Annotated in this window: 108 protein-coding genes, 1 rRNA gene and 1 other RNA gene (1 of these 110 running past the window's edge); 52 read left to right on the top strand and 58 right to left on the bottom strand. The window is 34.8% G+C overall.

From position 1 onward, the window contains the following. Window positions 1-90: ribosomal RNA gene (gene rrf / locus ACFQ1K_RS09285) — 5S ribosomal RNA — on the top strand; the annotation flags it as partial. Window positions 91-169: 79 nt separating this feature from the next. Here rrf and ACFQ1K_RS09290 read toward each other — a convergent pair. The 7 genes from ACFQ1K_RS09290 to trmD form a co-directional block, all read right to left on the bottom strand. Further along, complete coding sequence (locus ACFQ1K_RS09290) at window positions 170-409, bottom strand: DUF6095 family protein (RefSeq protein ID WP_320556053.1); 240 nt, start codon at window positions 407-409, stop codon at window positions 170-172. Beyond that, window positions 396-1,208: an N-acetylmuramic acid 6-phosphate etherase gene (gene murQ, locus ACFQ1K_RS09295; RefSeq protein ID WP_320556052.1), complete on the bottom strand. Its 813-nt coding sequence runs from the start codon at window positions 1,206-1,208 to the stop codon at window positions 396-398. The genes ACFQ1K_RS09290 and murQ overlap by 14 nt, the downstream gene beginning before the upstream one ends. 31 nt (window positions 1,209-1,239) lie before the next feature. Then, on the bottom strand, window positions 1,240-2,055 hold the full coding sequence (locus ACFQ1K_RS09300; protein ID WP_320556051.1) for a DUF4249 domain-containing protein: 816 nt from the start codon (window positions 2,053-2,055) through the stop codon (window positions 1,240-1,242). A 4-nt stretch (window positions 2,056-2,059) separates the two neighbouring features. Next, window positions 2,060-4,435: a TonB-dependent receptor gene (locus ACFQ1K_RS09305; protein WP_320556050.1), complete on the bottom strand. Its 2,376-nt coding sequence runs from the start codon at window positions 4,433-4,435 to the stop codon at window positions 2,060-2,062. 105 nt (window positions 4,436-4,540) lie between these two features. Further along, window positions 4,541-6,760, bottom strand: a complete 2,220-nt coding sequence (locus tag ACFQ1K_RS09310; protein ID WP_320556049.1) for an NADP-dependent isocitrate dehydrogenase — start codon at window positions 6,758-6,760, stop codon at window positions 4,541-4,543. Between the two features lie 919 nt (window positions 6,761-7,679). Continuing rightward, window positions 7,680-8,030 carry a 50S ribosomal protein L19 gene (gene rplS / locus ACFQ1K_RS09315; protein WP_320556048.1) on the bottom strand — a complete coding sequence of 117 codons (351 nt, stop codon included), beginning with the start codon at window positions 8,028-8,030 and terminating at the stop codon, window positions 7,680-7,682. Window positions 8,031-8,199: 169 nt separating this feature from the next. Continuing rightward, window positions 8,200-8,877, bottom strand: coding sequence for a tRNA (guanosine(37)-N1)-methyltransferase TrmD (gene trmD / locus ACFQ1K_RS09320; RefSeq protein ID WP_320556047.1), 678 nt, complete (start codon window positions 8,875-8,877; stop codon window positions 8,200-8,202). 324 nt (window positions 8,878-9,201) lie between these two features. On the opposite strand from trmD, the gene ACFQ1K_RS09325 reads away from it, so the two are divergent. Next, the gene (locus tag ACFQ1K_RS09325) at window positions 9,202-9,819 is read left to right on the top strand and encodes a hypothetical protein (protein WP_320556046.1); all 618 of its coding nucleotides are present in this window, start codon (window positions 9,202-9,204) and stop codon (window positions 9,817-9,819) included. A 67-nt stretch (window positions 9,820-9,886) separates the two neighbouring features. Here the strand turns inward: ACFQ1K_RS09325 and ACFQ1K_RS09330 are convergent, their stop codons facing one another. From ACFQ1K_RS09330 to ACFQ1K_RS09340, 3 genes are all read right to left on the bottom strand, one after another. Then, window positions 9,887-10,513 (bottom strand): tRNA (guanine-N1)-methyltransferase, encoded by a 627-nt coding sequence (locus ACFQ1K_RS09330; protein ID WP_320556045.1) that lies wholly within the window; start codon window positions 10,511-10,513, stop codon window positions 9,887-9,889. 201 nt (window positions 10,514-10,714) lie between these two features. Further along, window positions 10,715-12,163 carry a glyceraldehyde-3-phosphate dehydrogenase gene (locus tag ACFQ1K_RS09335; RefSeq protein ID WP_320556044.1) on the bottom strand — a complete coding sequence of 483 codons (1,449 nt, stop codon included), beginning with the start codon at window positions 12,161-12,163 and terminating at the stop codon, window positions 10,715-10,717. A gap of 142 nt (window positions 12,164-12,305) precedes the next feature. Then, window positions 12,306-13,703: a trypsin-like peptidase domain-containing protein gene (locus tag ACFQ1K_RS09340; RefSeq protein ID WP_320556043.1), complete on the bottom strand. Its 1,398-nt coding sequence runs from the start codon at window positions 13,701-13,703 to the stop codon at window positions 12,306-12,308. 151 nt (window positions 13,704-13,854) lie between these two features. On the opposite strand from ACFQ1K_RS09340, the gene dapF reads away from it, so the two are divergent. From dapF to ACFQ1K_RS09365, 5 genes are all read left to right on the top strand, one after another. Continuing rightward, the gene (gene dapF / locus ACFQ1K_RS09345; RefSeq protein ID WP_320556042.1) at window positions 13,855-14,634 is read left to right on the top strand and encodes a diaminopimelate epimerase; all 780 of its coding nucleotides are present in this window, start codon (window positions 13,855-13,857) and stop codon (window positions 14,632-14,634) included. Continuing rightward, window positions 14,628-15,152, top strand: a complete 525-nt coding sequence (locus ACFQ1K_RS09350) for a GNAT family N-acetyltransferase (protein ID WP_320556041.1) — start codon at window positions 14,628-14,630, stop codon at window positions 15,150-15,152. The genes dapF and ACFQ1K_RS09350 overlap by 7 nt, the downstream gene beginning before the upstream one ends. Before the next feature lie 3 nt (window positions 15,153-15,155). Further along, window positions 15,156-16,199, top strand: a complete 1,044-nt coding sequence (mltG, locus tag ACFQ1K_RS09355; RefSeq protein WP_320556040.1) for an endolytic transglycosylase MltG — start codon at window positions 15,156-15,158, stop codon at window positions 16,197-16,199. A gap of 3 nt (window positions 16,200-16,202) precedes the next feature. Beyond that, a complete protein-coding gene (locus ACFQ1K_RS09360; RefSeq protein WP_320556039.1) occupies window positions 16,203-17,108 on the top strand; it encodes a DUF2279 domain-containing protein in 906 nt (301 codons plus the stop codon). Between the two features lie 118 nt (window positions 17,109-17,226). Continuing rightward, window positions 17,227-17,883 carry a peptidoglycan-binding protein LysM gene (locus tag ACFQ1K_RS09365; protein ID WP_320556038.1) on the top strand — a complete coding sequence of 219 codons (657 nt, stop codon included), beginning with the start codon at window positions 17,227-17,229 and terminating at the stop codon, window positions 17,881-17,883. Here the strand turns inward: ACFQ1K_RS09365 and ACFQ1K_RS09370 are convergent. The 4 genes from ACFQ1K_RS09370 to dnaA form a co-directional block, all read right to left on the bottom strand. Next, window positions 17,880-18,596, bottom strand: a complete 717-nt coding sequence (locus ACFQ1K_RS09370) for an SAM-dependent methyltransferase (protein ID WP_320556037.1) — start codon at window positions 18,594-18,596, stop codon at window positions 17,880-17,882. The two genes, ACFQ1K_RS09365 and ACFQ1K_RS09370, sit on opposite strands and share 4 nt — an antisense overlap. Continuing rightward, window positions 18,596-19,987: a PQQ-dependent sugar dehydrogenase gene (locus ACFQ1K_RS09375; RefSeq protein ID WP_320556036.1), complete on the bottom strand. Its 1,392-nt coding sequence runs from the start codon at window positions 19,985-19,987 to the stop codon at window positions 18,596-18,598. Before ACFQ1K_RS09375 ends, ACFQ1K_RS09370 begins: the two co-directional genes overlap by 1 nt. Window positions 19,988-20,061: 74 nt before the next feature. Further along, on the bottom strand, window positions 20,062-20,514 hold the full coding sequence (locus ACFQ1K_RS09380) for a low molecular weight protein-tyrosine-phosphatase (RefSeq protein WP_320556035.1): 453 nt from the start codon (window positions 20,512-20,514) through the stop codon (window positions 20,062-20,064). A gap of 11 nt (window positions 20,515-20,525) precedes the next feature. Beyond that, a complete protein-coding gene (dnaA, locus tag ACFQ1K_RS09385) occupies window positions 20,526-21,953 on the bottom strand; it encodes a chromosomal replication initiator protein DnaA (protein WP_320556034.1) in 1,428 nt (475 codons plus the stop codon). A 200-nt stretch (window positions 21,954-22,153) separates the two neighbouring features. On the opposite strand from dnaA, the gene ACFQ1K_RS09390 reads away from it, so the two are divergent. Continuing rightward, complete coding sequence (locus ACFQ1K_RS09390; RefSeq protein ID WP_320556033.1) at window positions 22,154-22,561, top strand: acyl-CoA thioesterase; 408 nt, start codon at window positions 22,154-22,156, stop codon at window positions 22,559-22,561. Here ACFQ1K_RS09390 and ACFQ1K_RS09395 read toward each other — a convergent pair. After that, window positions 22,556-23,164 (bottom strand): IMPACT family protein, encoded by a 609-nt coding sequence (locus tag ACFQ1K_RS09395; protein ID WP_320556032.1) that lies wholly within the window; start codon window positions 23,162-23,164, stop codon window positions 22,556-22,558. The genes ACFQ1K_RS09390 and ACFQ1K_RS09395 overlap by 6 nt on opposite strands. 199 nt (window positions 23,165-23,363) lie before the next feature. Here ACFQ1K_RS09395 and ACFQ1K_RS09400 point away from each other — a divergent pair, with 199 nt between their 5' ends. Further along, complete coding sequence (locus ACFQ1K_RS09400; RefSeq protein ID WP_320556031.1) at window positions 23,364-24,962, top strand: aryl-sulfate sulfotransferase; 1,599 nt, start codon at window positions 23,364-23,366, stop codon at window positions 24,960-24,962. A gap of 65 nt (window positions 24,963-25,027) precedes the next feature. On the opposite strand, the gene ACFQ1K_RS09405 is transcribed toward ACFQ1K_RS09400, so the two are convergent. The 4 genes from ACFQ1K_RS09405 to ACFQ1K_RS09420 are packed head-to-tail and all read right to left on the bottom strand — an operon-like array spanning window position 25,028 to window position 27,937. Then, window positions 25,028-25,876 carry a DMT family transporter gene (locus tag ACFQ1K_RS09405; RefSeq protein ID WP_320556030.1) on the bottom strand — a complete coding sequence of 283 codons (849 nt, stop codon included), beginning with the start codon at window positions 25,874-25,876 and terminating at the stop codon, window positions 25,028-25,030. After that, window positions 25,873-26,484 (bottom strand): HAD-IA family hydrolase, encoded by a 612-nt coding sequence (locus ACFQ1K_RS09410; protein WP_320556029.1) that lies wholly within the window; start codon window positions 26,482-26,484, stop codon window positions 25,873-25,875. Before ACFQ1K_RS09410 ends, ACFQ1K_RS09405 begins: the two co-directional genes overlap by 4 nt. After that, window positions 26,477-27,481 carry a bifunctional diaminohydroxyphosphoribosylaminopyrimidine deaminase/5-amino-6-(5-phosphoribosylamino)uracil reductase RibD gene (gene ribD, locus ACFQ1K_RS09415; protein ID WP_320556028.1) on the bottom strand — a complete coding sequence of 335 codons (1,005 nt, stop codon included), beginning with the start codon at window positions 27,479-27,481 and terminating at the stop codon, window positions 26,477-26,479. Before ribD ends, ACFQ1K_RS09410 begins: the two co-directional genes overlap by 8 nt. Beyond that, window positions 27,482-27,937 carry a hypothetical protein gene (locus ACFQ1K_RS09420; RefSeq protein ID WP_320556027.1) on the bottom strand — a complete coding sequence of 152 codons (456 nt, stop codon included), beginning with the start codon at window positions 27,935-27,937 and terminating at the stop codon, window positions 27,482-27,484. Window positions 27,938-28,002: 65 nt separating this feature from the next. Here ACFQ1K_RS09420 and ACFQ1K_RS09425 point away from each other — a divergent pair, with 65 nt between their 5' ends. The 5 genes from ACFQ1K_RS09425 (at window position 28,003) to ACFQ1K_RS09445 (ending at window position 32,813) form a co-directional block, all read left to right on the top strand. Continuing rightward, on the top strand, window positions 28,003-28,494 hold the full coding sequence (locus ACFQ1K_RS09425; protein WP_320556026.1) for a GNAT family N-acetyltransferase: 492 nt from the start codon (window positions 28,003-28,005) through the stop codon (window positions 28,492-28,494). 2 nt (window positions 28,495-28,496) lie between these two features. After that, window positions 28,497-29,399, top strand: a complete 903-nt coding sequence (prmC, locus tag ACFQ1K_RS09430) for a peptide chain release factor N(5)-glutamine methyltransferase (protein ID WP_320556025.1) — start codon at window positions 28,497-28,499, stop codon at window positions 29,397-29,399. Window position 29,400: 1 nt separating this feature from the next. Next, complete coding sequence (locus tag ACFQ1K_RS09435) at window positions 29,401-29,982, top strand: LOG family protein (RefSeq protein WP_320556024.1); 582 nt, start codon at window positions 29,401-29,403, stop codon at window positions 29,980-29,982. 1 nt (window position 29,983) lies between these two features. After that, window positions 29,984-31,978 carry an NAD-dependent DNA ligase LigA gene (gene ligA, locus ACFQ1K_RS09440; RefSeq protein ID WP_320556023.1) on the top strand — a complete coding sequence of 665 codons (1,995 nt, stop codon included), beginning with the start codon at window positions 29,984-29,986 and terminating at the stop codon, window positions 31,976-31,978. Between the two features lie 106 nt (window positions 31,979-32,084). Beyond that, entirely contained in the window at window positions 32,085-32,813 is a 729-nt protein-coding gene (locus ACFQ1K_RS09445; protein WP_320556022.1) for a hypothetical protein, read from the top strand. Between the two features lie 78 nt (window positions 32,814-32,891). Here ACFQ1K_RS09445 and ACFQ1K_RS09450 read toward each other — a convergent pair whose 3' ends face one another. Both ACFQ1K_RS09450 and ACFQ1K_RS09455 read right to left on the bottom strand, forming a co-directional pair. Next, complete coding sequence (locus ACFQ1K_RS09450) at window positions 32,892-33,803, bottom strand: bifunctional metallophosphatase/5'-nucleotidase (protein ID WP_320556021.1); 912 nt, start codon at window positions 33,801-33,803, stop codon at window positions 32,892-32,894. After that, window positions 33,803-34,528 (bottom strand): 5'-nucleotidase, encoded by a 726-nt coding sequence (locus tag ACFQ1K_RS09455; RefSeq protein ID WP_320556020.1) that lies wholly within the window; start codon window positions 34,526-34,528, stop codon window positions 33,803-33,805. The genes ACFQ1K_RS09450 and ACFQ1K_RS09455 overlap by 1 nt, the downstream gene beginning before the upstream one ends. A 101-nt stretch (window positions 34,529-34,629) precedes the next feature. Here ACFQ1K_RS09455 and ACFQ1K_RS09460 point away from each other — a divergent pair, with 101 nt between their 5' ends. The 16 genes from ACFQ1K_RS09460 to ACFQ1K_RS09535 all read left to right on the top strand — a co-directional run bounded on the left by ACFQ1K_RS09460 (window position 34,630) and on the right by ACFQ1K_RS09535 (window position 53,246). After that, complete coding sequence (locus ACFQ1K_RS09460; RefSeq protein ID WP_320556019.1) at window positions 34,630-35,148, top strand: DUF6913 domain-containing protein; 519 nt, start codon at window positions 34,630-34,632, stop codon at window positions 35,146-35,148. Further along, window positions 35,148-36,032, top strand: coding sequence for a 4-hydroxy-tetrahydrodipicolinate synthase (dapA, locus tag ACFQ1K_RS09465; RefSeq protein ID WP_320556018.1), 885 nt, complete (start codon window positions 35,148-35,150; stop codon window positions 36,030-36,032). The genes ACFQ1K_RS09460 and dapA overlap by 1 nt, the downstream gene beginning before the upstream one ends. Before the next feature lie 108 nt (window positions 36,033-36,140). Next, window positions 36,141-36,938 (top strand): outer membrane protein assembly factor BamD, encoded by a 798-nt coding sequence (locus ACFQ1K_RS09470; protein ID WP_320556017.1) that lies wholly within the window; start codon window positions 36,141-36,143, stop codon window positions 36,936-36,938. Window positions 36,939-36,948: 10 nt separating this feature from the next. Next, window positions 36,949-37,275: a DNA-directed RNA polymerase subunit omega gene (locus ACFQ1K_RS09475; RefSeq protein ID WP_320556057.1), complete on the top strand. Its 327-nt coding sequence runs from the start codon at window positions 36,949-36,951 to the stop codon at window positions 37,273-37,275. Window positions 37,276-37,282: 7 nt separating this feature from the next. Then, window positions 37,283-38,494 (top strand): bifunctional phosphopantothenoylcysteine decarboxylase/phosphopantothenate--cysteine ligase CoaBC, encoded by a 1,212-nt coding sequence (gene coaBC, locus ACFQ1K_RS09480; RefSeq protein WP_320556016.1) that lies wholly within the window; start codon window positions 37,283-37,285, stop codon window positions 38,492-38,494. Next, window positions 38,487-39,374, top strand: coding sequence for a type IX secretion system protein PorD (porD, locus tag ACFQ1K_RS09485; RefSeq protein ID WP_320556015.1), 888 nt, complete (start codon window positions 38,487-38,489; stop codon window positions 39,372-39,374). Before coaBC ends, porD begins: the two co-directional genes overlap by 8 nt. Window positions 39,375-39,452: 78 nt before the next feature. Continuing rightward, window positions 39,453-41,105 carry a DNA repair protein RecN gene (recN, locus tag ACFQ1K_RS09490; protein ID WP_320556014.1) on the top strand — a complete coding sequence of 551 codons (1,653 nt, stop codon included), beginning with the start codon at window positions 39,453-39,455 and terminating at the stop codon, window positions 41,103-41,105. 39 nt (window positions 41,106-41,144) lie between these two features. Further along, window positions 41,145-41,960, top strand: coding sequence for an enoyl-ACP reductase FabI (locus tag ACFQ1K_RS09495; protein ID WP_320556013.1), 816 nt, complete (start codon window positions 41,145-41,147; stop codon window positions 41,958-41,960). A gap of 69 nt (window positions 41,961-42,029) precedes the next feature. After that, a complete protein-coding gene (locus ACFQ1K_RS09500; protein ID WP_320556012.1) occupies window positions 42,030-43,781 on the top strand; it encodes an FG-GAP-like repeat-containing protein in 1,752 nt (583 codons plus the stop codon). A gap of 18 nt (window positions 43,782-43,799) precedes the next feature. Beyond that, window positions 43,800-45,518, top strand: coding sequence for an FG-GAP-like repeat-containing protein (locus tag ACFQ1K_RS09505; RefSeq protein WP_320556011.1), 1,719 nt, complete (start codon window positions 43,800-43,802; stop codon window positions 45,516-45,518). 141 nt (window positions 45,519-45,659) lie between these two features. After that, window positions 45,660-48,257 carry a T9SS type A sorting domain-containing protein gene (locus tag ACFQ1K_RS09510; RefSeq protein WP_320556010.1) on the top strand — a complete coding sequence of 866 codons (2,598 nt, stop codon included), beginning with the start codon at window positions 45,660-45,662 and terminating at the stop codon, window positions 48,255-48,257. A 74-nt stretch (window positions 48,258-48,331) separates the two neighbouring features. After that, on the top strand, window positions 48,332-49,336 hold the full coding sequence (locus ACFQ1K_RS09515; RefSeq protein WP_320556009.1) for a glycosyltransferase: 1,005 nt from the start codon (window positions 48,332-48,334) through the stop codon (window positions 49,334-49,336). Further along, window positions 49,337-50,293 (top strand): hypothetical protein, encoded by a 957-nt coding sequence (locus ACFQ1K_RS09520; RefSeq protein WP_320556008.1) that lies wholly within the window; start codon window positions 49,337-49,339, stop codon window positions 50,291-50,293. It abuts the gene before it with no gap. Between the two features lie 4 nt (window positions 50,294-50,297). Next, window positions 50,298-50,888, top strand: a complete 591-nt coding sequence (gene coaE, locus ACFQ1K_RS09525; RefSeq protein ID WP_320556007.1) for a dephospho-CoA kinase — start codon at window positions 50,298-50,300, stop codon at window positions 50,886-50,888. Window positions 50,889-50,954: 66 nt separating this feature from the next. Next, window positions 50,955-52,523, top strand: coding sequence for a sensor histidine kinase (locus tag ACFQ1K_RS09530; RefSeq protein WP_320556006.1), 1,569 nt, complete (start codon window positions 50,955-50,957; stop codon window positions 52,521-52,523). A 9-nt stretch (window positions 52,524-52,532) separates the two neighbouring features. After that, window positions 52,533-53,246 carry a response regulator transcription factor gene (locus ACFQ1K_RS09535; RefSeq protein WP_320556005.1) on the top strand — a complete coding sequence of 238 codons (714 nt, stop codon included), beginning with the start codon at window positions 52,533-52,535 and terminating at the stop codon, window positions 53,244-53,246. A 35-nt stretch (window positions 53,247-53,281) separates the two neighbouring features. Here ACFQ1K_RS09535 and miaA read toward each other — a convergent pair whose 3' ends face one another. From miaA to ACFQ1K_RS09575, 8 genes are all read right to left on the bottom strand, one after another. Further along, window positions 53,282-54,184 (bottom strand): tRNA (adenosine(37)-N6)-dimethylallyltransferase MiaA, encoded by a 903-nt coding sequence (miaA, locus tag ACFQ1K_RS09540; protein ID WP_320556004.1) that lies wholly within the window; start codon window positions 54,182-54,184, stop codon window positions 53,282-53,284. Then, window positions 54,177-55,046 carry an ion transporter gene (locus tag ACFQ1K_RS09545; RefSeq protein WP_320556003.1) on the bottom strand — a complete coding sequence of 290 codons (870 nt, stop codon included), beginning with the start codon at window positions 55,044-55,046 and terminating at the stop codon, window positions 54,177-54,179. Before ACFQ1K_RS09545 ends, miaA begins: the two co-directional genes overlap by 8 nt. 26 nt (window positions 55,047-55,072) lie before the next feature. Then, window positions 55,073-57,025 carry a DUF3857 domain-containing protein gene (locus tag ACFQ1K_RS09550; RefSeq protein WP_320556002.1) on the bottom strand — a complete coding sequence of 651 codons (1,953 nt, stop codon included), beginning with the start codon at window positions 57,023-57,025 and terminating at the stop codon, window positions 55,073-55,075. A 2-nt stretch (window positions 57,026-57,027) separates the two neighbouring features. After that, window positions 57,028-58,389 carry an exonuclease domain-containing protein gene (locus ACFQ1K_RS09555; RefSeq protein WP_320556056.1) on the bottom strand — a complete coding sequence of 454 codons (1,362 nt, stop codon included), beginning with the start codon at window positions 58,387-58,389 and terminating at the stop codon, window positions 57,028-57,030. An 8-nt stretch (window positions 58,390-58,397) separates the two neighbouring features. Beyond that, window positions 58,398-59,066 carry a YggS family pyridoxal phosphate-dependent enzyme gene (locus ACFQ1K_RS09560; protein ID WP_320556001.1) on the bottom strand — a complete coding sequence of 223 codons (669 nt, stop codon included), beginning with the start codon at window positions 59,064-59,066 and terminating at the stop codon, window positions 58,398-58,400. Then, window positions 59,056-60,294, bottom strand: coding sequence for a DUF1015 domain-containing protein (locus ACFQ1K_RS09565; RefSeq protein ID WP_320556000.1), 1,239 nt, complete (start codon window positions 60,292-60,294; stop codon window positions 59,056-59,058). The genes ACFQ1K_RS09560 and ACFQ1K_RS09565 overlap by 11 nt, the downstream gene beginning before the upstream one ends. Before the next feature lie 69 nt (window positions 60,295-60,363). Further along, on the bottom strand, window positions 60,364-61,254 hold the full coding sequence (locus ACFQ1K_RS09570) for a 3-hydroxybutyryl-CoA dehydrogenase (protein WP_320555999.1): 891 nt from the start codon (window positions 61,252-61,254) through the stop codon (window positions 60,364-60,366). A gap of 118 nt (window positions 61,255-61,372) precedes the next feature. Then, window positions 61,373-62,332, bottom strand: coding sequence for a Gfo/Idh/MocA family protein (locus ACFQ1K_RS09575; RefSeq protein WP_320555998.1), 960 nt, complete (start codon window positions 62,330-62,332; stop codon window positions 61,373-61,375). Window positions 62,333-62,475: 143 nt separating this feature from the next. On the opposite strand from ACFQ1K_RS09575, the gene ACFQ1K_RS09580 reads away from it, so the two are divergent. Beyond that, window positions 62,476-63,117 carry a protein-L-isoaspartate(D-aspartate) O-methyltransferase gene (locus ACFQ1K_RS09580; protein WP_320555997.1) on the top strand — a complete coding sequence of 214 codons (642 nt, stop codon included), beginning with the start codon at window positions 62,476-62,478 and terminating at the stop codon, window positions 63,115-63,117. Here ACFQ1K_RS09580 and ACFQ1K_RS09585 read toward each other — a convergent pair. The 4 genes from ACFQ1K_RS09585 to smpB form a co-directional block, all read right to left on the bottom strand. Further along, window positions 63,114-64,958 carry a Xaa-Pro dipeptidyl-peptidase gene (locus tag ACFQ1K_RS09585; protein ID WP_320555996.1) on the bottom strand — a complete coding sequence of 615 codons (1,845 nt, stop codon included), beginning with the start codon at window positions 64,956-64,958 and terminating at the stop codon, window positions 63,114-63,116. The two genes, ACFQ1K_RS09580 and ACFQ1K_RS09585, sit on opposite strands and share 4 nt — an antisense overlap. A 31-nt stretch (window positions 64,959-64,989) precedes the next feature. Next, the gene (locus ACFQ1K_RS09590) at window positions 64,990-65,511 is read right to left on the bottom strand and encodes a hypothetical protein (protein WP_320555995.1); all 522 of its coding nucleotides are present in this window, start codon (window positions 65,509-65,511) and stop codon (window positions 64,990-64,992) included. A gap of 85 nt (window positions 65,512-65,596) precedes the next feature. Beyond that, a complete protein-coding gene (locus tag ACFQ1K_RS09595; RefSeq protein WP_320555994.1) occupies window positions 65,597-68,059 on the bottom strand; it encodes a DUF5686 and carboxypeptidase regulatory-like domain-containing protein in 2,463 nt (820 codons plus the stop codon). Window positions 68,060-68,175: 116 nt separating this feature from the next. Continuing rightward, window positions 68,176-68,634, bottom strand: a complete 459-nt coding sequence (smpB, locus tag ACFQ1K_RS09600; RefSeq protein WP_320555993.1) for an SsrA-binding protein SmpB — start codon at window positions 68,632-68,634, stop codon at window positions 68,176-68,178. A 110-nt stretch (window positions 68,635-68,744) separates the two neighbouring features. Here smpB and ACFQ1K_RS09605 point away from each other — a divergent pair, with 110 nt between their 5' ends. Then, on the top strand, window positions 68,745-69,500 hold the full coding sequence (locus tag ACFQ1K_RS09605; protein ID WP_320555992.1) for a DUF6503 family protein: 756 nt from the start codon (window positions 68,745-68,747) through the stop codon (window positions 69,498-69,500). Between the two features lie 55 nt (window positions 69,501-69,555). Here the strand turns inward: ACFQ1K_RS09605 and ACFQ1K_RS09610 are convergent, their stop codons facing one another. The 10 genes from ACFQ1K_RS09610 to clpB all read right to left on the bottom strand — a co-directional run bounded on the left by ACFQ1K_RS09610 (window position 69,556) and on the right by clpB (window position 81,055). Continuing rightward, window positions 69,556-70,332, bottom strand: a complete 777-nt coding sequence (locus ACFQ1K_RS09610; protein ID WP_320555991.1) for an SDR family oxidoreductase — start codon at window positions 70,330-70,332, stop codon at window positions 69,556-69,558. Between the two features lie 30 nt (window positions 70,333-70,362). Beyond that, window positions 70,363-71,655 carry an ATP-binding protein gene (locus ACFQ1K_RS09615; RefSeq protein ID WP_320555990.1) on the bottom strand — a complete coding sequence of 431 codons (1,293 nt, stop codon included), beginning with the start codon at window positions 71,653-71,655 and terminating at the stop codon, window positions 70,363-70,365. Between the two features lie 41 nt (window positions 71,656-71,696). After that, entirely contained in the window at window positions 71,697-72,929 is a 1,233-nt protein-coding gene (locus ACFQ1K_RS09620; protein ID WP_320555989.1) for a glycosyltransferase family 2 protein, read from the bottom strand. A 9-nt stretch (window positions 72,930-72,938) separates the two neighbouring features. Further along, window positions 72,939-73,757, bottom strand: a complete 819-nt coding sequence (locus tag ACFQ1K_RS09625) for an SMP-30/gluconolactonase/LRE family protein (protein ID WP_320555988.1) — start codon at window positions 73,755-73,757, stop codon at window positions 72,939-72,941. A 10-nt stretch (window positions 73,758-73,767) separates the two neighbouring features. After that, on the bottom strand, window positions 73,768-74,514 hold the full coding sequence (locus ACFQ1K_RS09630; protein WP_320555987.1) for an SDR family NAD(P)-dependent oxidoreductase: 747 nt from the start codon (window positions 74,512-74,514) through the stop codon (window positions 73,768-73,770). 142 nt (window positions 74,515-74,656) lie between these two features. Then, complete coding sequence (locus ACFQ1K_RS09635; protein WP_320555986.1) at window positions 74,657-75,547, bottom strand: histidine phosphatase family protein; 891 nt, start codon at window positions 75,545-75,547, stop codon at window positions 74,657-74,659. A gap of 77 nt (window positions 75,548-75,624) precedes the next feature. Next, complete coding sequence (deoD, locus tag ACFQ1K_RS09640) at window positions 75,625-76,323, bottom strand: purine-nucleoside phosphorylase (RefSeq protein ID WP_320555985.1); 699 nt, start codon at window positions 76,321-76,323, stop codon at window positions 75,625-75,627. A gap of 27 nt (window positions 76,324-76,350) precedes the next feature. After that, on the bottom strand, window positions 76,351-77,013 hold the full coding sequence (gene deoC / locus ACFQ1K_RS09645; protein ID WP_320555984.1) for a deoxyribose-phosphate aldolase: 663 nt from the start codon (window positions 77,011-77,013) through the stop codon (window positions 76,351-76,353). Window positions 77,014-77,417: 404 nt separating this feature from the next. Beyond that, window positions 77,418-78,281 (bottom strand): TraB/GumN family protein, encoded by an 864-nt coding sequence (locus ACFQ1K_RS09650; RefSeq protein WP_320555983.1) that lies wholly within the window; start codon window positions 78,279-78,281, stop codon window positions 77,418-77,420. A 167-nt stretch (window positions 78,282-78,448) separates the two neighbouring features. Next, on the bottom strand, window positions 78,449-81,055 hold the full coding sequence (gene clpB, locus ACFQ1K_RS09655; protein WP_320555982.1) for an ATP-dependent chaperone ClpB: 2,607 nt from the start codon (window positions 81,053-81,055) through the stop codon (window positions 78,449-78,451). A 147-nt stretch (window positions 81,056-81,202) separates the two neighbouring features. Here clpB and ytxJ point away from each other — a divergent pair, with 147 nt between their 5' ends. Next, the gene (gene ytxJ / locus ACFQ1K_RS09660; protein WP_320555981.1) at window positions 81,203-81,589 is read left to right on the top strand and encodes a bacillithiol system redox-active protein YtxJ; all 387 of its coding nucleotides are present in this window, start codon (window positions 81,203-81,205) and stop codon (window positions 81,587-81,589) included. A gap of 71 nt (window positions 81,590-81,660) precedes the next feature. Continuing rightward, on the top strand, window positions 81,661-82,449 hold the full coding sequence (locus ACFQ1K_RS09665) for a glycoside hydrolase family 16 protein (protein ID WP_320555980.1): 789 nt from the start codon (window positions 81,661-81,663) through the stop codon (window positions 82,447-82,449). Window positions 82,450-82,533: 84 nt separating this feature from the next. Here the strand turns inward: ACFQ1K_RS09665 and ACFQ1K_RS09670 are convergent, their stop codons facing one another. Together ACFQ1K_RS09670 and fahA are read right to left on the bottom strand one after the other, a co-directional pair. Beyond that, window positions 82,534-83,715, bottom strand: a complete 1,182-nt coding sequence (locus tag ACFQ1K_RS09670; RefSeq protein WP_320555979.1) for a hypothetical protein — start codon at window positions 83,713-83,715, stop codon at window positions 82,534-82,536. Between the two features lie 103 nt (window positions 83,716-83,818). Further along, entirely contained in the window at window positions 83,819-85,111 is a 1,293-nt protein-coding gene (fahA, locus tag ACFQ1K_RS09675; RefSeq protein WP_320555978.1) for a fumarylacetoacetase, read from the bottom strand. Window positions 85,112-85,223: 112 nt separating this feature from the next. Here fahA and ACFQ1K_RS09680 point away from each other — a divergent pair, with 112 nt between their 5' ends. After that, a complete protein-coding gene (locus ACFQ1K_RS09680; protein ID WP_320555977.1) occupies window positions 85,224-86,498 on the top strand; it encodes a serine hydroxymethyltransferase in 1,275 nt (424 codons plus the stop codon). Between the two features lie 84 nt (window positions 86,499-86,582). Here ACFQ1K_RS09680 and ACFQ1K_RS09685 read toward each other — a convergent pair whose 3' ends face one another. The 4 genes from ACFQ1K_RS09685 to ACFQ1K_RS09700 form a co-directional block, all read right to left on the bottom strand. Further along, window positions 86,583-88,154 (bottom strand): hypothetical protein, encoded by a 1,572-nt coding sequence (locus ACFQ1K_RS09685; protein WP_320555976.1) that lies wholly within the window; start codon window positions 88,152-88,154, stop codon window positions 86,583-86,585. An 82-nt stretch (window positions 88,155-88,236) separates the two neighbouring features. Further along, window positions 88,237-89,001 (bottom strand): hypothetical protein, encoded by a 765-nt coding sequence (locus tag ACFQ1K_RS09690; RefSeq protein ID WP_320555975.1) that lies wholly within the window; start codon window positions 88,999-89,001, stop codon window positions 88,237-88,239. Between the two features lie 91 nt (window positions 89,002-89,092). Beyond that, the gene (locus tag ACFQ1K_RS09695) at window positions 89,093-89,482 is read right to left on the bottom strand and encodes an acyl-CoA thioesterase (RefSeq protein WP_320555974.1); all 390 of its coding nucleotides are present in this window, start codon (window positions 89,480-89,482) and stop codon (window positions 89,093-89,095) included. 6 nt (window positions 89,483-89,488) lie between these two features. Further along, a complete protein-coding gene (locus ACFQ1K_RS09700) occupies window positions 89,489-90,430 on the bottom strand; it encodes a glutaminyl-peptide cyclotransferase (protein ID WP_386134136.1) in 942 nt (313 codons plus the stop codon). Between the two features lie 176 nt (window positions 90,431-90,606). Here ACFQ1K_RS09700 and ffs point away from each other — a divergent pair. From ffs to fsa, 4 genes are all read left to right on the top strand, one after another. Then, window positions 90,607-90,705: signal recognition particle sRNA small type (gene ffs / locus ACFQ1K_RS09705), an RNA gene on the top strand. 72 nt (window positions 90,706-90,777) lie between these two features. Next, on the top strand, window positions 90,778-91,584 hold the full coding sequence (locus tag ACFQ1K_RS09710; protein WP_320555972.1) for an SDR family oxidoreductase: 807 nt from the start codon (window positions 90,778-90,780) through the stop codon (window positions 91,582-91,584). A 43-nt stretch (window positions 91,585-91,627) separates the two neighbouring features. Then, window positions 91,628-92,032, top strand: a complete 405-nt coding sequence (locus ACFQ1K_RS09715; RefSeq protein WP_320555971.1) for a hypothetical protein — start codon at window positions 91,628-91,630, stop codon at window positions 92,030-92,032. 119 nt (window positions 92,033-92,151) lie between these two features. Continuing rightward, window positions 92,152-92,805: a fructose-6-phosphate aldolase gene (fsa, locus tag ACFQ1K_RS09720; protein WP_320555970.1), complete on the top strand. Its 654-nt coding sequence runs from the start codon at window positions 92,152-92,154 to the stop codon at window positions 92,803-92,805. A 31-nt stretch (window positions 92,806-92,836) separates the two neighbouring features. Here the strand turns inward: fsa and ACFQ1K_RS09725 are convergent, their stop codons facing one another. After that, the gene (locus ACFQ1K_RS09725; protein ID WP_320555969.1) at window positions 92,837-94,288 is read right to left on the bottom strand and encodes a thioredoxin-like domain-containing protein; all 1,452 of its coding nucleotides are present in this window, start codon (window positions 94,286-94,288) and stop codon (window positions 92,837-92,839) included. A 179-nt stretch (window positions 94,289-94,467) separates the two neighbouring features. Between ACFQ1K_RS09725 and ACFQ1K_RS09730 the strand changes: the two genes are divergently transcribed. Further along, window positions 94,468-96,093: an ABC-F family ATP-binding cassette domain-containing protein gene (locus tag ACFQ1K_RS09730; RefSeq protein ID WP_320555968.1), complete on the top strand. Its 1,626-nt coding sequence runs from the start codon at window positions 94,468-94,470 to the stop codon at window positions 96,091-96,093. 47 nt (window positions 96,094-96,140) lie between these two features. Here ACFQ1K_RS09730 and ACFQ1K_RS09735 read toward each other — a convergent pair whose 3' ends face one another. Continuing rightward, the gene (locus ACFQ1K_RS09735; protein ID WP_320555967.1) at window positions 96,141-96,383 is read right to left on the bottom strand and encodes a putative signal transducing protein; all 243 of its coding nucleotides are present in this window, start codon (window positions 96,381-96,383) and stop codon (window positions 96,141-96,143) included. A gap of 57 nt (window positions 96,384-96,440) precedes the next feature. Next, complete coding sequence (locus ACFQ1K_RS09740; RefSeq protein ID WP_320555966.1) at window positions 96,441-97,160, bottom strand: hypothetical protein; 720 nt, start codon at window positions 97,158-97,160, stop codon at window positions 96,441-96,443. A gap of 268 nt (window positions 97,161-97,428) precedes the next feature. Here ACFQ1K_RS09740 and katG point away from each other — a divergent pair, with 268 nt between their 5' ends. Together katG and ACFQ1K_RS09750 are read left to right on the top strand one after the other, a co-directional pair. Next, window positions 97,429-99,642 carry a catalase/peroxidase HPI gene (gene katG / locus ACFQ1K_RS09745; RefSeq protein ID WP_320555965.1) on the top strand — a complete coding sequence of 738 codons (2,214 nt, stop codon included), beginning with the start codon at window positions 97,429-97,431 and terminating at the stop codon, window positions 99,640-99,642. A 74-nt stretch (window positions 99,643-99,716) separates the two neighbouring features. Next, window positions 99,717-100,187, top strand: coding sequence for an ankyrin repeat domain-containing protein (locus ACFQ1K_RS09750; protein ID WP_320555964.1), 471 nt, complete (start codon window positions 99,717-99,719; stop codon window positions 100,185-100,187). Window positions 100,188-100,190: 3 nt separating this feature from the next. Here ACFQ1K_RS09750 and nhaC read toward each other — a convergent pair whose 3' ends face one another. Then, the gene (gene nhaC / locus ACFQ1K_RS09755) at window positions 100,191-101,678 is read right to left on the bottom strand and encodes a Na+/H+ antiporter NhaC (protein WP_320555963.1); all 1,488 of its coding nucleotides are present in this window, start codon (window positions 101,676-101,678) and stop codon (window positions 100,191-100,193) included. Window positions 101,679-101,850: 172 nt separating this feature from the next. After that, window positions 101,851-103,065: an aminotransferase class I/II-fold pyridoxal phosphate-dependent enzyme gene (locus tag ACFQ1K_RS09760; protein ID WP_320555962.1), complete on the bottom strand. Its 1,215-nt coding sequence runs from the start codon at window positions 103,063-103,065 to the stop codon at window positions 101,851-101,853. A gap of 160 nt (window positions 103,066-103,225) precedes the next feature. On the opposite strand from ACFQ1K_RS09760, the gene ACFQ1K_RS09765 reads away from it, so the two are divergent. The 6 genes from ACFQ1K_RS09765 (at window position 103,226) to ACFQ1K_RS09790 (ending at window position 108,183) form a co-directional block, all read left to right on the top strand. Then, entirely contained in the window at window positions 103,226-103,681 is a 456-nt protein-coding gene (locus ACFQ1K_RS09765) for an Lrp/AsnC family transcriptional regulator (RefSeq protein WP_320555961.1), read from the top strand. A 1-nt stretch (window position 103,682) separates the two neighbouring features. Next, window positions 103,683-104,309, top strand: coding sequence for a CPBP family intramembrane glutamic endopeptidase (locus tag ACFQ1K_RS09770; RefSeq protein WP_320555960.1), 627 nt, complete (start codon window positions 103,683-103,685; stop codon window positions 104,307-104,309). Window positions 104,310-104,331: 22 nt separating this feature from the next. Beyond that, window positions 104,332-105,102: a LuxR C-terminal-related transcriptional regulator gene (locus ACFQ1K_RS09775; RefSeq protein ID WP_320555959.1), complete on the top strand. Its 771-nt coding sequence runs from the start codon at window positions 104,332-104,334 to the stop codon at window positions 105,100-105,102. Between the two features lie 220 nt (window positions 105,103-105,322). Continuing rightward, complete coding sequence (locus tag ACFQ1K_RS09780; protein WP_320555958.1) at window positions 105,323-105,877, top strand: porin family protein; 555 nt, start codon at window positions 105,323-105,325, stop codon at window positions 105,875-105,877. A gap of 6 nt (window positions 105,878-105,883) precedes the next feature. After that, complete coding sequence (gene lpdA / locus ACFQ1K_RS09785; protein ID WP_320555957.1) at window positions 105,884-107,284, top strand: dihydrolipoyl dehydrogenase; 1,401 nt, start codon at window positions 105,884-105,886, stop codon at window positions 107,282-107,284. A 62-nt stretch (window positions 107,285-107,346) separates the two neighbouring features. Next, window positions 107,347-108,183 (top strand): DUF922 domain-containing protein, encoded by an 837-nt coding sequence (locus ACFQ1K_RS09790; protein ID WP_320555956.1) that lies wholly within the window; start codon window positions 107,347-107,349, stop codon window positions 108,181-108,183. Here ACFQ1K_RS09790 and ACFQ1K_RS09795 read toward each other — a convergent pair. Beyond that, window positions 108,180-108,770: a hypothetical protein gene (locus ACFQ1K_RS09795; RefSeq protein WP_320555955.1), complete on the bottom strand. Its 591-nt coding sequence runs from the start codon at window positions 108,768-108,770 to the stop codon at window positions 108,180-108,182. The two genes, ACFQ1K_RS09790 and ACFQ1K_RS09795, sit on opposite strands and share 4 nt — an antisense overlap. A gap of 201 nt (window positions 108,771-108,971) precedes the next feature. Between ACFQ1K_RS09795 and ACFQ1K_RS09800 the strand changes: the two genes are divergently transcribed. Continuing rightward, window positions 108,972-109,376 carry a DUF2721 domain-containing protein gene (locus ACFQ1K_RS09800; protein WP_320556055.1) on the top strand — a complete coding sequence of 135 codons (405 nt, stop codon included), beginning with the start codon at window positions 108,972-108,974 and terminating at the stop codon, window positions 109,374-109,376. 11 nt (window positions 109,377-109,387) lie between these two features. Here the strand turns inward: ACFQ1K_RS09800 and ACFQ1K_RS09805 are convergent, their stop codons facing one another. Both ACFQ1K_RS09805 and ACFQ1K_RS09810 read right to left on the bottom strand, forming a co-directional pair. Beyond that, window positions 109,388-110,746, bottom strand: a complete 1,359-nt coding sequence (locus ACFQ1K_RS09805; protein ID WP_320555954.1) for a DEAD/DEAH box helicase — start codon at window positions 110,744-110,746, stop codon at window positions 109,388-109,390. Between the two features lie 40 nt (window positions 110,747-110,786). Next, the gene (locus ACFQ1K_RS09810; protein ID WP_320555953.1) at window positions 110,787-111,677 is read right to left on the bottom strand and encodes an aldose 1-epimerase family protein; all 891 of its coding nucleotides are present in this window, start codon (window positions 111,675-111,677) and stop codon (window positions 110,787-110,789) included. An 84-nt stretch (window positions 111,678-111,761) separates the two neighbouring features. On the opposite strand from ACFQ1K_RS09810, the gene ACFQ1K_RS09815 reads away from it, so the two are divergent. Both ACFQ1K_RS09815 and ACFQ1K_RS09820 read left to right on the top strand, forming a co-directional pair. Beyond that, window positions 111,762-113,057 carry an anthranilate synthase component I family protein gene (locus ACFQ1K_RS09815; RefSeq protein WP_320555952.1) on the top strand — a complete coding sequence of 432 codons (1,296 nt, stop codon included), beginning with the start codon at window positions 111,762-111,764 and terminating at the stop codon, window positions 113,055-113,057. Window positions 113,058-113,127: 70 nt separating this feature from the next. After that, the gene (locus ACFQ1K_RS09820; protein WP_320555951.1) at window positions 113,128-113,742 is read left to right on the top strand and encodes a hypothetical protein; all 615 of its coding nucleotides are present in this window, start codon (window positions 113,128-113,130) and stop codon (window positions 113,740-113,742) included. A gap of 14 nt (window positions 113,743-113,756) precedes the next feature. On the opposite strand, the gene ACFQ1K_RS09825 is transcribed toward ACFQ1K_RS09820, so the two are convergent. Then, complete coding sequence (locus tag ACFQ1K_RS09825; RefSeq protein WP_320555950.1) at window positions 113,757-114,446, bottom strand: hypothetical protein; 690 nt, start codon at window positions 114,444-114,446, stop codon at window positions 113,757-113,759. Between the two features lie 158 nt (window positions 114,447-114,604). Here ACFQ1K_RS09825 and tilS point away from each other — a divergent pair, with 158 nt between their 5' ends. Continuing rightward, on the top strand, window positions 114,605-115,343 hold the 5' portion of the coding sequence (gene tilS / locus ACFQ1K_RS09830) for a tRNA lysidine(34) synthetase TilS (RefSeq protein WP_320555949.1). It continues 536 nt past the right edge of the window; 739 of the gene's 1,275 nt are visible here — the first part of the coding sequence; it begins with the start codon at window positions 114,605-114,607; its stop codon lies beyond the right edge, outside the window.

Consider the following 115,343-nt stretch of genomic DNA (forward strand, 5'->3'; position numbering starts at 1 on the left):
GGGGCTCACCTCTTACCATTCCGAACAGAGAAGTTAAGCCCGTTTGCGCCGATGGTACTGCATCTGTGGAAGAGTAGGTCGCCGCCTTTTTTGAAAACCCTTACCTAAACAGGTAGGGGTTTTTTGTTTTTCGGAGTAGATTGTACTCTAAGTTCTAAAGTAAATCTCTTTATTTCTTTTTTTTAAAGATACTATTAAGGATGGTATTTAAACCAATAAAAAGCATTGCTATGGCAGCAATGCAGATAATAATTGATATGATTAATAACGGGATATAAAGTGGTTTATCATCGTTATAAAATGTGAAATGAAGTAATGAAGGTCCTAAAAACATTAATAAAAGACAAATTCCCATACGCTTTATTCCCTTCATCAATAGTTGTTTATCTGCTCTATTATTTTCGTCCATTTAAAATACTTTTTCTTACACTTTTGTATTTATCAAGTAAATTTGAAGCCTCTTCTTCCGTTATATTTAATTCAGTCATAATCATTTTGATTCCACGGTCAACCAGCTTGTTATTACTGAGCTGCATATCTACCATTTTGTTATCCTTAACGCGTCCTAATTGAATCATAGTGGTTGTAGTAATCATGTTCAATACTAGCTTTTGGGCTGTACCAGCCTTCATTCTTGAACTTCCTGTAAGAAATTCAGGACCAACAACAATTTCTATCGGAAATTTTGCTTCTTTACTAATAGGGCTATTTTTATTACATACAATACAGCCTGTAATGATTCCTGCTTCATTACATTTCTTAAGCGTGCCAATGACATAAGGTGTAGTGCCTGATGCTGCTATTCCGACAACTATATCGTTACTGGAAATATTGTAGTTTTGAAGATCTAGCCATCCTTGTGTAGTTGAATCTTCAGCATTTTCAATAGCCTTTCTAATGGCATTATCACCACCAGCAATTAAACCAATCACTAAATCATGAGAAACGCCAAAAGTTGGTGGACATTCTGAAGCATCTAAAATTCCAAGTCTTCCACTTGTTCCTGCACCGATATAAAATAAGCGACCACCTTTTTTTAATTTTTCAACAACCACCTCAATTAAAGCTTGAATTTGAGGTATCGCCTTTTCTACAGCAAACGGTACCGTTTTATCCTCTTTATTTATGTTGATAATAATCTCATTAATAGACATCTTTTCAAGATGATTGTAATGAGATTCTTTCTCTGTCGTTTTTTCGAAATCCATTGTATAAAAATAATGAATTTCATGTGTATTTTTATTCTACGGTATATATAAGTTCATCTACTTCCGATAGTCTAAAGTAACCAAATGGGAAGTTGTTAGGATTTGTTGTGTTAATACAGTTTCCCCTAACTGTAGCTGGTTGAGTTTCAAATGGACCGCCTGACTCTTCACTTCCTTGTTGCAGCAAAATAAACATAAAATCATAGAATTGTTCTGAAATACCATAATTCCTTATTGTTACGACATCTCCAGATTCTAAATCTTCTTCCGTGTAAAAGCCAAATATTTGGTTGCCATCTGTAAATCTGTCTTCATAAACTTCTAGTGTGGGTGTTACCGCAATATCACTTATAAATTCAAAGAAATAGTAATTTTCTTCATTGGCTGGATCTGTATAAAAAGCTTTAAGCTCTATATCCTCACCAGAAAATCCACCTTCATTATTCTGTTCAACAAAATCTATAGAAACAACAGGTTTGAGTGTTTCTGTAGCGGTATAAGTTTCGCCATTATATAAAATTGTCAATGTGTAAGTTTCGTCAATGACAGGAATAAAGGAATCGTTTCTGTAAATTCCAGTATCTGCTTCTTCGATAAAGCTAAATGTATTATTGTCAGAATCCGATATGGTTACAATTGCATTATTAGCAGGTGGCACAGTATCGTTAAAAAATGGTGCAGTTAAGCTTAGTCTTATACTTTGTTGGTTGCCAGGAGTATTTTTTAGCCAGTTGATTGATGCATCTATGACCAACCTTGGTTCTGAAGTGTTAAGATCTACATCGATAACATCTTCGCAATTTGTTAAAGTGAAGAACAGTATCAATAAAATGGCAATTCTTTTCATGATGTTAGAAGTTAAAGTTGTAAGAAATGGATGGAACTATACCAAATATAGCTAGTCTAACGGCTTCATTAGTACCTGTTATTCTATTTTCCCTGAATGTAATATTTGCAGCATTTCTTCGATTGTACACATTATAAATACCAAATACCCATTCACCCTTGAATTTCTTTTCACTATCTGGATTTGGATTGTAATTAACAGAAACGTCCAGACGATTATACGATGGTAATCTGCTTGAGTTTCTAGATTCATAACTCGGAATGACTATACCATTATATTCGTATTGGCCGTTTGGAAACGTAGCTGGTAATCCAGTTTGAAAGAGAAAGTTTGAGCTAAATTTCCACTTTTTATTTAAGTCGTAGCTTGCTGTTAAGGAAATATCATGTGTCTTATCAAAAGGGGTATTGTACCATTCACCATTATTTATTCCCGTTTCTAGGGTTGTTCTTCCTGGTGTTCTTTGCTCAGATTTAGATAATGTGTATGCTAGCCATCCTTTTAATTTCCCTTCATTTTTTCTAAATAATACTTCCATACCGTAGGCTCTAGCTTCACCATTAAGAATAACCTGTTCAATAGCATTGTTAGCAATTAGATCTGCTCCGTCTATATAATCTATTCTATTCTGGATAGTTTTATAGAAGGTTTCAATTTCTAAAGAGAAAATATTATTCTTAAAAGTTCTAAAATAACCTATTGCAACTTGGTCTAGTAATTGAGGTTTAATGAACTTTCCACTTGGTGTCCATACATCTAAGGGAGTAGGAGAGCTAGTATTTGATAAAAGGTGTAAATACTGACTCATTCTATTATAGCTAGCTTTAACAGACGAAACATCATTGAGTTGATAAGCTATTGCTGCGCGTGGTTCAATATTTGAAAAGGATTCTATCACTGAGCTTCTACTAAAGCTTTCCGTTCCTATAGGTTCAGCTTTTTCGTAAACTCCAAGTTGTTGGTTAAAAATAACTGGATTGTTATCTTCATAAACGTTCAATTGGTCTTGACCCAGTCGATGGAATGTACTAAATCGAGCACCATAGCTCACACTAAGCTTATTACTTAATTTGTGTTCTGCATCTAAATAAATAGCATTTTCAAAAGCATATTTGTCTGTTAGCTTAAATGAGTTAATACCAGAATCTGGAGTATTTGGATTGATCTCACCTGGATTAAATTTATAATAAATACTATTTAAACCATATTCTAATTTAAAATTGTTGTTGATGTAATGTTTTAAATCGTATTTCACGTTGAAGTTTCTAATTCCAGATTCCCATTCGAAACCGACAAAATTTAAATCTAAACCATAATAGTAATCAGAGTATATGAGAGAGAGATTTGAAAACAACTTCTCTGAAAATAGATGATTCCACCTGAAATTTAGAACCGTATTACCGTATGTGTTTTCAAAACTGTCTTGGATGTTAAAGACGTCTCGGCCAAAGTAACCCGAAAGAAAAACACTATTTCTTTCATTTAACCTATAGCTTAATTTTGTGTTTAAGTCATAGAAGTAGGCTATGTTACCAATATCAAATAAGGGTAAGAATAAATGCGCGTAACTGCTTCTACCACCAAACAAAAAAGATCCTTTATCTTTTTTTATAGGCCCTTCAGCTAAAAGTCTACTAGAGATTAGTCCTATACCACCATTCATATGAAAATCACTACTATTGCCTTCTTTTTGATATATATCCAATACCGAAGATACACGTCCACCGTATTTTGCTGGAATACCTCCTTTATATAGTTTGATGTCTTTAATGGCATCTGGGTTGAAAACTGAGAAAAAACCGAATAAATGAGACGAATTAAAGATGGTCGCTTCGTCCAAAAGAATGAGATTCTGATCTGCAGCACCTCCTCGAACATTAAAACCAGAAGATCCCTCACCGGCATTAGTAACACCTGGTAGAAGGGTAATGGATTTAATAACATCTACTTCACCTAATACCACAGGCATTTGCTTTATTGTTTTAATGGATAAAGCATTAACGCTCATTTGAGGTTTTCTAATATTTAGTTTTTCTACATTTTCTGTAATAATAACTTCGTCTAAACTTTCAGCAGATTCCTCAAGTTGAAAGTTTTTGGTAGTATTCTTATTTAGATTTATAGTTTCTAAAATGGTTTTAAACCCTAGATAACTGACCTGAATTTCATAAGTTCCTTTAGGTAATGTAATAGAATAAAATCCGTATTCATTGGTCATAGTCCCTGTTTGCATATTTGGCACAAGTACATTAACACCAATTAGTGTTTCATTACTTTCATTGTCTGTAATGGTCCCGCTTAATGTAAATTTATCTTGAGCGAAAATGATGGTTGGGCAAATTAGAAGACTAAGTAAGGCTAATCTATATATCGAAGCCATAGACGATTAAAAAGGTGTTTGATTAAAAAAAGTGGTTTAATTGTCTTGCAAATTTACGGATATAAAAAAGGCTTCATTTTCTAATGAAGCCCTTTTAACAAAAGTTTAATTTATTATAGAATTGAGTGTTTTGCTTGGTCGCATGGCATTACTTGTGAGGTTTTCATCAGGGAAATAATACCCATCAATATTAACTGGACTTCCTTGGCAATCTATAAGCTCCGCTGATATAGCACCTTCATTATAAGACAACTCCTTATAAACCTTAGTGAACTCGTCTTTTAAGTCTTGATCCTTGTTTTGATTAGCGAGAGCTTCAGCCCAGTATAAGGCCAAATAAAAATGACTACCTCTGTTATCTATTTCATTTACCTTACGAGAAGGTCCTTTTTTGTTTTCCAACAATTTCTCAGTAGCAACATCTAAGGCTTCACCTAAAATATGAGCCTTAACATTATCATTGACTTCTGCAAAATGATCTAATGATACAGCTAAAGCTAAGAATTCGCCTAAAGAGTCCCACCTTAAATGGTTTTCTTCAACAAACTGTTGAACATGTTTTGGTGCTGAACCTCCTGCACCAGTTTCAAATAACCCGCCACCATTCATTAATGGCACAATTGAAAGCATTTTTGCACTGGTTCCTAATTCTAAAATTGGGAATAAATCAGTAAGGTAGTCGCGTAATACATTTCCTGTTACGGATATGGTGTCCTTTCCATCTTTAATTCGCTCTAATGTAAAATTAGTTGCCTTTACAGGATCAAGAATCCTAATATCTAAACCTTCTGTATCGTGATTAGGAAGATACTTATTTACTTTTTTGATTAATTCAGCATCATGAGCTCTGTTTTCATTTAACCAGAATACAGCAGGAGTTTGAGAGGCTCTTGCGCGAGTTACAGCCAATTTAATCCAGTCTTGTATAGGAGCGTCTTTAACCTGACACATTCTCCAGATATCTCCAGTCTCAACATTATGACTTGTTAAAACGGTTCCGTTAGCATCAATAACCTCTACCTTTCCGTTAGATGAAATTTCAAAAGTCTTATCATGAGAGCCATACTCCTCTGCTTTTTGGGCCATAAGACCTACATTTGGTACAGTACCCATAGTTGCAGGATCAAACGCTCCATGTTTTTTACAAAAGTCTATAGTTGCGATATACACTCCTGCATAACTACTATCAGGAATAATGGCTTTAGTATCTTGTTGCTTTCCGTCTTTGTTCCACATTTGTCCAGAAGTACGTATCATTGCAGGCATTGAAGCATCAATAATCACATCACTTGGTACATGTAAGTTGGTAATACCCTTATCTGAATTTACCATTGCCAAATCAGGACCTTCATTAAAAGCAGCATCTATGTCTACTTGAATCTCTCTACGTTTAGCCTCTGGAAGCTTTTCAAGGTTTTCTAATAAGTTACCAAATCCATTATTTACATCTACACCAATGTCTTTTAAGGTATCAGCATGCTTTTCAAAAACAGGCTTGAAATAAGTTCTTACAGCATGACCAAAAATGATAGGGTCGGAAACCTTCATCATGGTAGCTTTCATGTGCAGAGACATCAATACGTTTTGAGCTTTTGCATCTTTAATTTCCCTTTCTAAGAAGGCTAATAAGGCTTTTTTGCTCATTACTGTAGCATCGATGATTTCGCCTGCAAGTAGCCCTATGTTTTCCTTTAAAACTGTAGTTTTACCAGATGTATCGGTATGCACAATTTTTACAGTGGTTGCAGCGGGCGTGGTATATGATTTTTCATTATGAGCAAAATCACCTTCACTCATAGTAGAAACATGTGTTTTGGAGTCTGCTGACCATGCTCCCATGCTATGTGGATTCTTTTTGGCATAATTTTTAACTGCCTTTGGTGCACGTCTGTCTGAATTTCCTTCTCTTAAGACTGGGTTAACAGCACTACCTTTAACTTTATCGTACCGAGCCTTAATTTCTTTTTCTGTGTCATTTTTAGGTTCGTCTGGATAGTCAGGAAGTTTATAGCCTTTGGCTTGAAGCTCTTCAATGGCATCTTTTAACTGAGGAATCGATGCGCTAATATTAGGTAATTTTATAATGTTGGCTTCTGGTTTTTTAGCGAGTTCACCTAATTCGGTTAAAGCATCATTAACGCGTTGTTCTTCGGTTAAAAAGTCTGGAAACACAGCTAATATTCTTGCTGCCAGAGAGATGTCTTTTATCTCTAATGTAATACCCGAAGATTTGGTAAATGATTGAACAATTGGTAAAAAAGAACGTGTTGCCAAAGCCGGAGCTTCGTCTGTTTTTGTATAAACAATCTTTGCTGTTTTGCTCATAGGTTAATATATATAAAGTGAATTTGCTTAGGCTTATTTTTAAGCTGTGCAAATATACAAAATAGATATAGTTTTGGCGTTGTGAGATTAACAGTAATTAAATCAGAATTTTATGAATTATTGGGTAATTTATCGTTGAGTACTTTTGACAACGTCATATATGTGTTAAGTGGAAATAAGTATTAATATGTGTTGTTAGGGCATCGCTATCAACAATATCCATAAAATAAATAAGAGGTAGACTAAATTTGGATGATTTTTGGCTAAAAAGCAAAAAGCCATATCACTACAGTAAACTGTGCTGACATGGCTTCCTTTTTGAAACAGTACTTACGTGACCTATTTAGTTTTCACTAACTCAGCTGTTCGGCTTTCGCCATCATCTTTTTCGGTTCAAGTGTTTCCATTTCAATGAAACGCTTAATAGCTTCCAAAATGTATTGGCCTGATATAAAACGTTTCATAAGATTTGTTTTTCTTGATGTTTTCTTACTTGTAATTCATTTTCATGACTTATAACGTACAAAAACATTGCTCATCATTTTCGCAATCACTTTCGATCCTGCTACTTTTTCAAAGCTTTCCACTCATTTCTTATAATCTGCAAGCATTTTATAAAACCTAAGCTTCATGGCCAACTTTGCAGCACTTGCCTACACAAGCCGCTCATCAACCTCAAAAAACAATCTTATTATTTTAAAGAACGTTACTTTAATACAATTAACATAAATTCAAAATTTCTTTCAAAACCAAACACTGTTTGTTATTAATCGCTTAGCTAAAGTAGATTTATATTGCGAAAAAGCAAATTTTTTAACGATTTAGATATGCACAATTTATAAACCGCACTTATTAACAAAAGTTAATAACAAAAAAGCCTTCAGAATTGAAGGCTTTTTTATACATTATTTACGCTAGATTATTTTCTAACTTCTTTTATTCTTGCTTTCTTACCAGTAAGACCTCTAAAGTAGAAGATACGTGCTCTTCTTACCTTACCACGCTTATTAACTTCAATTTTCTGTAAAGCTGGTAAATTAATTGGGAAGATACGTTCTACACCAACAGTACCTGACATTTTTCTGATCGTAAACGTTTCAGAACTTCCGCTTCCTTTGCGTTGCAACACAACACCTTTGAAAAACTGTGTACGGGTTTTACTTCCTTCCTTGATCTCATAGTACACGGTGATCGTATCACCAGCGCTAAATTGTGGTATGTCTTTTTTTGTTACAAATTCGTCTTGTACAAATTTTACTAAAGAATCCATGTTTTATCTTTTATAATGATTGCTCTAAACCAACATTCACGATTTTCGCCAGAGGTTAATCTAAAGTGGCTGCAAAGATAATTAAAAAGTTAAAAGTAAAAAGTAGAAAGTGAAAAGTTTTTTTCTTGATGTTTAACCGTTCAGTTTTCTAATTGTAAGCTATTTGCCATTAGTCATTAAGAAGATCTGGTCGTCTTTCTTTAGTACGTTGGTAAGCCTGTTCTTCTCGCCACTTTTCAATTTCCCCAAAATTACCACTAAACAATACTTCAGGTACCTTCATACCTTTATAGTCCCTTGGTCTTGTGTAGATTGGTGGTGCCAATAAATTATCTTGAAAAGAATCGGTTAAGGCAGATGTTTCATTTCCTAAAACACCAGGTATAAGCCTGATTACAGCATCACATAAGACCGCTGCACCCAGCTCGCCACCAGACAATACATAATCACCAATTGAGATTTCCCGAGTGATAAAAGTATCTCTGACGCGTTGATCAACACCTTTATAATGGCCGCAAAGAATAATAATATTCTCTTTTAAAGATATTTGGTTAGCAATACTCTGGTTTAGACGTTCACCATCAGGCGTCATATAAATAATTTCGTCATAGTTACGCTGAGCTTGCAACCCAGAAATACATTTATCTATAGGTTCTATCATCATAACCATACCCGCTCCACCACCAAATTGGTAATCATCTACAGATTTATAGTTGTCTGTAGTGTAATCTCTAAGGTTATGAAAATGAACTTCTACTAGATTTGCTTCTATGGCACGTTTAAGTATTGAAGCTTCAAACGGACTTTTTAATAATTCTGGTAGAACGGTTATGATATCTATGCGCATGGTCTTTATTAATAGATTACAAAGATAGATTTAATTAAATTAGTTAAAATACTGAAGATTGATACTTTATTGAACAATTCCTTTCATTTGATGTTTTATGGACTTTAGTTATAATAGATTAATTATTGATTTCACATCTCAAATTAATATATGCTAGTCTGTGATGTTCACTATGCGCAAAAGCTTTAATTAGGACTTTAGATATCATGTTATTATTTGTAAGTAAAAACTTCAGTATATTAAAATTATGTTCGCTATAGCGAAAATATTTAACACTTTATCAATATTTAGATAAATTTAAAGAAGAATAAAAACAACCTACTTATGAAAATTAGAACTACTTTTTTGGCAAGTCTTGCCTTGTTAACTTTTTTAGCATGTTCAAATGAACCGATTTCCGAAGATGATGTACTAACAAGAAATGACACCACGAACGAAAATATTGAAGATTCAATTAATGAAGGTAGCAATGTTGATAGTTCTAGCTCGGAAAATGATGATGCCCCTTGTGTAACAACTGCTTTAGTCGCTGGTCAGCACCATGTAGCTGGTACAGTTTCTATATCAATTGTAGATGGAAACTTAGTTGTTACCTACTTTACAACAGAAGAGTGGACTCTTGGTACAACACATTTGAGTATTGGTAATTGTAATGATGATTGGGTCCCATTGAATGGTGCAGGTAATCCACAAATTGGTCAATTTGAATTTACGGAACCTACTTCTACATCAGATAATGAAGTTGTTTATATCATTGCATTACCAGATGGTTTTGAAGGACAAGATTATTGTTTTTCTGCACATGCGGAGGTTGAAGGACCAACTGGTGGGGAAACTGCGTGGGCTGAAGGTGAACAATTTTCAGGAAATAGCTGGGCTATGTATGACGAATTTAATACTTCAGACTGTACCGATGGAGGTTCAAACGGAGGAGTCTTTTAAATGAAATGAACACAAAAGAAAAGACCATAATCTTAAAATTATGGTCTTTTCTTTTTAAATATAACTTTTAAGCCTTATTTTTATTAATCTCATCCTGAAGCTGACGTCTTACTTTTTGCTCGCGCTCTAAAGCATTACGTCTATGTTCTTCAAACTCGCTTTCTACTTCTTCTAGTTTGAGTTTGGCTTCTTTGGTAAGTGAATTACTATTTTTAAACTTATAAACAAAGAACAATAAAAACGCAGTAAGAGCAGCAATAATGGTCCACATGATAACATTATAATTGGTTTTACTGGTTTGCATACCCAATAATGCCATGTTGTTTTTTTCTTCGTTTGTTTGGTCTAGAGTTGTTTGCGTGTTGTTAAGTCTTTCCTTTAAACTTTCTATTTCTTTAACTTGATTAGCCACTGTAGCTTCAGAATCACCTAAGTTTTTATAGGTTGTTTTTAATGAATCTAATACATTGGCTTTTAACTTTAATAACCAGGCTTGTTTTACCGCTTCATAGGGTTGACCGTTAGTACCTTTAAAGTTTCCGGATTTTCTAAAAACATATTCAAACTGGCTATCTATTGTACCACTGTCTAGTGAAAGCTGTTCTTCAGTTTCATCTTGCTGAGCATGTAATGATAGTGTTTGTAGGTTTAAGCTAACTATAAGAATTGCAGCGACTTTAGTCAAGGACTTCATCTTAAAATAATTTTGGTTGACTTCGAATTAATTAGGTGCCAAGATAATGATTTTATATGCATATGTTTCACAAATAATAAAACAAATGCACTATCATTTTTACTCAACAGTTCATATACGCTTTACTTTTTAGTTTGGATGTTGGTTAAACAAAAAAATCTTGCCATTTGGCAAGATTTTTCCTTTCCTTTTCAATTTATTCTAATAGTAAGTATACCGTCTTACCTTTGAAATATATTTTGCTAATCTTATGACTTGATGGCTATAGCCGTACTCATTGTCATACCAGATATATAAGATGGCATTTTTACCGTCTCCTCTTACAATGGTTGCTTTACTATCATAAATTGATGGCGCTGAGCTTCCCACAATATCACTAGATACAAGCTCGTCGCTCATTTCGTATTTGATTTGTTCAACTAAATCACCTTCTAGCGCATATTTTTTCATTATACTGTTGATACTATCTACGGTGGCCTTTTTACCCAACTCTAAATTTAAAATAGCCAAAGATCCATTAGGAACTGGCACTCTGATCGCATTAGAGGTAAGCTTGCCTTCCAAAGAGGGTAATGCTTTGCTTACAGCCTGACCAGCACCTGTCTCTGTAATTACCATGTTAAGGGCAGCGGCTCTACCACGTCTGTATTTTTTATGGAAATTGTCGACCAAGTTTTGGTCGTTAGTATAGGCATGAATCGTTTCTAAGTGACCAGATTTAACCCCAAAGGAATCTTCAATAGCTTTTAATACTGGTGTAATGGCATTGGTTGTACAAGAAGCGGCAGAGAATATTTTGACCTGATCAGGATTGTGCTCTAAGTGATTAACACCATGTACAATGTTTGGGACACCTTTTCCTGGCGCTGTTAAAAGAACTTTTTCTACGCCTTTCGCTTTTAGGTGCCTACCTAAAGCTTTTTCATCTCTAAAAGCTCCGGTATTATCTATAACTAAGGCGTTGTTAATGCCATATTTAGTATAGTCAATATCTTCTGGTGCATTTGCAGAAATGATGTTTACCGTAGTACCATTAACAATGAGGGCGCTATTTTTTACATCGACACTTACCATGCCCGAAAAGTCTCCGTGTACAGAATCGTTTCTTAATAAAGATGCGCGCTTTTCTAGTACGGTTTCGTTAATCTCTCCTCGTGTTACAATTGCTCTCAAACGTAATTGATTACCCTTGCCTGTGCGTGTCATCAACTCACGCGCAACCAATCTACCAATTCTACCAAAACCGTAAAGAATAACGTCTTTAGGTTCTAACTCTTTTGATTTCTTAGCTTCTTTTAATCTGGACGATACAAAAGCCGTAGCATTATCATACTTCTGATCTTCCATATGATATTCATAAGTCAATTTGCCAATATCTAATTTAGCAGGTGGCAAATTCAACTTTTTAATGGCTTGAGCAATTTCTACGGAATCAAAGATTGAAATTGGTTTTTGAACGAATTCACCTGCATATTCATGCAGATTTAAAATTTCGCTTACTTTTCTGTCAATTAATTGATTTCTAAATAAAACGAGCTCAATGGAATTGTCATACCATAGGTCGCTAACTGTTTTAATGAATTCAACCGTTGCTCTGCGACGGTCTGCTTGAAACGCTAACTCTTTTTCGTAAGTGTCGTTAAAACCCATTTTGTTTTAGTTTAGTGGTTTTTAAATTTGGCGCAAAAATACATATTTCAAACGTTTTCGTAACGCTTTTTACCGAAAATAAGAACCCTTCAAAGAATTACACTTTGAAGGGTGGGTTTTATCTGTTTTTAACGTTTTTTATCTAAAATCTATAGATGACCTTTTCTCCGTTTTTATTAATAATTTCAATGAGAAGTGGTTTGTTGTATCCTCTTGTTTTAATAGCGGTTTGTACATCATCAACAGAATAAAGCTTTTTTCCGTTAATCTTTGTAATAATACTTCCTTCTTCTACACCAGCGTTATACCAATCTGACTTGTAGTTGTCATTAAATTCAGAAATTTTCACACCATAATCTACATCAAATTCTTTCAATTCTTGTTTTGAAGCATTCTTAACGTAGCCAATGGGTTGTAAGATTGTAGTAGACGGCCTTAGTAGCGTCACAGGTACTATTTCCTCACTGCCATTTCTTATAAGAGTAACATTAACCACATCGTTTGGGCTCTTTGTTTTTAGATAACCTGATAAATCCGAAAACTTGTTAATTTCAACATTGTCAATTTTCTTTATGATGTCACCTGATTTAATTCCGGCTTTTTCAGCACCAGTATCTTCTGTAACGTCACTAACATAGAATCCTTCAGTGATATCCGTACCAAGTTGTTCTGCTGCTTTACTATTTAGTGCACCACCAACAACGCCAAGTATACCATTTTGCACATTGCCATACTCCATAATATCGTTTACAATTTTGCGAGCAATATTGCTTGGCACGGCAAATGAATAGCCAATGTAAGAGCCATCACGGGATGAGATGGCGGTATTAATACCAATTAAGTCACCATTAGTATTGACTAATGCACCACCAGAATTTCCTGGATTAACAGCGGCATCAGTCTGTATAAATGATTGTGTGTTTTGACCGCTTAAGTCTCTGGATTTAGCACTTATAATCCCAGCGGTCACCGTTGAATTCAGATTGAACGGATTACCGACAGCTAATACCCATTCACCAACCTTAGCACTGTCAGAATCCCCAAAGGCTAAAAAGGGCAGATCCTCTTCAGCATCTATTTTTATAAGCGCAATATCAGTAGCTTCGTCAGTACCCACTAATTCTGCCATATATGTTTTATTGTTGTTTAGGGTAATGCTAATTTCATTAGCGTTCTGAATAACATGATTATTCGTAACAATATAACCAGTGGGTGAAATAATCACGCCACTACCTGTACCTACCTGTGCTCGAGGTTGCGATCTCCCAAAGAAATAATCACTCATAGTCAAAGGAGCTGAAACTATCGCAGTGTTTTTAACGTGCACAACAGCATCTATCGATTTTTCTGCGGCCTCTACAAAATCAGGTGTAAACGTCGTTGTATTATTTGTGTTCGTAGGAACATATACTGGTAAGTCAGAAACCTGTTCTACGGCCAATTGTTGGGGTTCATTTTCTTCAATAAAAAGTTTGTAACCGCCTAGGGTTAACAGACCACCTAATGCCGAAACTCCGATTAATGTTAGAATCTTCTTCATAATTGTTAGGATTTAAGTTTACTTTTTAAACGATTAAATTTAGATATATATTGAGTGTTACATTTCATTTTAACGACTATTTAACGTCAACTTTAACTGCCTTTTAACATCGCTCAATACGGTCTAATATTCTTATATTTGTCCGACCATTATGAGAATGACATTTTATAAATATCAAGGTACAGGAAACGACTTTATTATTGTCGATAACCGTTTGTCACAAATTGACAAAAATAATACCAAACGTATTGCGGAATTATGTGACCGACGTTTTGGCATTGGTGCAGATGGTTTTATTTTGCTAGAAAATGACACATCTTCAGATTTTAAGATGGTGTATTACAATGCAGATGGCAATGAAAGTACAATGTGTGGCAACGGAGGACGTTGCATTGTAGCCTTTGCAAAATTTTTGGGCCTCATAGCAACAAAGACTGAATTTTTGGCTATCGATGGTCTGCACAATGCCAGTATTGAAGGAGATGTCGTACATCTTCAAATGCAAAATGTGAGTAGTATTGAAGTTTATGATAAACACTTATACTTAGATACGGGTTCACCACATCATATTGAAGTAGTTGATGATTTAGAAACTTTAGATGTTAAAACCATTGGTGCTCAAATAAGATATGGAAAGCCCTACAATGAAAACGGGAGCAATGTTAACTTTGTTAAGCAATTGTCATATAATTGGTTTGCTGTAAGAACCTATGAACGTGGAGTGGAGGACGAAACCCTATCATGTGGCACCGGTGTTACAGCCGTGGCTCTAGCTATGCATAACATAAGTAAGACATCACAAAATGAAGTCGTACTCCAAACCCAAGGAGGTGAGCTTAAAGTGAGATTTAAGGAAAATACAAATGGGTATGAAGACATCTGGCTCATTGGACCAGCGGTACAAGTTTATAAAGGTGAAATAGAATGGTAAATTTAAAAGGGCAACATATCTATTTGCGTGCTTTAGAGCCAGAAGACTTAGAATTTATTTATGGTATTGAGAATGATACAGCTCTTTGGTCGTTGAGTGATACACTAACACCGTATTCAAGATTTAACTTAAGGCAATATCTCGAAAACGCACAACAAGATATTTTCGAAGCCAAACAGTTGCGATTGGCTATTTGCATCATGGATGACACCACCATTGGTTTGATTGATGTGTTTGATTTTGATGTTAAAAACAAACGAGCCGGTATTGGTATTTTAATCAAAGATGAAGCAAAAAGATCTAAAGGCTATGGAAAAGAAGCATTGGAATTGCTGGTGAGTTACTGTTTTAAAACCCTTCATTTGCACCAGGTATATGCTAACATTTCAGAGTCCAACTTAGCCAGTTTAAAATTGTTTGAAAGTAATGGATTTAAAAAAATTGGATTAAAAGCCGATTGGAGATTTGATGGACAACAATTTTCAAATGAGTTTATGTTACAACTTATTAATGAGTAATATATGTATATAAAAAAAATACTTTGGGGAGTTTCCCTTTTAGGGTTAGTGATTTTTGGTGCTATTGCCTATTATATATACAGTGCCGTGTTTCAGCCAAACACAAAATTTGAAACTGAAACTGCTTATATCTATGTACCTACTGGTGCTAATTATCTTCAGGTAAGACAACAGTTGGATACCTTATTGAAGGATATGACTGCTTTTGACGCTCTTGCAAGGCAAAAAAAATATACCTCAAATATAACGGCAGGTCGGTTTGCTATTTCAAAAGGAATGAATAATAATGAGATTATTAATTCCATTCGAAGTAGAAACCTGCCACTAAAAATCGCATTTAACAATCAACATAGCCTAGAGGATTTAGCCGGGAGGATTAGCTCGCAAATTGAAGCTGATAGCTTGTCTTTGATAAAAGCAATGACAGACAAGACATTTTTAGATGAAAATGGATTTACGGAGGCTACAGCGCTTGGGATGTATTTACCTAATAGTTATGAGTTTTATTGGAATACTTCAGCTGAAGGTTTTAGGGATAAAATGCTTACTGAATACAAGCGCTTTTGGAATGAAATCAGACTTGAAAAGGCTAAACAATTAAATTTATCACCAGATGAGGTCATGACTTTGGCTTCTATTGTGCATGAAGAATCAAAACAAGCAGATGAGCAACCAAGAGTGGCTGGAGTTTATCTTAACAGGCTTAGATTGGGTATGCCTTTGCAAGCAGATCCAACTTTAAAGTTTGCGGCGTATCAATTACCAGAATACCAAAACACAGTAATACGTCGTATTTTAAATATTCATAAGGAAATTGATTCACCTTATAATACTTATAAAAATGCTGGATTACCACCAGGACTTATCGCCATGCCAGATTTATCGGCAGTAAAGGCTGTTTTGAATCCTGAAAAACACAGTTACCTTTATTTTGCTGCAGATGCTAAGCGCTTGGGCTATCACAAATTTGCCAAAACTTTGGCACAGCATAATATTAATGCCAGAGAATATCAAAGGTACTTGTCTTCACAAGGTATTAATCGCTAAGACTTGAGATTTTCTCTGCTGCATATTACTCTACTATTTTGTATTACAGGTTCTGTTGTTGCACAATCCAAGATCAATCAGTTTTTAAAACCTAGTGACTCTTTAAATACATCAAGAAGAAATGCTGTTGTAATTACCGAAGCCTCATTGGCAACGACTGCACTTATAGGATTGGACCAGTTGTGGTATGCAGACTATCCGCGTTCAAAATTCAAGACTATAAATGATAGTGGCGAATGGCTACAAATGGACAAGGTAGGACATGTATTTACGTCATATCAATTAGGTCGATTAAGTTCTAATACCTTTAGTTGGGCAGGTGTTAATAGAAAGCAGCGGCTAATTTACAGTACTACGATAGGTTTGGGATTTTTAACTGCCGTTGAGGTTATGGATGGTTTTTCAGCAGAATGGGGCTTTTCTTGGTCAGACATGGCTGCCAATACGTTGGGTTCTGGACTATTTATTGGCCAGGAGTTAATATGGGAAGAACAACGCATACTTTTGAAATATTCGTTTCATCAATCTCGTTTTGCTGAGCAGCGACCTGATAAATTGGGGAATGGATTGGCAGAAGAGTTGTTAAAAGATTACAATGGGCAAACGTATTGGCTAAGTGCTAATTTGAACTCGTTTTTAAAAACAGAATTTTTGCCAGACTGGTTAAATCTTGCTTTCGGATATGGTGCAGAGGGTATGTTAACGGGTGAACCTAACGACCCACAATTCCCAAATCAAAATAGAACAAGGCAATATTACCTCAGCCTCGATATGGATTTAAGTAAAATAAAAACAAAATCTCACCTTTTGAAAACTATTTTTGACGTTTTAAACGTAATTAAGGTGCCTTTTCCAACATTAGAACTCAATAGTAAAGGTCGTTTAAAGATGCATTATATCTACTATTAACAACTTTTAATAAACCTTAACGAACTGATTTTCAATATTTAAATAAATTTCGTATATTTGCACGCGAATTTGATAAGACTTTTTGGGGAAAAGATTATCACATTTAAAATTAGCTGTTATGATTAAAAATAGCGTTAAGAATTATGTATTGCCATTTTCAATTTGTTTAACAATTGCATTGGCACTTTACCCAAACTCCTCTTTGAATGCAGAAATGTATTCTACGGATGGTTTAGATTTAAATTATAATATTAAGTCTGATTTAGCCATGGTAGGGGACAACGACAATTCTATTTCTACAACCTTCACACCGCATTTAGGTAAATCTTTTGAAGGATTCAAGGAAGCTTTGGCTTTCAAGGAGTCTAGAGGAGATTATTTCACGGTAAATACATTAGGGTATTTAGGGAAATACCAGTTTGGTGCCGAAACTTTAAAATTGTTGGGTATCTATAACACCAATCAATTCTTAAATAATCCAGAGCTTCAGGAAAAGGCCTTTATTGCTAATGCCTCACGTAACAAATGGGTTTTACGAAAGGACATTAAGCGCTTTGACGGTAAATATATTGGAGGAGTATTAATTACTGAATCTGGTATTTTAGCTGCAGCGCATTTGGCTGGTCCAGGCACGGTTAAGAAGTTTTTACGCAGTTACGGAGATTATAACTTTTCTGATGCTTATGGTTCTACAGTAAAGCATTACATGAAAAAGTTTTCTGGCTACGATACGTCCATAATCAAGCCAAATAAGAAAGCTAAGGCTGTCATCTAGTCTTTTTGTATAATAAAGATAGCAGGTCTTTTGTGAAGATCTTCCTTGTTGTTTTTCCACTCTTTTGCTGGTGATGTTTTGATAAACTCGCTGGGAAGGGTTAAGTCACACGCTACACATAATCTGGTCTCTGGATGCAATACCTTAACTAAATCCTCTAACATCTTCATGTTTCTGTAGGGTGTTTCAATGAAAATTTGAGCTTGATTATGCTCTGATGATAATTTTTCAAGACTTTTTATTTTAGCTTTTCGGTCCACTTTATCAATGGGTAAATATCCATTAAAACAAAAGCTTTGGCCGTTCATTCCTGAAGCCATAAGCGCTAAAATTATAGAAGATGGTCCTACTAAGGGAATAACCCTTATATTCATAGCGTGTGCTAAACTTACAATATCTGAGCCGGGATCTGCTACGGCAGGGCAGCCAGCCTCTGAGAGTAAGCCCATAGAAAAACCTTCTAAACATGGGTTTAGAAATGTGTTTCGTTCGGCTACTGTAGTATACTTGTTTAGAACACTTAATTTTAATGAAGGCTGTGATTTGCTTGTGGATATACGCTTTATAAAACGACGTGCTGTTTTTTCATTCTCAACTATATAATAATCAATTTCCTCAATTATTTTTTTAATGGAAATAGGCAGGACCTCAAGAGGTGGGTTGTCCCCTAATCTTGTAGGAATTAAATAGAGATGACCTTTATCACTGCTCATTAGTTTACAACAAATTTTTGAATAACACTTTTACCGTCTTCAGAATCAATTTTCAAAAAATAAAAACCGCTATTTAGATCAGAAATATTAATAGTAGACAACGTGTCATCAGTAGCGGTTGGAATCGATTTCATTAGTTGTCCTCTTACATTATAAATAGTAATAACTGATGAGTTAGTCAAAAGATTCCCGGAAAAATTCACGTTTAAAATCGTATTTGCGGGATTTGGATATATTGATATCGTATTTTCATTATTTTCATCCAAGCTAAGAAGTGCATCTGTAATTTTAAAAATGTTACCACCAAGACTCGATGCGTAGAGTTCTCCATTAATGTCTTCACCAAAAGCTACCCAATTACCAGAGAAACTTTCGAAGGTTGAGGTCCAGCTGCCATTTTCAAATTTTAAATAGCCAATTTCTTGAGTGCAAACATCACCAAAAAAGTAGGACCCTATCAAACTAGGGAAGTTAGTACCTCTGTAAACGTAACCACCTGTAATGGAACATCTTCCACCAGAATGCGTATATTCAGACACTGGAAAGGTGAGTGTGCTACTATTTGGACAACCACTGGTATTATATGTTAGGCTACCTTCATAACACCTCCAGCCATAATTTAGTCCGGCATCTGTCGATGGAACTAGATTAATTTCCTCTCTTGCATTTTGTCCTACATCTGCAATCCATAAATCATCGGTCAATGCGTCAAAAGAGAATTTCCAAGGGTTGCGTAAACCATAGGCCCAAATTTCATCTCTAGCGGCAGCGTTACCAATAAAAGGGTTATCCGCTGGTATTTCATAAGGATTTGAAGCCGTAGAATTATTGACATCGATTCTGAGTAATTTACCTAAAAGGCTATTCAGGTTTTGAGCATTGTTCTGAGGGTCTCCTCCAGAACCGCCGTCACCACTGGAAATATATAAATAACCATCTGGACCAAATTGAAGTTCTCCACCATTATGATTGCTGAAGGGTTGTGTATAGGTTAAAATGATTAATTCCGAATTAGGATCAGCTATCGTTGGATTCACTCCAATTCTAGAAAATCTTGAGATAACCGTATTACCTGAGTTATCAGTGTAGTTAACAAAAAAATAGCCATTAGTACTAAAATCTGGATGAAAAGCTAAACCCAATAACCCTTGTTCGTTACCTATACTTCTTACACGATCATCGATATCCAAAAAGTTAGTAGGTTCAACACTTCCGTCAGAATTTAAAATTTTAATTATACCATCTTGTTCTACAACAAACAACCTATCATCTGCTGCATGCTTAATATTAACCGGTCTATTAAATCCAGAGGCAAATAAATCCAATTCTAAGTCTTGGGCAAAAGACAAGATTATGGACATTGTGCATAGGATGGTTGTTAGTTTTTTCATAGCTCTTTTGGTACATTAATGTTTTTAAAGTACTATAAAATTAAGGAAATATCTTTTAGTGATTGAAGGGTTGTCTATAAAAGTTTAGCGGCGATTAGATCTGAAGTACTGTGTATAAGATCAAAAACATATTCAAAATCTGAGAAATCACCATAATAGGGATCTGGCACGTTCTTGTTGTTAATGTGCGGGTTTTCTTCTAAAAATAATTTTACTTTCCCAATATCATGACGGTTTCTGGCTAAACTAATAATGTTATTGTAGTTTGAAGAATCCATGGCATAGATATAATCGAAAGTATCAAAATCTACGATTTTAAATTGTCTGGCCGTTTGTTGACTAATGTCTATGCCATTTTGTTTTGCGATTTTAATAGAACGATGATCAGGTTGATGACCAATGTGGTAGGCCGCAGTTCCTGCTGAATCAATATAAAAGTCTAAACTATTGAGTTTGGACTCAAGTATGCCATGCGCTAACGGTGAACGGCAAATATTGCCAAGACACACCATTAATATACGGGTCATGCCTCAGTATTTTAAAGTGATAATTTCTTTGCTAGATCCTCAACGTATTTTCTGAATTGCTTGTCAGTCGAAGAAAGATTGTCTACCGTTTTACATGCATGTAATACAGTGGCATGGTCACGCTGACCAATTTGAGATCCAATACTTGCTAACGATGCTTTAGTGTATTTTTTTGCAAAGAACATCGCTAACTGACGAGCCTGTACGATGTGACGTTTACGCGTTTTGGATTGTAAGGTACTAACATCCATTTGAAAATAATCTGACACTACCTTTTGGATATAGTCTATAGAAACTTCGCGTTTCGTGTTTTTTACAAACTTATCTACAATATCTTTAGCTAAATTTAAAGTGATTTCTTTCTTATTGAAAGATGATTGGGCTATCAGGGATATTATAGCACCTTCAAGTTCTCTAACGTTCGTTTTAATATGTTTTGCGACATACTCTACAATATCGTCTGGCATTTCTACTCCATCTCTGTAGAGTTTGTTCTTTAAGATGGATACTCTGGTTTCAAAATCCGGAGTTTGTAATTCTGCTGAAAGTCCCCATTTAAAACGAGATAGCAAGCGCTGTTCAATATCTTGCATATCAACAGGAGCCTTATCACTCGTTAAAACCACTTGTTTACCATTTTGATGAAGGTGGTTAAAGATGTGAAAAAATACATCTTGGGTACCTGTCTTACCAGAAAGAAATTGCACATCGTCAATAATCAACACATCAATGATTTGATAGAAGTGTATAAAATCATTTCTATTGTTTTTCTTAACGGAGTCAATATATTGTTGGGTAAATTTTTCTGCAGAAATATAAAGTACCGTTTTTTCAGGATACTTATCCTTTATATCCACTCCAATGGCGTGTGCAAGATGTGTTTTACCTAAGCCGACACCTCCAAAAATTAATAATGGATTAAAGGAAGTTCCACCTGGTTTATTGGCTACTGCAATTCCAGCGTTTCTGGCCAATCTATTAGAATCACCTTCCAAGAAATTTTCGAATGTGTAACTTGGATTAAGTTGCGATTCTATTTTTACATTTCTAATCCCTGGTATTATAAAAGGATTTTTTAATTCAGGACTTTTGTTGTTGAACGGTACATCAACTTCCTGAGACTTAACGGCTGTTCTGTTGGCACTTGGGATTTTTTCCGTGAATGGTTGTTTGTTACCATAGGTGTTTTCCATTCTGATGACGTAAACCAATTTCGCGTCTTTTCCAAGTTCTTTGGTGAGTGCAACCTTAAGAATTTTTACGTAATGCTCTTCTAACCACTCATAAAAAAACTTGCTAGGTACCTGAATGCTCAAGGCATTACCTGAAAGTTTAACAGCTTGTATGGGTTCAAACCAGGTTTTATAGGCTTGTGGTTGTATATTATCTTTAATAAAATTGAGACAATTATTCCATACAGATTCCGCTGTTATCTCCATTAGTTAAATGTTAGTTTATATAGTTAGTTAGATTAGCAAAAAAAAAGAGAACTAGGATTCTCTCAGCGTTTTATAACACGACAAATATGTGAACAAAATTCTTAAAAAAAAAATCAATTCAAGTTGAATTTTAAGAATTTTTTTCTCATGTTTAAAATCATTTAAAACTACAAATTTTTTGTTAAACAAAAGCATTTATTTTGAATTATAACGAAACAAATATTCGCGTGCGATATGGGGAAACCGATCAAATGGGTGTAGTGTATCACGCTAATTATGCAGTGTATTTTGAGGTAGGAAGAACGGAGTGGTTGCGAGAGTTTGGGTTAAGCTATAGTGCTATGGAAGCAGAAGGCATCATGCTTCCAGTAATTTCATTAAATATAAACTACAAAAATTCAGCACGTTATGACGATGTGCTTAAAGTAAAAACTAAATTGAAAAAAATGCCTACGGCTTCAATAGAGTTTGATTATGAATTAAGCAATGATAAAGACGAATTATTGGCTACAGGGAATACGGTTTTGGCCTTTATCGATGTAAAACGAAATAGGCCTACGAGATGTCCAAAATATCTTTTAGACAAACTGCAAAATTATTCGTTATAATTCACTGATTTCGACACCGAAAAACTGACTGAAAAATTCAAAAACTTCATTTGCGTTACTTTTTCTGACAGATATTTCTAACAAACAGTCTAGCTCCAATAATTGCCTATCAATTTCTATTTGTTTTTCTTTTAAAATCCGCATCACTTTGCTCATGTTTTTATATTCAAATTTGAGTGTAAATTTTCGATTTATCGTATTCTCAATTATTTGAGAGGATTCTATTGCAAGTTGAGCTGAAGTTTTATAGGCATTAATCAATCCACTAACACCAAGTTTAGTACCTCCATAATATCTGACCACAATAACTAGGATATTGGTAAGATCAAAAGATTGAATTTGCCCATAAATAGGCATACCAGCGGAGTTGTTCGGTTCGCCATCGTCATTTGCTCTATAGATTAATATCTCTGTACCTAATTGATAAGCGTAACACCAATGTCTTGCAGAATGGTGCTCCTTTTTAACCTCATCTAGGTGGATTTTGATTTGGTCTTCGTTTTCAACAGGATAAACATAGCCAATAAACTTACTGTTTTTGTCTTTGAATAACTCGCCTATTGATGATTTAGAAATGGTCTTATATGTGTCTGTTTCACTCATATTTAATGCTAAACTACCATATTCTATTTAAAGTACTAATAAGGGACTGAGTTAATTTTAATAAAATACTCTTACTCAGACTATGTAAAGCATTTCTCAATTTATTTGATGGCTTTAAATGTCAAGTTGGGTCAACTCTTGGTTAAAAAAATTTACATTTTTGAGTTTCATTATTTATATTAGCGAAAAAAATTAAGCAATGAAAAATTTTACATTTTTAACTCTACTATTTTTATTATTTAATGTATCATTTAGTCAAGAGACCATTGGTCTTATTTACGATGATATTAATGAAGAAAAAGCAGACGGTTACACATTATTTAAGCCTACTTCTGATCAGAGAGTATTCTTGATTGACAATTGTGGTGAGGTAGTTAACGAATGGACCTTTTCAGGTAATAATGCTAGAAATGCCTATTTACTTGAAAATGGAAATCTTTTACAAAGTAGCGGTTTGCAAGCGGAAATCAGAGACTGGAATGATAATGTACTTTGGGGTATTACGTACCAAGATGTCTTTGGTTGGAGAATACATCACGACATAGAGCCTTTACCAAACGGGAATTTTTTAGTATTAGTAAGACAGAGTTTGACAGATACAGAAATGTTTGCACAAGGTATGGATACGTCTTACAATAATCCAACTTTTGTATTGGAACGAATCATAGAAATCGAACCCGTAGGAACTGACTCTGCAAATATTGTTTGGGAATGGAGGCTTATTGATCACATTGTTCAAGATTTTGATAACACAAAACCTAACTTTGGTGTAGTGGCAGACAACCCTCAGTTATACAATATCAATTATGACAACGGTAATGGTTCTAATCCAATACATGCCAATGCAATGGATTACAATGAAGATTTGGATCAAATAGCAGTCTCTGCGAGACACTTGAGTGAAGTATTTGTTATTGACCACAGTACAACAACAGCTGAGGCGGCAACAAGTTCAGGTGGATTGTATGGAAAAGGAGGTGATTTTTTATGGAGATGGGGAAATCCGGAAGCTTACGATCAAGGAACTGCGGCTGATAGAAAATTAGGAAGACAGCACGATATTAAATGGATTACAGCCGGACCTCATGCAGGAAAGATGTCTGTATTTAGCAATGATGGTTACGGAAGTGACATGGCAGCCTCGTCTGTACATATTATAGATCCTAACCATAACAATGGAGTATATACTTTGGACTCAGGGAAATTCTTGCCTACTACATATGATTGGTCATGGGATGGTATAATCATGTCTGAAGTTATGCATGCTGGTGCTCAGTGTGGTTTTCAAACTTTGCCAAATGGTAATGCTTTAATTAATGAGTCTGATATAGGTAGAATTACTGAAATAAATGGTAATGGTGATGTTATTTGGGTGTATAGAATTCCTGTTGGTGCTGGAGTCGAGTACACACAATTTTCTGAACCTGTAGGGAACGGATCATTTAGAGCTCACAGATATCCTTCTGATTATCCTGGGTTTGATGGGGTAACCTTTAATAATACCGGAAAAATTGAGGATGTTAATTCTTTAACGGATGACTGTGTTAACCGATTATCTATTGACGAGACTACCATTGCAGAATTCAAAGCTTACCCTAATCCTACCAGAGGCCAGGTGAATTTTGAAGTGAATCAACCAATCGAATTAATTGAAGTTTACACTATCACTGGTCAAAAAGTATTGAGCAATGCATCATCAGATAAAATCGATTTAACAAACCTTTCAAATGGTATGTATATGCTTAAATTGTACATAGGAAATACCAACGAGTATGTCAAGGTATTGAAGGACAATTAGTCTAAAATAGATTAAATTTAAAAAGCCATCATTACTCGGTACTATTGTAGTGATGGTTTTTTTATTTAAAGTATTACTAAAACAATTGAAATTAAGGCTAAGCCAATTCCAAGCCAATTTTTATATGATATCAGTTCTTTAAAGACCAACAAACCAATTAGGCATGTCATGGCTACAATAGCCACATTGTTTATAGTAAAGACTGAGGAAGTCTCAAAACCTTCCACTCTTAAGGCTTTTAATAAGAAATACATTGAAGAATAATTGACTAAACCTAATGCAATTCCGAAAGGAATGCTTTTGCGATTAAAACGTTGCTTAGTTTTAACTGATTTTAAACCCACTAATGCAAATCCAATAATACCCGCGCTTGCAAAAATAATAGATAAAAATAATGGCATATTGCCGTCTGGAGCAAAATGGTTGACGCTTGTTTCAATGATTCCTGACCCTAAGAATAGTACGATTGGCAGATAAATGGACCTGGTTAGCCTAACATTGCTTTTTGGTTTTATCGATGCCAATACCACAGCCGCTAAAGCAAGTATAATTCCTAATATTTTGTAAAATCCAACGCTTTCTTTGTAAATTATTATTCCGAATAAAACCGGTATAATCACACTCATCTTACTGGCCACGGAAGCTACAGATAAACCATTTTTTTGTGCGGTGAGTGCCATAACATTAAAAATGGCAATAAATAAAAAGCCCAAAGCAAGTGCCACATAAAACCATGGTTCGCTTATAAAATAGTTCAGCTGAATGGGTTTCTGGTATAACAATAAACCACATGTGCTCGCTGTTATATAATTGTAAACAATAGCTTGCAAAGTGTTTACATTGTGTTTATTAAAAAGTTTAAATAGCACAAAAATAGCGGTAGAGGACAGGACACTTAGTATTAAAAAAATCAAAAGTAGATGTTTTTAAGATTAAACAAATCGATGACATCTTCTCGAGTTTCATCTATATTCCACACCTTAATCCCTAAAGATTCGGCCATATCTGTATTTTCCTTGGTATCATCTACAAAAAAGCAGTGTTCTGGATTGAGATTATTGTTTTCCAAAACAAAATCAAAGACCTCCTGATTAGGCTTTCGCAGTTGAATTTCTTGCGACAAATAAAATGCATCAAAACAACCTTTGAATTCCTCATAAAAACTAATATTAGACTTTATGTAGTCTATATGCATATCATTAGTATTGCTTAGAAGTATGATTTTATAACGATTTTCCTGAGCTATTTTTTGAAGGAATTCCAATCGATATTTTGGAAAATCTCTAAGAATATAATTCCACGCTTTAACGATTTGTTGGTCTTCTAAGTATGGAAATTTTAATTTGTAAAATTCAATAAACTCTTCGGTTGTAATTTTACCAACTTCATACAGCATATTAGTGGTAATCATGTCCTTTTCAAAGGTCTCCATCTTAAACAAATTAAGTGCGTTTTGCATTGCACCTTGCTTGTCTAGATTGATAAAAACATCACCAAAATCAAAAATCAGTGTATCAATCATTCCTATAAATTTTCAGACAGTCATCATTTATATGTTGTTCAGAAACCAACCTGCCCTTGAACTTAGGGGCTTTTAAACCCTCTCTAAATTCAGTTTTACCAATAAACAGCCTCGCTTCGTCCCATAAATCTTCATCAATAAATGTTTGAAGCGTTTTTGCACCACCTTCAACAATAACAGAGTTTATATTGCCTTGATATAACTTACGGCATATTTGAGAAGCTAAGGGCTCATTAATGCTTAGTTCTTTATTGATAAGTTTAATGGTTTTTGCAGAAGTATCAAATATCCGATAATTGTCATTTAATTTATTGTTTAGATCCAAAACAATTCTTACAGGGTTTTGTCCTTCATAATCTCTAACCGTAAGACTCGGATTGTCATCTACAACGGTCTTGGTGCCAACTAAAATACTTTGTTCTTCAGCGCGCCATTTATGAACTAATTGCCTGGAGTAAATGTTCGTAATCCATACAGGTTTTCTATCATTTTTATGTAATGGTGCAATAAAGCCATCTTGGGATTGTGCCCATTTCAAAATAACATATGGTCGTTTTTTGTTATGAAAAGTAAAGAAACGTTTAAGGTGTGCTTTGCATTCCTTTTCTAAAACACCAACAATAACATTGCAACCATGCGCTTTTAGTTTAGCAATACCTTTACCAGCAACTTCGGGATTATCATCTACACAGCCAATAATTACATTTGGAATGCCGTGTTTTATGATTAAATCGCTACATGGAGGTGTTTTTCCGAAATGGCTGCATGGTTCTAATAATACGTAAATAGTACTGTACTTAAGTAGTGATTTGTCTTTTACGGCATTAATGGCATTTACCTCGGCATGTGGTCCTCCGTATTCACTAGTAAATCCTTCACCAATAATTTTGTTGTTATGTACAATTAAAGCACCTACCATTGGGTTTGGTCTTGTGGTACCCAATCCATTTTTAGCAATTTGCAGACAGCGTTTTATATAATATTCGTGGATTTGCAACTATAATTTAATTTTTACGTCTTGCGTTTTATCAATTTCATAAGTAGACGAATAGCCCAAAATCTTGTACTTGATATCACCTTTATACTGAATCTTTATTTTCTGCGAGAGCAGACTTCCAAGTAACCCACTTAGGTTGTCCTTATTTATAATACTATCTGTCGCAACAGATACAGTAAGTGGAATTTTAAACATGGCTTTGGAAGGGACATTAAATTCCTTTGAGCTAAACGTAGCGATTTCCCTATTGTTTATAAATACCTTTAAGGCATCTGTTTGCAGAATGCCACCAACGTCATTTGGATTAGAGAACTCAGCATTGGCACTTATCGTAATGTTCTTAATATTAGAGTCCAAGACCTCAATGTTATCAAGACCAATAAACTGAGGTTTTTCTCTAAACGTACAGTTAAAAACAAGTGAACAAATCACTAAAATCAGCAAGGTTCTTTTCATCCTAAAAAAGTAATTATAGCTATCTTCATACCCAAAAAAATTACCGTATATAAATTTTTAATAAGGTGGGTAAAGATACCATAGTTATTCGAGAAATTGAACAAAAGGACGACCCTAAAATCGCAAAGGCGATTCGTAGTGTTTTGATAGAAATGGGTGTGCCTAAAGTGGGTACAGCTTATGAAGATTTGTCTTTAGACTGCATGACAGAAACCTATAACAAGCCCAAAGCTAAATATTTTGTATTGGCAAGTGGTAGTGAGATTCTTGGTGGTGCTGGCATTGCTCCCCTAGAAAACTATAGTGGTAATGTTTGCGAATTGCAAAAAATGTATTTTATGCCAAGCATAAGAGGAAAAGGCTTTGGACTTAAGATGATGACAAGATGTTTGGATTTTGCAAAATCAGTTGGTTACCAACATTGCTATTTAGAAACGATGCCTTATATGGATGATGCCAGAAAATTATACAAAAAAGTAGGCTTTGAATTTATAGATAAACCTATGGGGGATACAGGGCATTATTCATGCACAGTTTGGATGCTAAAAACACTCTAAGATTGAAAGCAAAAGATTTAAAGAACATATTTCATGACCAATTAGACGCTTTATATGGCAAAGAAGAAGTGTCTAGCTTTTTTTATCTAAGCATAGAGCATCATCTTAATGTAGATAGAATTCAATTAATATTAGATCCTGAATTTAACTTGACTAAGCCTGAAACCAAAACCTTGCTAGAGGTGCTTGAAGCACTAAAGCAGCAAAGGCCAATTCAATATATACTAGGAGAAACCGAATTTTATGGATTGACTTTTAATGTGAATAAAAATGTTTTAATTCCTAGGCCAGAAACTGAAGAACTCGTTGATTGGATCATAAAATGCCATGCTGAGCACAGTCGAAACAACAAGAATGCGATAAAGATTTTAGATATAGGTACTGGTTCTGGTTGTATTGCTATTTCCCTGGCAAAGCACATGCCAGAAGCTAAGGTTTTTGCGGTTGATTTATCAGAATCTGCGTTAAAAATAGCCAAAGAGAATGCGGAAGAGAATAATGTCAATATTCAGTTTGTAAAAGGTGATGCACTGAAATTGGCAGATGAGGATTTCTTCCCTATAGTGAAAGATGTCTCGCAGAGACAGAATGGATTTTTTGATATCATTGTGTCCAATCCGCCTTATGTACGCCAACTCGAAAAGCAGGAAATAAAACCCAATGTATTAAATAACGAACCACATTTGGCTTTATTTGTGGAAAACGAAAATCCATTAATTTTTTACAAAGCTATTTCTGATTTTGCTGTTGATAATTTGAAGTCTAACGGTTCGCTTTATTTTGAAATTAACCAGTATCTTGGACAAGAAACAAAGCAACTTTTAGTTGATGCTGAATTTAAAGCTGTTGAATTGAGAAAGGACTTAAATGGAAATGATAGAATGCTAAAAGGAACTAAAAAGTAATATGAAAAGTATATCAGTTTTTTGTGGAAGTAGCACCGGAAATGATGACGAAATTATATCTACAGCTTATGCTTTAGGTAGAGAATTGGCTCAAAAAAATATAACCCTTGTTTATGGTGCTGCTAAGATTGGTATTATGGGAAAAGTGGCAGATGGTGTAATAGAAAACGGAGGTGAAACCGTGGGTGTTATTCCATCATTTCTTAAGACCAAAGAAATTGTTCATGCCGCACTGACGGAACTGATTACTACTGACAACATGCACGATAGGAAAATTATTATGTATGAAAAAAGTGATGGTTTCATCATTATTCCAGGTGGTTTCGGAACTATGGATGAATTTTTTGAAATTACAACTTGGGGACAATTAGGCTTACACACCAAACCTATTGGAATTTTAAATATCAACGGGTATTACAATGCGTTGATAGAACAATGTAAAATAATGGTAGAACGAGGCTTTTTAAAACAAGAAAATTTAGATGCTGTTGTTATAGATACAACCATTGAAGGACTTTTAGATAAAATGAATAATTACAAGCCATTGCCAGCACCAAAATGGTTAAATAAAGAAGGATTATAGAATGGATATTAAATCTAAGATTGAATCTTTAAGAGAAGAACTACGTCAACACAACTATAGTTACTACATACTCGATAATCCTACAATTAGTGATTACGAGTTTGATATGAAATTAAAAGAACTTCAGGCTTTAGAAGATGCCCATCCAGAATTCTATGATGCTAATTCACCAACAAAGCGTGTAGGTGGTACTATTACCAAAAACTTCAATACGGTTGTTCATGATTTTCGAATGTATTCTCTTGATAATTCGTATTCAAAAGAGGATTTGACGGATTGGGAAAAACGGATAAAAAAAATGATTGATGGAGATGTCCAGTATACTTGTGAACTCAAATATGATGGTGCCTCGATGAGCCTTACTTACGAAAACGGAAAACTCATTAGAGCGGTAACCAGAGGGGACGGTGTGCAAGGAGACGAGGTGACGGCCAATGTTAAAACCATAAATACCGTACCACTTCAACTGAAAGGTGATTATCCAGACCGGTTTGACATAAGAGGAGAAATTGTTTTGCCGATTGAAGGATTTTTGAAAATGAATGAAGAACGTATTGCAAACGAAGAAGAACCATATCGAAATCCTAGAAATACGGCATCAGGAAGTCTTAAGCTGCAAGATAGTTCCGAAGTGGCCAAGCGCCCTTTAGAATGTTTATTGTACAGCATAAAAGGAAATAACCTTGATATCTCAACGCAATTTGAAGGTTTAGAAAAAGCGAGGGCTTGGGGTTTTAAGGTGCCGAACGAAGCAAAATTGGTAAATTCTATAGATGAGGTTTTAGACTATGTGAATTACTGGGAAAAGAATAGGTTTAGTTTGCCATATGAAATAGATGGTGTAGTGGTTAAGGTGAATAGTTTGTTTCAGCAGGATGAGTTAGGTTATACAGCTAAGGCGCCACGTTGGGCCATGGCTTATAAGTTTAAAGCTGAACAGGTGTCTACAAGACTAAACCATATTACCTATCAAGTGGGTCGCACTGGTGCCATTACACCAGTTGCCAATTTAGAGCCCGTACTATTGGCGGGTACTATTGTAAAGCGTGCGTCTTTACATAATGCCGATCAGATCGAGAAGTTGGATATCAGGGAAGGTGATGAGGTGTTTGTTGAGAAAGGAGGAGAAATAATTCCTAAAATCATTTCAGTGGATTTTACAAAACGACCAGTGGATTCTAAACCAACGATCTACATAACACATTGCCCTGAGTGTCAGACAGAGCTTGTTAGGCCTGAAGGTGAAGCAAAGCATTATTGTCCTAACTACAATGGTTGTCCACCACAGATTATAGGTAGAATTCAGCATTATATTTCCAGAAAAGCAATGGACATTGAGGGGTTAGGTGGAGAAACAGTTGCGCTTTTGGTAAATGAAGGATTAATTTCAAACTATGCCGATTTATATGATTTAACCGTAGAACAAGTTATCCCATTAGAGCGTATGGCAGAAAAGAGTGCTGAGAATTTAGTAAAGGGGATAGAGGCTTCCAAGCAAATTCCATTTGAGCGTGTTTTGTTTGCCCTAGGAATTAGATATGTTGGTGAAACGGTTGCCAAAAAGTTGGCCAAGCACTATAAGTCAATAGATGCTTTAATGTTTGCGTCTGTTTTAGATTTGGTTACTGTAGATGAAATTGGAGAACGTATTGCAGAGAGTGTTGTGGAGTTCTTTTATTCAGAAGAAAATAAAATGATTATAGATCGATTAAAGAGGTATGGTGTGCAATTGGAAATCTCGGCAGAAAAATTAGCTAATCAAACAGATAAATTAAAAGGGCAAACCTTTGTGGTTTCTGGTGTGTTTGAAACTATATCTCGTAATGACCTTAAAAAACTCATTGAAGATAATGGTGGTAAGGTGTCGTCATCAATATCTTCAAAAACAAATTATGTTGTTGCAGGTGACAAAATGGGGCCAAGTAAACGCACAAAAGCAGAAAGTTTAAACATTAAAATTCTTACTGAACAAGAGTTTTTAGAACTTTTGAAATAAATTCCTACATAAAATCTGGTTTTTTATCGATAAAAAGTATTTTTTTATCGTTTAATTGTATATTTTTTATATATTCGCTTCGTTAATAAGGGATTAATTAATGTTAGTGAATAAAATCTTAAAGGTATTGCTTTTGCTTTTAGCTGGAGTCTTAATTGTACTTCAAGGTTTAGCGTTAGAGGCTGAAGGTACTGTTGTTGGCACAATAACGCTTATTCTGCTTGCACTTTTATATAAACGGGTTACCGAAGATAAATCGTTTTATTTTCAGGCATTTTTAGTTCTATTTACAATTGGGCATATATTTAGTTGTATAGGCTGGTATGGTCCAATGATTGAAGACGATGGTATTGATTACTATTATTATGGTGCCAACATTATGTATATAGCCTCTTATCTCATGTTCATTTTAAAAATTATTAAAGCGATTGATTTTAGGAGTGCTTACAAGGAGCTTGCCATACCGATCATCGTACTTTTAATTTTGGATGTTTTTTGTGTGGTTATTGTTTCGGATACAACTAAAACATCCCTATCTGCTTATGAATATGCTTTGGAATTTATTTATAATAGTGTAGTGATGTTGCTACTTTCTGTTGCGTTAATTGATTATTTATATAGAAATGATAAGAAGTCAATGTTGTTTTTAATCGGATCTATTTGCATAGTTTTTTCTGAGATTATCCAGCTGGCTTATTACTATATAATTGATGACAACTATCTAGGGTTTGTTTACTCATTCTTTTTGGTGGTAGCATTTATTTTCTTCTTTCTTAAGTCCCAAGTCGATTACACAGGGCCTCAACCTGTCTTCTTGGATGTAGATGATAATTGAGAGACTTAATTTTGTTTATACATGTAAAGAGTCAGTGAATACATAATTTTCAATGATGTTTTTATTCATCAAAAAGCATCAAACAATTATAGTTGTACCATCTGAATACAATGGTTTACCTTGTTCGAAATAGAAATCAATCTTACCAAGGTACAAACCATAAGCCCCAACTTGATTGACAAGGACGTTTTTACCTATACTGTTTTTTGATATTGTTGGTTTTGGCAAGAAGGTATGCGTATGACCACCAATAATTAAATCTATATCCTTTGTTGCTTTGGCTAGACTCAAGTCACATACCCGATCTGGATGCTTTTCGTAATAATAGCCAATATGCGATAAACAAATAACTAAATCACAAGCTTCATCCTCTTTCAAAATTCTAGACATATCCTGTGCAATTTCAATAGGATTGTTATAAACAGTTTCCTTGTACATTTTTTTATCCACTAAACCTTCAAGTTGAATCCCAAGGCCAAAAACACCAATTCTTACACCATCTTTTACAAGGACTTTATATGGCTTAACATGCGTATCCATTACAGTATTTGAAAAGTCATAGTTGGCTGAAACAAATTCAAATTTAGCGTGGGGTAATTGTGCATAGAGACCATCTATGCCATTATCAAAATCGTGGTTTCCAATGGTAGCTAAATCGTAATTGAGCATGCTCATTAATTTGAACTCTAGCTCTCCACCATAATAATTAAAATATGGTGTACCTTGAAAAATATCACCGGCATCAAGAAGAATGGTATTTGGGTTTTCTTTTCGAATATTTTCAACCAAGGTTGCTCGTCTTGCTACACCACCTTTGTTGGCATTTCTTTTATCGTTAGGCCCAAAAGGATCTATATGGCTATGGACATCGTTTGTATGTAGTATGGTAATATGCTTTCTTTTGGTATTGCATGATTGTAGGCTTAATGTACCTAAACCAAGTAATGCTGTAGCCGCTGTTGTTTGTTGTATAAAGTCCCTTCTTTTCATTATTCTGCTTTTAACTTGGTAAAACGATTATCAATTTTTGGACGAATGGTATCTACCTTTTTAAAGTGATCAATTAATACATTTCTTATTTTATAATCTAGTGTATATAAGCTATCATTAGGTTGAAAGAATGTCATACGATCACCACCATTATACAAATAATCATTGGTGGCTACATAATAGGTTTTGGTTTCGGATACAGGCTGGCCACTAATTAATGCCTTTTTGATATTAAAGTTTTCGTCTAAGGTTAATTCAATCTGATTTGAAACAGGATGAGCGCGTTTAGCTTTAGAGAGGTAATCTAACAATTTATTGATTTGTGTGCCATTTAAGGCAACAACTACTACCGAATTTTCAAATGGCATAACTTCATAAGCTGTTCTTGTTGTAATATTGCCTTCTGAAATAATAGCTCTAATACCACCGTGGTTAAGTAAAACAAAATCTATATTCTTACCCGTACGCTTATAAAATATAGGGTTACTTTCACTAAAAACGGCATCTGCCATAAAGTTACCAATAGCAGTATTCAATTCGCCATCAGTTTTAGAATAGGTTTCAGGAGCATAAGATATTATACTGTCTAAATTTTTATTCACATTATTTCTGTAAGGTGAAATGAAGTCCTCAATTTCTTTATTTGCAGTTATATTTTCGTTAATATCCAAGCGATTACCTTCAATTCTATTTGGTACATCCTTGCACGAATAAACTAGGTTCAAAAAAAGAATTATTAAAAGTGATTTTTTAATCATTGTTTTAGTTGAATAGTAATTAAAAAATGGTTGTGCTTTGTTAAATTTGCATTAAAGGCTAAAGATAAATGATTTTAAAGGCATTTAAGGAAAAATCAAATCAAAAATATGTAAACAAATTATTGTCGGCGCGCAAAGCTGTGGTGAACAATAATAAGGTTAAGGTTATTGCGGTTTTACTTAATGCAAATGAGTTTGAAGACTTTGAAGTTTTTAGAAATTATTTTAAGGAACTAAATTTAAATTCTCCAAAACATAAAATTGTCGCCTTTACAAATGATGATAAGTATGAGGGTAGTCAATGGGAAACCTATTTTACACCTAAACATTTTGGATGGAAAGGAAAAATCAATAATATAGACTTAAAAGCATTTATAGATGAGCCTTTTGATGTTTTGGTAAGTTATTACAAAAATGGAGTACAGGAGCTGGACTTAATTACGGCTGCATCAAAAGCCAATTTAAAAGTTGGCCTTAGTAGGAGAGATGAGCGGTTGTACGATTTAATCATAGATATAAATCCAAAAGACATACAAACATTTAAAACAGAGTTAAAGAAGTATTTAAATATTTTAAATAAATTATAATGACCAAATTTATAGGGACAGGTGTTGCTTTAATTACACCATTTAAGAAAGACTTGAGTATTGATTTTGAAGCTCTAAAGCGATTGGTAGAATACAATATAGATAACGGTACAGAGTACTTAGTTATTAGTGGAACTACAGGTGAGAGTGTTACGGTTACAGCAGATGAAAAGAAAGAGTTGATAAAGTTTATATCACAAGTAAACAAGGGTAGATTGCCGCTAGTATTGGGAATTGGTGGTAATAATACCATGTCTGTTATAAATGAAATAAAGACAACGGATTTATCTGAAATTGATGCGCTTTTGTCAGTTTCCCCGTATTACAGTAAACCAACACAAGAAGGTATCTATCAACATTTCAAAGCCATTGCCCAGATATCTCCAAAACCAATCATATTATACAACGTTCCAGGAAGAACATCGTCTAATATGCTGCCGGAAACAACTATAAGACTCGCTAAAGATTTTGAAAACATCATTGCGGTGAAAGAAGCGGGTAATAACGTTCACCAATATTTAGAATTGTTGAGGACCAAACCTGACGATTTCCTAGTGATATCTGGTGATGACGATTTAGCTTTAGGTATAGCTTTAGCAGGAGGTTCTGGAGTCATTTCGGTTATTGGCCAGGCCTTGCCAAAAGAATTTTCTGAGATGATTCGTTTAGGAATTGCTGGTAAAGCCAAAGAAGCCTACGAAATACACTTTGACTTAATGCCAATGACACGATTAATATTTTCCGAAAATAATCCTGCTGGTATAAAAGCGGTTTTAGAAGCGCTCAAAATTTCTGAGTCTTGTGTACGTTTACCGCTTGTTGAAGCTACTGATAAGCTAAAAATTGAGATAAAAAAGGCACTAAAAGATTTAGGTAAAAGTTAAACTTACCATAAATAAGGATTGGCGGACTTAAGCAGGTTTATTTTAGCATATAATTTTTGTTTTTAAAATCCGTTAATAATGCATACTTTTGCATCCTGTTTAAAATTTATGAAGCAAGCAACATACATACTTTTCGCAGCCATCCTATTGGTATCATGTAGTGATTTTCAGAAGGCCTTAAAATCTGAAGACATTGCTAAGAAATTTACAATGGCTGACGAGTTGTATGAGGTAGGAAAGTGGAGCAAATCTAAAAGATTGCTAGATCAAATTCTGCCAAAGTATAGAGGAAAGCCACAGGCAGAAAAGTTAACTTTCATGCATGCTAACTGTTCTTACGAAATGGGAGACTATTACATTGCAAGTTATCATTTCGATAAATTTACAGATGTCTATCCCCAAAGTGAAAAGGCTGAGGAAGCTGCATTTAAATCGGCAAAAGGGTATTATTTTAATTCACCGGTTTATTCAAAAGAACAGAAGGAGACTGTAGAGGCCATAGAAAAATTGCAGTTGTTTGTAAATACTTATCCTAAGTCAGAGTACCTACCTGAAGCTAATGCACTAGTTAAGGAGCTGGATTTTAAATTAGAGAAGAAGGCATTTGAAATTGCTAAGCAGTACGATTTGATAAGAGACTATAAAGCTTCCATTAAATCATTTAATAACTTTCTGTTAGAATTTCCTGGGTCGTCTTTAAGAGAAGATGCCTTGTTTTACAGGCTTGATGCGGCACACAATCTAGCAGTTTTGAGTATAGATGATTTAAAAGAAGAGCGAATCAATGATGCTCTTGGGTATTACAATGCGCTTTTAAGGGCATATCCAAACTCTAAATATTTGGAGGAAGCCAATACAAAGAAAGAAGAATTAGAAAAAGAATTGAGTACATTTACAAAAAGTTAATCATTATATGATGGATTTAAAAAAGACAGATGCTCCTGTTACAACAGTTACCTACAACAGAAATGAGGTGGATGCGCCAACGGATAACATCTATGAAGCTATTTCTGTAATAGCTAAACGCGCAGAGCAAATTAATACAGATATTAGACGTGAGTTGATTGATAAACTTGAAGAGTTTGCAACTTACAATGATAGTCTTGAAGAAATTTTTGAAAACAAGGAACAAATAGAAGTTTCTAAGTTTTATGAAAAACTACCTAAACCACACGCCTTAGCAGTAAAGGAATGGTTAGACGGTAAGATTTACCATAGAAATACTGAGGATCCTCAGCAATAATCCTTAGATGTCTATTCTAAGAGACAAAAACATTTTATTGGGCATTACCGCAGGTATTGCCGCATACAAGTCCGCCAGTTTGGTGAGACTATTCATTAAAGCAGGCGCTAACGTTAAAGTTGTTATGACGCCTGCTTCTAAAGACTTTATTACCCCTCTCACACTTTCAACATTATCAAAAAACCCTGTATATTCCTCATTTGTAGATGAAGACGATGACAATGCGGTTTGGAATAATCATGTAGAATTAGGTCTTTGGGCAGATTTTTTTGTCATTGCCCCAGCAACAGCTAATACGTTAGCAAAAATGGCCAATGGGGTTTGTGACAATATACTTCTGGCAACGTATCTTTCTGCTAAATGTCCGGTGTACTATGCTCCAGCCATGGATTTAGATATGTATAAACACCAGTCTACAAAAATGTCTTTTAACAAATTGGAATCTTATGGTAATGTTATGATTCCAGCTGGTACTGGTGAATTGGCGAGTGGTTTAATTGGTGAAGGTCGTATGGCCGAACCAGAAGATATTGTAGATTTTATTGAAAAAGATATTTTAAATCAGCTGCCATTACATGGGAAAAAGGTACTGGTTACGGCTGGCCCTACATACGAAGCTATAGATCCTGTGCGTTTTGTTGGTAATCATTCTAGTGGAAAAATGGGTTTTGAAATCGCTAAAGCTGCTGCTAATCTTGGAGCTAAGGTTATCTTAGTTTCAGGACCTACACATCAAACCATTACTCATAGCCAAGTTGTTTTAAAACCTGTAATGAGCGCACAAGAAATGTACAGTGAAGTGCATAAACATTTCGAATCTTCTGACATAGCTATTCTCTCAGCGGCTGTGGCCGACTACAGGCCAAAAAATGTTGATTCCAAAAAAATAAAAAAGAAGGATTCAACGTTTACTATAGAGTTAGAGAAAACCAAAGACATCTTAAAATCTTTAGGAGAAATAAAGAAACAACAGTTCCTCGTTGGTTTTGCATTAGAAACCAATAACGAGCTTGAACATGCAATGGAAAAGCTTAAATCAAAGAACCTGGACTTAATCGTTCTTAATTCCTTGCAAGATAAAGGTGCGGGATTTGGAGTGTCAACAAATAAAGTTACATTTATAACATCCTCTAACGATGTTATTAAAAACCAGTTAAAATCCAAAGCTGAAGTTGCTAAGGATTTACTGCAACAGATCTTAAAACAACGAAATGCGTAGAATAGTATTAGTATTGGCTTTTTTGTCTTCAACCTTTGCTTTTTCGCAAGAGTTGAATTGTACGGTGAGTGTCATTGCCCAACAAACAGGTAACGATAATAATGTTGTTTTTAGAACATTAGAAAAGCAACTCAACGAATTCATTAATAATACCAAATGGACGGATCAACCTTTTGGTGTAGAAGAGCGCATCAATTGTAGTATGGTTATTAATGTTTCAAACTACGAAAATGACAGTTTTAGCGCAACGCTACAGGTATCATCCTCAAGACCGATTTTTAATTCAACGTACAGTTCGCCAGTTTACAACTATAATGATAGAGACTTTAATTTCAAGTATTTAGAATTTCAGAATTTGGTCTTTAACCCACTTCAATTTGAATCTAACCTTGTATCTGTGATTTCTTTTCATGTTTTTATGATTCTGGGAATGGATGCAGATACCTTCACCCTAAACGGAGGCGACGAGTATTTTGCTCAAGCACAGACCATTGCCAACTACTCCCAACAGCTTAATGGACAAGGCTGGAAGCTCGAGGATGGGTTACAATCGCGTTTTGCTTTAATTGATAATTTATTGTCTCCTACCTTTAAGGAAATCAGGTCTACTATGTATACCTACCATAGAGAGGGTATGGACGTTATGGCTGAGGACACAAAAAAAGGTAAATCAACGGTTATAGACACGTTATCCGAATTGCAAAAAATTCATAGAAGACGCCCAAACTCATACCTCATGCGTGTATTTTTCGATGCAAAATCAGATGAATTAATGGATATACTTTCTGGAGGACCGAGTGTAAATATTACTGAGGCAGTTGATATTTTGAACAAAATTGCGCCAATGCACTCCCAGAAATGGCGTAAAATTAAGTTCTAATTATTCATTTATTTTTTTGATTTCTCATTCTTAACTTGATGCAGAATCAATACTTTTGTATATCATAATACTTAATTTGTGCTTACATCACTTTACATAAAAAACTATGCGCTAATTGATGAGCTCAATGTTCAGTTCAACAATGGATTAACCATTATTACTGGCGAAACTGGTGCTGGAAAATCTATTTTATTGGGTGGCTTATCGCTTGTTTTGGGGAAACGTGCAGATTTGAGTCAAGTAAAGAATAAGGACGAAAAATGTATCATTGAGGCAAGCTTTGACATCGCCAACTACGACTTGAAAAACCGTTTTTTGGATTTGGACTTAGATTATGATGTACAAACCATCATTCGGCGAGAAATATTGCCATCAGGGAAGTCTCGTGCCTTTGTAAATGATACTCCAGCAACATTGGATAGTTTGTCCTTGTTGAGTTCAAGCCTAATAGATATCCACTCTCAGCATCAAACGCAACAGCTTATTGAGAACGAATACCAATTTAAGGTTATTGATGCTTTAGCGGATAATAAAGTATTATTGAACGATTACAATACTCATCTTCAAGAATATAAAGGCAAGCAAAAGACATTAACAGCTTTAAAGGAAGACAAAGCTGAGATGATAAAGGAATATGACTATAATTTGTTTTTACTTAATGAATTAAGTGATGTAAAATTGGAATCCATCCGTCTGGAAGATTTAGAATCCCAATACGAGCAACTTAATAATGTTGAAATTATTGGTGAGAAGTTAGCTAATGCTAAAGCCATCCTTACTTTGGATGATCAAGGTGTCATAGATCAGTTAAATACACTAAAACAAGAACTTAATAAGATATCAAGTTTTGGTAAGGCCTATGAAGCTTTAGCTGAAAGAATCGCAAGTGTTCATATAGAGTTGGATGATGTTCTTTTAGAGTTAGATGATTTAGAAGAGGGACTTTCTAACGATCCTCAAGAATTAGAACATATTAGTGATCAACTTCAAATCATCAATAACCTTTTTCATAAGCATGCGGTGACGCAAATTGAAGATTTGATTAGCATAAAAAATGAGCTAGCATCTAAAGTGTCTAATACGGAGAATCTAGACGATACAATAAAAAAGACTGAGGAGGACTTATTGAAACTGGAGGGCAATCTGAATAAAATAGCATTAGATATAAGTAAAAAACGAAAAGCAGTTGTACCGACTTTAACCCAAAAGCTGGAAGGTATGCTGTCTGAATTGGGCATGCCAAACGCTAAGTTTAAATTCCAATTAACGGAATCAGATAGTTTCTTATCTAATGGAAAGGACAATTTACAGCTATTATTTATGGCTAATAAAGGGTCTAACTACAACGAATTAAAAAAATCGGCATCGGGTGGTGAATTGTCTAGAATTATGTTGGCTATAAAAGCGATATTATCCGAGTATATTCAGCTACCTTCCATTATGTTTGATGAAATTGACACAGGGGTTTCGGGTGAAATTTCAAATAAAATGGGAGATATTATGAAACAAATGAGTGGGAAAATGCAAGTCTTTACAATTACACATTTACCACAAATTGCTGCAAAAGGTAATTCTCATTTCAAAGTTTTTAAATCAGATAAGAACAATAGTACGCATACAGACTTGAAGCGTCTTGATGAAGAAGAACGCATTGTAGAAATTGCGCAGATGTTAGGTGGAGTGAATATTACGGAATCTGCAGTGGCGCATGCCAAACAATTATTGAATTAATACTATATTTACATATTAAAACTGACTAAATAATACACTATGTATAACTTACTTAAAGGAAAAAAGGGAATCATATTTGGAGCACTTGATGAAAATTCAATCGCTTGGAAAACAGCAGAACGTGTGCATGAAGAAGGTGGTGAATTTGTACTGACCAATGCACCAGTCGCTATGCGAATGGGACAAATTAATGCATTGGCAGAAAAAACGGGTTCACAAGTTATTCCAGCTGACGCAACATCTGAAGAGGATTTACAAAACCTGGTCGAAAAATCAATGGAGATTTTAGGTGGTAAAATTGATTTTGTTTTACATTCAATAGGGATGTCTATCAATGTTAGAAAAGGAAGGCATTATACAGATCAAAACTATGATTGGACGCAAAAAGGAACAGATGTATCCGCAATGTCCTTTCACAAGGTCATGCAAACACTCTATAAGGCAGATGCAATGAACGAATGGGGAAGTATTGTTGCTTTAACTTACATGGCAGCACAACGTGTATTTCCTGATTATAACGATATGGCAGACAATAAGGCGTATTTAGAAAGTATTGCCCGTAGTTTTGGATATTTCTTTGGTAGAGACAAAAAAGTTAGGGTAAATACAATATCACAGTCTCCAACACCAACTACAGCAGGTAGTGGAGTCAAAGGTTTTGACGGTTTTATAGCTTACGCAGAAAAAATGTCCCCATTAGGTAATGCAACCGCTATGGACTGCGCCAATTACACGGTGACGCTCTTTAGTGACTTAACTCGTCGTGTAACCTTACAAAATCTTTATAATGATGGTGGATTTAGTAATATGGGAGTAAGTGATGCTGTTATGGAAACATTCACAAAAGATATGTAGATATTTTGATTATAACGCAATTATTAAGGCATAGCTGTTAAATAGCTATGCTTTTTTTGTTAAATTCATATGAATCTTATATTTTCATCATCATATATAAAATATGATTTTGAGGTTATGAGATATGCATGGATTTTGATTTTGATGGTATTTAATGGTGCGGTCGCACAAATATCATTTGCAGAAAGTTCACAGCAAGTAGGTATTTTAGCAAGTTGCGGTTACACATTTTTGGGTAATGGGATTAGTTTCTACGATTATGATAATGACGGTTGGGATGATATTACTATTGCTTCGGCTAATGGTGATCCCATCTATTTCTACAAGAATATTAACGGTAATTTCGTTGTACACAATCTAAATGTAGTTACTGAAAACTTAAGTGCTAAACAGGTCAATTGGGTTGATATAGATAATGATGGAGACCATGATTTATTTATAACAAGTGATAATTCTGGAGTAAAACTATATGAGAATTTAGGCAATATGATCATGCAAGATATCACTGCGTCTTCAGGGATGCTTCCAGATCAATTGCCATATTACGGTGCATCTTGGGGCGATTATAATAACGATGGATTTTTAGACGCTTTTGTTAGTATAAGAGACAATTTCATTCCAAACATTCTTTACAAAAATAATGGAAACAAAACTTTCACTTTAGCCAATACAGAGGCTGGTTTGTTGAGTACAGGATACATGTCCTTTTGTTCTGCTTTCTTGGATTACGACAATGATGGAGATCAGGACATCTACGTATCTAATGATAAATATACCAACCGTAATTTAATGTACAGAAATAATGGAGATGGCACGTTTACAGAAGTCGCTCAAGAAACTGGAACGGACATCAGTATTGATGCCATGACCGTCACGGTTGGGGATGTTAATAAAGACGGGTGGTTAGATATGTATATCACGAATGATCCCAATGATAGCGTACTATTTGTCAATAATGGTGACGGTACATTTACGGATATGGCACAGTTATATAATGTTACTTTTAATAGTACGGGATGGAGTGCTGTATTTCTTGATGCCGATAATGATATGGATTTAGACTTGTATGTTAGTGGTGAAAATAATGGTAGTATTACAAGTCAGTTATCATCTGCATTTTATCAAAATAATAGTGATGGCACATTTAACTTAAACAATGCTGCCGTTCCAAATGATTTTGCTTACAGTTATGGTAATGCGATTGGAGATACAGATAATGATGGTTATCCGGAAATTGCTGTTAATAATATAAGTCATAGCAATATCTTTTTATGGAAAAATAATACACCAGATACAAATAATTGGTTGAAAGTTAATCTTGAGGGAACAGTAAGTAACAGACAGGGTATAGGCTCGTTTATCGAGATTTCCATTAATGGAGAAAAGCAATTTAGATATACACATTGCGGCGAGGGTTACCTGTCACAAAATTCTCAATCGGAGTTTTTTGGAGCGGGACAAAACACCACTGTTGATTATGTTAAGGTGACCTGGCTTAGTGGCATTGAGGATATACTATATAATGTCCCGGTAAACCAAACCTTAAGTATAGTTGAGGGCTCAACATTGTCTATTCAAGACAATGACCTAGTATCAAAGATGACATATAATAACCCTGTAGATGAAATTTTAAATATTACTTCACAAGATAGTATAAGCGACTATAAGATCTTTGATGCCTTAGGAAAGGAAATTTTATCGGGAAAGAGTAGCGGAAGTAATCTTAGCATAAACGTTAAGCACTTAAAACAGGGGCTTTACTATGGTTGGCTTAAAACTGAAACCGGATTTACAAAAACCCTTAAGTTGTTAAAAAACTAGATATTTATTTAATAAATAATGGAATTAAGAATTATAATTTTAACAGTTCTCATTCTAAATCTTAAGGAGGTTAACTGTCAGATAAACTTTCAGGACCAGGCTTCAGCTCGCGGAGCAGGTGCATCTTGTGGAATCATAGATTATGGTGGGGGAATTTCTTTCTTCGATTATAATAACGATGGCATGGATGACATAACAATAGCTACTGAAGATGCTCAAAATCTTATAATTTTAAAGAATATATCGGAAGGGTTTTTTATTCCTGAAACAAACTTAGTGCCAATTAATACGTTTCAGCAAAGACACCCAGCTTGGGTAGATTATGACAATGATGGTGATTTTGATTTATATGTCACTAGTGATACTGGTGGTAATAGGCTATATGAAAATAATGGTGGAAACTTAACGGATGTAACTGTTGAGTCAGGATTACCAATGCCAAACATACTTACTTTTGGTGCCTCTTGGGGAGATTACAACAATGACGGCTTTTTAGATGTGTTTTTAAGTAATAGAGATGTCAATTTTCAAATTCCAAATTATCTATTTAAAAACAATGGAGATGGTACGTTTTCTAATGTAAGTGAGATTGCTGGAATAGGAACAGAAAGCCATTTATCGTTTTGCTCTGCTTTCTTTGATTATAATAATGACGGTTGGCAAGATATTTATGTGGCTAATGATAAAACACAAACACAAAACTTACTATATCGTAATAACGGTAACGGTACTTTTACAGAAGTTGGGGAATCCTCTTATACCAACATTTCGATTGATGCTATGAGCACAACTATAGGAGATTATAACAATGATGGTTGGTTTGATATTTATGTTACTAATGGATTAGATGGCAATGTACTGTTTAAAAACAATGGAGATGGTACGTTTACCGACATGGCTACCATCTCTGGCACGACGTTTAATAGTGCTGCGTGGGGTTCGGTTTTTTTAGATGCTGAGAACGATGGTGATTTAGACCTTTATGTAAGTGCGGAATCTGATGGTACGGTATCTGGGCTTTTATCATCAGCTTTCTATGAAAATCAAACTAACAATACATTTTCCTTATTAAATAACGGGAGTTTTAATAATGATAACGCACAGAGCTATGCTAATGCAATTGGTGATATTGATAATGATGGTTACCCTGAAATTATCGTTAACAACTCCAACAATGATGATTTATTTCTCTGGAAAAACCAAACCACACAAAATAACAACTGGTTAAAGGTGAAATTAGAAGGTACAACGAGTAATAGACAAGGTATAGGTTCTACTATAGAGATTAGTGTTAATGGTCATAAGCAATATAGGTATACGCTATGTGGGGAAGGTTATTTGGGACAAAATAGTGGCACTGAATTTTTTGGTATAGGCTCAGATACAGTGATTGACTATGTAAAAGTTACTTGGCTTAGTGGTATCGAAGATATACTGTATAATGTCTCAGTAAACCAAACGTTAAATATTGTTGAAGGCTCTAACTTGTCTATCAATAATTATGAAAATGATGGTATTAGTATTTATCCCAATCCAACAGATAATTATTTAAATGTTAAAACCAATGAAATAGGTGATTTTTCATTCCGAATCTTTGATCTAAGCGGTAGGCTTATAAAGACTGGTAAAATCAATAAAAACAGGAAAATTGATATTGGTGATATATCTTCTGGGCACTATTTTATCAAATTACAAAATCAAATCAACTATAACGTTTTGAGCTTTTTGAAGAATTAAATTTGACATTTTTTTCGTGTAATCAGTCCATTGTATTTCAACGATGTTTTATGTTGTTTATCGATTTGCTATGTATGCCTACTGTTATTGGAAAATATTAATATATTTTTAACATATTACTAACTTAAAATTTAAACTTATATGAAAAAAATTACAATTAATGTTTTTGTAATAATGTTCATGCTTGGGACGTTTGTGGGTATTTCACAAACGCTAAATCAGCCAGCAAACTGGCCTAATGCAGGTTGGACATTATCAGGAACTTACAATCCGGCCGGGCTTTTATCTGATCCATCAGGTGCTGGAGCAACATTTACATTTGATGATGATGCTGCAGGAAATGGTAATGTCGATATGGTTATGGTGACATCGCCAGTCATAGACTTAACAGCTGCCTCCGGGGCAGGTGAAACTTGGATCACCATTAGTGGTGCTTTCACCTATTATGCTCTAGGTGGCGATGTTTTGGCTATTGAAGTTTATGATGCCGATGCTATGACATGGTCGCAGCTTTATCAATTTGCGGGCAATACAACAACGGTTTCAAATTATCAGAATTGTACGATTTCTGAGGCTTACAGCACCCCAGTGTTAGATATCTCTGGGTTTACTCCAACACAGTTATCCGGTTTTCAATATCGTGTGTCTTACGATGACGTTGGTGGATGGCAATATGGATTTTGTGTAGAGTCTCCAACAATAGTTTCTGCGACTCCACCTTCTTGTATTGATCCTTCTGCATTAACTGCTACTAGTGTAACTGATACTACAGCAGATTTAGGTTGGACAGAAAATGGTACAGCTACGGTTTGGAATGTAGAACTTGTAACTAGTGGTACGCCAGCAACAGGAACACCTACAGCTTCAGGTGTTGCTAATCCTTACCCGGCTTCTGGTTTAATGGCTGAAACGGCTTACGATTTTTATGTACAAGCAGATTGTGGTGGAGCAGGAACATCAAATTGGGTTGGACCATTTACCTTTACAACAGCATGTGCACCTATTGCGGCGCCTTACGCAGTAGATTTTGAATCATTTACGGTTTCAACTGCTCCATTTAGTTCTGAAAACTGTTGGTCAGGTTCAAACACAGGTTCTAATTATTATTGGGAATCAGCAGCGGGAACTGACACCTCCTCAGGTGGTACAGGGCCAGATCCGTCGATTACTACAGGAAATTATTTCTTTACAGAAGCATCGGGCTCTTCAGTAGGTGATATCGCAGAATTAGTATCTCCATTGGTAGATTTAACAGCGCTCACAACACCGGCATTAACTTTTAACTACCATATGTTTGGTGCTGAAATAGGTACTCTAGACGTATTGGTAAACGGAACTGATAATGTATGGACACTTTCTGGCGAGCAACAGGCAACAGCAACTACCCCATGGGAATTGGCGGTTGTTGATTTATCTGCTTATTCAGGGCAAAATATTACAATAACTTTGAGAGCAACAGGAGCTGGCACTTTTGAAGGAGATATAGCTATTGATAATGTAGCTTTTACAGAGTTGCCTGCTTGTCCGACACCTAATGCTTTGTCAGCTACGAATATTACTGATACAACTGCTGATTTAGGATGGACAGAAAATGGCACTGCTACTGTTTGGGATGTTGAACTTGGTTTAGATGGTTTCACACCAACAGGTACACCGACGGCTGCAGGCGTAGCAAATCCTTATCCTGCATCGGGCTTAACTGAGAATACAGCTTATGATTTTTATGTTCGTGCAAGTTGCGGTGGCGGTGATTTTTCAGCATGGGCAGGTCCTTTCTCATTTACAACCTTAGAAACTTGTCCTACACCTTCAGCATTGACAGCAACGAATATTACTGAGACTACAGCTGATTTGGGTTGGACTGAAAATGGTACTGCGACCTCATGGAATATTGAGATTGTAGATGTAACAGCAGGAGGTACAGCTACTGGTACACCAACAGCAACTGGTGTAACAAACCCATACACGGCTATGGGCTTATCAGGAGACAATTCATATCAGTACTATGTGCAGGCAGATTGTGGTATTGATGGCGTTTCTGCATGGGCAGGTCCGTTTGCTTTCTCAACTCCATATGTTGCTGTACCACCAGATTGTACTAATGGAATCTTCTTAGATTCAGGAGGACAGAGTGGTAACTATTCAGATAATGAAAACATAACTTATACTATTTGTCCGGATAACCCAGGTGATGCTGTTACAGTAGACTTTACATTTTTCAGTACTGAGAATAATGGTGCTTCAGCATGTTATGATGGTTTAACCATTCATGATGGTCCTGATAACACTGCACCAACAATTGATCCACCTGGTGGTGGCACAATATGGTGTTGGGACAGAAATGATACGCCAGCTGCAGGTACAGGAGATTTACAAGGTATGATGATTACATCAACTGATCCTTCTGGTTGTGTGACTTTCGTATTTACTTCTGATGGTTCTGTTCAAAGACCAGGTTGGGTAGCAAATGTATTTTGTAACCCATTAAGTATTGATGATATACAAGACGAAGCTGCGTTTACGTATTACCCTAACCCAGTACAAAATACATTAACTTTAAACGCTCAAAACACTATTGAGAACGTGACAATGTATAACATGCTAGGTCAAGAAGTGTTAAGAGCTACTCCAAACACTGTTGATAGTGAATTAGATATGTCTAGCTTACAAGATGGTACTTATTTTGTTAAAGTAACCATTGCTAATACGACTAAAACCATTAGAGTAATTAAGCAGTAACTTAGATTTACATAAATAATCAAAAGCCACCTCTTAAGGTGGCTTTTGTATTTTCTTTAGTTACATTTGTAGCTGTGGAAACATTGTCTTTTTCTTTTATAATTCCTGTGTATAACAGACCAGAGGAGGTCAAGGAACTCTTAGAGAGTTTCATGGCTTTAGAAGGTGATTTCAATTTTGAAATAGTAATCGTAGAAGATGGCTCCTCCATACGGTCAGAAGATATTGTCACTAATTTTAGTAAGGAACTCAATATCGCTTATTTCTACAAGGAAAATTCTGGTCCAGGGGATTCTCGAAACTTTGGGATGAAGAAGGCTAGTGGAAATTATTTTATCATATTAGACTCAGATGTTATTTTACCTTCTAATTATTTGTTAGAGGTAGATAATTTTCTGTCAAAAACGTATTATGATTGTTTTGGTGGTCCGGATGCGGCGCATCCATCTTTTTCAAATCTGCAAAAGGCCATTAACTTTGCCATGACTTCTTTTATAACCACGGGAGGCATTAGAGGTGGTAAAAAACAGGTAGAAGATTTTCAGCCACGAAGTTTTAATATGGGACTATCAAAAAAGGCATTTGAAGAGTCTGGTGGTTTTGGGAAAATTCATCCAGGTGAAGATCCCGATTTATCATTGCGATTACAGCACTTGGGTTATAAAACAACACTAATCAAAAATGCGTTTGTGTATCACAAGCGTCGTATATCTTGGACTAAGTTTTATAAGCAGGTACACAAATTTGGGTTGGTACGGCCTATTCTCAATCAATGGCACCCTAATTCAACAAGTTTAGTGTATTGGTTTCCTACGGTCTTTATATTGGCTTTTATTTTAGCTATTGCCCTAAGTGTTTTAGGAGTATTGTTACCACTATATGTATTTCTTTCGTATTTTATCATAGCATTTTTTATGGCATTTTATGTGAATAAAAATATTATTGTAGCGTTGTTAGCTTTAATTGCCATTGTGGTCCAATTTTTTGGTTATGGTTATGGTTTTTTATGGAGTACCCTAAATATTAAAATCTTAAATAAAAAACCTGAGGAAACCTTTCCTCAGTTATTTTTTAATTAAATGAATTCAAAGAAAAGAACAAGTATTTTTAGTCATTTGAAAAGGCGTGATGTCAAACGCTTTAGCATTTTTATGACTATTGCCTTTGTGTTCTTGATTTTCTCGAAACTAACCAACGACTACAGGCAAAGTATAAAACTAAAGATAGACTTAAACGATTTGGCGGAAGAATTCGTCATAAAGAATGACTCTTTAAACTCCATAGATGTTTTGGTAGAGGCAAAGGGTATAGTGTTGGTCCCTTTTATTTTTAAGGATTATGAGACTATAAAAGTTGATGCGAATAAAGATGTCTATATAAGTACCAATGCTATTGTGTTTGATGTACAAAAGAATAAATTTTTAATAGCCAATCAATTGGGAGCTTCATACAAGATTCTTACGATGAAGCCAGATTCCTTAGTGGTCCCATATTCAAAACGAGCATCTAAGTACGTACCACTTCTCTTAAATGAAACCATTAAATATGCTCCTGGCTTTGATATAAAAGGGACCTTCGAATTCAATATGGATAGTGTTAAGATTGTTGGTGCTGAGGAAAGGATCAAGGACATTAATGCTCTGGAAACTCAGAATTTAACCCTAACCAATGTCAATTCCAATATTAATGAAACTTTAGGGTTAGTGACTATTGATGGGGTAGAAGTGTTTCCTAATTCAGTTAGGGTTAGTGCAGAAGTTAAACGCTTTACAGAAGGCAAAATTGAAGTTCCGGTAACCTTAGTGAACAATTCAGAAGATGTCATGATTAATTATTTTCCTAAAACAGTTTCTTTATCTTATTATGTGGATTTAGAAAGTTTTAATTTGGTGACAGCCTCAGATTTTTTGGTGGAATGCGATTTTAGCGAGATTGATGAAAAACAAGCATTTCTCGAGCCCAAAATCACAAAACAGCCAGACTTTATAAAACGCATAAGTATTAAGCCAAAGCGAATAGATTTTATAAAACTATAAATTGATGATCATAGGTTTAACAGGCGGAATTGGTAGTGGGAAAACGACAATAGCCAAGTGGTTTGAGTCTAAGGGTATACCTGTTTACATTGCAGATAAAGAGGCGAAGGCTTTAATGAACCGTTCTAAAGTTATAAAAAGAAAGCTTATTGCACTTTTTGGTGAGTCTGCCTACATAAACGGAAAACTGAATAGAGACTATATTGCCTCAAAAATTTTCAACGAAAAGTCATTGTTAACCAAAATGAATGCTATTGTTCACCCAAAAGTAGCTTCGCATTTTAAGCATTGGTTAAAGAAACAAAATGCTCCCTACGTTATTAAAGAAGCTGCCATTATTTTTGAGAATAATTTAGAGCATCAATACGATTATATAATTACCGTAGTAGCCGATAAAGAATTAAGAATAAAGCGCGTTATAGATCGCGATAAGGTTAATAAAAGCAAAGTTGAATCCATAATGAATAATCAACTTTCTGATAAGGAGAAAATCGAAAAATCAAACTTTGTCATTGAGAATAATAATCTAGAAGATGCTAAAAAGCAAGCTCAAACAATTCACGAGTTTTTAGTCAAAAAAGCAGAGCAATCGTAATACTTCTATTGTTAATGTAAGGTTAAACATAATTTGTTCTAAATGTTAAAATGTTAAATTTGGCTGATGAGTAAAAAACTATTCATCTTATTGGTGGTTTTAATGAGCCTTTCGCTCATAGGAATAATCTTTGTACAATCATTTTTTATAAACAACAGTTTAGAAAATGAGGAAAAGAATTTTACATTAAGTGTAACGCGAGCACTGAGTTTTGTATCAAGAGATATTCAGGATTATGAGATCAGAAAGTTTTATGGTTTAATACAGCCCTATATAGCTAATAACAAAGAACCAGATTCAACTGCCATTAGACAATTGTACATTACGACTGAAGATGAAGTCAATGACCGAACCATCATTCACCGTAATACAATTTTGGAAGAGCGTTTTAAAGTGCCCTCCTTGTTCTTTGAAATAGATACAGACAGTATAGATATTAGCAATTTTACCAGTGAACGTACAACTGATTACTTTGACAGGGGAACCTTGGATGGTAATATAGGCATAAAGCCTACAAAAACGCTTGTTGAATTTTCTAATTTATCTGAAATTGATAAAAAGGCTTATGAGGACTCTTTTAAAACCTTATTGCGAGAAGTACCTATCTATAAAAGGGTTACGGCATTACAAGTTGAAACGCTTCTTAGAAGACAGCTTAGTGACGAAGGAATAGACTTAGATTTTGAGTTTGCCATATATGACGATGATTTAGCCACCAAAGTACAAACAAGAAACTTTAATAAGAGTAATGCGTACTATGGTATTCCCATTTTCCTAGATACCAATAATGAAAGTAATTATAAGCTTTGGGTAGATTTTCCTAATCGAAAAAAATTTCTGTTGTCATCAATATTAAAAATGATCGTATTATCGATTGTCTTCACAGGAGTTATAATACTCGCCTATTCGAGTGCTATTTACCAATTGATTAGACAACGCCAAATATCTCAGATAAAATCAGATTTTATCAATAATATGACTCATGAGTTTAAAACGCCAATCGCTACAATAAACTTGGCGTTGGATGCCATAAGGAACCCAAAGATCATAGAGGATAGGGAAAAGGTAATGCGTTACCTAGGAATGATTAAGGATGAGAATAAACGAATGCATGCACAGGTAGAAAATGTATTGCGTATATCTAAACTAGAAAAAAATGAACTTAACATTAGTAAGGAACGACTAAAGTTGCACGACTTAATAGAAGATGCCGTGACCCATATAGAATTGATTGTTGAAGACCGAAAAGGTTATGTGAAAACCCACCTTGATGCGGCAAAATCATCAGTTTTGGCAAACGAGTCTCACTTTACAAATGTGATAGTAAATATTCTGGACAATGCTGTTAAGTATTCAGATAATGAGCCAAAAATAGACGTTTATACCGAAAATATTGGAAATAATATCATCTTAAAAATTGCCGATCAGGGTAATGGAATGTCTAAACAAGTGGCTAAACGTGTGTTTGAGAAATTTTACAGAGAGCACACAGGAAATGTACATAATGTTAAAGGACATGGGCTAGGATTAGCCTATGTAAAACGAATAGTAGAAGACCATCAAGGTCATATATCAGTAGAAAGTGAAAAAGGAAAGGGCAGTACTTTTATAATAAAGTTGCCGTTAATATCATAAAAACGAATCATGGAAGAACAAAACAAGAAAATTCTTTTGGTAGAAGACGATCCAAATTTTGGAACTGTCTTGAAAGATTATTTAATGATGAACGATTACGACGTGGTCCATGCCAAAAATGGAATGGAAGGTTTTGAAAAGTTCAAAAAAGACGATTACGATCTTTGTATTTTAGATGTCATGATGCCTTATAAGGATGGCTTTACATTGGCTAAGGAAATACGGGAAAAAAATACAGATGTACCAATTATATTCTTAACGGCTAAAGCCATGAAAGAAGATGTACTTAAAGGTTATAAAGTTGGTGCAGACGACTATCTTAATAAGCCCTTTGATAGTGAAGTACTTTTAATGAAGATTAAAGCCATAATGCAGCGAAAGGCTACGGATTCTGTAGCGGATAGTAAGCAATTTGAGTTTAAGATTGGACGTTTCGATCTTAATTCTAAGCTTCGATTTTTGCGATTTGATGGCGGAGAACCCACAAAATTGTCACCAAAAGAAAATGAGCTACTGCGCTTATTGGCATTGCATGAAAATGATTTGATGCCAAGAGAATTGGCATTGACAAAAATTTGGAGAGACGATAATTACTTTACGTCGAGAAGTATGGATGTGTATATTGCCAAACTTCGTAAATATTTAAAACCAGATCCGAAAGTTGAAATTTTGAATATTCATGGCGAAGGTTTCAGGCTGGTTGTCAATGATAAAGAACAATAAAAACAAAATCCGATATTTCTAAATATCGGATTTTTTTATAACTGTTCTTTTATATAGTCAGTAATGGCTTTGATATCATAGTCATAATCAAACCACTTTATCGATTCATTTTTTCTGAACCAAGTTAACTGACGCTTGGCAAAACGTCTTGTATTTTTCTTAATCTCGGAAATGGCAAAGTCAAGTGTCCATTCTTTTTCAAAATATTTAAAGAGTTCTTTGTAACCCACAGTATTTAAAGCATTTAAATCCTTATATTTTAATAAGGCTTCTACTTCATCTATCAATCCATTCTTTACCATAATATCCACACGTTGGTTAATTCTTTCATAGATGAGGGCTCTTTCAGCGTTTAAACCTATAGTGATAGTTTTAAATGGTCTAGATTTGTCTGGATTTGTCAAAAATGAAGAATACGGTTGTCCCGTACCAATGCAGACCTCTAAAGCTCGTAACACGCGCTGTGGATTATCAAGGGCGATAGCTTTGTAAGTTTTAGGGTCTAAATGCCTTAACCGCTCTTGTAGGCGTTCTAAACCGTTATCATCTAGTTCTTTATTTAATTCTAGACGAATGTTTTCGTTAATCTCAGGAAAGTCATCCAAGCCTTTGGTAACAGCTTTTACGTAAAGACCAGAGCCACCAACCATAATGGCAATATCGTTAGTTTTGTGGATAGCCTTGATTCTTGAAATAGCATCTCGTTCAAAATCACCAACGCTGTAACTGTCTTTTATAGAGATATGTTGGATGAAATGATGCTTTGCCGCTTGCAGTTCTTCTTTAGAAGGTACAGCAGTCCCTATGCTCATTTCTTTATAAAACTGACGGGAATCCGCTGATATAATTTCGGTTTTAAAGTGTAGGGCAAGTTTAATGCTTAAAGCTGTCTTCCCGATAGCAGTTGGGCCAACTATAGAAATAAGAACTTTAGTCATGATGAAGTTTGCATCCACATTTGTGACAGTAGATGGCATCATCTTGATGTTTCTCTGCCAAACAGTTTATACAGCATTGTGAGTTTAGGACAACAGTTTTTAATTGCTCGTGCTCTTCATCAGAAATTTTTTCTTTAGTACTTGTTGCTTTGGTATATTCAGCAGAAACAATGCCTGTTGGTACCGCAATAATACCATATCCCATAATCATAATAATGGCCGCAATAAACTGTCCTAGTGGTGTTACCGGAGCGATATCCCCAAAGCCAACCGTGGTTAAAGTTACGATACACCAATATACACTTTTGGGTATATTGGTAAAACCACTTTCCGCTCCTTCTACCAAATACATAATGGTTCCAAAGATTATTGATGCTATAAGTACGGCAAATAAAAAGACCGAAATCTTTGCTTTACTTGCTTTGATGGCATTACCTAACTGGTTGGATGCACCAAGGTAGCGTGCTAATTTTAAGATTCTAAACACCCTCAATAACCGTAAAGCGCGCAATGCCACTAAGGCATGTGTGCCCACAAATATAAGGGACAGGTATTTAGGTATTGTTGCTAGGAAATCTATAATACCATAAAAACTAGTGATGTATTTAATGGGTTTATTTACTGTTATAATTCTGAGAATATACTCAATAGAAAATAGTACGGTGATGATCCATTCACTATTGTTGAGTAAGTCATGATATTTATTATCAATACTACTAACACTTTCTAGCATTACCAATATAATACTAGCAAGGATGGCAATAAGTAAAATCACATCAAATAATTTTCCGGCAGGAGTGTCTGCTTCATAAATTATTTCATGTAGTTTGGTTCTCCAATTATGCTTGTTTTCTGATTTCACGTACTAAAAATACAAAAAAGTAGATATTAAACCTTTTGAAGAACTACCATAGTATTATTTTGAGTTTTAACTACATTATTCATAAATAACTTAAGAGCGTCATAATATTCTGGTCCGTAAATTGCTTTATCAAACTTCACTTTAAAGAATAGGGTCAATATATCATCGGTAAGATCAATATTAAAAACAAACGAACCTGTTTGGTTAGGAAGTATGATATTTGCTGGTTTTGGTAATTCTAAAACTTTCAAATTATCTCCTAGGTCTATACTTAGTGTGTATGTATAAGAATCCTTATACCCAAAATCTATTGGATAAGTGCGCTCCTGCAGTTTAAAAGGGTTTACCTCAAAGAATTTTATAATAAACGGGTTCAGATAAATTTTATCAGCAATTAATTCTGGTTCCAATGTAAATTCAATTTTTTCTTGAAAATTGGCGCTATCCATTCCAGAATCTACAATATCATGCTTATTGATATTTATAGATTTATAATCATTAACTCTACTTTCTTTAAGGGTAAATGGATTTTGTTTATATGCGTTCTTTAGATCGTGTGCATGATATCTTGAAAATTTACTGCCTAGTAAGCCATTGAAACCGTTACTTGTGAATGAATTGAGATGTATTCTATGGGATATAGTTGAATAATCTTCTACGACAATATCCTCCCAGTAACTTCCATCTTCGAAGTCCATTAGCCTTCCATATTGGTTCAAGCACCGAAATGGTAATTCTCCAAAGGATAAATAAGGCTCTGTGGCATCTAAAAAGTAATCTTTCTCATCTATAATTACTTTTAATATTAAATAATTGAAATCTGTTAAAACCGGATAAATCTTTGTTGCTAACCCTTTACCTCTAGTAGAAATCATCAAAGGGTAAACTTTATAGCCCTCACTTGTTAGAAGATTTTCTAGTAAAAGGTTAATCTCAAAGGCACTTCCGATTTTCTCCTTAACTAAATTCTTAACTGATACATCGTACCTATCGTATTTTTCGTTCCATTTATAATGGTCTAAAACAAACTGATAAATAGCTTTGGCTTTTTTAAGTTTATCACTAATGGAAGAAATATCATTTGGAAGTACTTTCTTTACGAGACTTTTTCTACTCACCTGTCTTCCAAAATCAGCATCTGATTTTAGTTCTTTATCTACATCTTTCCAGGTTTTTGAAATTTTATCTTTTCGGCCATCGAAATAGACAATCTCATTGAGTTCATACTCTATTCTAGAAATATAGTTATAATCCGTGGTCGTATATCCTTCAGGTTTATAAGCAGGGATATCTTTCATTACATACTTGCTAATGGTACAATCTGCAGATCCACCACTACCAACTTCAAGACAATTACGTTGTAATTTAATATCGTTAACACTTAACGGAATACTGCCTACTAATTTTACATGATAATTATAAATGGCAGGTATACTGGTATTATATTCGCTATAAAGTACAGGGTTTGAGCTTTGAAAATACCAAGGTTGATATTTTGCTATAAAACGGGATCTTGTTTCATAACTAAAGGTAATTACGCTGCCAACTTTAACATTGGGCAATACAAACTTTACTAAAGTATAATTCTCGTTTTCTTCTTCAAAAATTGCACTTTGCTTTAATTGTGTTCTGATAATTTCATTATTTTCTAAATTATAAGTGGTGCCTCTAATATCTTTTATTCTTTCTTTAGAAGATTTTCCTTTGTATAATTTTATTTCAACAACACCTAAGTCAACACCTTCTTTTCTTAATATTTTTATTTTTTGTTTTACTTGGCATGTAAGCCAGAATGTTTCCTTATCTATATAGGAATTGCCATAATCATAAATTATTAATGCATTTGCAGTAGAGTCTTTTGCGTAAGATGTAAGCTCCAAATCACTTTTTGTAACCTGCATGTCAATATTATACTTTTGGGCAAGACATACGAAAGTAGTCAATGCGAACGCAATGATTGTAGTTGTTGTTTTTGTCATTTTTATAATTGAATAATTTTAAGATGTTTATTTCTTCGCATATAACTTTGGATAATATGCTGTGTGTCTCTGTTGTTTTGCATGGGTGTAATCAAAGACTCTAGAATATCCCTATTATTTATTTGATGATTTAAATCAAAAAAGCCAAGCCCTCTAAATACGCCATCTTTAATTAATAGAACACTCTTTTCATGTATGTCTCTTCCTCTGTCAATTAGGATCATATCCTTATTTTCATAGCTATTTTTTTCTATAACTACACTGGCGCGTTTATTATAAGCTTCGGGAATCTCCTTTTTTATGCAAGCACCAAAACAGTCTTCAATACCATAATTAAAACAGCTAGATTCCGTTTTTTCTAAACCACAAAGTTTTGTGCATAGGTCGTAGGACTCAACCATTTTATTCATAAAGGAAATACCGCTTTTCCTATTGGTAAAGGTTGTAATTGGTTTTTTGTCCTTTTTTATGGATTCAATGCGTAGGTTTATGTAACCGTTACTGTCTATAAAACTATAAAGTCCTTGTGTAAATAAATTTCGTTTTAAAGCTCTATTCAAAAGTGGTTTGTTGGTTTTTATCTCTTCACTTTCTTTTAATAGCGCTACGAGTTCACTCCCAGTTTTTTCATAAGTAACTGCGGCTACTTTAACTTGTATTTTTTTAGATTTCGAATTCTTATTTGTAAAGTGTTGGGTTATTCGCTTTCTTATGTTATTGCTCTTTCCTATATAAATAATATTGCCATCGGCATCATGGATATAATATACTCCAGTTTCACTTGGTAATTCTTCGATAATTTCCTTAAGATTGGGAGCTAACTTGGATTTTTGCTCCACCTTAACGGCTTGCTTGATGATTTTTTTATCAGAATCCTTGTTCAATAACATTTTGAACAACTTCACTGTTGCTAAGGCATCTCCATTTGCTCTGTGTCTGTCGCTCACAGGAATTCCTAAAGCCCGTGTTAGCTTTCCCAAACTGTAAGATTCCATATTAGGTATGAGCTGTTGAGACAATTCAACGGTACACAGGGTTTTACGTTTGAAAGGAAATCCTAAACGTCTAAATTCCGTTTTAAGGATGCGGTAATCAAATTCCGAATTGTGAGCAACAATAATGCAATCTTCAGTGATTTCTACTATACGCTTAGCCACCTCGTAGAACTTTGGTGCATTTTTAAGCATATTGGAGTTAATGCCTGTAAGGTTAACCACAAAGGGTTGTATTTCACGTTCAGGATTGATGAGAGAAATGAATTGGTCTGTCACTTTATGACCATCAAAACGATAGATGGCAATTTCTGTAATACCTTCTTCATTATACTTGCCACCAGTGGTTTCTATGTCTAGGATTGCGTAAATAGCTTGTCTTATTGATAAATTCTGGCACCAAAGATACTACTTCCTACGCGTATCATATTACTTCCGCAATCTATAGCAAGTTTGTAGTCTCCGCTCATACCCATAGATAAAATCTCCAATTGGTAATTTGATGCTTGCTGTTTTTTTAAGTCGTCAAAAGTAGATTTTAAAAATTTGAATTCGCTTTCAACCTGTTTCATGTCATCCGTAAAAGTTGCCATTCCCATAAGACCAGCAATTTTGATGTGTTTTAATTCTGAAAACTCATCCGATTGAAGTAGGGTATGAGCTTCTTTGGTAGAAATGCCAAACTTACTTTCTTCTTCAGCAATTTTTATTTGAAGTAAGCAATCAATAACTCTATCGTGTTTTTTAGCCTGTTTATTAATTTCTTTGAGTAGTTTAAGGCTATCTACACCATGGATTAAACTTACAAATTCAGCCATGTATTTTACTTTATTACGCTGTACATGACCTATCATGTGCCATTGAATATCCTTTGGCATTTGATCATGTTTTTCAACCATTTCCTGGATTTTGTTCTCGCCAAAAATACGTTGACCTGCATCATAGGCCTCCATCAAATCACTGACAGGTTTAGTTTTTGAAACAGCTACTAATGTGACGTGTTCTGGTATTGTTGATTTTATATGCTGAAGATTATCTTTAATACTCATAAATAGTTACTCCGCTTCTTAGTTTTGGTAAAATATAGGTACTTTTTGGTGGCATAGTTAGGCCTTCATCTGCGATTTCTTTCATTTGTTGCACCGTTGCTGGGCACATCCCAAAGCCTACTTTAAATTTACCACTATCCACACTGTTTTTTATAGTAATCATTTCATGTCTGCCATGTACGTACTCAATTCTATTATCATTACGTAAGTCGTGTATGCCCAATATAGGTTCTAGAATGGTTTTGTAAAGTAGTTGTGCATCAAGCTTATCCAGAGCTGTTTCAAAATTGTAAATTGTTTTTCTAAGGTATAGTGAATAAAATTCACCATCCAAATACATGCTAAAATGATGCGGTTTAGATGGACTGTAAGGGGTAATGCCTCTGTTTTCAATTCTGAATATGGTATCTAATTTTATTAAAAACTCTTCTTTCGTGAGTCCATTAAGATCTTTGACCAAACGACTAAACTCTTGTATCACCAAATCAGATTCTGGTATAAGATATGACATGAAAAAGTTGTAGGACTCAGAGCCATTATGGTTTTTGTTTTTCTCTTTTTCGTCTTGGTATAACAGGTATGATGAAGCTGATCGGTGGTGACCATCTGCAATATAGATGGTTTCCATATTACTAAATTCTTGTTGAATTTTAGCAATGGTTTCTTCATTATCTATTTTCCACAAGTAATGCGTATCCCTATATGTCATCGTAAACTCAAATTCAGCATAGCCTTTTTGGGTTTCTTTGATTATTTCCGTAATCACAGAATTATCCGGATACGTTAGCAATACAGGTTCTGCATTAAATCCTACGGTTTGCAAATAGGTCTTAAACGTCTGCTCACGTTTTGCAATAGTATCTTCGTGCTTTTTTATAATGTCCTTTTCATAATCTTGTGCACTCGTGGCAGCAATAATGCCATTGAATTCCTGGTTGTGTCTGTTTACAATTTTATAAACATATATTGATGGTTTATCATCAGTAATGAAAACACCGTCTTCTTTAAATTCTTCATAACGATTTTTTACCAATTGGTAACGTTCCTTACCTGTAACTTCCTGATCATACTTATAACCAGGGTTAACAATATGGAGAAAACTATACGGATTGTAATGCATTCGCGATTCACGTTCATCAATGGTATAACTTTGGTAAGAACGCGCAGCCACAAGGCCCACAATAGCTCTTGTTGGTCTAACTGCCTTAAACGGAATTATTTTCGCCATGATTTAATTTTCAATCGTCGGTTTCAATCTTGTTTATTAATATGATTGTAAATGGAAAGCTCGCACTATCTATTTTGAAAATTGAGAAGCAATTTTTTCAGCTTTACGACTTTCAGAATAATCATAAAATCCTTCTCCAGATTTTACTCCTAATTTGCCTGCTTGTACCATATTTACTAGCAACGGACAAGGCGCATATTTGGGATTTTTGAATCCATCGTACATCACATTTAAGATAGACAAACAAACGTCTAGACCAATAAAGTCTGCTAATTGTAATGGACCCATTGGATGAGCCATTCCTAATTTCATTACAGTATCAATTTCTACTACACCTGCTACACCATTATACAACGTTTCTATGGACTCGTTTATCATTGGCATTAAAATACGATTGGCTACAAAACCAGGATAATCATTAACTTCAGTTGGTACTTTACCCAACGTTTTAGACAATTCCATAATCGTATGGGTAACCTCGTCACTGGTGTTATACCCACGGATAATTTCTACCAACTTCATAATTGGTACTGGATTCATAAAATGCATCCCAATAACCATATCTGGTCTAGAAGTAGCTGCTGCTATTTGTGTAATTGAAATTGATGAGGTATTCGTGGCTAAAATGGTATCCTCAGGACAGGCTTCGTCCAGCTGTTTGAAAATCTTTAGTTTTAAATCGACATTTTCAGTAGCTGCTTCTACCACGAGACTAGCATACTCAACACCTTCCTCAATATTGGTAAATGTTGTAATGTTGTTTAAGGTTGCTGTTTTATCGTCCTCAGAAATTTTTTCCTTAGCGACCATCCGATCCAAATTCTTGGAAATGGTATCCATTCCTTTTTTTAGTGATGCTTCACTAATATCAATAAGTTGTACTTTAAATCCTGACTGCGCAAAAGTGTGGGCTATTCCGTTTCCCATAGTTCCTGCTCCTATAACTGCTACGTTTTTCATTTAGAATGTATTTTTATGCCAGCTATTATTTTGAAGGACTGGCTATCTGTTTGTGGTTTATTTTAAAATATAAATTGAATAATAGTTGGTTGACTTGTCTTTTGTAATGCCTTTGAATTTAAAACTGATTAATAATCATTGTGGCAATGCGTAAGGCTTCTGTACCATCATGAAGGGTAACAATCGGTTTTGTGTTGTTGTTTATGGCATCTGCAAAAGTTTCAAGCTCGTCTAAAATGGCATTATTACCCTCAATCTCTGGATTATCAAAATAGATTTGCTTTTTCACTCCTTCGGCGTTTTGTAATATCATATCAAAATCACCAGGTTGTTCTGGGGCATCTTTCATTTTTACGACTTCACACTTTTTTTCTAAGAAATCTACTGAGATATAAGCGTCTTTCTGGAAAAAGCGTGTTTTACGCATGTTTTTTAATGAAATGCGACTAGCCGTTAGGTTTGCAACACAACCATTTTTAAATTCAATACGCGCATTGGCAATATCTGGAGTTTCACTTACAACAGATACTCCGCTGGCCGAAATATGTTTTACAGGTGATTGTACAACACTTAGAATAATATCGATATCATGAATCATTAAGTCTAAAACTACAGGAACATCTGTGCCGCGAGGATTAAACTCAGCCAAACGATGAGTCTCAATAAACATCGGATTTTCAATTTTATCCTTCACTGCAATAAATGCAGGATTGAAGCGCTCCACATGGCCAACTTGTCCTTTAACACCGTGTTCTGCTACTAAAGATCTAATAGTTTCGGCTTCTTCAACGGTATTGGTGATTGGTTTCTCAATAAAAATATGTTTCCCTTTTTTAATCGCTTGTTTAGCACATTCATAATGCGAAAGAGTAGGAGTTACAATATCTACAACATCTACAGCCTCGATTAATGCTTCTATTGAATCAAAATAGGTGTAGCCAAACTCGTCCACTACACGCTTAGCATTTTCCGAATCGGCATCATAAAAACCTACCAACTCATATTTTTCAGATTGATTGAGTAGTCTTAAATGTATTTTGCCTAGGTGGCCAGCACCTAAAACACCAGCTTTTAGCATGTTTTTCTGTTTTTTTCAAAAATAACTGATTTGAACGACATTTTTCAAAAAGAAAATCTAAAAAAATGAGAATTCAATAATTGAAAATTGACATTGCTTTTTGCTTTTGTTTGATTTAATTTAGCCTCAAACTAAACTAGGATTTGAAAGATACATTTAAGCACAAAGGGATGCGTCAGCAATTGGTTGAAACCATTGTTAAAAAAGGCATAAAAGATAAAGCAGTTTTGGAGGCTATTGGTAAAATTCCTAGACATTTATTCATGGACTCTGGTTTTCTTGATCATGCTTATGTAGATAAGGCATTTCCTATTGCCGCAGATCAAACGATTTCTCAACCTTATACTGTTGCTTTTCAAACGGAATTATTACAAATAAAACCTGGTGATAAAGTTTTAGAAATAGGGACTGGTAGTGGCTACCAATGTGCAGTTTTAATAGAACTTGGAGCCAAGGTTTATAGTATAGAGCGACAACAAGAACTGTTTAAAAAGACGTCTAAATTTTTACCTAAAATTGGTTACAGGGCCAAAAAAATAATTTTTGGTGATGGCTATAAAGGTTTACCAAAAGAGGCTCCTTTTGATAGTATTATTGTTACAGCGGGTGCGCCATTTGTACCTAAACCATTATTAAGTCAATTGGCCATTGGCGGCAGATTGGTAATTCCAGTTGGTGATGACGTGCAAATAATGACCGTTTTTATAAGAAAAGGGCCAAAAGAATTTGAGAAACACGAATTTGGAGAATTTCGGTTTGTTCCTTTATTAGAGGATAAAAACTAATTCACAAATTTTCTATATGCTTCTTCACCGTTTACAATAGGTAATGTTAGTGTTGTTTTATCCAACTCAATTGTTAGCTGTGTTCCTGGTTTTGGATGTAATGTAAACTCCTGATCACTTGAAAAAATCATCAGTCCAATTTGTTGACCGGCTTTTATGATTTGATCATCTGGTTGTAAATCGAAATTGACTGTATATGGCCGCCCTGGTACTAAATCTTCTTCGTTAGTCAAGGATTTATAATTTTTAGGATCTGCCCATCCACGCGTTATTATATTCTCTGTAATTTTTGAAGCGTTGTTGTCCCATGGTAATGATACCAGCCAAACACTTAGGTTAGCAGCTGCTTTATTACTTGATAACGTAATGCTTACCTTTGGTACTCCAGAAATATGAATATCATTCTTTAATTTTGGAGTGACGTAAAGTAACCTATGCTCAGAACTTTTGGCTTTAGCCAGATCAGCACCAGAAAATGAAACATCATCAGTAAGAGTTTCACCCATTTCATTTACATCTTCATCAATTGTTAAACCACCAATTGTATTGCCTCCAGCCGTAAGGTGCAAAACTACATCTTGAGCATTTGGATTTGGATAATCCTTATAAACGGTAGGGTTTTTAGGATCATCATACTCTCTAACGATAAAAGCTTTATTTTCTTCTTTATCTACTCCGTTATCTACTCCGTGAAGATATTTAGTAAACCACTTATTCATCATAGAAATTGGTGGTGGACCTCCATGACCATTTTGATGATAATAAATCTGTGCTGGAAGACCTTTCTCCTTAGCAGCTTTGTAAATTCTATAACTATGCTCTGGCATTACATTCCAATCGTTAAAACCATGTGACATGAGTAGTGCTGCTTTCATATTGTCCATTTGGTTGAGGTAGTCACGAGCTGCCCACCAATCGTTATAATCTCCAGACTGACGATCCATATTGTTCATCATGTCTGTATCGCGCACAGTTTTATTATTATAAGCACGTTTATCTTCATCTCCGCTATGAATAAAATCATAAAGGACATCAATATCTTCACCTAAGTAACCGCCAGGTGAGCGCACTAAACCGTTAGAACGGTAATAGTGATAATAGGATGTGTTTGGTGCAATAGGAATAATAACTTCTAAACCCTCAACACCTGTAGTCGCTGCAGCCAAAGGTAAAGTGCCATTGTAAGATGTTCCTGTCATCCCAACTTTTCCAGTAGACCAATAGGCTTTTACTTCTTTTTTACCATCACGTTCCGTAAAGCCTTTTGCTCTGCCACATAACCAATCAATAACTGCTTTTGGTCCTAAGGATTCATTAGGTCCTCCAACAGTTGGGGCACCATCAGAATAGCCTGTACCTGGTGAAGATGAGTGTACCACAATATAACCACGAGGCACCCACTTTTTAATATGAGAATTTGAAATCATTGGTCTTGGTGCTGCACGTCTTTTTACTTCTGGATGTATGCGTTCTTTTGATTTTCCATCGAGTTCTCTTTCTACATCCCACATAATTCCTGGTACATCTCCAGCAACACCGGCAAAATAAGGACTTGTAATATAGATGATAGGTAATTTTAAGTCTTCGGTATCGGTTTGTTCTGGTCTGGTTACGGATACATGCATTCTATCTAAATCACCATCACCATCAGTATCAAATTCAGTTTCTACCCATAAATCGTGATGTATCCATTTGTTAGGATTGTTAAAGGCTTCAACAATTTGAGCTTCTCCATCTTTAAATATTGGTGTTGCTTTTTCTGTTGTGTCTTGGGCAAAGCTTTGCAAAGAAAAAGCAATCGCAAGAACTAGGATAAAATTGAATTTGAGTGTTTTTAGCATGGTGTTGTTTTTACTTTTGATAAAAATAAGATTAATTCTTTGGCAAATAATCTTCAGGAATAGGATTTTCTTCGGTTTCCTGCATCCAATAGATATTAATAATCCACCAACGTTCTCCATCATTCAGTAACTGAATACTATTGATTCCTCTCATAAAGGGTTGTTCATCGTCCTTATTTTTAAAGGATTCATACGTGCTAAACACTTGTGTGATATTGCCAAACGTTTGTACTTCTCTGTTAATTTCAACCTCATGGAATCCGTTTTCTACTAACCATTTTCCGGAACTGTTTATGTAGTCATCAGGTGTCATGTAGCGCGCAATTTGCTTACCTTCTTTATCTTTTCCTGTTGGAATTAACTTTGCATTTTTGTGAAACAAATACTTAAACAAATCCCAATCACGCTCAAAACCTCTATCGCCAGAAATGACGGAGTATAAGGTTTCAATAGTGCTGTCTAGCGAAGCTACATTTTTGCTGTAGTCTTTGGTTTCTTCTTGGGCAATAATGCTCAAGGTAAAGACGGTGAATAATAAGAGTAAATTCTTCATGTTTAATAATATTAATTTTGTAGTGCGAACAGCTTTCAACTCATATTTACCTAGTCTAATGTGCATTACTGAGAGTACTGTGAATTTAAAAGAATTTCAAACCAAACAAAAAAGCATCTCCCTGAAATCCTCCTTGGTACGAGCGAATATAATCAAACCTTAAGAAACGCCATTTTCCCCAACCAATATTATCAATACCAATGGTAAATTCTTGGTAAGGTTTGTTATCTGGTGTCGATAAGTTATGGGCGCCAAGGATAAGATTGAAATTCAGTTTATTTAAACCAGGTATTTTCCCCAGAATAAAGCCGTTGAAATCATGCTCGGCATGCATTTCTAAATAGCTATCGTTAGTACTTAAGTCATAATAGCCTAAGTTGTTAAATACATTGGTGTAATTTCCTTGTCTGCTTACATTAATTTGGTTACCGTTAAAATGTTGGTAATCCATAAAGGCAATATCATCTGCATTGAAAAATTTACCTGCTCTAAGGTTATATCTAAAGCGCCCTTTATCTGCAATATTGAAACTTTGATACAGCCTAGCCTTAATTTGGTCAAAATTATAATCTTCAACGGTTGCGCCAAGACCTTTTTCATAACTCAACACTAAGGTTGGATATTTATCGGATGAGATATTGAATTTACTATCAGGGTAACTTAGGTACTTTTGTCCAAAATTGATTTGCCCTGTTAGATTAAATTTAACAATATTATGCTCCTCAAAAGGCGCATCTGTACTGGTAGGATCAATTGGGTTGTTGGTTAGATATTCTTTATCCGCTCTTGGATAAAACGCTTGGTCTGTAGTATTAAAGAGTGCTGTTCTGTTTTCATAGGACACATTAGAGTACACTCTAAAACCATTAAATAATTCTTCGGAATAATTGAGTTGTACATAACGACGTTCATAGAGCTTCATATAATTTTCTTCAAAAAATAAAGAAGCAATGGTATTGCCAATTGGTGTTATAGGGTTGGAGCCGTTAAATTGTTCTGCTCTCACACCACCAGATAACGTTAAAAACCGTCTATTGATATTATTGAATTTGCAAGTTAGTGACGCTGTAGCTCGAAGTCGGTCATCTGAAAACCCATATTGAATACTGGCATTGGCATTAAAATAACGTCTAAATTCGTCGAGTTGCTTTGTGTAAAAAAGGTTAAGTTGAGTTGTAAACCCTTGTACGGTATTAAACTGAACTCCACTAATTGGAATATCGAAACCTAAACTGTATTTCTTGTAAGAGTTTTTATAAGTGTAGCCTAATACATCTCCTAATTTGAATTTGTTTTCTGCCCGATCTACTGAATCCAAATAGGTTATAGACTCACGAACGGTCTGGATACTATCTTTTTTCACATAATCCGTGCGTTCTTCCTCAGTAAGTGGAACAGGCCGAATTTGTTTCCAAAATATTGAATCTTTTTTATTGGCCTGGTTTTCAAAAGACACAATTTCTGCACCAAAATCTTTTGAACTAAGATTAGTATTAAACTCGTAATTACTGTAGACTGCTGTAAAACGACCATCTCCTTTAATTCCAAAAATACCATATTTAAAGTCTATACTCTGTGATATTAAAGCCCAAAGACTATCGCGCTCTGAATAAGAAAAGCTTTGTTTTAAGGAGATAACATCTGCTGCCGGAATTCTGGCTTGGGTTCCAGTAATGTCTAGTTCAATAGCGTAAAGTGTCCATTGGTCTTCTACAATATAAATTGTTCCTGCAAATACTGGATCATTTTCGCGCTTTGGAATCACATTGATTTTGTTAATGAGGTTTCCACGATCATCATAAAAAATACCTTCTAACTTATAGCGGTAATAACTAAAGGCATTATTTGCGATAGGAGAGACGATTTCGTTGCCAAAGCTTACTGTATTGTTGTAAAAATTATAATCCACGTCCTGAGCATTGTTGAAGCTGAAACCATTATCATCTCCGCTAACTTTTGAGGCCGTAATTTTTTCTTTAAGCTGGTCTGGTCTTAGGTATTGAATTTTTGAAATAGTTTCGGATAAATAGATAATACCACTTCTGGTAGAGTCTAAACCTCCGCCTAGGTCACCAATTTCTTGACCTAAAATTTTTTCTGGTGCATCTTTAATTCGGATTAATCCACGAGAATAAAAGTCGGCTTTAAAGGATTGAATTTTTTCAAGATTTTCCTTCCGTTTAGCTATGGTTTGTCTAATGATTGCATTAGCTGGATTTTCTTCAGATTCTAAAAGCACTTCGCTTAAGGAAACCGATTCTTCTTCTAAAATGATATCTATATTGAACGGAAAAGTAGTAATGTTTACTGTTTTCTTTACAGTCTTGTAGCCCAAGTAGGTATAGACCAAAGTATATGATTTTTTTTCAATGACAGAAAGCTCATAATAACCATCATTATTGCTTGTTGTTCCCTTGTATGTGTTTTCAACAAGAATATTTACAAAAGGGAGTGGTTCTCCTTTAGTATTGGTAATTGTACCTGTAATTTGAGCAGAAGAAAAATAAAATAAGGAAATGAAAGCGAGGCAAAGTAGTTTTTTTACCATAGTGTATTGATTGATGGTTTATATTTATGTAGACGTATTTCTATGACGAATAGTTGCCTACAAAGTTTCAAACATAGACTAAAATCTTAATGCTTAAAGTTATAGCAATCCTAAAATTATCGGAAACTTTTCTTAATACGGTCTAATTGACGCTTATTATCTCGGTCTTTAATGGTTTCGCGCTTGTCATAAAGTTTTTTACCTTTTCCTAAAGCTATTTCTAACTTTGCCAGGCCTTTATCATTTATAAACAAACGCAGTGGAATAATAGCATTTCCTTTAATATTAACTTCCTTCTCAAGCTTTTTGAGTTCGCGCTTATTTAGTAATAGTTTGCGCTGAGCTTTAGGCTTGTGATTGTAGTAGTTGCCAAAGGCATACTCTTCAATAGTCATATTGATGACAAAAAGTTCACCACGATCATTAAACTCGCAAAAACTTTCGGCAATAGAGGCTTTACTGGCTCGTATAGATTTTATTTCGGTGCCAGTTAAAACAATTCCAGCCGTGTACTTGTCTAGTATCTCGTACTGAAACTTGGCTTTTTTGTTAAGTATGTTTACCTTTTTCTGCATGGTTGTCAAAGATAGTAAGAAAGTAACAAGTACAAAGTACAAAAGCATGAAGAGTCTTTTATTGTAAACTATTATTTAGTTTTACGACTTTGATTATCTAAATACCTAACATGAAATATTTATACTTGATTCTTTTTGGATTAATGCTCTTTAATTGTAAAGAGGAAAGAAAACCAGTCAGCCTTTCGGCAGATGAAATTATTACCAAATCTATCGAGAAAGCAGGAGGTAAGATTTTTGATAATTCTGTGATTCGTTTCAATTTTAGAGACAAATACTATGTGGCAAGACGAGATAATGGGCAATTTTCCTTAATACGGATGTTTAAAGTTGGTAACGATTCAGTTTTTGATTTGCTAACCAATAGCAATTTTGACCGTTTCATAAATAATAGTCGAGTTATTTTAGAAGATAGTTTAAAAGCAAAATTTTCTGCCTCGGTAAATTCAGTACATTATTTTTCAGTCTTACCATACGGATTAAATGCTGAGGCTGTTAATAAAACGCTGTTAGGGGAAGAATCGATTAAAGGTAAAGATTATTATAAAATAAAAGTCACATTTAATCCTGAAGGTGGAGGTGAAGATTACGAGGATGTTTTTGTGTATTGGATTGATAAAGAAGACTTTAATGTGGATTATTTAGCGTATTCCTATAATGAGGAAGACGGTGTTGGTATGCGTTTTAGAGAAGCTCACAACGAACGTTATATAAGAGGTCTACGTTTTGTAGATTACAATAATTATAAAACCGATGCTGGATCTATTGAATTATTTGATTTAGGAAAGACTTTTGACAAAAACGGATTGAAACTATTGTCTAAAATAGAGTTAGAGACTATTGAAGTAGAACTATTAAACCAATAAAAAAGGTACTTCTGAACTAACAGAAATACCTCTTCTATATAATGCTTTGTATTGTTTATCGACCTAAATAACCTCCATCTACAGGAATAATGGTTCCTGTGACGTAATCACTAGCGGGAGACGCCAAGAATACGGTTAATCCTTTTAAATCTTCACCAGTTCCCCACCGTTTCATAGGTACACGCATAAATACCTCTTCAGTACGTTTTTTGTCATTTATTAAAGCGGTATTTAATTGGGTATCCATGTAACCAGGAGCTATAGCGTTTACACAAATTCCCTTTGCAGCCAAATCATTAGATAATGCTTTAGTCAACTGACCAACACCACCTTTTGATGCGGCGTAAGCCGGAATGGTAATTCCACCTAAAAAGCTCATTAACGAGGCCACATTGATAATTTTACCACCATTATTATTATCTAACATGGTGTTGGCGGCGTATTTGCAATAGTAAAAAACGGCATCTAAGTTAATAGCGATAACTTTACTCCATTCTTCCTCGGGAAATTGTTCACTTGGATAACGTCTTTGAATACCTGCAGAATTAACTAAAATATCTAGTTTACCTCCTAGAATTTCTAAGGCTTTTTTATAAGAGTTCTGTATTTCCTTAATATTACTAATATCGGCTTTTACAGCCTCAACATCAAAATGGCGCTGTTTGAGCTGGGTGCAAATGTCATACATTCTGTCGTCGATATCTATAATTACAACTTGTGCACCTGCTTCTGCTAATGCTTCTACCATGGCTTTTCCAAGGTCACCAGCACCTCCGACAACAATAGCCTTTTTATTGTCTAATTTAAATTGATCTAAAATACTAACATTCATTTTTTGATTTATGGGTTAGGGTTGTTATTGTTAATGATGACTATAGTCATCTGTGTTCCATAATTTCGTCCATTCTAGTACCATATCGTTACCATTTTCATCTCTTACATTCAATATGTTTTGAATATCTAAAATGGTTTGGTTTGTGTCTGCCACGGAGTCTGTAACCGTGTATATTCTGTAAAGTACTTGTCTTTCTGTACCTACCATGGCTGGTGCTACTTCATCACCTTCTTTAAATCGCTCGACAACGAAGATGACGTTCTTATGATTTTTAATTTTTTCTAAACCTTCTATCGAAGCGATTTTACCAGCTTTTAAAAGTACCCAAATGGAGCATGCTTTTTTGCCTCTAAGCATGTAGTCATTTTGTTCTGAAAAATTATCGTCACCAAACTTACCTGTAAGAGCGAAGTTTATTAACATTTTTCGATGATCGAAACCATTTATATGAGCCAAAGGAATATGTGGGGCTTCACCTTGTAATCTAAAACCAGGATCATAGCTGTAAAATTCTCCATCCTTGACAAAAAATTGGACATTTAAAACACCGTTTTTAACTCCAGTAGCTTTAAATAATTCACATAATTTTGGATGAACTGACTTAACGAATCTACTTGTGTACTTCGAAGGATACAAAGTTGCCAACCCTATTGGACTCGAATTTCCTTGAATTCTGGTTAATGTCCTATCGTACACAGCTGATAAATATGGTATACCATCTTTAAAGGTGTAATAAGCAGCCATGTCGTGACAGCTAGCATCCATATATTTTTCTACCAAGACTATCCCTTTCTTTGAGAATTTCAGGACATTTTGTACGGTTTGGTTATAGTCTTCTTCATCCCTGCAGATTTTCATTCCAACGCCTCCACCACTATCTACTGGTTTTACCATTAATGGAAGATCTACGTTTTTTGGTTTTCTAATAGGTTCGTCTTTTTTAAGATAGATGCCTGGAATATCCTGAACATCAAATTCTTCACAATAACGCTTATAGCCATCCTTACTACAAAAGGCTTCAATAGTACCATCTGTAGCATAACAAGGTAATCCAAGTCTTTCACATATCTCTTTATATGGCTTAACCAAAATATCAGCAACACCAACAAGCACGGCATCTACATGTCTTTCTTTAGCAACATTAACAATACCATCAATATCAAAGCCATCAATATCATAGGTCTCATCTGCGAATTTTTTGGCGGGAGCATCTGGGTTTGGATCGATAACGATTGTATGCAATCCCATGTTATTGGCAAATTCTACCAAAACACCGGTTTCTGGATTACCGCCAAGTATAATAATTTTCTTCTTCTTCATTGTTGTTGGTTTTAAGGATTTTAAATTTTATGGTGAGGGAATTATTTTTTATTAAATATAAAATTGTTATCAAAGCCTATATCTGTGATAAGCTTTTTGATTTTATCTTCTGCAGTATTAATTTTAACAATCTTGGATTGGTCTATGCCCATCAATTCTAATTCCTCCTTTAAGGACTTGTGAGTTGAAGGATTAATAGTGGCGATTATCAAATAATCAAATTCACTATTATAAATACTACTTATTGGGTTAACCGTATTGTCTCCAATTTTTAAATCGTGATAATCGACGTCTATCCATTTGATGATTTTAAAGTAACCTGTCTTTAAATTGGTGGATAGAATATGTTGCCCAAAGGATCCTGAACTATAGACAACCACCTTAGAGCCTTTTTCAGTCTTTAAAAATGGATTAAACCAAGTGTCTCTTTGTTCATTGTATATAAGTCCACCAGATCTTACCAAAATTTGAGAATAGAGATAATAGGTAATCTGAGTATTTAGGTTGTCCTCATCTAAAACAGTATTCAGTTTCGATTTTAGAAAATTCATCAAAAGTCCTAGTCTGTAATATTCTATTTTAGGATTTTCAATAGACTTTACTATAGAATCGTGTCGCTGACGATAATAATAGAGTGGAATTTTACTAATAACCACTCTCTTTGAAAGTGCTAAGTATGAATAAGTAATAGCCGCATCTTCGCCCATAACAATATCATTAGGAACGTCGTATAAAACTTTTTCTAAGAGTTCTCTTTTGAATAGCTTATTCCATACATAGGTAGACATACCATGCTCACAAAACTCACCGTTATAAATGGCTTTAGTTAAAATTTCAGATTTTATTTTGGCTTCATCATAAAAGCCTGGATTTTTTGGTTTTATGGTTTCGATTTTACCATCAAACTCCCTGAAATGTCCAGTTACAGATAAATCCGCATCATTGGCTATAGCCAATTTGTATAAAGTATCTAGATAAAAATGATCTACCCAGTCGTCACCATCTACATAAGCAATATGGGTTCCTGAGGCCGCTTCTAAACCAGCTTTTCTTGCGGATAGTAAACCACCATTAGGTTTGTGTATGACTTTAATCCTACTATCGGTTTTTGCGTAATCGTCACATATTTGGGGACATTTATCAGGACTGCCATCATCTACAAGTATTAATTCAAAGTCATTAAAAGATTGCTCCAGAAGACTTTCAATACATTTGCCTAAGTACTTTTCTATACCATAAATAGGGACAATAACACTTATTTTTATAGAGTTCATACTTATATCTTAATTTATTTTAACATGAAATAATCCACTGCCATTTTTATGGCCAAACGCCTCATCATTCTTTGCTGTTGTGATATATAGGTTTGATTTGTCATCAAAGCAGCACGATGTTACATTGGAAAATGGAAGATTTATTTCATTAATTTTTTTTCCTGTTAAAGGATTCCATTGCGAAACACAAGAGCCTCCCCATTCTGCAATCCACAACATGTCATCCTTGTCAATACACATGCCATCTGGGCTACCATTTCCTTTAAATTCTATAACATTGTTTACAAACTCAACATGACCTGTTTTAAGGTCATAGCTATATTTGGCTACTTTATTAGTCGGAGTGTCAATAAAATACAGTGATTTATTATCTGCTGTAAAAGCCAATCCATTTGAAATAGTGGTGTTTTTAATGATTATTTTAGATGTCTGGTTGTGGTATGAGTAGACATTACCGATACCATTAACAACTTCCGGATAACCCATTGTACCAATAATATATCTTCCCGCAGCATCTTCTATACCGTCATTGTAACGTACGTTACTAGCAATATCTATTTGAAATTTGAATGTCGCTTTCAATGTCTTGAAATCTATTTCATAAAATCCGTTTTTAGAGGCGGCCAGTACCACTTTGTCAGAAACCAGATAAATGTTACTTGTAGGTGAATCTAACTTTACGCTTAAAATTTCTTTGGTATTAGGGTTAAAGCAATACACCAAGTTATCCAAGATTGAAACAAAATATAGGAGTTGATGTTTTGAATCGAAAATAGGGCCTTCAAAAAGTTCAGCAGATTGGGAGAAAAAGACTAGGGTTTTTGTCATTGGATACTACTTAAATAAATTCGCCTCCAGTTATTCTCATAATTGATCCTGTTGTCATTGCAGAATCATCCGAGATAAAATACATCACCGCTGGTAGTGGATCATAAGGTGTAAGCATTCTGCCCATTGGTATTATAGTACTGGCATCACTTTTCAATTGTGCTTCACTAATACCTTCTTGCTCACGCAATTTAAGCTCTCCCTCTGTGCTGGTCCAACCCATGACTAAGTAATTGGATCTAATACCATATTTTGCATAATGGTGTGCAATATGAGTAGAAAGTGTATATAATGTTCCTTTGGTTAGGGCATAGGCGGTACGGTCTTCCTGACCATAATCCATATGTGCAGAACCAAAGAATAAAATAGAACCACCTTTTTGTTCTACCATGGATTTAAGTACATGCTTGATTAGGAAATATGGTGCTTTAAGATTGACATTGAAGACCTTATCGTAAGTATCTTCATCGGTATCAATTAAAGAAGCAACTGGCGTAATACCAGCATATAGAATAAGTGCATCAATTTTTTTGAATCGTGTTATGGTTTCTTTATAATAATCCTCAATACCGTCAATAGAATTAAGATCAATTTTATGAAAATATAGTTTGTCTTTCTTGCCCGAAGACTCAATAATTTTTGAGGCCACTTCAGCATCCCTACCACAAAAGGCAACGTTATATCCTTTTTCTAAACTGGCCTTAAGTATTTCTTTTCCAACACCTTTAGTGCCACCTAAAATCATTACTGTTTTCATAAGTAGTTATCTCAACCCGATCAAATTAATGTTCTCAAAACTAGTTATTTATTTTTAGAAATGAATTCTTTTATCTGTGTATTGATACTATTTACGGTAAATAGGTAAAATGCAAAAATTATGGGTTAAATAGTGGTGATTTTCAATCAATTTTTAAAAGTATAGAGGTTTTGGTGTCCTCATTTATGGTAACAATATAAAGGTTGGCATTATTACTTTCATCAATTTGATTATATTTTTTACTACCCAGCAAACTATTGGCAAGCATAGGTGTGGTATTGCTATGGCCAACTATTAAAACCGTTTTCCCTTCTGTTTCTTTCAAAAACTCTTGAAGATTCATACTTCTAGGGTCGTAAAAGGTGATATCTAAATTATTGGATTTAGCTGTTGGCTCGGCAGTTTCAATTGTTCTGTGGTAATTGGTAGAGTATACCATGTCGAATTCTACATCGCCCAAAACGTTAGACCAGTTCTCGGCTCTTTTTAAACCTTCCTTAGTAAGATGAGGATTTTTATCTGCTTTATTGGATTGATCTTTTTCCGCATGCCTTATTAAATAGTAGGTTGTTACTACCGTATCACGTTTATAATCTTTCTGAAAAGGCCCTTCCCAAATCACTTGTTCAATCATCCATTTACCATCATCTTTTGAGAGTAAAACATAGTCAATTCCCCATACGGCTGTTACTTTTGCAGAAGCAATATGATTGCCAATATCTAAGACCTCAACTTCTCTAATCTTGTTTTCATCACGGGTTCTGCCTTCATCTTTCATGTTTTGTACAAAGCGCATGGCTTTATCATAGCTCATGAAGTCATAATAATCATATTTGCTTGTTTCTTTATTTTTCCAATAACCAAATTTATTGAGTCGAGGTTTTATTGCAGCTTTTAACTTAACCGTATCACCCTTATAGAAGGCATCGATATAATTATTCAAGGTAATTTCAATTTGGTCTTTATCAGAGCTTTCTTGAGCTACTGCGTTAATTGATATCAATAATAATAAGGTAATAAATAAATATTTCATTTTTTTGAAAGTTGATTAGTTAAACCTCTTAAATAGGCTAGAAAATGATTTTATTAATAAAGGTAAGTTAAAATAGCTTAAGCCAATTCTAAAGCAATTTCAATCATCTGTCTAAAGGTAGTCTCACGTTCTTTACTGGTGGTCTTTTCACCGGTAACCAAAGAATCAGAAATAGTCAAAATAGCAAGTGCATTTACATTGTGTTTTGCTGCAACTGTATAAAGACCTGCAGCTTCCATTTCTACGCAAAGCACACCAAATTTAGACCATTTTTTGTAGGATTCTATATTGTCTTCATAAAATTCATCCGAGGATAAAACATTACCAGCATGGATAGGAATATTCTTAGCTTCAGCGGATTTGACAGCTTTTAGGAATAGACCAAAATCTGCAGTAGGTGCATAATCTGCGCCTCCAAAGCGCAGTTCATTCACTCCTGAAGTTGATGAGGCGGCCATGGCTAAAACGACATCCCTGATTTTAACGTGTTTTTGATATGAACCTGCACTACCAACCCTGATTAAGTTTTTTACACCAAAGTCTTTGATGAGTTCATTGGCATAGATTGAAATACTTGGAATCCCCATGCCTGAACCCATTGTGGATACCTTTTTTCCCTTGTAAGTTCCGGTATATCCATACATACCTCTAACTTCGTTAAAGCAAACTGGGTTTTCAAAAAATGTTTCGGCAATCCATTTTGCTCTTAGTGGATCTCCAGGTAATAAAATTGTTTCTGCTATATCGCCTTTTTTGGCATCAATGTGTACACTCATGCCACAAAGTTAATCAAAGCATTTAAATTAGTAAGATGCATTTGATATTTGATTGGTCATCATGGCCACACCAGATGATGCTCCAATTCTATGGACGCCTACTTCGATATATTTTAGAGCAGTTTCGGCATCCCTTATACCACCAGACGCTTTTATCTTTAACTGGTCCTTTACGGTTTTCTTCATTATCTTTACGGCTGTAAGCGTTGCTCCGCTTTTAGAAAAGCCAGTGGATGTTTTTACAAAATCGGCTTTAGCGTCGATACAAATTTCACAAGCTTTCACGATTTCATTTTTTGAAAGTTCACTTATTTCTAAAATAACCTTTAAAGGAGTAAGACCAATGGCACGTTTCACGTCAGTGATATCTTTAAGTACAGCAACATAGTTTTTACTTTTAAGGCGACCAATATTCATGACCATATCAATTTCTGAAGCACCTTGTTCTATGGCTTTTTTAGCTTCAAATATCTTAGCTTCTGTAGACATTGCACCAAGTGGAAAGCCAACTACAGTGCATACCTTCACATCAGATCTACCCAATGCTTGTTTGGCAATAGGGACATAACAACTGTTCACACAAACAGAATAAAAATTATATTTTAAAGCTTCTTCACAAAGATTAAGAATGTCAGCTTCTGTGGCGCTTGGGCTTAGGAGTGTATGGTCTATATATCTGTTTAATTCCATTTTTTATAGTAAGTTTTTGCAATAATGACACTATAGCAATTCCCGTTAAATATTGAGGGATTACTAGACAAGCTTAATAGTTTCTTAAGTACTGTTGGAATTAAATAGCTCGACAAAATTAGTAATAAATCCGTTAAAATGCATTATTTGAATAAAAATTAATTGTGCATTTCATCGAAAAGTTCATCCTTAAACTCTAAATAGTTAAAAAAGAATGCGTTGAATATTAGGTAAAGTTTTTAGCCAACTTTGATCAATAAATATAGGTGTAATTTCTGTTATGGCTGGTCAATTATAGTATAAGCAGACATTAATCCTGTAGTAATAAGTCCAGTAATTGGCATTAAATTTTAAAAATATCTTTTCGGAAATAAAAAATAGCCTTTTTCAAAAGGCTATTTTTTTTAATCTATTACAGCCGTAACTGTATAACCTATATTTCTTAGAAGTTGAATAACCCCATTTTCTCCTGGCAGATGTCCCGCACCAACACCAAAGAATGTTGGTTGTTCTTTGACATATTCATCAATTTTAGAAATCCAATTTTTATTGCGCTGCTCTAAAAGTATATCTTGGTGTTTTGACATTGTACTATAAGTATCATCATTCATAATATCGATTAGCGCATTAATGTCTTCATCTTTATAAATTTTTAGCATTTTAGAAAAGATGGCTTTATCTTTTTCTAAGTTGCCTTTGGCCATACGGACCAAATCCTTGTATTGATCTTCTAGTGGTATATCGTCAAAAATATTTATTTGTTCTTCAATTGTTTCTAGACCAAGGATTTCTTCGTTTTCCTCTGATGCTATTTTGGTTAGCTCTAATTCAAAGGATTGCATTGGGCAATCTATCATTTTAGGATAAAACATAGAGCTAAGAAAGAAGGGTTTTACGTTTTCTAATAGTTTTACGGACATGCCCATATTATTTATAAAAAGGGAGTCAATCGATTTGTATTCCTCTTCAGTCACAAAGTCTTTGAGGGTTTTACCATCCTTAAGATACATGCCTTGCATCATTTTACTTTGCATGTTTGGGTCGTCCATATCAAGCTCCATTACAATTTGAGTGGTTTCATTCAAAGCTTTTTTTACATCATCCTCTAGTGTGGCGTCACAGGTGATATGAATGGTTCCAAATAGGTAAGAAGGTTTTTCTAAACCATTACCTTCTATTTTCCACAAGGTTGAATCTTCCAGTTCTTGGGCAGTCACCGAGAAAACAGATATTGAAATTAAGATAATTAGTGATAAAATTCTTTTCATTCTAAAGCGATTTATAGTTTATCTGTTTGTAGCCATAAGATGTTAATTGTTACAAAAAAGGAAAGCAACACATCAAACTACCGATAGCGATTCGGCTTGTAATCCGTGCTGCTTTAACCAACCAATCATTATAAAGACTATTTACATGCCATATTGTTACAGTCTGTTTATAACTCTTCTACTACTAAGTCACCTTGATTTCTAAAGACTAACTGCCCATCAAACTCATCGAGTAGAATTATACTATCTGTAGTCACTTTACCGGCAAGAATTTCTTTACTTAATTGATTTAAAACTTCTTTTTGTATGACTCGCTTTACAGGTCTTGCGCCATATTCTGGATTGTAACCTTTTTCGGCTAAATAGGCTTTTGCCTCTGGTGTGGCATCAAAGGTTATACCTTGTTTGGCAATCATTTTTGTAACACCCTTTAACTGAAGATCTACAATATCTATAATATTTTCCTTTGTTAATGGTGTAAACATTATAGTATCATCAATACGGTTTAAGAACTCTGGTCTTATACTTTGTTTCAATAACGCTAAAACATCAACTTTGGCAGCTTCCATGGCTGACGCAACATCCTTAGTAGCTTCAAAACGTTCTTGAATAATATGGCTTCCCATATTAGAAGTCATTATGATAATCGTATTCTTGAAGTCTGCCACACGACCTTTGTTATCGGTTAAACGACCTTCATCCAATACTTGCAATAAAATATTGAAGGTATCTGGATGTGCTTTTTCAATCTCATCTAACAATACGACTGAATAAGGTTTACGTCTAACAGCTTCGGTTAATTGTCCGCCTTCGTCGTAACCTACGTACCCTGGAGGTGCACCGACCAATCTACTCACGGCATGGCGTTCTTGATATTCACTCATATCAATACGCGTCATGGCATTTTCATCATCAAACAGATACTCTGCCAAGGCTTTTGCCAATTCGGTCTTACCAACACCTGTTGTACCTAGGAATAAGAAGGTTCCTATAGGTTTTTGCGGGTTTTGTAAACCTGCTCTAGAACGACGTACCGCATCACTTACAGCTTCAATAGCTTCCTCTTGGCCAACCACACGTTTGTGTAATTCGTCCTCTAGTTTCAATAATTTCTCACGCTCACTTTGAATCATCTTGGTTACAGGAATACCGGTCCACTTGGCAACAACATCGGCAATATCTTCATAAGTAACTTCCTCTTTAATCAGGGCATTGTCTTGCTGTTCTGCTAATTGTTTTTGATACTTTTCAAGTTGTTCATTAGCTTCTTTTATTTTACCATAGCGGATTTCGGCAACCTTACCATAGTCTCCTTCACGCTCGGCGCGCTCAGCTTCCAATTTATAGTTTTCAATTTCCTGTTTTATATTCTGAACGTTTTCAACTGTTTCTTTTTCAGATTTCCATTTGGCATTAAGCTCATTTCGCTCTTCCTTAAGATTAGCCAATTCTGCTTTTAAAGCTTTTAATTTGGTTTCATCTTTTTCGCGCTTAAGTGCTTCGTGCTCAATTTCTAACTGCATAATTTTACGATCCAAAACATCCAATTCCTCTGGTTTAGAGTTGATTTCCATACGCAATTTCGAAGCAGCTTCGTCCATTAGGTCAATTGCCTTATCCGGTAAGAAACGATTGGTAATGTAACGGTTAGACAATTCAACCGCACCAATAATGGCTTCATCTTTAATACGTACTTTGTGGTGTGCTTCGTATTTTTCCTTAATACCTCGAAGGATAGAAATAGCACTTTCGGTATCAGGCTCATTGACTGTTACCTTTTGGAAACGACGTTCTAAGGCTTTGTCTTGTTCAAAATACTTTTGGTACTCATCTAAAGTGGTTGCACCAATAGCTCTTAGCTCACCACGTGCTAAAGCAGGTTTTAAAATATTGGCAGCATCCATTGCACCTTGGCCACCACCTGCACCAACAAGCGTGTGGATTTCGTCAATAAATAATACAATATCGCCTTCGCTTGTAGTAACTTCCTTGATGACTGCTTTTAAGCGCTCCTCGAACTCACCTTTGTATTTAGCACCAGCAATTAGGGCACCCATATCCAGCGCAAAGATTTGTTTGTTTTTTAGATTTTCAGGAACATCACCATCAATGATTCTGTGTGCTAAACCTTCTGCAATGGCTGTTTTACCCGTACCAGGTTCACCTACCAAAATCGGATTGTTTTTGGTACGACGTGAAAGAATCTGTAGGATTCTACGAATTTCTTCATCACGACCAATAACTGGGTCTAGTTTCCCATCGCGCGCCAATTGGTTGAGGTTTTTGGCATACTTGTTCAATGCGTTGTAGGTTTCTTCCTGACTTTGAGACGTTACACGGTCTCCTTTGCGAAGTTCCTCTATAGCAGCGTTGAGTCCTTTTTCAGTAACACCTTGATCCTTTAAAATCTGAGCAATTTTACTGCCCGATTTAAATATAGCCAGGATTAAGTGTTCAATAGAAACAAAGTCATCATTCATTTTCTTGGCAATGATAGAGGCTTCGTTTAAAGCTTTATTGGCTTCGCGCGAAAGCATCAGATTGCCACCAGAAACTTTAGGAAAACTTTGTAGTTCTTTATCTAATATTTGTTGTAGTAATGCGACGTTAACATTCAACTTTTTAAGAATAAACGGCAATACATTTTCGTCCACCTCAAAAAGGGCTTTAAAAATGTGTTCATTCTCAATTTGTTGATTGCCATAGCCTTGAGCAAGCTGTTGTGCCTGCTGTATCGCTTCTTGCGATTTTATGGTATAATTATTAAAGTTCATCTTTTTATTTTTTAATCTTTTATGTTGTTGTGTTTATCTATCTTTAGGCAATAATCCTACCAATTAAATCACGTCCTATAAAAACGACAAAATGACTGATTTTGTTGGGTTTAAGATGACTTTTTGTCTGTATTGATGTATTATAATATGGGAATTTTTAAAAACATATTTGGAGGTTCTTCAGAACCAAAAGAAGAAAAAATATTACCGTGGATTGCTCTAAACAGTATGGAACAATTGGATGCAATCATGGAACAATCCAAAACCAAAACACAGCTTATTTTTAAGCACTCTATACGCTGTGGTATCAGTAGCATGGTAATAAACCAGTTTAAAGCACAGTACGATGTAGATACGAATGCAGATCTCTATTATCTCGATTTGTTGCGCTACCGAGACGTTTCTAACGAAGTTGGTTATAAGTTTCAGGTGATGCACCAATCACCACAATTATTGGTGATACGAAATGGAGTAGCGGTAGCACACGCCAGCCATGGTGCCATTAATGACATGGATTTAAATCAATATGTCTAAAGTCAGCATATAATTTTGTATTGACTTTTTATTTCTAGGAATTTAAATACCCTTAGATATTTTTAAATAATATGAAAACCGTTTTATCCATAATATTCTTTTTTATAACAACCTTACTAATGATGCAAAACAAACCCAAATCCTATAAGCTAGTATGGTCCGAGGAATTTAATGAACCAGAACTCAATGAAAATATTTGGAGTTTTGAAGAAGGTTTTGTCCGTAACAATGAAAAGCAATTTTATACTCAAAATAATTCCAATAACTGTCGTGTAGAAGATGGCTCCTTAATAATTGAAGCTAGAAAAGAAAAGAATAAAAATTACAAATATTCATCTGCCAGCATTACTACAAAAAACAATAAGGAATTTCTTTATGGGAGAATAGAGATAAGGGCAAAACTTCCTACAGGTAGAGGTATATGGCCAGCTATTTGGACCTTGGGTACCAATATAGATAAAGCCGGTTGGCCTTTGTGTGGTGAAATAGATATCATGGAGAATGTAGGTTATGACCCAGATAAAGTTCATGGAAATGTACATACCAAATCATTCAATCATAATTTGGGCACAAACAAAGGAAACTTTGTAGTTGTTGATTCACTTAGCGTCAAATACCACGTTTATGCTATTGATTGGACTCGTGAAAAAATTGATTTTTTTCTTGATGACATAAAATATTTTACATTTTATAATGATAAAAAAGGGGATGTCAATACTTGGCCTTTTGATCAGCCACAGTATTTATTACTCAATCTTGCAGTTGGCGGATTCTGGGGAGGTAAAGAAGGTATAAATGACGATATTTTTCCGCAGTATTACAAAATTGACTACGTGCGATATTACGAAATTGAGGAATAGTTGAAGTAAAAACATTAAAAGGCTTATAATTTTAATCGATAAGTCCAATTAAAAAACCTCTCAAATTTTGAGAGGTTTTCTTTTCTAACTATTCAAACGATACGAATTGATAATAGCTTTTAATTTCTGTTTTAGATCTTCACCAGAGTCATAGACCATTTGTTCATCCGTAGGGAAACGCACTTGCCGTTGTCTTATTAAGGCTATATCGTCTCGGTTTAAGGCTCTTCGGTCTCCTCTAAAGTGTCCGAAGACATTTTCAAAGGTAAAACCACTATCGATGGTAAAAGTATCAATTACTTGGTTTTGTCTTGCATCCTTGTATACCACATCGGCAATAACCTGGGCAGACTTGGTCTGTAAAACTTCGAAAAAACGTGCTCTCACATTTACCAGCTTATCTACTTTGATATCATTACCTAAGCTATCCTTGGCCACATTACCGTTGTCGTCCAAGAGATACTCCCAACCATCAACAATTTGTCTTTCTCTAAGTAACTGTCTTTCATTAACACGTTCTGGCGAAATAATGATACGCTTTAATTGCAGTTGCATAGCAAAATCATAATCTGTAGCATTGTCTGCGACAGCATGATATGTTGTCCAGAACTGATTAAGTCCATAGGTATTAAAGTCTAAAAGTTCAGCCTCTAATCGCTGTGGTATAATTTGATGTGTTTCATTCAATATATATACATGTACGTAATCCATACCCTTAGCATGGGCCTCTTGCATTAAAGCGCTTACGTCTTCAAAATTTGGGTTAATCTTATTCACGTAATCAAATAGACTATAGGCTGCTCTGGCATTCAATTTATCTTCAGTATCCAATAAATCCAGACCCTTGTCTATTAAATAGTCAGAAGTTTTGTATCTATAATCTACTAATTCATCACTATAATCTTGAAAGGTGAAGTTTATGGTTTTTCCATCTATCTTAAGTGGCATAATGCGCTTTATCGCATTTTGTCTCGCCTCTAAATCGCTATAACTTTCATATATGCTTTTGTATAATTCTGGATTACCATCTTTTTTAAAATGTGCAATTTGTGCCAGGTCTTCTGCCAAAACTTTATCGTAAGCCTCTTTAAGCATTATCACATACGTTTGCTTACGCTTTTTATCTTTATTGTTTTCTAATTTTCTAAGCGCTTCTGAAATGGCATGGTCATAGTTGCCATGGCTTATGGCCGTTTCAATTTGTTTTTTGGCACTACAAGATACGAGTACCGAAACAAGAACTGTAATAAGTAATAATCGCTTCATAATCTTGTATTTTATTGGTTATAATTATTGTAAACCAATCTTTATGCCAAAAAAATAAAGCGCTAATTATTAGCGCTTTACGTTTAGTGTATGTGATTAAATTTTATTTTTTCTTCTTAGGATTAAAAACAGGTAGTAACTGTGTTTTTACCTGCCCAAAACCAATACGGACATCATCATTTTCACAGTAACCTCGCATAACAACGGTATCATAATCATTAATGAACTTACGTTCAGTACCATCCTTTAGTTTTATGGGTTTAGTACCTTTCCAAGTTAACTCTAACATAGAACCATAAGAATCTGGCGTAGGGCCAGAAATGGTACCGCTACCCATCATATCACCAGCATTTACTGGACAACCGTTAACCGTGTGATGTGCCAATTGCTGAGCAATGTTCCAGTACATGTATTTAAAATTGGTTTTACAAACGGTAGTTTCTTTTCCTCCCTTTGGAATAATACCCGCTTCTAAATGAATGTCAAAACTGTGCTTGCCTTTAGTTTTCAGGTAGGGTAGAGGCTCTGGATTTTGCTTAGGGCTCGCTACTCTAAATGGCTCTAAAGCATCAAGTGTAACAATCCAAGGTGACATTGACGATGCAAAATTCTTTCCTAAGAAAGGGCCTAATGGCACATATTCCCATTTTTGAATATCTCGGGCAGACCAGTCGTTAAACACAACTAATCCGAAGATGTATTCTTCCGCCTCCTCAACAGGAATGGGTTCACCAAGATCATTGGCATCTGTTGTGATGAATGCCATTTCTAATTCAAAATCAACTAACTTACTTGGGCCAAAAACCGGTTTGTCTGCACCTTCAGGCATGGTTTGTCCTTGCGGTCTGTGGATGGGAATATGAGTTGTAACGATAGACGAACTACGACCGTGGTAACCCACTGGAATATGCAGCCAATTTGGCATTAAGGCATTGTCCGGGTCTCTAAACATAGAACCTACATTGGTCGCATGTTCTTTACTGGAATAAAAATCTGTGTAATCACCAACATGCACAGGCATTTGCATTTCAATTTCATCGAGTCGGAAACAAATAATCTCTTTGTGCTTGGTGTTGTTTTTAAGCTCGTTATTATTAGAATCAAAAATTTCAGCAACACGATTACGCACAGCACGCCAGGTTTTCCTACCATCTGCAATAAAATCGTTCAAGGAATCTTGAAGAAAAATATCATCGGTTAATGGAATACCATCAAAATAACCTAGTTGGTGTAATGCGCCAAGGTCGATTGCGGTGTCTCCAATACGTGTCCCTATGGTTATAATATCTTCTCTGGTTAAAAACACACCAAATGGGATATTCTGAATAGGAAAGTCCGAATATTTATTTACATATAACCACGATGTTCTATTGGGGTCGTTGGCTGAAATTGGCATAATATATTTTGTTGATTAAATGTTCATTATTTTCTATTCAAACCTACATAATTTTTGATATTAAAACTAATGTATTCCTTATTTTTGTTCTGTTTTAACAAAGACTTTATTTATGCAACGCGACGAACAGATTTTTGAATTGATACAAGCTGAGAAGGAACGCCAAACTGAGGGAATTGAACTTATTGCCTCAGAAAATTTTGTAAGTGACCAGGTTATGGAAGCAGCAGGCTCAGTTTTAACCAATAAATATGCAGAGGGCTATCCTGGAAAGCGCTATTATGGTGGTTGCGAAGTTGTGGACGAAGTTGAGCAGATTGCCATAGATAGAGCTAAAACGTTATTTGGTGCGGCTTATGCTAATGTGCAACCACACTCAGGAAGTCAAGCAAATACTGCCGTTTTTCATGCATGTCTAAATCCTGGTGATACCATTTTAGGTTTTGATTTATCTCACGGAGGTCATTTAACACATGGTTCGCCTGTTAATTTTTCAGGGAAATTATATCGACCTACCTTTTACGGTGTAAAGAAAGATACTGGTTATATAGATTATGATATGTTATCGGATGTGGCTGAAAAGGAACGCCCAAAATTAATTATTGCTGGAGCATCTGCTTACTCTCGCGATATAGATTTTGCAAAGTTTAGAGAGGTGGCCGATAACGTTGGAGCTGTTTTATTAGCGGATATTTCACATCCTTCTGGTTTAATTGCTAAAGGTATTTTAAACGATCCCATGCCGCATTGCCATGTGGTAACAACAACGACGCATAAAACTTTAAGAGGTCCAAGAGGTGGTATGATCATGATGGGTGAAAATATTGATAACCCATTTGGGATTACCCTGAAAAACGGAAAGCTACGAAAAATGTCAGGATTGTTAGATTCTGGTGTTTTTCCTGGAAACCAAGGTGGACCTTTAGAGCACATTATAGCTGCTAAAGCGATTGCTTTTGGTGAAGCGTTAACGGACGAGTTTTTGCATTACATGCTACAAGTTAAAAAGAATGCTGATGCCATGGCACAAGCATTTGTAGCTAAGGATTATCATTTAATTTCTGGAGGAACCGATAATCATATGATGCTAATAGACCTAAGAAATAAAAATATCACAGGTAAAGATGCTGAAAATGCTTTAGTTAAAGCAGATATTACGGTGAATAAAAACATGGTGCCTTTTGATACAGAATCTCCTTTTGTAACATCTGGTATTAGAGTTGGAACACCTGCGATTACAACAAGAGGCTTAAAGGAATCTGATATGGCTTATGTTGTGGATTTAATTGATGAGGTGATTACTAACTACGAAAATGAAACCGTTTTAGAAGGTGTTGCTGAAAAGGTAAATAAATTAATGGGTGGAAGACCTTTATTTAATGCTTAAAAAAGGTGCTGAAACAAGTTTAGCATGACAATATTAAAAAAGCCTTTCAAGTTTATTGAAAGGCTTTTTTATAATTCATGTTCTTTAGTCTTCCTCAAAAACAACACTTTCATAAGCACCAGCATCTGGTTGGGTCGAATTTCTTGGATTATTAAGCAAATCAGTACCTGAAGGCATCAAAGGTAGCGCCAAGCTGTTTGCGCCAGAGTCTTCACCTATACGCATTAAGTTTTCAAATGGATTTTCAAAATCCGGATCGACATTACGTACAATATCTTCATAGAAGGTTATATCATTGAAGTTGTAATTCCCTGTTCCCTCAAGATTATCATTATCAAAACGGATAAGACAATTGGTAAATTTAAAAGTGAAGTCATTCCCTTCATTTTCTAATAATAACTCTGGGTTATCATTACCGTAAATAATGCAATTGGTAAACTCCGCTTCAGTCGTATTAGTAAAAACAGTGTTGTTTTCATCTACAACGAAATCATTCAGTAGTAATGCAGGAAACTGTCTGAAACTACTGTTCCAGTAATTTGCTATAGTACAATGCGTAAAATTGTACTGTCCTCCTAAGGTTCCAGCAAAAGACGATTGGCCTGAGTTGTTAATCACTACATTTTCACCAGTAATAGAAGTGGCTCTTCCCAATAGACCAAAAGCACTGGAATTATAAATCTGGGAATTGGTAATAGTCAATTTATCGTTTGGTGCCTCTTGGTTACCTTCGGCTAAGACTGCGATGGTGGCATTTTTAATAGTGGCATAATTAATAGTGTTATTTTCACTACCATTAAACAACCAAATGGTTCCCCATTGCCCTGGTACATCACTAAACAAAGGTTCTAAGCGATCACCTTCAAGAATGACTTCGTTTTCTAAAACGTCTTGGTCTGTGCTAAGTTCTCCGTTAATGTTTAAAGTTCCTCCTTCGGTCACAATGATACCAGAATTTGCATGAAAATGAACACGAGCACCTGCTTCCATGGTTAAGGTTTGTCCGTTGCCAATACCTGCATATCCATAAATAACATATGGTTTTTCGTTGGTAAAGTTAAGCTCATCGTTTTCTAAAAAGCGTCCTTGTAATGTGGTTTCATCTGGTGTACCATCTCCATCAACATCAAAGGTTAACGTTTCTATGATCCCTGTATCTTCATCCCTGTTGGCATAAATAAATACGGCATCTTTAACTAGCGTCACTAAATCGACGTCTTGTTGATTGTTACCGGAATCGAATAGTATTCTGTCGGTGTATAAAAATTGATTTTCAAGAGTAGAAAGTGTAGAAATATCTATAGTGGTCTCTATAAAAATAAATAAGCTGTCATTGGCCAAGAGCTCTACATTTTCAAAAAACTTTCCTTCTTGTGCGCCTGCTAAACCTGTGGTACCGTCTACATTCAACCTATAAAATGAATTTACTCCGTTTTCTAGTTGAATCGTTGGAATGACGATATCGTCATCACTTCTGTTGTACACCTTTAAGTTGTAGGTACTTGAACCTATGTTTGTAAAGACCGTATCTAAGTAAATTGTATCGCGCTGAAATTCCAAGTTGCCTGTACTTGGCGAAAATTCGAAGTCTTTGCGGCAAGAACTCCAAAATAATAAAACAATCAAACAAATGAGGAAGGATAAAAATCGCTTCATGTGAGAAAAATATAATTTGGCTTAAAAATATAACTTTTGAAGTTATGATTTATTATGAATTATAGGAATTCTCTCAGTTAATTTAGTCTTTTGATATCTTTTCTTCACCATATTCTTCAAGGAGAATAAGGAAAAGTTCACTGTTAACCACTAACTCTTCTAATAGCATCATTTTGTTTTCCTCCTTTAGTAATTCGGAACTTATGCCTTTAGCAGAACAAAAGTCAAAGAAGAGTTTAACTTTATCTTTCGGTATTTTTAGGTTTTCGGTGATCAATTGTTGGTTGAAAAATGGGTCATACGCAAATAGTGAATCTATCTCTTTGTAGGTGAGAGGCTCATAAAGAGGTTCTTTTGGTTTTTTGCGCTTAAATAGTTTAACAACCTGACCAATTAAGTAAAAAAAATCGATACCATATTGCGCATTTGGGGATTGGTATAATTCCGGGTTTCTTTTAATATCTTCCTTTATGAGATTATGAAGATCTTGGTTATAGGTTTCTTCTTCAAAAACAGGCTGTTCGGGTTCTGATTGCAGTTCTACTTCATCGAGCTCACTTATAATCTCTTGGACTTCGAAGACATTAAGACCTTCAAAATGGGTTGGTTTTAAAACCACTTCTAATGGATGGTAAAAAATAGATTGAAAAGAAATTGTATCATTTATTTTGGCTTCAATGCTAAAGTCTCCATTGTCGTTTGTAACCGTGAGCCGGTTTTGGGTTTTGTTGAGGACCTTCATATCCTTAACTACAGTTTTCGTATCATAAACTTTTCCTGATAAGGTTTGCGCTGATAAGTTGTAATGGCCTGTGGAGAAAAGAATAAAGATGAATAATAAGCGCATAAGGGTTGATTGATGCTTTAAAGAAAAACCATATCAACTTAAATGTACCTAAGATTAAAAAAACTTTAACGAGAAATTTTTGAATTGATGACTAATCAAATAACTGGGCAACTTCTAGTGGGATTCGGTTGGGCTTTTTAGTTGCTGTATTCATAAAACACCATTTGGTTTCCGAGGTTACAATCAGCTTAGCTTTGGTTTTGTTTGTAATTTCTACATGACGAATAGAGAAAAGACCTTCGGATTTGGAAACATAGGTTTTTATGGTCAATTCATCTCCAAACACTGCTTCACCCTTATATTCAATATGATGGCTCAACATCACCCAAAAGTAATGGTCTAAAATGGTTTTGGGTGCATTTTTTAGCCAGTGTGCTTCTGCAATATCTTGCACCCACTGTACGTAACGCACATTGTTAACATGATTTAATTGGTCTAGGTCATTTTTGGAGACCGTGATGGTTTGTTCAAAAATTTGCAAGGTTAATTATTGCTTTTTAATTTTTACTTCAAAAAGTTTATCCCAATTTTTTCCTGTTACAAAAATAGTTTTGCGTTCAGGATGGTATGCAATACCGTTTAACACATCTAATTCGTTGTGCTGTGTTACTAATTTTATTAATGGTGTAAAGTTGATAACGCCTTCTACACCTCCTGTTTTTGGATTTATGATAACCACTCCATTTTTTTGATAAATATTGGCGAATATTTTACCGTCTATCCATTCTAGTTCATTTAAGCTTGGGATTTTCCCTTTTTCGGTGTACACTTCAATATGACCCTTTTCTATGAGGTTTTCGGGATTTAATAACCAGATTTTTTCAGTACCATCAGATTTATAAAGTGTTTCTCCATCATTACAGATTCCCCAGCCTTCCTTGCTTTTTCCGTAGTTGAAGGTTTTAAGCTTTTCGAAGGTGTTGACATCATAAATAAAACCTCGTTTTGCTCTCCAGGTTAACTGATATAATTTGTCATTTAGAATTGTGAGCCCTTCACCAAAAAAGTTATCATCCAATTCAAAATTTTTCAAAACGTCTCCAGTTTCAAAATTAACCTTTCTCAATTTAGACTCATTGTACTGTCCAGTACTTTCATATAAGTCTCCATTGTAAAACTCCAAACCTTGTGTGTAGGATGTGATATCATGCGGATAGGTGTTTACAATTTCATAATTGTAAATTGAAGGGATAATATTATTGTAAATGGTGATGGTTTTGCTCAGGGTTTCGGTTTTATCATCGAAAGTAACTGCAGCTACTAGAGATTTTTCGCCCAGTGAGATACCCTCTAGCACGTGATTCTTGGAAATGGGTTTACCATCTAATTGATAGTTAATATTGGTAATGTTAAGACCTTTAGGGTTCTTTATGGTAAGATTTAGTGTATCTCCTAACAATAAGGATTTTGTATTTAGTTCTATGGTCAAACCAGTTTGTTTTGAAGGATTAACCTCACTACAATTAATGAATACGAGGCTTAAACAAAACACTATGAGGTACTTGGAAAGATGCATAACTATCTAAGAATTTTAGGGCAAGGTATTAAATAAAATTCAGTTTAAAAATCATTGCCAAAGTATTAAAAGGTTGTATCTTTGCAGCCGGGCAAGTCCTACACAACCAGCTCCTGCTTAATCCTCCAGGACGGGAACGTAGCAAAGGTACGCGGTCGTAGCGGTGTGATGTAGGTAGCTTGCCTTTTTTTATGCGCTAAAATGAAGTCTTGAATATTTAAAACTTCGTACTTTTATCTTCCAATTTCTAATTTAATAAAATGTCTAAAGTTGTTTTAATCACCGGAGGATCTTCGGGAATAGGAAAATCGATAGGTGAATTTCTGCAAGAAAAAGGATTTAAAGTTTATGGGACCAGTAGGAATCCTAAAAATTACCCTCAGAGCAAATTTCCTATTATAGCTTTAGATGTTACAAAGCAAGAAACTATTTCAACTTGTATTGCAGAGGTATTAAGTCAAGAATCAACTATAGATGTATTAATCAATAATGCTGGTGCAGGTATTACAGGTCCTATTGAAGAAATTCCAGATATTGAAATAAAACGAAATTTTGAAACCAATTTTTTTGGGCCTATCAATGTTATTAAGGCGGTGTTACCAACCATGAGAAAACAAAATTCTGGCCTCATAATTAATATTACCTCAATTGCAGGTTACATGGGTTTACCTTTTAGAGGTGTTTACAGTGCTAGTAAAGGTGCTTTAGAACTTATCACAGAAGCCTTTAGAATGGAACTCAAGGATTTTAATATTGAAATGACCAATGTTGCACCAGGCGATTTTGCTACAAACATCGCAGCTGGTCGATACCATGCTCCTATTTTGGACAGCTCACCCTATAAAGAAAAGTATGGTCGTTCTTTGAAGATGATGGATGATCATGTTGATGATGGTAACGATCCTAGAGAAATGGCCGAGGCGATTATTAACATTATAAATACAAAGTCACCAAAAATTCATTACAAAGTTGGTGCTTTTATGCAAAAATTTTCAATTGTTTTAAAACGTATATTACCAGACAAAGTCTATGAAAGCTTGCTCATGAATCACTACAAACTAAAGTAAGTTTTGGTACATTATTTGTGATACTATTTGAAATTAGTTCCTTATGAAAATTTTTAAAGTTTTACCATTACTGCTGTGTTTCATGTTATTATCGTGCGATGATGTTTTTGAGTGTATGATTGGGCGTAATCCATCATTGCCAAATAAACAGTTTCCTATTGGCACTACAGAAGGTTATTACTATGTGGATTTATCTGCTGAAATAAAAAATGAACCTAGGGACAATGATTATGATTATTATTTTCATGTTGAAGGCTTACCATTAGGAATGGATTACTTTGTAAATTACAGAACAATAAGTCTAGAAGGAACACCAGAAGAAACAGGTGTTTTTGAAATTACCATTTACCTTGATGTTGATGGTCCTTTTAGAAATAATTTTGATGATGACCCAGATCTTTTATGTAACTACAGTACATCAAAATCTTATACGTTAGTTATAGAATAGATTAGCGTTTTTATTCTTAGTAATTTGTTAATATATTTTACTGATTTCTTAGAAGTCCTCCTAAGGAATAGTTGTAAATTCGTGCCAACTAAAAACACAACAATTCAAATTTAAATTAAATGAAATTTTTTATTGATACGGCCAATTTAGACCAGATTAAAGAAGCCCAAGACATGGGTATTTTAGATGGGGTGACTACAAATCCATCTCTAATGGCAAAGGAAGGTATTACGGGTGTAGATAACATCATGAAGCATTACGTAGACATTTGTAATATTGTAGATGGTGATGTTTCTGCAGAGGTTATTTCCACCGATTTTGAGGGTATGGTAAGAGAAGGTGAGGCATTGGCTGAATTACACGAGCAAATCGTTATTAAACTTCCAATGATAAAGGATGGTGTTAAAGCATGCAAATATTTTTCAGATAGAGGGATTAAAACAAATGTGACCTTAGTGTTTTCGCCAGGGCAGGCTTTACTAGCTGCCAAAGCAGGGGCAACCTATGTGTCTCCATTTATTGGTCGTTTGGATGATATATCTACAGATGGTTTAAATCTTATCTCAGAGATTAGACATATTTATGACAATTATGCTTTTGAAACTCAAATATTGGCTGCATCCGTGCGTCATACCATGCATGTCATAGATTGTGCTAAACTTGGAGCAGACGTGATGACAGGTCCATTAAGTTCTATTGCCGGACTGTTAAAACATCCATTGACGGACATTGGTCTAGAAAAATTCTTAGCTGATTATAAAAAAGGTAATTAAAAGCACATGCTTTAAACAAGAAATGGGCATCTTATTTTTTAGCGATAAGATGCTTTTTTTGTAACATACCACCCAACATTTCCGCAAAATCAGATTTAAAAATATTGACGTTGGGATGCAGTATCACGCCATTTTCATTAACAATGATTGCTTTGTTCAAATAGTTAACAGCCAAAACTTTTCTTGCTTTTGCTGGATATTTGAACTTATATTCGTTTTCAGTTGGAAACTCATAATTACTAATGATGCTTTTCCAAGATTTATCATCGTTGGTATTTAAGTTTATTGAAACAAACTCAACTTGTGGGAATTCATATTTTAAACTTCTTACCTTATAGTGGCTATTTCTGTATTGCATCTTTGAATTTGAAGACCAGAAATATATAATTGTAGGTTTTTTTATGATAGTATTTAAATCGTGTTCAGAATCATCAAAATTAATAATAGCAAGATTGGGAATAAGGTTACCTTGGCGCAATAATTTTAATGAGGCAACGAGTTCTTTCATAGCCTCTTTATCTTCCACACTAGTACTTTTTGCAAGGAAATGATTCAGGATTTCATTGGCTTCTGCTTCAGTATGATTGTGACTAACAAAATCTCTGGTCTTGTATTTTAATAAGCTATTTTTTATTGTTTTATTAGTGATCATGCTGTCTATTAAATCTAGTTTAGATTTATTGTAGTCCATAGCATGTCTATCAAAAGTGCTGTGGGTATTATGATGCTCGTAATAATTTTGTGCAGCTAGATTATCGATGTGAGAAAATAAAAACCGATTATAGGCATATAAGTGACTTAAATCTGTTGCATTATAATCTACAATGTCTCTATGCTTGTAAAAATCTTCGGGTAAGTCTTTAATGTGGATGAGTTTATTACTTCCAAAATAGGCGAAAGGATAGATTTCTCTATCAGCATAGGAATTGTAATTTATATTAGTTTCAACGATGGTTTTAAAAAGCTCAGATTCTTCCTTGTCCTTTAAGAAATTTTGGAACTTAAGCAGCGCTGTTGTTCTTCTTTCTTCAACAAAATCACTGAATTCTTCTGGCTCCATTCTAGCGTATTTAACTAGTTTTTTGGCTTCTTGCTCGTTAGACAAGTAAGTTTCAATCAGATAGTTGTTTTTTCGGGCACCTTCCCCGGTAAATACTAAAGATTCATCAAAATCGTAGGTGTTTAGCCTAAACATGACGCTGTCCTTTGGTTCTAATAGTATTAATTGGTACTCACCACCATGGGTAAAGGAATAAAGACCAGGATCCAAATTTTCAATTTTATATGAGAACCTATTATTGCTGTCTAGCGTCAAAGAATCTATTACTTTACCTTTCGTATTGTAAAGTATAACTCTTTCATTCTTAGGATTGATAATTTCACCACCAATATAGGCGTAGTCACCGTTTTGCTCGGTGCTAACTTTACAGCCAAACATTGTGAATGTTAATAACAGTAATAATATGGTGTAGTTTTCGCGCATTTAAGTTTACTGTAATTGAAAACAAAAGTATGTGATGGAAAGCTGAAGACTTGTTAATACCTAGTTAAATCTTGTTAACAGGTTCTTTTATTTCGCTCAATGGTTGAATTTTTCTACTTTTGCACTCTTAAAAATCACCTTTTACTAATGAGCGGTAAAAGGATTAAAATAATTAAGTTATGTTGTCAGTTTCTAATCTTTCGGTCCAATTTGGCAAACGTATCCTTTTTGATGAGGTTAATACCACATTTAATAATGGTAACTGCTACGGAATTATAGGAGCAAATGGTGCTGGAAAATCTACATTCTTGAAGATTTTAGCGGGAAAAATGGATCCGACCTCGGGTCACGTTCATTTGGAGCCAGGCAAACGTATGTCTGTGTTAGAGCAAAACCATAACAAGTACGATGAAGATACGGTTTTAGAAACTGTACTCAAAGGCAATAAGCCTCTATATAAGCTAAAATCTCAGATTGATGCATTGTACGCAGACTACACAGATGAGAATGCTGAAAAAATAGGTGAACTTCAGGTAGAATTTGAAGAGATGAACGGTTGGAATGCCGATAGTGATGCTGCCGCTATGCTTTCTAACTTAGGAATTAAAGAAGATTTACATTATTCTTTAATGGGTGACTTAGATGGTAAACAAAAAGTACGAGTTCTTTTAGCACAAGCATTGTTTGGTAATCCTGATGTGCTTATTATGGATGAGCCCACCAACGATTTGGATTACGAAACCATTTCTTGGTTGGAAAATTTCCTAGCTAATTATGATAACTGCGTTATAGTGGTTTCTCACGACCGTCACTTTTTGGATGCGGTTTGTACGCATATTTCCGATATAGATTTTGGGAAAATTAATCATTACTCTGGTAATTATACGTTTTGGTACGAGTCGTCTCAATTGGCAGCAAAACAACGTGCACAACAAAACAAAAAAGCTGAAGAAAAGAAGAAAGAATTAGAAGAATTTATTCGTCGTTTTTCGGCCAATGTTGCAAAATCTAAACAAGCAACAAGTAGAAAAAAGATGATTGATAAACTTAATATAGCGGATATTAAACCAAGCAGTCGTCGTTACCCGGCTATTATCTTTGAACGTGAGCGTGAAGCAGGAGACCAAATATTAAATGTCGAAGGTTTAGCAGCAAGTTTAGACGGTGAAATCTTATTTAAGGATATTGATATCAATCTAGCAAAAGGTGATAAAGTGGTCTTATATTCTAAAGACTCTAGAGCAACCACAGCATTTTATGAAATTATTAATGGTAAGAAAAAAGCCGATGCAGGCAAGTATGCTTGGGGTGTTACCACCACACAATCGTATTTACCATTAGATAATAGTGAATACTTCAATAACAAATTAACATTGGTGGATTGGTTGCGTCAATGGGCAACAACAGAAGAGGAGCGCGAAGAAGTTTATATCAGAGGGTTTCTAGGGAAAATGATTTTTAGTGGTGAGGAAGCTTTGAAAACGGCAGATGTCTTATCAGGTGGTGAAAAGGTGCGATGTATGTTAAGCCGAATGATGATGCTGAGAGCGAATGTGCTTATGGTAGACGAACCAACAAATCACTTGGATTTAGAAAGTATAACAGCTTTTAACAATGCGCTAAAAAACTTCAAAGGTACTGTGTTGCTAACCACGCATGACCATGAATTTGCACAAACGGTTGGTAATAGAATCATTGAGTTAACTCCAAATGGAGTCATAGACCGTTATATGACCTTTGATGAGTATATGAGTGATAAAAAAATTAAGGAACAGCGTGATAAGATGTATGCAGTTGAGGCTTAATAATTTTATCTTATAGCAGTTAAATACTGAAATGACGTCCTTTTAATCTAAGATGAGGCATCCATTTCAGTTTTAATCTGTTCTAAAATCACTGTCGCTTTTTCAAGTTCGTCGTTGTGTACATACACTTCCTGAAATCCTTGGTTTAAGGACCCATAACCCGCTAATCGTTGTGATTCTCCTTCGTCTTTGATTATTGGAACAATACCGTTATTTTCAAGCTCACTCTTAATTCTATTGATCAAAATAAAGTTGCCTTCGTATATTTTACTATATTCTGAAGTATTCATAACACACCTTTTTAAATTTAATATAAGATACGAAAAACTTCAAAATATTACACTATATTAATTGTTATAATATTTACTGTCCCATACGGATACACTGAAATTTTTACCTGACAGGTAGCCATAATAAAGTGTTACCGCAACAAGTGATTTAAACATAAATAAAAAGATAACACCAGCATTTGCTGCTGTCTTCTGACCAGAAAATGTACCATCTGGCACTAATCCAGTTAATATCATACTCATTATAAAGACACAAAACACAAAATTCTCAAAATGCTTAAATGGCCATGCAAGTAATTTTCTGTAAGGGTTTAAATCGTTTCCCCATTTGTGTATTAAATAGTAATAACCATTACCAATAGGTGCAAATAGTAATGGGTCATCATAATTTTCAAGTTTAAATAATTTAGATGGAGCCATTATTTTAAAACCACTAATTGTGGTATTGTGATCCTTTTCCAATTGTTTTATTTTAGAAATGGCTTCGTAGGGTAAATCTCCTTTAAAAAAACGACTATCTAAAAAACGCAGTCTATAGTCTACACAAATCTTTTTTATCTGTTCTATGTGATAGATGTTATCCGATTCAAGAAGGTCAATATTAAAATGGTTTGAAGTAACATCATTGTTTTCGGATAATGACTTAAGAATGGTATTGTCCTTTTCATTGTCTTGCTGTAAAACATCCTTAACAGCTTTTAAGACTTCCTCTTCAGTATAATTTTTGTTTTTAAGTTTATTCAGCCTTTCTTCAAGATTTACATTTTTCAATATCATAAGTGCTTTTAGTTTTAAAAATAATAATCATTCTATTTACAACCAAGTCTTTAACATTTGTGTTCAATGTTTTGAGGTTCAAATTTCCTTAATTCACTTAATAGATTAAACAATTTGAATCACTTTCCTATTGTTCAAAATAATTCTAAATAAGACAGCAATAGAAAAAGACTATTGAAAAATAAATATATAGTATCTACTCGTTTCATTAGCACCTTATAATTTCATATTTTTATGGTTGTAAATTTTAACATAAAAAACCTAAAAAATGGATAATTATTCAGACACATCTGGTCTTAATGAAAGTGATGCAAGTAAATGCCCTTTTTTAAGTGGTAAGCAAAATACTGTCGGTGGTGGCGGTGTAAAAAATAGAGATTGGTGGCCAAATGAATTAAAACTTAATATTCTAAGACAGCATGCCACAAAATCAAACCCACTTGGTCAGGACTTTAATTATGCCGAAGCGTTTAAAAGTGTTGATTATGACGAACTGAAAAACGACTTAACTAAGTTAATGACTGATTCTCAGGATTGGTGGCCTGCAGATTATGGGCATTATGGAGGTTTTATGATTAGAATGGCTTGGCATAGTGCTGGTACTTACAGAGTTGGAGATGGTAGAGGTGGAGCCGGTACAGGTAACCAAAGATTTGCACCAATTAATAGCTGGCCAGATAACGGAAACTTAGATAAGGCAAGGTTATTATTATGGCCTATCAAGAAAAAATACGGGAATAAAATTTCCTGGGCAGATTTAATGATATTGGCTGGAAATGTAGCATTAGAATCTATGGGATTCCCTACCTTAGGATTTGCTGGTGGTAGAGAAGATATTTGGGAACCAGAACAAGATGTGTATTGGGGAAGTGAAACAGAATGGGGGGCAAATGAAGATCGTTACGAAGGTGGTGATTTAGAAGATCCTCTCGCGGCGGTTATGATGGGATGGATTTATGTTAACCCAGAAGGGCCTAATGGCAATCCTGATCCAATGGGTTCTGCAAAGAATGTAAGAGAAACATTTGGGCGTATGGCAATGAATGATGAAGAAACTGTTGCCTTAGTTGCAGGTGGTCACACATTTGGTAAGGCGCACGGTGCTGCCGATCCTGGTAAATTTGTTGGTCCTGAACCTCATGGAGCTCCAATGGCGGAAATGAGTATGGGCTGGAAAAACACTTACAAAAGTGGTGTTTTAGATGATACGATTACAAGTGGAATAGAAGGTGCTTGGACCCCAAACCCAACAAAATGGGATGCAGACTACTTCGAAGTCCTTTTAAATTATGATTGGGAGTTAACAAAAAGTCCAGCAGGTGCTCATCAATGGACACCTACGGCTGAGTCTAAAGCCAAAATGGCTCCAAAAGCAGGTGATCCAAATGGACATCAGGCTTTGATGATGACTACGGCCGATATATCATTAAAGGTAGATCCAGAATATAGAAAAATATCGGAAAGATTCCACAAAGACCATAAAGCATTTGAAGAGGCTTTTGCAAAAGCGTGGTTTAAATTAACACATCGTGATATGGGACCTAAAGATCGTTATTTAGGACCAGAAGTTCCTAAAGAAGATTATTTATGGCAAGACCCAATACCAAAAGTAGATTATACATTAAGCGATTCTGATATAGAGTCCTTAAAGAAAATGATTCTTGCTTCAGGTTTATCCATTTCTGAATTAGTAAGAACGGCTTGGGCTTCGGCATCAACATATAGAGATTCTGATAAGCGTGGAGGTGCAAACGGTGCTCGTGTAAGATTAGAGCCTCAAAGAAGCTGGAAAGTAAATAATCCAGAAGAATTAGATAAGGTACTTAATGTTCTTGAAGCAATTCAGAAAGAATTTAAAGGTGACGTATCCATGGCAGATTTAATTGTATTGGCAGGTAATGCAGCTGTAGAAGAAGCAGCAAGAAATGCTGGTCACAATATTTCTGTGCCATTTGCACAAGGTAGAGGTGATGCTACGCAAGAGCAAACTGACATAGAACAATTTAATTATTTGAAACCTCTTGGTGATGGATTTAGAAATTACGTAAACCCAAACTTAGATGTGAAGGCCGAGGATTTATTAGTTGATAAAGCTAATTTAATGGCATTGTCAATTCCAGAAATGACTGTTCTTGTCGGAGGAATGCGTGTATTAGGCGCCAATTATGATGGATCTAATCACGGTGTATTTACAGATAATGTAGGTCACCTTACTAACGATTTCTTTAAGAATTTGGTAGATATGACATATACTTGGAGTGCTACTTCAGAAGATGAAAAGTATTTTGAAGGTAGAGATAGAAGAACAGGTGAAGTTAAATTTACGGGTACAAGAGCCGATTTAATCTTTGGATCTAACACAGAGTTAAGAGCGGTTTGTGAAGTTTACGCTGCAAATGATGCAGAAGAGAAATTTGTCAATGATTTCGTAGCGGCTTGGACCAAAGTTATGAACGCAGATAGATTTGATTTAAAAAGTTAATTGATTAATAGCAAAATCAACCCAACGAAGGAATGTACCAACTTTGGTACATTCCTTTTTTAATTATCGTGAAAATGAACGAAAACGAACTATTTTTTAGAACTATACAGACAGGACAAATTAAAAATCTACAACTTCAATTAGATAGAAATTCTAGTCTGGCCAATATTAAAGACTCAAGGGGCTTTACACCATTGATCTTTGCGACCTATTTTGGGCAGATGGATATGGCTAGATTGCTTATTGAAAAAGGGGCAGATATTGATGGCAAGGACGCTTCTGGTAACACGGCGTTAATAGGTGTGAGTTTTAAAGGAAATATAGACTTGGTTGAGTTGCTGTTGCGTCATGGTGCAGATATTGATATTCAAAATAATGATGGCACAACAGCACTTATATTTGCTACGCAATACAACCAAGAAGCTGTTGTTGCTATTTTGTTAGGGCACAATGCGGATCAATCGTTGGAAGACAATAAAGGCAAAACGGCTAAAGACTACGCATTAGAAAAAGGGTTTGATGCTTTGGTTAAACTTTTAGGTTAAGATTTACGATTTAGCAAGTTGCTTTATTTTGATTTTAAATGCGGCAAAAAGTAAAGTAGTAAATGGACTTAGCCAGTTAAAAATGGCAAATACGAGATAATCTGCAACAGGAACACCTAGCACACCACTTTGATAGGCACCACAGGTATTCCAAGGTATTAAGACTGAGGTTACCGTACCGGAATCCTCGAGTGTTCTACTTAGGTTTTCTGGTGCTAATCCTTTGTCTTCATAGGCTTTTTTAAACATTTTTCCAGGTACTACGAGGGCTAAATATTGGTCAGATGCCGTAACATTCAAAACTAAACAACTGGCAACTGTACTTGCAAATAGTCCAAATACCGAAGTCGCTAAACTTAAAAGTGACTTGCTAATTTTAGACAGTGCACCTATGGCATCCATAACTCCACCAAACGTCATGGCACATAGAATTAACCAGATTGTACCAAGCATACCGCTCATACCTTTTCCTGAAGCAGAAAATAGACTTTTTAAAGTCTCATTATCCGTTTCTATTGTAGTACTTATAGTGATAGCATCCATTACTCCCTGGTAAGCGGATTTAATTGTTAAAGCTTCTACACCGGCTATTTGGGCTACAATTTGAGGTTGAAATATTAGAGCGAAGAGGCCTCCTAATATTGTACCTATCAATAATGCAATTAAAGGAGAAGTTTTTTTAATAATTAAGAAAATAACGAAAATTGGAACTAGAAATAACCAACCAGAAATATTAAAGGTCTTATTAATATCATTGATTAGGGTAGAGGTTTCAGCTGCACCTTCAGTATTTTGGGTAAAGCCCAAAATAATAAAAACGATAAGTGTTATAACAATAGTCGGTACTGTAGTGTATGCCATATATTTTATGTGGGAAAACAATTCACCTCCTGCCATGGCAGGAGCTAAATTTGTGGTGTCACTTAAAGGAGACATTTTATCCCCAAAATATGCCCCAGAAAGTACAGCGCCGGCAGTCATTCCCATTGGAACACCTAAAGCTTCACCAATACCTACTAAAGCTATACCAACCGTAGCAGATGTAGTCCAAGAGCTACCAGTTGCAACGGATATAATTGCACAAATTATAACGCAAGCAGCTAAAAATATGGTAGGATTTAGAATTTGTAAGCCAAAATATATCATGGCAGGTATTATACCACTAATTAACCATGTACCTGCTAATGCACCAACCATTAAGAGAATTAAAATTGCACCTGCTGTAGATTTTATGTTTTCGGCAACTTCTTCAACCATTTGATTAAAAGAGACTTTGTTGAAAAAACCTACTATTGCAGCAACAGCTGCCCCTAATAATAATATAAATTGATTGCTTCCACTTAAAGCATTATCCCCATAAACGAATACATTAAAGGCTAGCATACCAACCAATGCAAACACAGGGATTAAAGCCTCCCAAATATTAAGTTCTTTATTTTCTACTATATTTTCGTCTTGTGGTTGTCTTGGTTTGATATCTTGGCTATCCATTTATAAGATTTTGATTTGTAATGTTACAATTTTGTTAAGCCATTTGCAAATGGTTTATTGAAGTGTCTTTCTTTTTAATTATAGATAGTGGTACTTCATACTTTTGTTATGCATTTATAAAGAAAAAAAGTCTGATGAGACATCAGACTTTAATTTAATTTTTTCTGGCGTTTTAAGCCAATTCAGGTTCTAAGATATTGAGTTCTGTCATACAAGCTTTCATTATTTTGTAAGTTCGTTCGATATCCGCATCCAGTCCAATAGAAAAACGAATAAGACCATCGCTCAATCCCATTTCAATTTGTTCTTCTTCCGGAATTTCAGAGGAAGTAGAGCTTCCTGGGGCACTAAATAATGTTTTGTAAAAACCAAGGCTTACAGCCAAATAACCTAAATTTCGTTCTTGCATTAATTCCATTAATGCGTTAGCCTTTTCCAGTGATCCCACATCTATGGTGAGCATACCACCAAAACCATACATGGTGTTCATCATAGATTTAAACAGGTCATGTGATGGATGTGATGCTAGACCAGGATAAACGGTTTTTATACCATCTTTTTCAAATTTTTCTGCTAAATAATTGGCATTATGACTGTGCTGTTGCATTCTTATATGGAGCGTTCTTAGGTTTTTTAATACCGAAGCTGATCGCAAACTGTCCATAGTTGAACCTAATAACATTGCGGCTCCATCATTAACATTTCTTAATTGGTCTATGAGTTCTCGTGTACCGCAAACCACACCGCCAACAGTATCTGAGGATCCATTGATGAATTTTGTTAAACTGTGTATGACCACATCTGCACCTAATTTGGCAGGAGAGATTGACAAAGGGGAAAACGTGTTGTCCACTACCAACTTAAGATTGTATTTTTTAGCCAAGGCAGCCAATTGTTTAATGTCTGCTATTTCTAAAAGCGGATTACTTACAGTCTCGCAGTACAACACTTTGGTTTTCGGTGTAATTGCAGCTTCTACGACATCTAGTTTGGTAATGTCAACAAAGGACGTTTCAATACCCAATCTTGGTGCAAAATTTTTGAGGAAGGCATAAGTTCCACCGTAGATAGTCCTGCTGCTTACAATATGCTCTCCAGCTTCACATAGTTGTAACAGAACAGGTGTGATAGCACCCATTCCAGATGCTGTTACCGTAGCGGTTTCTGTACCTTCCATCGCAGCCAAAGCTTCACCTAAATATAGGTTTGAAGGTGATGAGTGTCGTGAATAAAGATAGCAACCATCTGCATTACCTTCAAAGGTGTCGAACATTGTTTTTGCTGACAAAAACGTATATGTTGAAGAATCTGAAATTGAAGGGTTAACACCTCCGAATTCTCCAAAGTATTGTAAGTCTTGTATATTGTTTGCGGGTTTAAAATCCATAAGTATTGATTTAATTGTTTACTCAAAATTGAGAATTATTAGATTAAAAATCAATAAGTTTTATATTTATTAGAAAATAAATCTATTTTATACTAAATAAATGGTATATTAATCTAAATTTTTAAGTATTTTATAAATTTATCCGAAAAATATTAGGTAGATGTTAGATGAAATAGACAAAAGGCTTTTAAAACTACTTCAAACAGATAGTAAACAGACTAATAAAGCGCTTTCTCATGAGCTTGGTCTATCGGTCACTGCAATTTATGAGCGTATTAAGAAGCTTGAGAATAACAAAGTAATCGGAAAATATGTTGCGCTAATTAATAAGAAGAAGGTCGAAAAAGCTTTTGTAGCCTTTTGCCATGTAAAGTTGGTACAACATTCGCAGGATTATGTTATAAAATTTGAGCAAGAAGTTCGTAAATTAGACGAAATACTAGAATGTTATCATATTAGTGGCGATTACGACTATTTAATAAAAGTGCTGGTTAAGGATATGGAGGCCTTTAGGGATTTTATGGTTAAAAAGCTAACCAAGATAGATCATATAGGAAGTACGCATAGCATGTTTGTAATTAATGAAGTAAAACATACCACTGCCATAACTTTATAATATGCAAAGTATAAAGTACAGACTTATAGAACTGTTTGTTGTTTTTATTTTGATTCCTATATGTTTTACAATGCGTTTTAATGTTTGGTTAAAATTAGCTATTGGCTTAATAGGCTTTATTTATGTTGTTTATGTCCTCTTAAAAATTGAAAATAACAAGTTTAAAATTAGGCAGCATATTAATTGGACTCAATTTTGGCAGCGTACTTTTATAAAGTTTGTTGTTGTTGCCATTCTTACAATGGCTTATGTGTATTGGTTAAATAAGGAAAGTCTTTTTGTTGTAATTTCCGAAAAACCTACACTTTGGATTTTCATATTGTTTGTTTATTCTGTTTTTTCTGTGTATCCGCAGGAGTTGGTTTATAGAACGTTTTTCTTTCAACGTTATGAATCTTTATTTAGAAGTCATGCGCTTTTCATTGCGGTTAATGCATTACTTTTTTCGTTGGCTCATTTGTTTTTTAAAAACAGTTTGGTTCTATTGTTAACGTTCTTAGGAGGTATTCTTTTTGCACTGACTTTTAAAAAAACGAAATCAACCTTATTGGTGTCCATTGAGCACGCTATTTATGGTAGCTGGCTGTTTACTGTTGGTATGGGCGAAATGCTAGGTTTTCCGAATTGATTTAATAGCTTATATTTATCCTATGAAGTATACCCAAATTAAGAAACTCTACGATTATATTTTCAAATCTTATGATAAACCATCTCTAGAAAAGCACATAGAGAAAATCATTGAGATGGATAAATTTCTTCCTTATAGCTCTACCTTTTTCTGTATAACCAATACCCAAGAATTAGCTTTTGAATACATAAGCAAAAACTTTAAGGCCTGCCTTGGTTTGGATGCTAATGAGTTGAAGGCTAAAGGTATGCGTTACTTCTGGAGTAGGATACATCCAGATGATATAGAATCTTGGTTAAGCGCCTTAAATTCTCTAATGGAATTTACTCTTCATGAAATACCGCTGGAAAAACGCCAAGATGCCAGCTACACATGGAATTTTAGATTTAAAAATGCACATGATGTCTATGTAAATATTGTTCAAAATACAACACCGCTAGTATTTGATAGTGAAAACAAGCCTATCATTGGTTTAGCACATTATACCGTATTGCATCCAGATGTGAGTCTTCAAGTTACAGCATCAGCTAAATTGCTGAATTCAAATAATGAATACGAAACAATCTACTTTAATAGCTTTTCACAAAAACTTTTACATGATGGTATTACGAATAGAGAACGCGATGTAATAAGATTATTGATATTAAATAAATCCAGTAAGGAAATTTCTGAACAATTAAATATTAGCCCTCATACTGTGGATACGCATCGTAGAAATATTCTAAAAAAGTTAAATATCTCATCTACAGGCGAATTGGTTGGTATGCTTAAATTACACCCTAACTTATTATAATTAAAAAAATACTCATTTTGAGTATTGTGATACTCATAGTTATTGTTGAGATTTGTATTGCTATTAACTTTTAGGGAATAAAGTCCATTTTTATAAGATTTAAATCTTTTAATTGTGGGCTTTTTTAATTTAATATATGCAATAGCACTTCGAAATTAATCATTGCTCTATTGGTTAATCATTATTCTAAATTGTATTTTTGTGCCACATTGATTTTTGTATGAGAATACTTTGGGTTGTTGCACTATTTCTTACTTGCAATTTATATGCGCAACAACATCCCGTTGGGATTAAAATAGGTGGAAATCTTGCAAATTTATCAGGTGATGGAACCTCAGATTTATCGACATTGTTAAACTTTCATGCCGGATTTTTTATGGAGATTGATTTAACTAAGGATATTAAAATTCAGCCAGAATTGTTATTTACGGTTTACGGTTTTAAGTTAGATGAAGGTGATGATCCAAGTGTGAGGTTAAATTATGTAGCCTTGCCAGTAATAGCTAAGTATGTTTTATCAGAAAAATTTAGTTTAGATGCTGGTCCACAAGTAGGTTTGTTGGTTACGGCTAAAAATGGTACAGGTTCTTTAGCAGACGTGAAAACAGATTTTTTTGATAGGGATTTTGGTGTTAATTTTGGTATCAGCTATGAATTTTCTGATAAGCTTAGTACATCATTGCGCTATTACATGGGCATTACAGATGTTACCAAGGTTCAAGCAAAAAACTATAATAGAGCATTTCAATTAGCATTTCAATTTAAAATAAAATAAAATTATATGAATTCTTACGATGTAGCAGTAATAGGTTCGGGACCTGGTGGATATGTAGCAGCAATACGCTGTGCACAATTGGGCATGAAAACTGCAATTATTGAAAAATATTCTACTCTTGGTGGTACATGTTTAAATGTTGGTTGTATACCAAGTAAAGCCTTGTTAAGCTCTTCGCATCATTATGAAGAAGCAACAAAACACTTTGAAGAACACGGTATTGAAATTCCAGGCGAAATCAAAGTTAATCTGGAAAAGATGATAGCCAGAAAACAAGCTGTTGTAGACCAAACAACGGGAGGTATTGATTTCTTGATGAAGAAGAATAATATTGATGTTTATGAAGGTTTAGGCAGTTTTATTGACGCTACACACATTAAAATTGAAGGTAAGGATGCCGGTGAAATCGAAGCTAAAAATATTATAATCGCTACAGGATCTAAACCATCAAACTTGCCATTTATTAATTTAGACAAGGAGCGAATCATTACCTCGACTGAAGCTTTAAAACTCAAGGAAGTACCATCGCATTTAATGATCATTGGCGGTGGAGTGATTGGTTTAGAGCTTGGACAGGTATACCGTCGTTTAGGTGCTGAGGTTACAGTTATTGAGTATATGGACAGAATCATACCAACAATGGATGCAGGCTTGTCTAAAGAGCTTAATAAGGTCTTTAAAAAGGCGAAATGCAACATGATGGTATCTCACAAAGTGAAGTCCGTTGAGCGCAAAGGTGATGAGGTGGTTATCAAAGCTGAAAATAAAAAGGGAGAAGTTATTGAATTTAAAGGAGACTATTGTTTGGTATCTGTAGGCCGTCGTCCTTATACGGATGGATTGAATGCTGAAGCCGCAGGAGTCAAACTAAATGATAGGGGGCAAGTAGAAGTTAATGAGCATTTACAAACCAATGTTTCCAATATTTATGCCATTGGTGATGTGGTGAGAGGAGCAATGCTTGCTCATAAAGCCGAGGAAGAAGGAGTGTTTGTAGCAGAAACATTAGCAGGACAAAAACCGCATATCGACTATAACCTAATTCCTGGTGTTGTATATACGTGGCCAGAAGTGGCTGCTGTGGGTAAAACAGAAGAAGAATTAAAAGAAGCTGGTACCGAATATAAAGTGGGTCAATTTCCATTTAGAGCTTTAGGTAGAGCAAGAGCAAGTGGAGATATTGATGGTTTTGTGAAAATTTTGGCCGATAAAACGACAGATGAAGTTTTAGGTGTGCACATGATTGGTGCGCGCTGTGCAGATTTAATTGCAGAAGCTGTAACAGCCATGGAGTTTAGAGCTTCAGCCGAAGATATTTCTCGTTATTCCCATGCGCACCCTACCTTTGCAGAAGCTGTAAAAGAAGCCGCTTTGGCTGCCACAGAGGATAGAGCATTACATGTTTAATATTACAAAATTAAAATCTAAAGAAGCGAACTAATATGGTTCGCTTTTTTATTTTAGCGATTATGAAGAATATATTGTTTGCTTATTTGTTAGTGCTATTATGTTTTAGCTGTGCACCTCAATTGAAAAGTACCATATTAAAAACACGTCCAACATTATCTGAAAATGATTTGATAGTTGTTTTAGATATTTCTGATGATCAACCTATAGATGAGGATTTGGTAGGGTCAATTGCGGCTAAGGATGGTGGATTGTCAGTTAACTGTACTTACTACGAAAATGTTTTAAATCTTAAAGCGTTAGCCAGAAATGCTGGTGCTAATTTGGTAAAAATAACAGAACATAAAACACCAGATAAGCGAAGTACTTGCCATAGATTAAAAGCCAATATTTATTATGTATTAAATCCAAAAGAGTACGAAACAAAGATCTTATGGCGTGCAGATAGGAAACTCACTTGGGACGATTTTAAGGGAACCCCTGACACTTTAAATTATCCCAATACCCTAGCGCTAACAAATTCCGGTTTTGGTTATGAAACAGGTATAAATTTATTCAAAGATGGTAAAGTCTTTGTTCAAAGCGTTTTTAATACTTATGATAGTTGGGTAGTTCCAGACGGCAGAAATGATTATGTGCTTCGACATGAACAAATACACTTTGATATTACAGAGATTTATTCAAGAAAGTTGAGAAAGGAATTGGCAGATGCAAAAATTAAAAGTAGCAATGCGACTGCCGCACAAGCAATATTTAAAAAGGTGTTCAGAGAGATGGAGTTAAGGCAAATACGTTACGATCAAGAGACACAACGTGGTGATAAGCAAGAAACTCAAGAGCATTGGGAAGCCGTGGTAAAGTTAGAATTAGCTAAATATGAATTTTATAAAGATAATTAAAGTTCTTGCACTAAATCTATAATTCTTAAGCGTTTAGCGTAGTTGTCTTCATTGATGTCTCTAACAAAACAGTAAGCACTAATGTCATCATTATCTACCTTCGCTTTGAGTTCTTCAACGGTACACGGGCCAAACTCTTTAGATTTTGAAATGTAGTAGAACTCGTGTTTGTGTATGACCTTACTCACCTTCTTTTTGTATTTTTCTTTCAAATACTCCTGAATATCCTCAATCGAATTTAACTCTTCAGAATAATTTGTTGTATTAATATATAAGGCAAATTCTTCTTTGTCTTGATGGTTTAAAACCAAAATATCATCATCTTTAAAATAAGCTTTAACAGTAATGGTGCCATCTTCGGTTTCAATAGTAAAGATATTTTGAATGCTTAGGTTCCAAGATGTTTTTATGGTTGTGTCTTTTCTTTCAATTTCTAAAACATTATTATCTCTAAACGTATAAATGGCTTTCTTTTTAGAGATTCCATTTACCAGCACCCATTGCTGATTTATGAAATGCGAATCATAATGGCGTTCGTAATCAAAAGCATTTAGATTAGGTATGGTATTATGAAGATTTACGCTCATTAAGCAGTTAATAATGACAGTCTAGCGACTATTATAACGATAGATATGGACTTTTATTTAGGGAAAGTTATAAAAAAAATAGTGCATTAAAAAGCCTGTGCACGGCGATTCGATAAAAGGTAAATTACTAATTTGTATATGACATGCATAGTTTAAATATGAACATCTGTTTTAAAATCAATATTTTTGAAAAAAATATACATGGAAGCTCTAACACTTACAACGCCAGCATTATTATTCTCTGCGATATCTCTGATTATGTTGGCCTACACTAATAGATTTCTTGCTTATGCGGCTATTATAAGAAACCTTAGCGATAAATACTTAGAACGAAAGGAAGAAGCACTTGTAAGACAGATTAACAATTTAAAATTGAGATTGAATCTTACACGATGGATGCAAATATTTGGTATTTCAAGTCTTTTACTCTGTGTTCTAACTATGTTTTTGATTTATATAGAACAGCAATTATTAGCAACGTGGGTGTTTGGTATTGCCTTATTGTTGCTCATTTTGTCCTTAGCGCTTTTAATCAGGGAAATCCAAATTTCTACACAAGCTTTACAGCATCATCTCCAAGACGTCGAAAATCAAATAAATGAGTGATCAGTATTTTGTTACTTACGTTTCTTCTTATTTCGTTTGTTGTAATTCTTATCACCTCTGGTTTTAGGCTTTTTATATTTCTTAGCAATTTCCCTTCGGTAAGAACCTCCTAAATTTACTTTTTTATTTTTGTCTTTCTTTTCATGAAAAGCCGGTCCTGCTACATCTTCTTTTCTTCTTTTGGTTGGGTTGTTTCGTTCTCGGATCTGAGGACGCTCTTCTTCAATCAATTCGTTAGAAATTTCTACCGTTTCAGGAATATCAAGTGAATCAATATCCAATTGCATTAAAGCTTCAATGCGCTCTCGTGCATCTTGTTCTTTTTCAGTAGAGAACAATAAGGTATGCCCTAACTTTTCTGCACGGCCGGTTCTACCAATGCGGTGCATGTAGTTTTCAGGGTAATCAGGTGTGTCAAAGTTAATAACGTGTGTCACATCATCTATATCTAATCCTCTTGCCATGACATCTGTAGCTACTAATAATCTGTGTTTTCCTTCACTAAATTGTTCTATACTTCTAAGTCTGTAATTTTGTGTTTTGTTAGAATGAATCACACAGCATTCACCAGGAAAGAGCTCTTCAAGCTTGTCGAACAAACGATCTGCCATTTTCTTATAAGCTACAAAGATTAATACTCTCGAAAATTCATCTTTATCGCTCAACAAATATTCCAGCAAATTAACCTTGGTATAAAAGTTCGGGACATTATAGCGTTGTTGCTTAATATTTTCTAAAGGAGTTCCAGAAACTGCAATCTGAATTTTTGTAGGGTTGATAAAAAAATCAGTAATCAACTCATCAACATCAGCAGTCATTGTTGCCGAAAACATAATGTTTTGTCTGCGTTCTGGTAGAATATCAAAAATATTCATTAGTTGATGCCTAAATCCTAAGTCTAACATCACATCAACCTCGTCTATCACTAATTTCTGAATAGATTTAAGTTGTAGAACTCTGCTAACAGCAAGATCGTACAAACGGCCTGGCGTAGCAACTAAAATATCTAAGCCTTGGGCAACCGCTTGTTTTTGTGTGTTAATATTTGTGCCTCCATAAACCCCTAAAACACGATTGTTAATGTACTTAGATAGTTTTTGAATTTCACTAACCACCTGTACAACCAACTCCCTCGTTGGTACTAAAACCAAAACCCTTGGGTTGTCTTGCCTAGAGTATTTGAGGTGACGCAAAATAGGTAACATGTAGGCAAAGGTTTTACCAGTACCAGTTTGTGCAATACCAACTACATCTTTACCTGAGGCAATAATGTTAAATGCTTCTGTCTGAATTGGAGTAGGAGTTTCAAATCCTAAGTCCTCAATGGCATTGTATAAAGGGGTATTTAAGTTTAAATCTTGAAAAGTCACAGGTATGGATTTTGTGCAAAGCTACCATTTATAATCTATATCAGTTTAGCAAACTGCTATTTACTGTTATACTATAGGTAGCGCTAAAGGTTTCATTGGCTTCTAAAGCTACAATGCCTTCTTTGTCTTTGAGTAGTTGATTAGTGTTTTCTGAATCTGCAATGCCAATCCAAGGCTCAATACAAACATAAGGTGCGTTTGGTTTTGCCCAAATGCCTAAAAAAGGAAAGCCTTCAAAATTAACTTTCAAAACTTCACCTTTGTCTTGGTGTTTTAATGCCACTTGTCTCGATTTTAAATCCTTAAAAATCAACGCATCTTCATTAAATAATTCGCCATGGAGGTTTATGGTATTTGGTGAATTAAAAACAGATTTTGTTTTATCTGTAACCAATCCTGTGGCCATATTGAGCAAATGGGATTTACTGGTTTCTTCGCTTTCAAATTCTAAAAAATAATCAGTATAGGTTTCCTCTTCATACACAGGGCAAGCAAAAGCAGGATGCCCTCCTAATGAAAAATACATAGTCTTATTGTCTTTGTTCTTTACGGTATGATGTAACAAAAGTTCATTATCCTTCAGTTCATAGGTAATCAAAAACTCAAACTCAAAAGGGTAAATAGCTCTTAATTGATCATTTGATTTTAATTGGAAGGTCATTTCAGAATTTGAATTAGAAATCATTTTAAAGTCTTTGTTATGTCTTACAAAACCATGCTTTGGCATACTGTATTTTTGACCGTCATAGATATAGCTATTCTCTTTCATGGAGCCGATGATTGGAAATAAATTGGGTGCATGACTTCCCCAGACCTCAGGATTGGCTTCCCAGATAAACTCGATGTTGTTTTTAGTGGACCGTATACTGCACAGCTCAGCTCCTATTTGATTAACCTCAATTCTTAGCAGGTTGTTTTCTATAAAAGGCATGGATTTTATTTTTTTATTGAAATATACAATTCTTATACCTTAGAATAGGTATTCTCATTATTTTTACGACATTAATTTACCCTATTGAGAACATCATATAAGCAAACATTATTAAATCCTGAAGTTTTTAAGCAGCAGTTGTTGTTTTGGGCACAACAATCTGATGATGTTGTTTGGTTGGATTCTAATAATCATAATGAGCGCTATACTGATTATGATGCTATTTTGGCTGTAGATGCCTTTACGAGCTTACAGACTGATTATACCAATGCTTTCGAGCGCTTAGATGAGTACCAGAAAACGACAAAAGATTGGATTTTCGGTTACCTCAGTTATGATTTGAAAAATTCAGTTGAAGACTTGGAGTCTCATAATTTTGATGGATTAGGATTCCCGGAATTGTATTTCTTTCAGCCTAAAAAAATAATTTTTATTAAAGGCGATACAGTAGAATTCCAATATTTAAACATAGTTGATGATGATATTCAAAATGATTTTGTTAATATCAATCAAACTGTCATTTCGGAAGATGCAGATAACTCCCATGATACTATCAAGGTAAAACTAAGAATTCATAAGGACGAATACTTTGAAAAAGTAAAAACGATGTTAGCTCATATTCACAGAGGTGATATTTATGAAGCTAATTTTTGTCAGGAATTTTATGCCGAAGATTCCTTAATAAATCCGTTGGAGACTTACAATCGGTTGAATCAAATTTCAAAACCTCCTTTCGCTACTTTTTTTAAGACGTTTGATAAATATTTAATGTCTGCTTCACCAGAACGTTATCTTAAAAAAATAGGAAACAAGGTCATTTCCCAACCTATAAAAGGAACAGCAAGACGCTCAGAAGACAAGGAAGAAGATCAAAAATTAGCGAAAGATTTAGGAAATGATCCTAAAGAACGCAGCGAAAATATCATGATAGTAGATCTGGTAAGAAATGACTTGTCGCATACAGCAACTAAAGGCAGCGTTAAGGTTGAGGAATTATGCAAGGTCTATTCTTTCTTGCAGGTGCATCAAATGATATCAACTATAACTTCAATAATATCAAATGATACATATCCTGTAGAGGTCTTAAAAACAACGTTTCCTATGGGCAGCATGACAGGTGCACCAAAGATTTCGGCAATGAAAATTATTGAAGATTTAGAGGAAACCAAACGTGGCTTATATTCAGGTGCGGTAGGTTATTTTTCACCAGATGGCGATTTTGATTTTAATGTAGTCATTAGGAGTATCCTTTACAATGCCAGCAATAATTACTTGTCATATTCTGTGGGTAGCGCTATCACAGCACAAAGTGATCCTTTAAAGGAATATGAAGAATGTTTGGTAAAGGCCAAAGCGATGCGCGAAGTTTTGGAGCATTAAAAAACTTTGGCTATCAACGCAACCTTCTCAGTATTTTTTCATCTATAATTTTGAATTTAATAGCTAAATCATGATGAAGAGAAATCTCAAATTTTTGCTGCTCTCGCCTTTTCTTATGGCTATACTTTGTGAACCAGAGGAGGATACTTGTGGTATTGATAACCCTGAGAGCTATATTGTAAATGTTGAAAATAATGCTGAATCATATGAGCAAAACGAAACAATTTGGCTTAATGCGCGAACCACTTCTATGCTAGTAGATTTTTGTACAGAAACAGAAGAACCAGAGCTCATTACAGATGCTGAAGTATTTTTAGATGGATTGTTTGTATTAAAACTTAATAATTCGTCAATGCTCAATGCGCAAGTATTTAATGATGCCGAAGTCATTTATGATGTTGGAGAAGCTTACAGTTTTAATAGTTGTTCCAACGCAATAAATTGTTTGCCTCAGCTCACAGATGATAATCAATTTTATCAGTACCGTTTAGGGGTTTCAGTTAATACACCAGGCGATTATTGTATTGTCAATGCTAGAGATAGTTATTTTAATTTAGAACAAGAAAACAATGCCAACATCTTCAGTAGCTATAATACATTAGAGGATAGGATACGATTTCAAAACTGTGGTGATACCTACACAAGAAATGGGACTGATGGGTTTTATTTTTTTAGTATTAACTAGTCAATACATGGTTTTTATTCCAAATGGCTCCTAAAACTCTTTTTGACCTTATCAAAGATGAGCTCAACACGAGACGTTGCAATGTTTTTAATCTTTGCAATGTCTTCAAAGTCCAGATTACCAAAAATGTACAAATCCACAATGTTTGAAATATTTATAGGTAACCAACTATAAAAGCGTCCAAACACTTTTGGGGATTGAGTTTTAGATAAATTCTCTAGTTCAAAAGCTTTAAGGATAGAAGTTTCTTTATCTTCATATAAATACAACTCATTATCCATATCTTGTCTGTAAGATATATCGTTTAATTCGGTATTAAGAATAAGATCTAAATCGGCATCAATGGTATAATCTTCTCCAAGTTTAGCAATTTCATTTTTTCTAATTTCGTCGGTGCTTATCGTATTTTTATGAAAGACTTCTTTTTTAAAAAGTTCGTTCATGTAGTTATCAACAAGTTTGAATAGTTCTAGTTTTACGGCCATACGTTCGGCTTCAATATTAAAGCCATTACTGTAAAGTTGTATGATACATTCATCTATTATTCCATTAGAGGAGTACATGTTTTTTGGTAGTATCCCTGTTGATTCCGCAATATAAATTCTATGCTTTACGTATGGGTGTAGATGTTGCACTGCCGAAAGTACTTTTTTATCAAAAGCAGTTTGTGCAGATTTTGATGAGAGTTCTTTAAAAGTGCTCATAACCATGATTTTAAAATTACATTTCTAAAGTTACCAATAAAGGAATCAATGCAGTATGATTTTTATCATTTTTAACGAATTAAAAGCCACTCACATTATTGTATATTTACATTATGCTAAATGCTTTTAAGTCTCATATAAATACCAATTTTTCATTTTTGAACAGTGCCAAATGTGTTATTGCTATTTCTGGTGGCATTGACAGTGTGGTATTGGCTCATCTTTGCCAGAAGCTCAACATCAGTTTTGCTTTGGCGCATTGCAATTTCAATTTAAGAGGAAAAGAAAGCGATGCCGATGAAGAGTTTGTATTGGATTTGGCGGACCAATTGGATGTTGAAGTTTTTATTCAGAATTTTGATACGGAGACCTATGCGAAAGAAAACAAATGTTCTATTCAAATGGCAGCACGAGAGTTGCGATATGACTGGTTTTCGGAATTAGCACAACAACTAAACTTTGATTATATCTTAACGGCGCATCATGCAGATGATAATCTCGAAACATTTTTAATCAATTTTACCAGAAGCACAGGACTCAACGGGTTAACAGGAATCCCCGCACTAAATGATAATATTGCCAGACCATTGTTGCCGTTTTCTAGAGAAGGCATTGAAACGTTTGCAAAAGCTGAAAACATATCATGGAGAGAGGACAGTAGCAATACATCAAGAAAGTATTTAAGGAATAAATTGCGGCATGAGGTGGTGCCGATTCTAAAGGAGATTAATCCACAATTAATAGATAGTTTTCAGAGCACGTTGCAACATTTAAACGATACTGCAGATATTGTGGAAGAAAGTCTGAATGCGGTGGCAAAAAGAGCCATAGAGCGGATAGATGAAAATTATGTTACATTCAAAGTATCAGAATTCAAAAAAGTAAATAATCCTAAAG

Source organism: Winogradskyella aquimaris, from assembly GCF_042676105.1.
Classification (GTDB): Bacteria; Bacteroidota; Bacteroidia; order Flavobacteriales; family Flavobacteriaceae; genus Winogradskyella; species Winogradskyella aquimaris.

Excerpts from the sequence above, each read along its gene's own strand:
- ACFQ1K_RS09590 (WP_320555995.1), bottom strand. The coding sequence starts at position 65,511 with ATGAAGAATTTACTCTTATTATTCACCGTCTTTACCTTGAGCATTATT.
- ACFQ1K_RS09735 (WP_320555967.1), bottom strand. The coding sequence starts at position 96,383 with ATGAATACTTCAGAATATAGTAAAATATACGAAGGCAACTTTATTTTG.
- ACFQ1K_RS09710 (WP_320555972.1), top strand. The coding sequence starts at position 90,778 with ATGTCTAAAGTTGTTTTAATCACCGGAGGATCTTCGGGAATAGGAAAA.
- ACFQ1K_RS09530 (WP_320556006.1), top strand. The coding sequence starts at position 50,955 with ATGAGTAAAAAACTATTCATCTTATTGGTGGTTTTAATGAGCCTTTCG.
- deoD (WP_320555985.1), bottom strand. The coding sequence starts at position 76,323 with ATGAGTGTACACATTGATGCCAAAAAAGGCGATATAGCAGAAACAATT.
- ACFQ1K_RS09605 (WP_320555992.1), top strand. The coding sequence starts at position 68,745 with ATGAAATATTTATACTTGATTCTTTTTGGATTAATGCTCTTTAATTGT.
- ACFQ1K_RS09730 (WP_320555968.1), top strand. The coding sequence starts at position 94,468 with ATGTTGTCAGTTTCTAATCTTTCGGTCCAATTTGGCAAACGTATCCTT.
- ACFQ1K_RS09760 (WP_320555962.1), bottom strand. The coding sequence starts at position 103,065 with ATGGATTTTAAACCCGCAAACAATATACAAGACTTACAATACTTTGGA.
- ACFQ1K_RS09300 (WP_320556051.1), bottom strand. The coding sequence starts at position 2,055 with ATGAAAAGAATTGCCATTTTATTGATACTGTTCTTCACTTTAACAAAT.
- ACFQ1K_RS09370 (WP_320556037.1), bottom strand. The coding sequence starts at position 18,596 with ATGAGCAGTGATAAAGGTCATCTCTATTTAATTCCTACAAGATTAGGG.
- ACFQ1K_RS09495 (WP_320556013.1), top strand. The coding sequence starts at position 41,145 with ATGTATAACTTACTTAAAGGAAAAAAGGGAATCATATTTGGAGCACTT.
- ACFQ1K_RS09325 (WP_320556046.1), top strand. The coding sequence starts at position 9,202 with ATGAAAATTAGAACTACTTTTTTGGCAAGTCTTGCCTTGTTAACTTTT.
- ACFQ1K_RS09770 (WP_320555960.1), top strand. The coding sequence starts at position 103,683 with ATGCAAAGTATAAAGTACAGACTTATAGAACTGTTTGTTGTTTTTATT.
- dnaA (WP_320556034.1), bottom strand. The coding sequence starts at position 21,953 with ATGGAGATAACAGCGGAATCTGTATGGAATAATTGTCTCAATTTTATT.
- ACFQ1K_RS09395 (WP_320556032.1), bottom strand. The coding sequence starts at position 23,164 with ATGAGTGAAACAGACACATATAAGACCATTTCTAAATCATCAATAGGC.
- ACFQ1K_RS09520 (WP_320556008.1), top strand. The coding sequence starts at position 49,337 with ATGAATTCAAAGAAAAGAACAAGTATTTTTAGTCATTTGAAAAGGCGT.
- ACFQ1K_RS09330 (WP_320556045.1), bottom strand. The coding sequence starts at position 10,513 with ATGAAGTCCTTGACTAAAGTCGCTGCAATTCTTATAGTTAGCTTAAAC.
- ACFQ1K_RS09715 (WP_320555971.1), top strand. The coding sequence starts at position 91,628 with ATGAAAATTTTTAAAGTTTTACCATTACTGCTGTGTTTCATGTTATTA.
- ACFQ1K_RS09665 (WP_320555980.1), top strand. The coding sequence starts at position 81,661 with ATGAAAACCGTTTTATCCATAATATTCTTTTTTATAACAACCTTACTA.
- ACFQ1K_RS09820 (WP_320555951.1), top strand. The coding sequence starts at position 113,128 with ATGATGAAGAGAAATCTCAAATTTTTGCTGCTCTCGCCTTTTCTTATG.
- deoC (WP_320555984.1), bottom strand. The coding sequence starts at position 77,013 with ATGGAATTAAACAGATATATAGACCATACACTCCTAAGCCCAAGCGCC.
- ACFQ1K_RS09635 (WP_320555986.1), bottom strand. The coding sequence starts at position 75,547 with ATGAAATATTTATTTATTACCTTATTATTATTGATATCAATTAACGCA.
- ACFQ1K_RS09450 (WP_320556021.1), bottom strand. The coding sequence starts at position 33,803 with ATGAAAAGAAGGGACTTTATACAACAAACAACAGCGGCTACAGCATTA.
- fahA (WP_320555978.1), bottom strand. The coding sequence starts at position 85,111 with ATGCCAATTTCAGCCAACGACCCCAATAGAACATCGTGGTTATATGTA.
- rplS (WP_320556048.1), bottom strand. The coding sequence starts at position 8,030 with ATGGATTCTTTAGTAAAATTTGTACAAGACGAATTTGTAACAAAAAAA.
- ACFQ1K_RS09550 (WP_320556002.1), bottom strand. The coding sequence starts at position 57,025 with ATGACAAAAACAACAACTACAATCATTGCGTTCGCATTGACTACTTTC.
- ACFQ1K_RS09380 (WP_320556035.1), bottom strand. The coding sequence starts at position 20,514 with ATGACCCGTATATTAATGGTGTGTCTTGGCAATATTTGCCGTTCACCG.
- dapF (WP_320556042.1), top strand. The coding sequence starts at position 13,855 with ATGAGAATGACATTTTATAAATATCAAGGTACAGGAAACGACTTTATT.
- ACFQ1K_RS09610 (WP_320555991.1), bottom strand. The coding sequence starts at position 70,332 with ATGAATGTTAGTATTTTAGATCAATTTAAATTAGACAATAAAAAGGCT.
- ACFQ1K_RS09585 (WP_320555996.1), bottom strand. The coding sequence starts at position 64,958 with ATGCTAAAAACACTCAAATTCAATTTTATCCTAGTTCTTGCGATTGCT.
- ACFQ1K_RS09680 (WP_320555977.1), top strand. The coding sequence starts at position 85,224 with ATGCAACGCGACGAACAGATTTTTGAATTGATACAAGCTGAGAAGGAA.
- ACFQ1K_RS09420 (WP_320556027.1), bottom strand. The coding sequence starts at position 27,937 with ATGAAAAGAACCTTGCTGATTTTAGTGATTTGTTCACTTGTTTTTAAC.
- ACFQ1K_RS09595 (WP_320555994.1), bottom strand. The coding sequence starts at position 68,059 with ATGGTAAAAAAACTACTTTGCCTCGCTTTCATTTCCTTATTTTATTTT.
- ACFQ1K_RS09500 (WP_320556012.1), top strand. The coding sequence starts at position 42,030 with ATGAATCTTATATTTTCATCATCATATATAAAATATGATTTTGAGGTT.
- ACFQ1K_RS09335 (WP_320556044.1), bottom strand. The coding sequence starts at position 12,163 with ATGGGTTTTAACGACACTTACGAAAAAGAGTTAGCGTTTCAAGCAGAC.
- ACFQ1K_RS09375 (WP_320556036.1), bottom strand. The coding sequence starts at position 19,987 with ATGAAAAAACTAACAACCATCCTATGCACAATGTCCATAATCTTGTCT.
- ACFQ1K_RS09340 (WP_320556043.1), bottom strand. The coding sequence starts at position 13,703 with ATGAAGAAGATTCTAACATTAATCGGAGTTTCGGCATTAGGTGGTCTG.
- ACFQ1K_RS09410 (WP_320556029.1), bottom strand. The coding sequence starts at position 26,484 with ATGATTGATACACTGATTTTTGATTTTGGTGATGTTTTTATCAATCTA.
- katG (WP_320555965.1), top strand. The coding sequence starts at position 97,429 with ATGGATAATTATTCAGACACATCTGGTCTTAATGAAAGTGATGCAAGT.
- ACFQ1K_RS09560 (WP_320556001.1), bottom strand. The coding sequence starts at position 59,066 with ATGAGTATTAAAGATAATCTTCAGCATATAAAATCAACAATACCAGAA.
- ACFQ1K_RS09475 (WP_320556057.1), top strand. The coding sequence starts at position 36,949 with ATGGATTTAAAAAAGACAGATGCTCCTGTTACAACAGTTACCTACAAC.
- ACFQ1K_RS09575 (WP_320555998.1), bottom strand. The coding sequence starts at position 62,332 with ATGCTAAAAGCTGGTGTTTTAGGTGCTGGCCACCTAGGCAAAATACAT.
- ACFQ1K_RS09505 (WP_320556011.1), top strand. The coding sequence starts at position 43,800 with ATGGAATTAAGAATTATAATTTTAACAGTTCTCATTCTAAATCTTAAG.
- ACFQ1K_RS09510 (WP_320556010.1), top strand. The coding sequence starts at position 45,660 with ATGAAAAAAATTACAATTAATGTTTTTGTAATAATGTTCATGCTTGGG.
- ACFQ1K_RS09825 (WP_320555950.1), bottom strand. The coding sequence starts at position 114,446 with ATGAGCACTTTTAAAGAACTCTCATCAAAATCTGCACAAACTGCTTTT.
- ACFQ1K_RS09625 (WP_320555988.1), bottom strand. The coding sequence starts at position 73,757 with ATGACAAAAACCCTAGTCTTTTTCTCCCAATCTGCTGAACTTTTTGAA.
- ACFQ1K_RS09565 (WP_320556000.1), bottom strand. The coding sequence starts at position 60,294 with ATGGCGAAAATAATTCCGTTTAAGGCAGTTAGACCAACAAGAGCTATT.
- miaA (WP_320556004.1), bottom strand. The coding sequence starts at position 54,184 with ATGACTAAAGTTCTTATTTCTATAGTTGGCCCAACTGCTATCGGGAAG.
- ACFQ1K_RS09290 (WP_320556053.1), bottom strand. The coding sequence starts at position 409 with ATGGACGAAAATAATAGAGCAGATAAACAACTATTGATGAAGGGAATA.
- murQ (WP_320556052.1), bottom strand. The coding sequence starts at position 1,208 with ATGGATTTCGAAAAAACGACAGAGAAAGAATCTCATTACAATCATCTT.
- ACFQ1K_RS09780 (WP_320555958.1), top strand. The coding sequence starts at position 105,323 with ATGAGAATACTTTGGGTTGTTGCACTATTTCTTACTTGCAATTTATAT.
- ACFQ1K_RS09630 (WP_320555987.1), bottom strand. The coding sequence starts at position 74,514 with ATGAAAACAGTAATGATTTTAGGTGGCACTAAAGGTGTTGGAAAAGAA.
- ACFQ1K_RS09470 (WP_320556017.1), top strand. The coding sequence starts at position 36,141 with ATGAAGCAAGCAACATACATACTTTTCGCAGCCATCCTATTGGTATCA.
- ytxJ (WP_320555981.1), top strand. The coding sequence starts at position 81,203 with ATGGGAATTTTTAAAAACATATTTGGAGGTTCTTCAGAACCAAAAGAA.
- fsa (WP_320555970.1), top strand. The coding sequence starts at position 92,152 with ATGAAATTTTTTATTGATACGGCCAATTTAGACCAGATTAAAGAAGCC.
- ACFQ1K_RS09795 (WP_320555955.1), bottom strand. The coding sequence starts at position 108,770 with ATGAGCGTAAATCTTCATAATACCATACCTAATCTAAATGCTTTTGAT.
- ACFQ1K_RS09305 (WP_320556050.1), bottom strand. The coding sequence starts at position 4,435 with ATGGCTTCGATATATAGATTAGCCTTACTTAGTCTTCTAATTTGCCCA.
- smpB (WP_320555993.1), bottom strand. The coding sequence starts at position 68,634 with ATGCAGAAAAAGGTAAACATACTTAACAAAAAAGCCAAGTTTCAGTAC.
- lpdA (WP_320555957.1), top strand. The coding sequence starts at position 105,884 with ATGAATTCTTACGATGTAGCAGTAATAGGTTCGGGACCTGGTGGATAT.
- ACFQ1K_RS09790 (WP_320555956.1), top strand. The coding sequence starts at position 107,347 with ATGAAGAATATATTGTTTGCTTATTTGTTAGTGCTATTATGTTTTAGC.
- ACFQ1K_RS09690 (WP_320555975.1), bottom strand. The coding sequence starts at position 89,001 with ATGCGCTTATTATTCATCTTTATTCTTTTCTCCACAGGCCATTACAAC.
- ACFQ1K_RS09535 (WP_320556005.1), top strand. The coding sequence starts at position 52,533 with ATGGAAGAACAAAACAAGAAAATTCTTTTGGTAGAAGACGATCCAAAT.
- ACFQ1K_RS09365 (WP_320556038.1), top strand. The coding sequence starts at position 17,227 with ATGATTAAAAATAGCGTTAAGAATTATGTATTGCCATTTTCAATTTGT.
- porD (WP_320556015.1), top strand. The coding sequence starts at position 38,487 with ATGCGTAGAATAGTATTAGTATTGGCTTTTTTGTCTTCAACCTTTGCT.
- ACFQ1K_RS09620 (WP_320555989.1), bottom strand. The coding sequence starts at position 72,929 with ATGAACTCTATAAAAATAAGTGTTATTGTCCCTATTTATGGTATAGAA.
- ACFQ1K_RS09685 (WP_320555976.1), bottom strand. The coding sequence starts at position 88,154 with ATGAAGCGATTTTTATCCTTCCTCATTTGTTTGATTGTTTTATTATTT.
- mltG (WP_320556040.1), top strand. The coding sequence starts at position 15,156 with ATGTATATAAAAAAAATACTTTGGGGAGTTTCCCTTTTAGGGTTAGTG.
- ACFQ1K_RS09725 (WP_320555969.1), bottom strand. The coding sequence starts at position 94,288 with ATGCGCGAAAACTACACCATATTATTACTGTTATTAACATTCACAATG.
- ACFQ1K_RS09435 (WP_320556024.1), top strand. The coding sequence starts at position 29,401 with ATGAAAAGTATATCAGTTTTTTGTGGAAGTAGCACCGGAAATGATGAC.
- ACFQ1K_RS09460 (WP_320556019.1), top strand. The coding sequence starts at position 34,630 with ATGATTTTAAAGGCATTTAAGGAAAAATCAAATCAAAAATATGTAAAC.
- coaE (WP_320556007.1), top strand. The coding sequence starts at position 50,298 with ATGATCATAGGTTTAACAGGCGGAATTGGTAGTGGGAAAACGACAATA.
- ACFQ1K_RS09400 (WP_320556031.1), top strand. The coding sequence starts at position 23,364 with ATGAAAAATTTTACATTTTTAACTCTACTATTTTTATTATTTAATGTA.
- ligA (WP_320556023.1), top strand. The coding sequence starts at position 29,984 with ATGGATATTAAATCTAAGATTGAATCTTTAAGAGAAGAACTACGTCAA.
- ACFQ1K_RS09775 (WP_320555959.1), top strand. The coding sequence starts at position 104,332 with ATGAAGTATACCCAAATTAAGAAACTCTACGATTATATTTTCAAATCT.
- trmD (WP_320556047.1), bottom strand. The coding sequence starts at position 8,877 with ATGCGCATAGATATCATAACCGTTCTACCAGAATTATTAAAAAGTCCG.
- ACFQ1K_RS09310 (WP_320556049.1), bottom strand. The coding sequence starts at position 6,760 with ATGAGCAAAACAGCAAAGATTGTTTATACAAAAACAGACGAAGCTCCG.
- ACFQ1K_RS09350 (WP_320556041.1), top strand. The coding sequence starts at position 14,628 with ATGGTAAATTTAAAAGGGCAACATATCTATTTGCGTGCTTTAGAGCCA.
- dapA (WP_320556018.1), top strand. The coding sequence starts at position 35,148 with ATGACCAAATTTATAGGGACAGGTGTTGCTTTAATTACACCATTTAAG.
- ACFQ1K_RS09765 (WP_320555961.1), top strand. The coding sequence starts at position 103,226 with ATGTTAGATGAAATAGACAAAAGGCTTTTAAAACTACTTCAAACAGAT.
- ACFQ1K_RS09570 (WP_320555999.1), bottom strand. The coding sequence starts at position 61,254 with ATGAAAAACGTAGCAGTTATAGGAGCAGGAACTATGGGAAACGGAATA.
- ACFQ1K_RS09740 (WP_320555966.1), bottom strand. The coding sequence starts at position 97,160 with ATGATATTGAAAAATGTAAATCTTGAAGAAAGGCTGAATAAACTTAAA.
- nhaC (WP_320555963.1), bottom strand. The coding sequence starts at position 101,678 with ATGGATAGCCAAGATATCAAACCAAGACAACCACAAGACGAAAATATA.
- ACFQ1K_RS09670 (WP_320555979.1), bottom strand. The coding sequence starts at position 83,715 with ATGAAGCGATTATTACTTATTACAGTTCTTGTTTCGGTACTCGTATCT.
- ACFQ1K_RS09800 (WP_320556055.1), top strand. The coding sequence starts at position 108,972 with ATGGAAGCTCTAACACTTACAACGCCAGCATTATTATTCTCTGCGATA.
- ACFQ1K_RS09810 (WP_320555953.1), bottom strand. The coding sequence starts at position 111,677 with ATGCCTTTTATAGAAAACAACCTGCTAAGAATTGAGGTTAATCAAATA.
- ACFQ1K_RS09750 (WP_320555964.1), top strand. The coding sequence starts at position 99,717 with ATGAACGAAAACGAACTATTTTTTAGAACTATACAGACAGGACAAATT.
- clpB (WP_320555982.1), bottom strand. The coding sequence starts at position 81,055 with ATGAACTTTAATAATTATACCATAAAATCGCAAGAAGCGATACAGCAG.
- ACFQ1K_RS09615 (WP_320555990.1), bottom strand. The coding sequence starts at position 71,655 with ATGAAGAAGAAGAAAATTATTATACTTGGCGGTAATCCAGAAACCGGT.
- ACFQ1K_RS09650 (WP_320555983.1), bottom strand. The coding sequence starts at position 78,281 with ATGAAAAGAATTTTATCACTAATTATCTTAATTTCAATATCTGTTTTC.
- coaBC (WP_320556016.1), top strand. The coding sequence starts at position 37,283 with ATGTCTATTCTAAGAGACAAAAACATTTTATTGGGCATTACCGCAGGT.